General features: G+C 46.5%; 65 protein-coding genes, 6 tRNA genes and 2 riboswitches (1 of these 73 running past the window's edge). Of the genes, 43 read left to right on the top strand and 28 right to left on the bottom strand.

The window, feature by feature from the left end; all coding sequences use genetic code 11:
• Nucleotides 1–297 carry the 5' portion of a ribosome small subunit-dependent GTPase A gene (rsgA, locus tag J4N23_RS17465; protein WP_207429100.1) on the bottom strand. It extends 624 nt beyond the left edge of the window, so 297 of the gene's 921 nt are visible here — the first part of the coding sequence; it begins with the start codon at nucleotides 295–297; its stop codon lies off the left edge, out of view.
• A gap of 421 nt (nucleotides 298–718) precedes the next feature.
• On the opposite strand from rsgA, the gene thrA reads away from it, so the two are divergent.
• The 6 genes from thrA to J4N23_RS17435 all read left to right on the top strand — a co-directional run bounded on the left by thrA (nucleotide 719) and on the right by J4N23_RS17435 (nucleotide 6,977).
• A complete protein-coding gene (gene thrA / locus J4N23_RS17460; RefSeq protein ID WP_207429099.1) occupies nucleotides 719–3,169 on the top strand; it encodes a bifunctional aspartate kinase/homoserine dehydrogenase I in 2,451 nt (816 codons plus the stop codon).
• A 69-nt stretch (nucleotides 3,170–3,238) separates the two neighbouring features.
• Nucleotides 3,239–4,174: a homoserine kinase gene (locus tag J4N23_RS17455; protein WP_207429097.1), complete on the top strand. Its 936-nt coding sequence runs from the start codon at nucleotides 3,239–3,241 to the stop codon at nucleotides 4,172–4,174.
• A 37-nt stretch (nucleotides 4,175–4,211) separates the two neighbouring features.
• The gene (gene thrC, locus J4N23_RS17450; protein WP_207429096.1) at nucleotides 4,212–5,519 is read left to right on the top strand and encodes a threonine synthase; all 1,308 of its coding nucleotides are present in this window, start codon (nucleotides 4,212–4,214) and stop codon (nucleotides 5,517–5,519) included.
• Nucleotides 5,520–5,524: 5 nt separating this feature from the next.
• Nucleotides 5,525–6,130, top strand: coding sequence for an HAD family phosphatase (locus J4N23_RS17445; RefSeq protein ID WP_207429095.1), 606 nt, complete (start codon nucleotides 5,525–5,527; stop codon nucleotides 6,128–6,130).
• A gap of 95 nt (nucleotides 6,131–6,225) precedes the next feature.
• Nucleotides 6,226–6,298, top strand: a tRNA-Thr gene (locus J4N23_RS17440).
• Between the two features lie 91 nt (nucleotides 6,299–6,389).
• Complete coding sequence (locus J4N23_RS17435; RefSeq protein ID WP_207429094.1) at nucleotides 6,390–6,977, top strand: hypothetical protein; 588 nt, start codon at nucleotides 6,390–6,392, stop codon at nucleotides 6,975–6,977.
• 64 nt (nucleotides 6,978–7,041) lie between these two features.
• On the opposite strand, the gene metH is transcribed toward J4N23_RS17435, so the two are convergent.
• The 3 genes from metH to murQ all read right to left on the bottom strand — a co-directional run bounded on the left by metH (nucleotide 7,042) and on the right by murQ (nucleotide 12,492).
• On the bottom strand, nucleotides 7,042–10,755 hold the full coding sequence (gene metH / locus J4N23_RS17430) for a methionine synthase (protein WP_207429093.1): 3,714 nt from the start codon (nucleotides 10,753–10,755) through the stop codon (nucleotides 7,042–7,044).
• Nucleotides 10,756–10,879: 124 nt separating this feature from the next.
• Nucleotides 10,880–10,989: riboswitch (SAM riboswitch) on the bottom strand.
• A gap of 84 nt (nucleotides 10,990–11,073) precedes the next feature.
• Complete coding sequence (locus J4N23_RS17425) at nucleotides 11,074–11,640, bottom strand: hypothetical protein (protein ID WP_207429092.1); 567 nt, start codon at nucleotides 11,638–11,640, stop codon at nucleotides 11,074–11,076.
• 36 nt (nucleotides 11,641–11,676) lie between these two features.
• A complete protein-coding gene (gene murQ, locus J4N23_RS17420) occupies nucleotides 11,677–12,492 on the bottom strand; it encodes an N-acetylmuramic acid 6-phosphate etherase (RefSeq protein ID WP_207429091.1) in 816 nt (271 codons plus the stop codon).
• A gap of 176 nt (nucleotides 12,493–12,668) precedes the next feature.
• On the opposite strand from murQ, the gene J4N23_RS17415 reads away from it, so the two are divergent.
• Nucleotides 12,669–14,276 (top strand): S41 family peptidase, encoded by a 1,608-nt coding sequence (locus tag J4N23_RS17415; RefSeq protein WP_207429090.1) that lies wholly within the window; start codon nucleotides 12,669–12,671, stop codon nucleotides 14,274–14,276.
• A gap of 11 nt (nucleotides 14,277–14,287) precedes the next feature.
• Here J4N23_RS17415 and J4N23_RS17410 read toward each other — a convergent pair whose 3' ends face one another.
• From J4N23_RS17410 to era, 3 genes are all read right to left on the bottom strand, one after another.
• Nucleotides 14,288–14,530, bottom strand: coding sequence for a hypothetical protein (locus J4N23_RS17410; RefSeq protein WP_207429089.1), 243 nt, complete (start codon nucleotides 14,528–14,530; stop codon nucleotides 14,288–14,290).
• A 7-nt stretch (nucleotides 14,531–14,537) separates the two neighbouring features.
• Entirely contained in the window at nucleotides 14,538–15,839 is a 1,302-nt protein-coding gene (der, locus tag J4N23_RS17405) for a ribosome biogenesis GTPase Der (protein WP_207429087.1), read from the bottom strand.
• A gap of 145 nt (nucleotides 15,840–15,984) precedes the next feature.
• Nucleotides 15,985–16,863, bottom strand: a complete 879-nt coding sequence (gene era, locus J4N23_RS17400) for a GTPase Era (protein ID WP_207429086.1) — start codon at nucleotides 16,861–16,863, stop codon at nucleotides 15,985–15,987.
• A gap of 109 nt (nucleotides 16,864–16,972) precedes the next feature.
• On the opposite strand from era, the gene J4N23_RS17395 reads away from it, so the two are divergent.
• From J4N23_RS17395 to J4N23_RS17365, 7 genes are all read left to right on the top strand, one after another.
• Nucleotides 16,973–17,045 (top strand) — tRNA-Met (locus tag J4N23_RS17395).
• Between the two features lie 31 nt (nucleotides 17,046–17,076).
• Nucleotides 17,077–17,148 (top strand) — tRNA-Glu (locus tag J4N23_RS17390).
• A gap of 94 nt (nucleotides 17,149–17,242) precedes the next feature.
• Nucleotides 17,243–17,315 (top strand) — tRNA-Met (locus tag J4N23_RS17385).
• 30 nt (nucleotides 17,316–17,345) lie between these two features.
• Nucleotides 17,346–17,417, top strand: a tRNA-Glu gene (locus tag J4N23_RS17380).
• Between the two features lie 14 nt (nucleotides 17,418–17,431).
• A tRNA-Glu gene (locus tag J4N23_RS17375) sits at nucleotides 17,432–17,503 on the top strand.
• 256 nt (nucleotides 17,504–17,759) lie between these two features.
• On the top strand, nucleotides 17,760–36,545 hold the full coding sequence (locus J4N23_RS17370; protein ID WP_207429085.1) for a Calx-beta domain-containing protein: 18,786 nt from the start codon (nucleotides 17,760–17,762) through the stop codon (nucleotides 36,543–36,545).
• Between the two features lie 5 nt (nucleotides 36,546–36,550).
• A complete protein-coding gene (locus tag J4N23_RS17365) occupies nucleotides 36,551–37,474 on the top strand; it encodes a type IX secretion system membrane protein PorP/SprF (protein WP_207429084.1) in 924 nt (307 codons plus the stop codon).
• 164 nt (nucleotides 37,475–37,638) lie between these two features.
• Here J4N23_RS17365 and J4N23_RS17360 read toward each other — a convergent pair whose 3' ends face one another.
• The 5 genes from J4N23_RS17360 to J4N23_RS17340 all read right to left on the bottom strand — a co-directional run bounded on the left by J4N23_RS17360 (nucleotide 37,639) and on the right by J4N23_RS17340 (nucleotide 41,226).
• On the bottom strand, nucleotides 37,639–38,649 hold the full coding sequence (locus J4N23_RS17360) for an NAD(P)/FAD-dependent oxidoreductase (protein ID WP_242689274.1): 1,011 nt from the start codon (nucleotides 38,647–38,649) through the stop codon (nucleotides 37,639–37,641).
• A 5-nt stretch (nucleotides 38,650–38,654) separates the two neighbouring features.
• Complete coding sequence (locus tag J4N23_RS17355) at nucleotides 38,655–38,870, bottom strand: hypothetical protein (RefSeq protein WP_207429083.1); 216 nt, start codon at nucleotides 38,868–38,870, stop codon at nucleotides 38,655–38,657.
• A 22-nt stretch (nucleotides 38,871–38,892) separates the two neighbouring features.
• Nucleotides 38,893–39,489 carry a short chain dehydrogenase gene (locus J4N23_RS17350; RefSeq protein WP_207429082.1) on the bottom strand — a complete coding sequence of 199 codons (597 nt, stop codon included), beginning with the start codon at nucleotides 39,487–39,489 and terminating at the stop codon, nucleotides 38,893–38,895.
• A gap of 86 nt (nucleotides 39,490–39,575) precedes the next feature.
• Entirely contained in the window at nucleotides 39,576–40,439 is an 864-nt protein-coding gene (locus J4N23_RS17345; RefSeq protein ID WP_207429081.1) for a helix-turn-helix domain-containing protein, read from the bottom strand.
• A gap of 589 nt (nucleotides 40,440–41,028) precedes the next feature.
• Nucleotides 41,029–41,226: a hypothetical protein gene (locus tag J4N23_RS17340; RefSeq protein ID WP_207429080.1), complete on the bottom strand. Its 198-nt coding sequence runs from the start codon at nucleotides 41,224–41,226 to the stop codon at nucleotides 41,029–41,031.
• Nucleotides 41,227–41,401: 175 nt separating this feature from the next.
• Here J4N23_RS17340 and J4N23_RS17335 point away from each other — a divergent pair, with 175 nt between their 5' ends.
• A complete protein-coding gene (locus J4N23_RS17335) occupies nucleotides 41,402–45,103 on the top strand; it encodes a PAS domain-containing hybrid sensor histidine kinase/response regulator (RefSeq protein WP_207429079.1) in 3,702 nt (1,233 codons plus the stop codon).
• Nucleotides 45,104–45,228: 125 nt separating this feature from the next.
• On the opposite strand, the gene J4N23_RS17330 is transcribed toward J4N23_RS17335, so the two are convergent.
• Nucleotides 45,229–45,654 (bottom strand): nuclear transport factor 2 family protein, encoded by a 426-nt coding sequence (locus tag J4N23_RS17330; RefSeq protein WP_207429077.1) that lies wholly within the window; start codon nucleotides 45,652–45,654, stop codon nucleotides 45,229–45,231.
• 247 nt (nucleotides 45,655–45,901) lie between these two features.
• Complete coding sequence (locus J4N23_RS17325) at nucleotides 45,902–46,363, bottom strand: Lrp/AsnC family transcriptional regulator (RefSeq protein WP_207429075.1); 462 nt, start codon at nucleotides 46,361–46,363, stop codon at nucleotides 45,902–45,904.
• Between the two features lie 178 nt (nucleotides 46,364–46,541).
• Nucleotides 46,542–46,735: riboswitch (cobalamin riboswitch) on the top strand.
• Nucleotides 46,736–46,873: 138 nt separating this feature from the next.
• On the opposite strand from J4N23_RS17325, the gene metE reads away from it, so the two are divergent.
• The 5 genes from metE (at nucleotide 46,874) to J4N23_RS17300 (ending at nucleotide 55,930) form a co-directional block, all read left to right on the top strand.
• Complete coding sequence (gene metE, locus J4N23_RS17320; RefSeq protein ID WP_207429073.1) at nucleotides 46,874–49,174, top strand: 5-methyltetrahydropteroyltriglutamate--homocysteine S-methyltransferase; 2,301 nt, start codon at nucleotides 46,874–46,876, stop codon at nucleotides 49,172–49,174.
• 62 nt (nucleotides 49,175–49,236) lie between these two features.
• Complete coding sequence (locus tag J4N23_RS17315; protein WP_207429071.1) at nucleotides 49,237–50,193, top strand: methylenetetrahydrofolate reductase; 957 nt, start codon at nucleotides 49,237–49,239, stop codon at nucleotides 50,191–50,193.
• A gap of 84 nt (nucleotides 50,194–50,277) precedes the next feature.
• Nucleotides 50,278–54,522: a two-component regulator propeller domain-containing protein gene (locus J4N23_RS17310; protein WP_207429069.1), complete on the top strand. Its 4,245-nt coding sequence runs from the start codon at nucleotides 50,278–50,280 to the stop codon at nucleotides 54,520–54,522.
• A 132-nt stretch (nucleotides 54,523–54,654) separates the two neighbouring features.
• Nucleotides 54,655–55,131, top strand: a complete 477-nt coding sequence (locus J4N23_RS17305; RefSeq protein ID WP_207429067.1) for a hypothetical protein — start codon at nucleotides 54,655–54,657, stop codon at nucleotides 55,129–55,131.
• 283 nt (nucleotides 55,132–55,414) lie between these two features.
• On the top strand, nucleotides 55,415–55,930 hold the full coding sequence (locus J4N23_RS17300) for a hypothetical protein (RefSeq protein WP_207429065.1): 516 nt from the start codon (nucleotides 55,415–55,417) through the stop codon (nucleotides 55,928–55,930).
• Between the two features lie 163 nt (nucleotides 55,931–56,093).
• Here the strand turns inward: J4N23_RS17300 and J4N23_RS17295 are convergent, their stop codons facing one another.
• The gene (locus J4N23_RS17295; RefSeq protein WP_370527295.1) at nucleotides 56,094–57,815 is read right to left on the bottom strand and encodes an MASE3 domain-containing protein; all 1,722 of its coding nucleotides are present in this window, start codon (nucleotides 57,813–57,815) and stop codon (nucleotides 56,094–56,096) included.
• On the opposite strand from J4N23_RS17295, the gene J4N23_RS21315 reads away from it, so the two are divergent.
• The gene (locus tag J4N23_RS21315; RefSeq protein WP_370527296.1) at nucleotides 57,702–57,950 is read left to right on the top strand and encodes a hypothetical protein; all 249 of its coding nucleotides are present in this window, start codon (nucleotides 57,702–57,704) and stop codon (nucleotides 57,948–57,950) included. The two genes, J4N23_RS17295 and J4N23_RS21315, sit on opposite strands and share 114 nt — an antisense overlap.
• Before the next feature lie 155 nt (nucleotides 57,951–58,105).
• Here the strand turns inward: J4N23_RS21315 and J4N23_RS17290 are convergent, their stop codons facing one another.
• The 3 genes from J4N23_RS17290 to J4N23_RS17280 form a co-directional block, all read right to left on the bottom strand.
• A complete protein-coding gene (locus J4N23_RS17290) occupies nucleotides 58,106–58,564 on the bottom strand; it encodes a hypothetical protein (protein WP_207429063.1) in 459 nt (152 codons plus the stop codon).
• Nucleotides 58,565–59,129: 565 nt separating this feature from the next.
• Nucleotides 59,130–60,617, bottom strand: coding sequence for a PAS domain-containing protein (locus tag J4N23_RS21310; protein ID WP_207429062.1), 1,488 nt, complete (start codon nucleotides 60,615–60,617; stop codon nucleotides 59,130–59,132).
• Nucleotides 60,614–61,432 (bottom strand): alpha/beta fold hydrolase, encoded by an 819-nt coding sequence (locus tag J4N23_RS17280; RefSeq protein WP_207429061.1) that lies wholly within the window; start codon nucleotides 61,430–61,432, stop codon nucleotides 60,614–60,616. Before J4N23_RS17280 ends, J4N23_RS21310 begins: the two co-directional genes overlap by 4 nt.
• Before the next feature lie 608 nt (nucleotides 61,433–62,040).
• Between J4N23_RS17280 and J4N23_RS17275 the strand changes: the two genes are divergently transcribed.
• Both J4N23_RS17275 and J4N23_RS17270 read left to right on the top strand, forming a co-directional pair.
• Nucleotides 62,041–63,195, top strand: coding sequence for an acyl-CoA dehydrogenase family protein (locus J4N23_RS17275; RefSeq protein ID WP_207429060.1), 1,155 nt, complete (start codon nucleotides 62,041–62,043; stop codon nucleotides 63,193–63,195).
• Nucleotides 63,196–63,201: 6 nt separating this feature from the next.
• Nucleotides 63,202–64,665 (top strand): HAMP domain-containing sensor histidine kinase, encoded by a 1,464-nt coding sequence (locus tag J4N23_RS17270; protein WP_207429059.1) that lies wholly within the window; start codon nucleotides 63,202–63,204, stop codon nucleotides 64,663–64,665.
• A 117-nt stretch (nucleotides 64,666–64,782) separates the two neighbouring features.
• Here J4N23_RS17270 and J4N23_RS17265 read toward each other — a convergent pair whose 3' ends face one another.
• From J4N23_RS17265 to J4N23_RS17245, 5 genes are all read right to left on the bottom strand, one after another.
• Entirely contained in the window at nucleotides 64,783–65,244 is a 462-nt protein-coding gene (locus J4N23_RS17265) for a PAS domain-containing protein (protein WP_207429058.1), read from the bottom strand.
• A 98-nt stretch (nucleotides 65,245–65,342) separates the two neighbouring features.
• Complete coding sequence (locus tag J4N23_RS17260) at nucleotides 65,343–65,738, bottom strand: hypothetical protein (protein ID WP_207429056.1); 396 nt, start codon at nucleotides 65,736–65,738, stop codon at nucleotides 65,343–65,345.
• A 64-nt stretch (nucleotides 65,739–65,802) separates the two neighbouring features.
• Nucleotides 65,803–66,267 carry a phage tail protein gene (locus J4N23_RS17255; protein WP_207429054.1) on the bottom strand — a complete coding sequence of 155 codons (465 nt, stop codon included), beginning with the start codon at nucleotides 66,265–66,267 and terminating at the stop codon, nucleotides 65,803–65,805.
• 29 nt (nucleotides 66,268–66,296) lie between these two features.
• Nucleotides 66,297–67,856: a phage tail sheath C-terminal domain-containing protein gene (locus tag J4N23_RS17250; RefSeq protein ID WP_207429052.1), complete on the bottom strand. Its 1,560-nt coding sequence runs from the start codon at nucleotides 67,854–67,856 to the stop codon at nucleotides 66,297–66,299.
• A 332-nt stretch (nucleotides 67,857–68,188) separates the two neighbouring features.
• A complete protein-coding gene (locus J4N23_RS17245; RefSeq protein ID WP_207429050.1) occupies nucleotides 68,189–71,221 on the bottom strand; it encodes a PAS domain-containing protein in 3,033 nt (1,010 codons plus the stop codon).
• Between the two features lie 229 nt (nucleotides 71,222–71,450).
• On the opposite strand from J4N23_RS17245, the gene J4N23_RS17240 reads away from it, so the two are divergent.
• Complete coding sequence (locus J4N23_RS17240) at nucleotides 71,451–72,089, top strand: MEDS domain-containing protein (RefSeq protein ID WP_207429047.1); 639 nt, start codon at nucleotides 71,451–71,453, stop codon at nucleotides 72,087–72,089.
• A gap of 174 nt (nucleotides 72,090–72,263) precedes the next feature.
• Here the strand turns inward: J4N23_RS17240 and J4N23_RS17235 are convergent, their stop codons facing one another.
• Nucleotides 72,264–72,629 carry a response regulator gene (locus J4N23_RS17235; protein ID WP_207429046.1) on the bottom strand — a complete coding sequence of 122 codons (366 nt, stop codon included), beginning with the start codon at nucleotides 72,627–72,629 and terminating at the stop codon, nucleotides 72,264–72,266.
• A gap of 282 nt (nucleotides 72,630–72,911) precedes the next feature.
• On the opposite strand from J4N23_RS17235, the gene J4N23_RS21305 reads away from it, so the two are divergent.
• The 10 genes from J4N23_RS21305 to J4N23_RS17185 all read left to right on the top strand — a co-directional run bounded on the left by J4N23_RS21305 (nucleotide 72,912) and on the right by J4N23_RS17185 (nucleotide 100,280).
• A complete protein-coding gene (locus J4N23_RS21305) occupies nucleotides 72,912–73,124 on the top strand; it encodes an RES family NAD+ phosphorylase (protein ID WP_207429173.1) in 213 nt (70 codons plus the stop codon).
• 72 nt (nucleotides 73,125–73,196) lie between these two features.
• Nucleotides 73,197–74,444, top strand: coding sequence for an AraC family transcriptional regulator (locus J4N23_RS17225; RefSeq protein ID WP_207429045.1), 1,248 nt, complete (start codon nucleotides 73,197–73,199; stop codon nucleotides 74,442–74,444).
• Nucleotides 74,445–74,653: 209 nt separating this feature from the next.
• Complete coding sequence (locus tag J4N23_RS17220) at nucleotides 74,654–75,475, top strand: alpha/beta fold hydrolase (RefSeq protein WP_207429044.1); 822 nt, start codon at nucleotides 74,654–74,656, stop codon at nucleotides 75,473–75,475.
• Nucleotides 75,465–76,979, top strand: coding sequence for a PAS domain-containing protein (locus tag J4N23_RS17215; RefSeq protein ID WP_207429043.1), 1,515 nt, complete (start codon nucleotides 75,465–75,467; stop codon nucleotides 76,977–76,979). The genes J4N23_RS17220 and J4N23_RS17215 overlap by 11 nt, the downstream gene beginning before the upstream one ends.
• Nucleotides 76,980–78,269: 1,290 nt before the next feature.
• Nucleotides 78,270–87,167 (top strand): YDG domain-containing protein, encoded by an 8,898-nt coding sequence (locus tag J4N23_RS17210; protein ID WP_207429042.1) that lies wholly within the window; start codon nucleotides 78,270–78,272, stop codon nucleotides 87,165–87,167.
• A gap of 365 nt (nucleotides 87,168–87,532) precedes the next feature.
• Nucleotides 87,533–88,462 carry a PorP/SprF family type IX secretion system membrane protein gene (locus tag J4N23_RS17205; RefSeq protein ID WP_207429041.1) on the top strand — a complete coding sequence of 310 codons (930 nt, stop codon included), beginning with the start codon at nucleotides 87,533–87,535 and terminating at the stop codon, nucleotides 88,460–88,462.
• 225 nt (nucleotides 88,463–88,687) lie between these two features.
• Nucleotides 88,688–95,509, top strand: a complete 6,822-nt coding sequence (locus J4N23_RS17200) for a YDG domain-containing protein (RefSeq protein WP_207429040.1) — start codon at nucleotides 88,688–88,690, stop codon at nucleotides 95,507–95,509.
• Between the two features lie 164 nt (nucleotides 95,510–95,673).
• Nucleotides 95,674–96,603 carry a PorP/SprF family type IX secretion system membrane protein gene (locus J4N23_RS17195; protein WP_207429038.1) on the top strand — a complete coding sequence of 310 codons (930 nt, stop codon included), beginning with the start codon at nucleotides 95,674–95,676 and terminating at the stop codon, nucleotides 96,601–96,603.
• A gap of 916 nt (nucleotides 96,604–97,519) precedes the next feature.
• A complete protein-coding gene (locus tag J4N23_RS17190; RefSeq protein ID WP_207429036.1) occupies nucleotides 97,520–98,659 on the top strand; it encodes a hypothetical protein in 1,140 nt (379 codons plus the stop codon).
• A gap of 490 nt (nucleotides 98,660–99,149) precedes the next feature.
• Nucleotides 99,150–100,280, top strand: a complete 1,131-nt coding sequence (locus J4N23_RS17185) for a hypothetical protein (protein ID WP_207429034.1) — start codon at nucleotides 99,150–99,152, stop codon at nucleotides 100,278–100,280.
• A gap of 155 nt (nucleotides 100,281–100,435) precedes the next feature.
• Here J4N23_RS17185 and J4N23_RS17180 read toward each other — a convergent pair whose 3' ends face one another.
• Both J4N23_RS17180 and J4N23_RS17175 read right to left on the bottom strand, forming a co-directional pair.
• Entirely contained in the window at nucleotides 100,436–101,362 is a 927-nt protein-coding gene (locus J4N23_RS17180; RefSeq protein WP_207429033.1) for a hypothetical protein, read from the bottom strand.
• 20 nt (nucleotides 101,363–101,382) lie between these two features.
• Nucleotides 101,383–101,952 carry a glycoside hydrolase family 108 protein gene (locus J4N23_RS17175; protein ID WP_207429032.1) on the bottom strand — a complete coding sequence of 190 codons (570 nt, stop codon included), beginning with the start codon at nucleotides 101,950–101,952 and terminating at the stop codon, nucleotides 101,383–101,385.
• A gap of 197 nt (nucleotides 101,953–102,149) precedes the next feature.
• On the opposite strand from J4N23_RS17175, the gene J4N23_RS17170 reads away from it, so the two are divergent.
• The 4 genes from J4N23_RS17170 to J4N23_RS17155 all read left to right on the top strand — a co-directional run bounded on the left by J4N23_RS17170 (nucleotide 102,150) and on the right by J4N23_RS17155 (nucleotide 106,990).
• Nucleotides 102,150–103,457, top strand: coding sequence for a hypothetical protein (locus tag J4N23_RS17170; protein WP_207429031.1), 1,308 nt, complete (start codon nucleotides 102,150–102,152; stop codon nucleotides 103,455–103,457).
• A gap of 394 nt (nucleotides 103,458–103,851) precedes the next feature.
• A complete protein-coding gene (vgrG, locus tag J4N23_RS17165; RefSeq protein WP_207429030.1) occupies nucleotides 103,852–105,633 on the top strand; it encodes a type VI secretion system tip protein VgrG in 1,782 nt (593 codons plus the stop codon).
• Between the two features lie 10 nt (nucleotides 105,634–105,643).
• Entirely contained in the window at nucleotides 105,644–105,943 is a 300-nt protein-coding gene (locus J4N23_RS17160) for a PAAR domain-containing protein (RefSeq protein WP_207429029.1), read from the top strand.
• Nucleotides 105,944–105,958: 15 nt separating this feature from the next.
• The gene (locus tag J4N23_RS17155; protein ID WP_242689273.1) at nucleotides 105,959–106,990 is read left to right on the top strand and encodes a phytanoyl-CoA dioxygenase family protein; all 1,032 of its coding nucleotides are present in this window, start codon (nucleotides 105,959–105,961) and stop codon (nucleotides 106,988–106,990) included.
• Nucleotides 106,991–107,049: 59 nt separating this feature from the next.
• Here the strand turns inward: J4N23_RS17155 and J4N23_RS17150 are convergent, their stop codons facing one another.
• Nucleotides 107,050–107,796: a glycosyltransferase family 2 protein gene (locus J4N23_RS17150; RefSeq protein WP_207429027.1), complete on the bottom strand. Its 747-nt coding sequence runs from the start codon at nucleotides 107,794–107,796 to the stop codon at nucleotides 107,050–107,052.
• A gap of 85 nt (nucleotides 107,797–107,881) precedes the next feature.
• On the opposite strand from J4N23_RS17150, the gene J4N23_RS17145 reads away from it, so the two are divergent.
• Nucleotides 107,882–109,879, top strand: a complete 1,998-nt coding sequence (locus J4N23_RS17145) for a tetratricopeptide repeat protein (protein ID WP_207429025.1) — start codon at nucleotides 107,882–107,884, stop codon at nucleotides 109,877–109,879.
• Nucleotides 109,880–109,919: 40 nt separating this feature from the next.
• Here the strand turns inward: J4N23_RS17145 and J4N23_RS17140 are convergent, their stop codons facing one another.
• Nucleotides 109,920–110,660, bottom strand: coding sequence for a TauD/TfdA family dioxygenase (locus tag J4N23_RS17140; protein WP_207429024.1), 741 nt, complete (start codon nucleotides 110,658–110,660; stop codon nucleotides 109,920–109,922).
• Nucleotides 110,661–110,801: 141 nt separating this feature from the next.
• Here J4N23_RS17140 and J4N23_RS17135 point away from each other — a divergent pair, with 141 nt between their 5' ends.
• The 4 genes from J4N23_RS17135 to J4N23_RS17120 form a co-directional block, all read left to right on the top strand.
• Complete coding sequence (locus J4N23_RS17135) at nucleotides 110,802–111,254, top strand: hypothetical protein (protein ID WP_207429023.1); 453 nt, start codon at nucleotides 110,802–110,804, stop codon at nucleotides 111,252–111,254.
• Nucleotides 111,255–111,412: 158 nt separating this feature from the next.
• Nucleotides 111,413–111,940 (top strand): phage tail protein, encoded by a 528-nt coding sequence (locus J4N23_RS17130; protein WP_207429022.1) that lies wholly within the window; start codon nucleotides 111,413–111,415, stop codon nucleotides 111,938–111,940.
• A 16-nt stretch (nucleotides 111,941–111,956) separates the two neighbouring features.
• Entirely contained in the window at nucleotides 111,957–112,892 is a 936-nt protein-coding gene (locus J4N23_RS21300) for a formyltransferase family protein (protein WP_207429021.1), read from the top strand.
• Nucleotides 112,893–113,308: 416 nt separating this feature from the next.
• Nucleotides 113,309–115,343 (top strand): DUF5050 domain-containing protein (locus J4N23_RS17120; protein ID WP_207429019.1); only part of this gene is annotated, 2,035 nt, incomplete at its 3' end.

The raw sequence follows: 115,343 nt of genomic DNA, 5'->3' as shown, positions 1-115,343 counted from the left end.
GGCAAGAGTAACAATCAGGAAGGCCTGGTCCAGGTTGGCCGCAATGATCTGCGCCTGCTTGGAGAGGTTAACGGACTTGCGGATGATGTAATTTTTCCGGTCTTTAAGCTTAGTAATTACTCCCGTGCTTAGTTCAGGTTCCAGTTCAATTTCTACCTCGTCGCCTACCGCTACTGGATTAGTCGTTTTAATATCCTTGGTACGAAACTTACCCTTGATCCGGCAGTCGATGATCTTACCATTCTCTGTCTCCACCTGATACCAGCTTCCGGTTGATTTTATTACTAGTCCTTGCATGAGTTGGTAAAGTTAACAATTTAACGCTGACAGGGTTTCGAAACCGGTCAGCATTAGGAGAATCGAAGAGTCGACGTTGTATGTTAAACCCGATGGAAGCGGCAGCTTTTTGCCGGGGTGGCCGAGGGGCTGGGGGCAAAAACTATAGCGGACAGCGGGACTGGAGGTGCTTTGAAATACAGGCGCTCTTTTTCTAAAATCATTAATACAAAAGGTAATTTTTTTTGCGATTTTTAAAATTTACTGCTTACTTTACGTCCGAATTAAGAAAATGAAGAAGTTCACTTATATCATTACGACGCTTACTACCGGCACACAGGGTCAGGGAGGAAGTACGTACATGGTGTAAACAAAAAATAAAAGAAACCATAAAGCGCCTTCCTCCCACAAGGGGAAGGCGCTTTTGTTTAAAATTTAGCTAATGAAAGTCTTAAAATTTGGTGGAACATCGGTGGGTACAGTAGAAAGTATCAGAACGCTGATGGAAATCCTTCAAAAGGAAAAATCTGAAAGTGGAAACCCGGTTGTAGTGTTGTCTGCAATGGGAGGTGTTACGAATTTGCTTGTATCAATGGCGGATAAAGCTGCAGCAGGCGAAGATTTTTCATCCTATCTAACGGAATTGGAGAGCAGACATTTCGATGTGGTAAAAGCATTGCTTGATGTACCCCGTCAAAATCCGGTTTTTACCAAGCTTAAGATCTTTTTTAACCAGCTGGAGGACCTGCTGCAAGGCATTTCAAGCCTCAGAGAATTAACTCCCCGTACGCGGGATTTAGTGCTGAGCTTTGGTGAGCGCTGTTCGACCTTTATGGTGAGTAAAATTGCTGACCAGTATTTAGGAGATGCAGTGTTTGGCGATGCAGCGGAGCTCATTAAAACCGATACGAATTACGGAAATGCAAAGGTTCAGACAGAGATTACGGATATCTTGATTCGTGGTTTCTACGAAGAAAATAAAGGAAAGCTAATCTTCATTACAGGTTTCATTGGAAGTACTGATGATGGAAAAATTACCACTTTAGGTCGGGGAGGAAGCGATTATACCGCTGCCATTGTGGGTGCTGCATTAAATTGTAGCGCTATGGAAATATGGACGGACGTAAACGGAATGATGACTGCCGATCCGCGGATGGTGAAGAAGGCCTTCCCGCTGAAGGAGCTCTCGTATACAGAGGCGATGGAGCTTTCCTATTTTGGGGCCAAGGTGATTTATCCGCCAACGATGATCCCGGCCTTCATGAAGAAGATCCCGATTGTAATCCGTAATACTTTCCAGCCTGATTTCCCTGGAACTTTCATCAGTCATGAAAGCAAAAGGTCGGAGCACAGTGTGAAAGGGATCTCTTCGATCAACGAAATCAGCGTAATTAACCTGCAGGGAAGCGGCATGGTGGGCAAGGCCGGTTTTAGTGGTCGCCTGTTTTCATTGCTGGCCCGCGAGCAGATCAACGTGGTCTTAATAACACAATCCTCTTCTGAGCACAGCATTACCTTTGCTGTTAACCCTGCTGATGCCATCAAGGCAAAACAGCTGATAGAGCATGAATTTGAATTAGAGCTGGAGGCTAAGAAGATTGAACGGCCGGAGATAGAAGAAGGGCTGTCAGTATTGGCCATTGTGGGAGAGAATATGAAGGAGACGCCAGGAATTGCCGGAACGCTATTCCATGCGCTGGGCAGGAACGGCGTGAACGTAAGAGCGATAGCGCAGGGCTCCTCTGAGTACAACATCTCGGTAATTATTTCTCAATACGATCTGGCTAAAGGCCTGAATGCAGTTCATGACGCCTTTTATACGGATCTTAAAAAGACCTTGAATATCTTTTGCCTGGGAACAGGAAATATTGGGAAGACCATGTTCCGCCAGATAGAGGAACACCGCGACTTCCTGAAACAACAAAACGGAATTGTGCTGAATATCATTGGTATCAGCAACAGTCGCAAAATGATCTTTAACGAAGGCGGCTTGTCTTTGCAAAACTGGGAAGAAACCCTAAACACATCCGGAGAACCAGCAGACCTGGATGCCTTTGTAGCAAGGATGCGGGAAATGAACCTTCCGAACGCCGTATTCGTGGATAACACCGCTAGTCCGGCGCCAATTGCCCGTTATGCAGAAGTACTCAATTCAACCGTTTCTGTGGTTACCTGCAATAAGATCGGGAATTCCTCCTCTTACGAGCAGTACAAAACCTTTAAAGATCTGGCCCACCAACATGGGGTGGATTTTTACTATGAAACGAACGTAGGAGCTGGTCTTCCGATCATCCGAACGCTTAAAGATCTGATGATGAGCGGCGACCGTGTTATCCGGATCGAGGCAATCCTTTCGGGCACTATTTCTTTCATCTTCAATGATTTTAAAGGTGATGTCACTTTCCATGATATTGTGAAGATGGCCCAGGAAAAAGGATATACGGAACCCGACCCTAGAGACGATTTACGCGGTACCGACTTCATGCGGAAGATGCTTATTCTCGCTCGTGACGCCGGTTATCCTTTGGAGGCAGAGGATGTTAATATCCAAAGCATGCTTCCTCAGTCTTGCCTGGACGCGACTTCTGTTGATGACTTCTATAAAGAACTGCAGGTGAATAACGACTTCTTCGAAAAGTTGAAGAACGAAGCCATGAGCAGCGGAAAAGTGCTGCGGTACATTGGTAAGCTGGAGAATGGAAATGTTTCGATAGCGCTGGAGATGGTGGATGAGAATCATCCGTTCTATATGCTTTCTGGAAGTGATAATATTATTTCGTTCACTACCGATCGTTACAAGGAGCGGCCATTGGTAGTGAAAGGTCCTGGAGCGGGTGCTGAAGTTACTGCAGCAGGAGTGTTTGCAGACATCGTAAATGTGGGTGCAAGGTAGGTCCCCATCCCCGGAAGGAAATAAAAAAGCGTAAATTCGGCTGTCTGAATAAGGCGGCCGACTTGAAATATGAGAGATTCGATCAAAGTTTTTGCTCCCGCTACTGTGGCAAATGTAGTTTGCGGGTTCGATGTGTTGGGCCTGGCCGTTGAGGCTCCCGGCGATGAAGTAATTATGCGCAGAAAGGCGGAGCCGGGGGTGGTGATTACTAAAATTACCGGAGACAACGGCAGACTGCCTATGGATGCATCGCGAAACACTGCTAGTGCCTGCGTGCAGATGTTTCTGCAGGAGATTGGCAGGACGGATGTTGGAGTAGAAATTGAACTTCATAAGAAAATGCCCATTGGCAGCGGTCTGGGCTCCAGTTCAGCAAGTACCGTGGCTGGTTTGTTTGCCATCAACTCTTTGCTTGACAATCCGCTGAAGCAGGAAGATCTGCTACCCTTTGCAATGAAGGGGGAGGAGCTTGCCTGCGGATTTGGTCATGCCGATAACGTAGCCCCAGCTCTTTTAGGTGGCTTTATTCTTGTCCGCAGTTACAGTCCTTTGGATGTTATAAAACTTCCCTACCCGGAGGAATTACACACCGCCATTGTGTTTCCGGAGGTAGATGTACCAACAAGAGATGCCCGGCAAATGATCCGGAGTAAAGTACTGTTGAAAGATGCTGTAACTCAGTGGGGTAATGTGGCGGGACTGGTAAGCGGATTGTTTATGAAAGATATGGACCTTATTGGGCGGAGTATGATCGACGTTCTGGTCGAGCCTGTCCGGTCTATCTTAATACCCGACTTTCAGAAGATGCGGGAGATCGCAATGGGCCTCGGCGCCTTAAGTTTCGGAATCTCCGGTTCCGGGCCTTCTGTGTTTTCCTTTACAAGAGATAAAGAAACTGCTGAAAAGATTACGGCTGCTATCCAAAAACATCTTTCTACTCTAAGTATTGGTAGCTATGGCTACGTATCTAAAGTAAATGCCAACGGTCCCATTATTCTTGATTAGACCGAAATCGTATTCATAATATTAAAATCGTACTTCAGTGAGACTATATAGTACCAATAATCCCGAGTTATCAGTTGAGTTTAAAGAGGCGGTGTTTAACAGCATGCCACAGGATAAAGGCTTGTACATGCCTCATCATATTCCTCAACTGGATGCCGATTTCGTTGAAAATATTGGCAAATTCTCAATGCAGGAGATTGCCTATAAGGTTGCAAAAAGCCTTTTACAGGATGCCATGCCTGATGAGGATCTGAAAGCGATCATAGAAGAGGCGATCAACTTCCCTGCTCCTGCAGTAAAGCTCGATGAGAAAACCTATGTGCTCGAGCTCTTCCACGGACCTTCTCTTGCTTTTAAAGATTTCGGCGCTCGTTTTATGAGCCGGATTATGGGGTATTTTTTGAAGGAAGGTGAAAAGACACTGAATGTACTGGTAGCAACTTCCGGCGATACCGGGGGCGCTGTAGCATTAGGCTTTTTAGGTGTTCCAAATACCCAGGTGACCATCCTTTACCCTAAAGGGAAGGTGAGTCCAATACAGGAGCTGCAGTTAACTACGAACGGGCAAAATATCCGGGCAGTTGAAATTGACGGTACCTTTGACGATTGCCAGGCGCTGGTGAAGCAGGCCTTTGTGGATCCGGAGTTGAATGCGAAATTCCGACTTACTTCTGCCAACTCCATCAATATCTCCCGACTGATCCCGCAGACTTTCTACTATTTCAATGCCTATGCCCAGTTGAAAAGGGAAGGAAAGGCAGATGTAATTTTCTCTGTACCTAGCGGAAACTTCGGGAATATAGGTGCCGGCCTGCTTGCATGGAAGATGGGGTTGCCAGTAAAGCAGTTTATCGCCGCTACCAATGCGAATGATACTGTTCCTGCCTTTTTCAGATCGGGGACATACGAACCAAAGCCATCGGTGGCTACTTTGTCCAATGCGATGGACGTAGGCAACCCGAGCAATTGGGTTCGGATAATGACATTGTTCAAAAACGAGTTGCAACAGGTGAAAGAGGTGGTAACTGCTGAAAGCTACACCGACGAACAGACGCGGGAAGCGGTGCAACAGGTGTATGATCAATATAAGTATATTGTATGTCCGCACACAGCGATTGCCTGGCTTGCTGTAGAAGATTACCGGAAACAAACGGGTGATCAGGAAAGCACAGGTATTTTCCTGTCGACGGCACATCCATGTAAGTTCCCTGACGTGTACGAAGGACAGATGGCAGCCGCAGTAGAAATTCCGGAACAAGTGAAGGAATTGGAAGGTCGCCCTAAGCAGGCAGTGGAACTTAAGCCGGACTTTGAGGAGTTTAAAAACTACCTGTTGAATACTTAATGACAATGACGACAACCATAATATTTGACCTGGGAGCAGTACTTATTGATTGGCACCCTTTCCATTTATACAAGAGCATTTTCAGCAACGAGGAAGAGATGCGGTTCTTCATCGAAAATATTTGTACGAATGCATGGAACGAGGAGCAGGATGGCGGAAGGAGTTTGGCAGAAGGGACGGAGCTTCTTGTGAAAGAGTTTCCGGATCATGAGGAAAATATCCGTGCCTACTACGGCAGATGGGAGGAGATGCTCAATGGCCCCATCCAGGGGACAGTCAAAATATTTAAAGAATTAAAGGACTCAGGCCGTTTCAAAATCTACGCGCTTACCAATTGGGCGGCAGAAACTTATCCTATCGCTCAGAGCAAGTTCGAGTTCTTGAATTGGTTTGATGGAGTGGTGGTGTCAGGAACAGAGAGAATGAGAAAGCCACATCCTGAATTCTATCAGTTATTGCTCGACAGATACAGCGTGTCTCCAGCAGAAGCTGTTTTTATCGATGATAATTTTAGAAATGTAGAGGCCGGACGAAAGCTGGGCATCGATAGCATTCATTTCAAAAACCCTGAGCAACTTAGGGAGGAATTACAGGGACGGAAACTCCTGTAGCTAACTTTTTCTAGCTGAAATAGATTAAGTTAGCATAGAAAGTGAAATTTGATTTAGCAGAATTACAAAAGTTTTTTACTTTTGCAGCCACATCAGCCTCCTTAGCTCAGCTGGTAGAGCAACTGACTTGTAATCAGTAGGTCATTGGTTCGATCCCGATAGGAGGCTCAGATGAAAGAAAGCCGGTTTAAGAAATTAGACCGGCTTTTTTATTTTTATTTCAGATTGTTTAACTTGGGTAGATCATAATGACCTTATCATGAAGCGAATCCTGTTCTTTCTGGTTGTCCTTGCAGCTTGCTTTACGCAGGTTAGTGCGCAAGTGACGGACTATCTTGTAACTGTTAAAGGCGATACTTTAAGCGGTGAAATTAAACGAATAAGTACTACTAAAATTAAGTTTATGACGGACTCCGGCTGGGTAAAATTCAGTTCCACGGACATTCGGCTTTATTATGACAGAAAAAAAGATGAACGTTATTTAAGTGTGCTGATGCCGGTGCTGGATCCTGCTTTTGTCGATCCAAGGTTTAAACAGGTTTTGGAAATGGGAAAGATCAATCTTGTGATGGAAGAATACACAACAAGCGGCAGCGTAATGACGGCTATGGGAATAACGAACTCATGGCACTATAAGAGAAATTTATACCTGCAAAAGGGGGACGACCGGGCCTGGAAGTTTGACCGAAAATGGATTGGTATGAGGGACAATGGGACGGAAGCAAGCCGGAAAAAATTTGAAGAATTAATAGCCGACAATCCGGAGCTGTTACGGAAATTTCAGGAAGAAAAGAAGATTAGTTTTGAGGAATTGCGAGCCTATGTGATTCGGTATAATTCGATGTAGAATAATTCTGCAATAAGTTACCGATGGCCAAAATCGTTCATTTTAGCCATCGGTGCTAGCTTTTTTAATACCCCAAATTAGGGCTTAACCATCTTTCTACTTCTTCCAACGGCATATTCTTCCGCTTTGCGTAATCTTCTACCTGGTCTTTCTGTATCTTACCCAAGCCAAAGTAACGGGATTCCGGATGAGCAAAGTAGAAACCGCTTACCGAGGCTGCGGGATACATCGCAAAGCTCTCCGTCAGATGGATTCCTACGCTTTCTTCGGCTTTCAACAAATCAAAAAGGGTTCGTTTTTCGGTGTGATCCGGGCAGGCAGGGTAACCTGGTGCCGGGCGAATACCCTGGTATTTCTCCTTGATCAGCTCTTCGTTAGACAAACCTTCTTCTTTGGCATAGCCCCAATACTCCTTGCGCACCAGTTCGTGCATTTTCTCGGCAAAAGCTTCTGCCAGACGATCAGCCAGGGCCTTCGCCATAATGCTATTGTAATCGTCGTGCCCCTTTTCGAATTCTGCTACCAGCTCATCGCAGCCAATACCGGCTGTTACAGCAAATCCGCCAAAGTAATCTCTTATCCCGCTGTCTTTTGGTGCGATAAAGTCTGAAAGTGCGTAGTAGGGTTCTCCCGCTACTTTTTCAGCCTGCTGCCGTAGGGTATGAATCTTTACAACCTCATACTGCGGGTTTGTAAGTTCAGGATTCAGATTGTTCAGATGATCCTGAGGATCTCTTAATTCCAGTATTATATCATCTCCAACCGAATTCGCTGGCCAGAAACCAATTACCGCTTTCGCTTTTAGCAGCTTCTCGTTCACTATTCTTTTTAAAAGTTTCTGGGCATCATCAAACAACTTTTTAGCTTCATCCCCAACTACCTTGTCTTCAAAGATCCTCGGATAACTTCCGCGTAGCTCCCAGGTGTGGAAGAAAGGAGTCCAGTCGATATATGGAACCAGTTCCTCCAAAGGATAGTCTTCAAATACTTTTGTACCCGTAAAGGTCGGAGCAGGCGCAATTGATCCGTTAAGGTTGATCTTATACTTGCTTTCTCGGGCTTCCTCTATGCTCTTGAATCGCTTGTCGGAGCGCTTGTTCAAATGCACTTCCCGGGCTTTATGATATTCTTCCTTAATGTTCTTAATATATCCATCCCGGAATTCTCCATTCATCAGGCTACTGCAAACGGTAACGCTTCTGGATGCGTCCAAAACGTGAATAACCGGTCCTGAGTAACTAGGATCAATTTTTACAGCGGCATGGATACGGGATGTAGTTGCTCCTCCGATCAACAAAGGGATGGTAAAGCCTTCCCGCTCCATTTCTTTGGCAAAGTGCACCATTTCATCCAGGGAAGGAGTAATGAGTCCGCTTAAGCCGATGATGTCCACGTTTTCTTCCTTGGCTCTCTTGATGATGTCCTGGGCAGGTACCATCACTCCCATGTCGATCACTTCAAAGTTGTTACAAGCGAGCACAACCCCTACAATGTTCTTCCCGATATCGTGCACGTCACCTTTTACGGTTGCCATCAACACCTTTCCAGCCGAGCTGGAGCCTCCGTCACCGGGATTCTTTAATTTTTCCTCTTCGATGAATGGTAAGAGATAGGCCACCGCTTTTTTCATCACACGAGCCGACTTTACGACCTGCGGAAGAAACATTTTTCCGGCTCCGAATAAGTCGCCTACCACGTTCATTCCGTCCATCAGGGGACCTTCAATTACCTGCAGCGGCTTATCGTATTTTTGTCTGGCCTCTTCTACATCGGCATCGAGGTATTCGATAATACCCTTTACCAAAGAGTGGGAAAGCCGTTCTTCCACGCTTCCTTTTCTCCATTCTTCGTCTCTTACAGCTTCTTTACCTTTAGATTTTACCGTCTCAGCAAATTCCACAAGTCGTTCAGTGGCATCCTGACGTCGGTTCAACAGAACGTCCTCCACGCGCTCAAGCAGCTCCTTCGGTATCTCTTCGTAAACTTCCAGCATTCCCGCATTAACGATTCCCATATCCAGACCCGCCTTAATCGCGTGGTACAGGAACGCCGAGTGCATCGCTTCCCGAACAACATTGTTTCCCCGGAAGGAGAAGGAAATATTGGAAACTCCACCACTTACCTTAGCATAAGGGAGGTTTTCTTTGATCCAGCGGGTCGCGTTGATGAAATCGACTGCATAGTTATTGTGCTCCTCCAATCCCGTCGCAACCGTTAAGATATTCGGGTCGAAAATGATGTCCTGGGGAGGGAAGCCTACTTCATTCACCAGGATATCGTATGAGCGCTTACAGATCTCTACCCGTCGTTCGTAGTTGTCGGCCTGACCTTGTTCATCAAAGGCCATCACGACTACAGCTGCCCCATAGGTCAATATCTTACGGGCGCTTTCTTTAAACTTTTCCTCGCCTTCTTTTAGGGATATCGAGTTCACGATCCCTTTCCCTTGCAGGCACTTCAATCCGACCTCAATGACACTCCACTTAGAAGAGTCGACCATGATCGGGAGTTTGGCAATGTCAGGTTCAGAAGCAATGAGATTCAAGAACTTCGTCATGGCTGCCTCAGAGTCGAGCATCCCCTCGTCCATGTTCACGTCAATGATCTGCGCTCCACCTTCCACTTGCTGGCGTGCTACAGCCAATGCCCCTTCAAAATCTCCACCTAAAATGAGCTTGGAGAATTTTGGAGAACCAGTGATATTGGTTCGCTCGCCAATATTCACAAAAATACTTTCAGGTGTGATCGTAACTGGTTCCAACCCGCTCAGTCGTAGGTACGGCTCTACTGTTGGAACTTTCCGTGGTGGATATTTTGCTGCTTTCTCGGCAATACAACCAATGTGCTCGGGAGTAGTTCCGCAGCATCCGCCCACGATATTTACAAAGCCGTTGGCGATGAAATCTTCCACCAGATGGGCCGTCTCGTGCGGAACCTCGTCGTACTGTCCGAACTCGTTAGGTAAGCCAGCATTTGGGTAGGCGGAAATGTAGCAGGGAGCTTTTTTCGATAGTTCCTCAATATGAGGTCGCATGTCTTTCGCTCCCAAAGCACAGTTCAAGCCGATGCTTAGAATGTTGGCATGCGTTAGAGAGTTGAGGAAAGCTTCCACAGTTTGTCCGGAAAGCGTACGGCCACTATTGTCGGTGATGGTACCAGAGATCATAATTTCGATCTTCCTTCCAATTTCCTCCTCGTAGCGCTTTACGGCAAAGATGCCGGCTTTTGTGATCAGTGTATCCGTTATTGTTTCAAACAGAAGAACATCTGCCCCCCCGTCTATCAGTCCGCGTACCTGATCGTAAAAAGCTTCGGTTAACTCATCAAATGTCACTGCCCGATAACCCGGATCATTTACATCCGGAGACATCGAAGCCATTTTGGTGGTCGGGCCAATAGCACCCGCGACGAACCTCGGTTTTGACGGGTTTTTTGCTGTAAATTCAAGCGCTACTTCCTTGGCAATACGAGCTCCCTCATAGCTCATCTCGTAAGCAAGATCCTCCATTTGATAATCTGCCATCGAGATACTCTGCGTACTAAAAGTATTGGTCTCGATGATGTCTGCTCCGGCCTCTAAATATTCGGCATGAATGGCTTTGATTACGTCTGGTCGGGTGATATTCAAAAGGTCATTGTTTCCTTTCAGATCACAGGGGTGGTTTTTAAAACGTTCTCCGCGGAAATCTTCTTCCGTCAGCTGATAGCGCTGGATCATTGTTCCCATCGCACCATCGATCACCAGGATACGCTTCTCAAGTTCTTCTCTAATGTTCATTTGTGTAGTTGAGTAATTGGCAGGTTGTGAAGTTGCTTACGGCCGGAACGATATTAGGTTCGGTCGATTCGCTTCAACAACTTATACCATGCTTATCTTCGAAAATCCTTCGGATTTTGACTTTCACTTATCTTCCCTCATCCTAAGTACGGACTCGGATAGAATTTAGCACCTTGTTAGCACAGGTTGCTAAGACTTCGCAGGGTCTATTCCCTCCGTCTTTCTGAATAAGCGATACAAAAATGCAACAAAATCAGGTATTTTGCAAATAGGGAAGGGGCTTCCGACGAAAGATGCCCCATTACGATCAGCAGAGGGTTAGTACAATCGTTTTATGAGTTGCTCTTCCACTTTTTTAAAAAACTGAACTGGTTTCAGGTTTCTCCAAATCATCTCGTCCAGCTGTCCGCCGAAATTGATATAATAGTCTATATTACTTCTCTTAAACTCTTCTATCACGTGCTCACGGAAGTTCACCCCTGCAATCCAGCCCTCTTCTACATCCTGGAACCATTCTTCGTAATAGGAGTCATCAGAAGAATGGAAGTTCAGCACATTTTCACCTATCAGGATAAATTTGTTAATGCCCTCGTGCATCATCAGTTCCAGAATTTCCCTTTTCAACATCATGATGTCGTTGTAAATCGTATCGTTCCACTCGCCGATGAATTCAATGATCGCATAGCTTCTATCATAATCCACAAAGAGGATTTTTATATACAGCGTTTGCGATCCAAAGTAATCCCACTGGGGATGGATGTAATAATTGTAAACCTGCTTGTCAAACTCGAACTCGCTGTATTCGGTCTGATAAAATGGCGATCTCTCATCTTCTGCCGCCACATAATCGTCCCGCCATCTGTAATATGGTTCTATATCGTGCATAAAGCCCTCCATCTCCCGGAAGGAAGCGTTTTTAATTTAATAATCTTTTTTCGGCGCATTGTCAACAGCTTCCCTCACGTTCCCGTACTGGTCAAGCAGTTTTTGTGCCGTTTGTTCGTCTGCTCCGGTTGCTTCCATCACCATGTTCACCGCCCGGCTCACCAATTTGTGGTTCGTTAGCTGCATGTCGAACATTTTGTTGCCCTTCACTCTCCCCAGCTGGATCATGACACTCGTGCTGATCATGTTTAAGACCAGTTTTTGTGCGGTACCAGCTTTCATTCGTGTGGATCCGGTGACGAACTCAGGGCCTACTACCACTTCCACGGGATACTGAGCTACCGAAGCAAGGGGACTGCCTGCGTTACAAACGACGCAACCTGTAGTCACGCCCGCCTCATTTGCTTTTTTGATTCCCCCGATAACGTAAGGAGTGCTTCCTGAGGCTGCTATTCCTACCAGAACGTCTTTTTCATTAATATTGTATTGTTGCAAGTCTTTCCAGGCTTGCTCCTGATCATCTTCCGCAAACTCTACCGCTTTTCTAATGGCGCCATCTCCGCCTGCTATGATTCCTATCACCCAGTCATGAGGCACACCGTAAGTCGGCGGGCACTCTGAAGCGTCTACAATACCTAGGCGACCGCTGGTGCCGGCACCAATATAAAACAGACGGCCTCCTGTTTTCATTTTCCGGGTCACCTCGTTCACTAATTGTTCTATTTGTGGAATTGCCTTTTCAACTGCCGATGGAACCGTCTTATCTTCATTGTTAATGCCCTGCAGTAGTTCCGACACCGACATTTTTTCAAGGTTGTTATATAGTGAGTCCTGTTCCGTCGTTCTTTTCATAAAGTAAAGGTCCGAAATAGTTTTTTAAGCTGAAAGCAGGATGGTGACAAGGGGGTAAAACTGAACTTATCCACATTGGTGAATTTTATAAACATTCTGCAGTAAGAAGCCTCTGATTGACATTTAATGAACGAATTTTGCTTGTTACTGAATTACATTAGATGCCTGAATTGTAAATGCGATCATCTACCAAAAAGAATCTTCTAATCGCTTCTTTTTATGCCGGTACCATGGTACTGGGTATGTTTCTGGGGCCAAGATTTCAGAGGGAAAACGAGAACAGGAAAAACGGAACCTTCATTCCTTTTCTGAACAGCCGTGCAGAAAAAGTAGATCGTGTACTAAATATTATAGAAGAGAACTACGTTGACCCCGTAAAAAAGGACACTTTGCAGGATATGGCTATCAATCAGATATTGAAAAAGCTCGATCCACATTCCGCCTACCTTCCCCCTTTAGAAGCAAGGAACTTTTCTGATAACCTCGATGGTAAGTACACAGGCATTGGGGTTGAATATCAGACTGTAGGTGATACCATCCTGATCACGGCAGTAGTTGATAAAGGTCCGGCAGCCAGAGGCGGGGTGAAGCCCGGGGATTTCCTGTTGGCCGTTGATGGTAAAACAGTGGTTGGCCCCAACAATTCTGCCGAGCGGGTTTCCAGATTGATCAAGGGTCAGCGTGGGACATCCGTAGAGCTGCGGGTTAAGCGATTGGCTGAAGAGAAGCGCTTACTGGTGAAGAGAGATAGAATTACAGTTAGCAGTATTGACATTGCTTATGTGGTAGCGGAAAAAGTGGGTTATATCAAAATAAGCAAGTTTGGTGCCCGGACGGAAGATGATTTTGAGGAAGCCCTGAAGCGCTTAAAAGAAAAGGGAATAACTAGCCTGATCCTCGATCTCAGAGGAAATGGCGGCGGCTATCTGAATGCGGCGACTGCTTTGGCAGACCATTTCCTTCCCGATGATAAGCTAATTGTGTATACTCAGGGAGAACACGAGCCCCGCACCGACTATTATGCTACTGCCGAGGGTGAATTCGAACAGGGTAAATTAGTGATCCTAATCGATGAAAATTCTGCTTCAGCCAGCGAGATTTTAGCAGGAGCTGTTCAGGACCTTGACCGTGGTACAGTTATAGGAAGGCGCTCCTTTGGAAAGGGGCTCGTTCAGGAGCAGTTTAACTTTGGTGACGGCTCGGCCCTAAACCTGACAGTGGCAAGATATTATACTCCTTCAGGCCGGTCTATTCAGAAGCCTTATAAGTCAGGCTCAGATAAGTATTACGCGGAGCTTGCTGAGCGGTATAAAAGCGGAGAGCTTAACGGAAAGCACGTCGACAGTGTAAATGATAGGCACAAAAGCTTCAAAACAACGTCCGGCAAAGCCATTTATGGCGGCGGAGGAATTACCCCTGATATTTATGTTGCACTAGATTCTACCGGGTACAACGATTTCTACTATGCATTGTACTCGAAAGGGGTGATGGCTGCTTTCACTTACAGTAGTCTGGTAAAGAAATATTCAGCCCCTGCATCTTTAGGAGAACTCATCCGGGAATTTAAGTTGGATGATGAATTGTTTAGCCAACTACTGACTGCTGCCCGCTTAAGGGGAGTACAGGTGGATCAAAAGCTGGCCCAGACAGCCCGACCCGCTATTGCGGCCCGTTTGAAAGCTTTGTTAGCCAGGTATTACTTTGGGGAAGAGGCGTATTACCGCACTCGTCATGTGAATGATAAAGTGATATCAAGGTCGCTGGAAATTCTCAAGCAACCTTGATATTTAGGGCATTATTGTCCTTCTCCTGACACGTTCATGCTATCAGTTTTCTCTGATAGGGGCTCGTCTGACTGCGTCTGATCGGAATTTGCTGAAGTATCTGCCTGCAGCTCGCTTTGGATAAGTGAATCGGCCGCTTTCGCCGCGTCTATAGAGTCCTTGTCATCGGTTTCAGAATTTCCGCTGAAGTTGGGGTTGCAAGAGGCTAGAACAATTGCAACAGCGGAAACCATATAAGCTATTTTCTTCTTCATATTCGTCTTATTTCTGCCTGAAATATATTTGAATAGGAACACCATTGAAGTCAAAATGTTCTCTCAGTTTATTTTCCAGGAAACGCTTGTACGGCTCTTTGACGTACTGGGGTAGGTTGCAAAAGAAGGCGAACATCGGCGAGGAACCATTGATCTGGGTGATGTATTTGATCTTGACGTACTTGCCCTTCAGTGACGGCGGAGGATAGCTTTCGATAATTGGAAGCATCACATCGTTCAACTTAGAGGTAGGGATTTTCTTGAGCTTGTTTTCATATACCTTTGAAGCGGCCTCTACCGCCTTGAAGATCCGCTGTTTTTCAACAACCGAGGTGAAGATGATTGGCACATCAGAAAAAGGAGCAATCTTGTCTCTAATCGTATCTTCGAAAGCTTTGCTGGTTTTGTGGTTCTTCTCGATCAGGTCCCACTTATTCACCAGGATCACCACGCCTTTTTTATTTTTCTCAGCCAGGTGGAAGATATTGATGTCCTGTGACTCTAATCCCTCTACTGCGTCGACCATCAGAATCACGACATCTGCTTCTTCCAGTGCTTTGATGGTACGCATTACTGAGTAGAATTCGATGTTCTCTTTCACCTTCGTCTTCTTTCTCAATCCTGCCGTGTCGATCAGCATGAATTCATGGCCAAATTGATTGTAGTGAATATGGATGGAATCGCGGGTAGTGCCTGCAATAGGAGTAACAATATTCCTATCCGTTCCGATCAGGGCATTAATCAACGATGATTTTCCAACATTTGGTCGGCCCACGATAGTGTATTTAGGAAGTTTAGATTCCTCAGGATCAGCTTCTTTAAAATGCTTTACTACTTCGTCCAGGAGTTCTCCCGTTCCTGAGCCGGTCATCGAGGAAATCCCATAGATGTCGCCCAATCCGAAGCTATAGAAAATGGCCAGTTCGTTAACCAGCTGGTTGTTGTCTACTTTGTTTGCTACCACAAAAACCGGTTTATTGCTTCTTCTCAGAATGTCGGCTATGCTATCATCCAGGTCAGTGGGGCCGGTAGTAACATCTACCATAAATAAAATGACCGTAGCTTCTTCTATGGCGATGAGTACCTGCTCCCGTATAGCTGCTTCAAATACGTCCTCCGAATGGGCCACGTAGCCTCCTGTATCAATTACAGTAAATGTTTTTCCGATCCACTCTGCCACTCCATAGTGCCTGTCTCTGGTTACCCCGCTATAATCGTCTACTATCGCTTTGCGCGATTCTGTTAGCCGGTTATATAAAGTGGATTTTCCTACGTTTGGTCGGCCTACTATTGCTACTATGTTACTCATGTTTAATTTAAGATTTAAGCCAACGGATTCCAATTACCCGCAAGCCTTTTAATTTATTGTTCTGGATGCTAGCCCAGCTTGCTTTCGATGTTCTTTCAGCGTGTACGATGCAAAAATCGTACTTCTGAAATAGTATCATCTTTATCTAATCTTCGTACCCGAACCGCTTCAGGTAATTCTTTTTACTTCTCCAGTCGGGTATTACTTTAACAAATAACTCCAGGAATATTTTTTTCTGAAGAAATTCTTCTATGTCTTTCCGTGCGTAAGTCCCTACTTTTTTCATCATCTCACCTGATTTGCCGATCAGGATATTTTTTTGAGAATCCCGTTCCACAATGATCTCGGCACTAATGCGGTTGATATTATCCATTTCCTTAAAAGAGGTAATGATTACTTCCGTACTGTAGGGGATCTCTTTTTCGTACAGTTTGAAAATCTTTTCCCGAATAATCTCGGAAACAAAGAAGCGCTCGTTCCTGTCGGTCAGCGTATCTTTCTCATAGTAAGCAGGATGCTCGGGCAGGTTTTCGAGGATGAATTCCATTACTGCCCTCGTGTTATATTCCTTCAAGGCCGAAATGGCGAAAACCGCTTTCGGATTCAATGCTTCTTTCCAGAAGGCAATTTTTGCTTCTACTGCTTCCTGAGTCGACTTGTCTATTTTGTTGATGATGACAGCTACCGGAGACAGTGTGCTTTTAAGTTTTTCTATCACATCGTATTCGTCGTGTCTTTCGTTGATGTCGGTCACCAGCAAAATAACGTCTGCATCCACCAAAGAATCGTTCACTGCTCCCATCATACTTTCCTGCAAAGCATAATTGGGCTTGATAACTCCGGGAGTATCCGAAAACACAATCTGGTAGTCTTCTTCATTCACGATACCCAAAATGCGGTGACGGGTAGTCTGGGCTTTGGGGGTGATGATAGACATTTTCTCACCTACGAGGGCATTCATTAAGGTTGATTTACCAGCGTTTGGCTTGCCAACAATACTCACAAATCCGGCTTTATGCGACATGGAATTTTTTTAAAAAAATATTTGGACTGCAAAGAAACGAAATATATCTTTGCAGTCCAATTCGGGAGGTAAGTATTCAACAAGAAAACCTTCAGAGAATTGTCGAAAGTGCGGGGTGGAGCAGTTGGTAGCTCGTCGGGCTCATAACCCGAAGGTCATCAGTTCGAGTCTGGTCCCCGCTACCTGAGAAGTGTGAAAGCACTTCTTTTTGTTGGCCCGTTCGTCTAGGGGTTAGGACGCCAGATTTTCATTCTGGAAACAGGGGTTCGATTCCCCTACGGGCTACAGATCAAAGCGGATGAGAAGACTCCGCTTTTTTTATGAAATTTTTTAGTTGAGTTTAGAAGTATTTTTGAGACATCAGCTTTAAAATAGAGAGTGCGGGGTGGAGCAGTTGGTAGCTCGTCGGGCTCATAACCCGAAGGTCATCAGTTCGAGTCTGGTCCCCGCTACCTGAGAAGTGTGAGAGCACTTCTTTTTTTGGCCCGTTCGTCTAGGGGTTAGGACGCCAGATTTTCATTCTGGAAACAGGGGTTCGATTCCCCTACGGGCTACTAAACCTTAAAAAGGTCCATTCGTCTAGGGGTTAGGACGCCAGATTTTCATTCTGGAAACAGGGGTTCGATTCCCCTATGGACTACAAGTTATCACTAGAGGCTGCGATTATTGATCGCAGCCTTTTTTTGTTTATTCCTAACGAGGGTGCTTGACTGAATTTTTAAAACCGTAGCCATCCTTTTTTTAATCAAAACTGCGCAGTCTTTCGCCACGGAGAAATTTCATTTTGGTCGATTAGAAGCAAGTTTTTGGGTATATTATTCTACAGTTTGGGGTTGTAATTCTGGCAGCTGAGGAATTTTCGTAACGATATAGACACGCTTTCGTAAAAGGCAACTATGTCGAGACGATTACTCAACTATCTGCTTCCTATATATCGTTCCGTTGCCACCTTTCCCTTAAAAAAAAATTCACTTCTTTTTTTACTGGGAATCCTCAGTTGTTCGCTTGCTTTCGCAGAAGGGAGTAAAGAACTCAACCCTAATGGAGGGCACCGTGTATATCTGTACAGTTCAACCAGAACGACCGTCTCATTGCCTTGGGTAGGTCAGGGGCTGGTACGAGTGTATGTTCAGGCTGGCGAAACGATCAATGTGGGTTCCAGCGTTCAGGGCTTGGGCGATGGCACTATTGTTTTAGTCTCTCCCGACGGAACCACCTATAAGTCGGGGAATTCGACCACCGTTGGTCGCATTGACACCAGGGCGCAGGAAATGGCAGGACCTCTGCCGAATGCAGGAGGCTACACGCCCTACACTGTTACAGCGAAGGCCTCCGAGGTGGGAGTCTGGTCCGTTTTTTTTGTAGGTAGCAATGGTACGAATAATAGTACAAATACACCCGGCGACAGACTGAGTGCCAATGCTTGGGATCAGCCCAATAATTCTCCTTACATAGCTGCTTTCGATGTTTCTGTTCGTAATACAGCAGGTACTGCGTTTATCCCGGGGAGGGCTTACATGAATTTACTCCAGGGCTCACTTGGTGAATTTGATGCGAGATTTACGGGGAAGCTTAATGTGCTTACAAACGATGGTTATATTTATGAAGTAAATGCAAATGGCCTTGCCGGGAATGCTTTCGCTTTTTTCTCTAATAATAAAGGATTTAAAAATGGCGCCAACCCGAGCTATTCAAGTCAGGACGGCACCTCTATAGTCGCGATACATGCTCCTTTAGCCGAGGACACTGCTGCTGATGTTACCCACAAGTTGTTCTTCAATACGCCAGCTGCCGATCTTCCGGCTTCTGCACCCGCCCGGACCACGGATGGTCTGGCAGCAACTCTTGGTACAGCAACAACTACCTGGTTAAAGACTAACCCGGTGAGTCCGGAATTGACTAATTTTTCCTTCGCAGGTAAAGAAGGAACATCCAATCAAGCTGGTGCTCATAGTAGTATGGGCGGTAATTTTATCTTCGACGCGAATCAGACAGGTAATTATAGTATAAAAATTGACGCAAATAAGGACGGTGATTTTACAGATGCAGTTGACAGGATCATTACCAATCCTGCAGTGGTTGGCAGCAATACTGTTTTCTGGGACGGGCTCGATGGAGCCGGAAATCCGGTGTTAGGCTCCTTCAACAGCTCTACTATGCAGATTATACTTCGGGCAGGAGAAGTGCATTTCCCGCTGTTAGACGTAGAAAATAACCCCACAGGGATAATTATTACCCGAACAAATGGAGTCGGGGCCGGAGATCAGACGGTTTACTGGGATGACTCGGATATATCATCCAACTCTAATCCATCAAGCCCGCGAAACACTTCCGTAAACGGAGTCAGCAGCGCAACAAACGGTCATAAATGGGGCTCCACGGGATATGGCTCTGGTAGTTTCGGGAACGAAAAAGGACTTGATACCTGGACTTACGTATTCAGTACGCCAATTGCTCCTTCCGTTCAGATCGACTTTTTAAGGGCCAATCTGGAAGTGCTGCCCATTATTAAGAGTAAGACCGTCGGACTGTGTATCGGACAGCAGCAGACCTACACCGTTTCGGTCAGAAATAATGGCCCCAGCGGAGTAAGCGATGCCAAATTCAATTTCACGTTCCCTGCCCAGTTAACAGGTGTGGTAGTTACCCCGGTTCTGACATCCGGATCGGCGAGTGTCGTTTCCAGTACGCTGATAGGCAACCAGTACAATGCTTCTTTAAATATGAGCAACGCCTCGGTGCTGACCTTCACCGTTACCGGGACTGTTTCTGCTTTGCCGCCTTCGAACGCAATAGATGTGAAGGCAAGTATCATGAGGCCTGCAGATGTCTACGACCCTGATGCTACCAATCCGGATGCTGACATTCCTTCTGACCCTCAGGTAGAGTGCGATGCAGGTGTGGCGGGTTGTAATAATATCCAAAATGATTCGACTCCTGTTTCCCTCAGCAATCTAAGCATTGCCAACGTTTCAGCAGCCGAAGGATCCGGAGGAAGTCACAATATGGCTTTCACAGTGACGGCTTCTCCCGCCAATGTTAGTTGCGATATTACCGTTGATTATGCCCTTACACACGTTTCTACAAACGTTACGGACTTTGCCGGTTCGCTATCAGGTTCTGTGACAATCCCCGCCGGGCAAGCAAGCAAAACGTTTTTCATTCCCATCCGAACAGATCAGATTATCGAGGCGGATGAAACATTCACCATTACTATTGCAAATCCGAGCACTGGCGGCGTCATTACAACTGCCACCGCAACAGGAACTATCGTCGACGATGACAATATTCCTGTCAACAGGGCACTTGTAATTACTTCAAGTGACGGAGCAGAAGGTGTAGCCCCCGGTGCTTCGTTTACGATTGGTTTCCCTACCGGAATTACAGCCGATCAAGACACGGAAATTCAATATACTTTGGGCGGTACCGCGACTGGCGGTGGTACGGATTACACGGGAGCCACTACAGGCACCGTTATCATACCAGCGCTTACCAATAGTTTTACCGTTACCCTTCCGGTGATCAATGATGTTATTCTGGAAGGAACAGAAACAATAGAGATCAGCACCGGCACCATTACCACGCCTTACAGCGGTATCAACGTTGCAAATACCCCTCATACCTTAAGTATTTTTGATGACGATAACGCTGTCTTACTCAGCGGACCAGCGCAGGTAATAGAGGGAAATTCGGGGCCAAGCTATGTGACATTCCGGGTGTCGCTGGATATCTCAACCAGCAGCGATTTTACCATTGACTATTTTACACAAGACGACATTGCAACAGTGGCCGATAACGACTACGTTGCTAAATCCGGGACATTGACTTTCCTGGCTAATAATCCGGGCCAGTACCATGATATTCAAATCGCTGTAAATGGTGATTTTAAGATCGAAGGGAACGAAGCCTTTAAAATTGTAATTGATAATCCATCAACTACTTTTGGCGGCTTGTTGAAGATCAGCGGTTCTCCCGCTACGATCTCAATCTTTGACGACGATAATAACGCTGCCAACAAAACGATCACCATCACTAAAGTGGATGGAGAAGAAGGCGGAGCAGACGCGCAGTTTATTTTTAGTTTTCCTACGGGAGTATCAACGGATGGAACAACCACCATAAACTACAATTTGAGTGGCCTCGCAGTGGGTAACGGAGTTGACTATGCGGGAGCTACTACCGGAACAGTGACCATCGCGCCAAACGCAAACAGCGCTACTCTTTCTCGTGCTGTCACTGATGATTTGATCATCGAGGGCTCTGAAGAATTGACCGTTACCACTGGGACTATCAGCAATTCAAAATATTACGGAATAGGGGTTGCAAACTCCCCATTCTCACTTAATATCCTGGACAATGACAACACCGTTGCGAATAATACGATCACTTTAAGCAGAGAATTCGATGGTGGCGAGCCTTCTACAAATGGACGTTTCAGAGTAAGCTACCCTGCGGGCATTGTTCGATCGACACCAACCACTGTAAACTATTCGATCGCGGGCACCGCAATAAACGGCTCAGATTATACAACTCTTTCAGGCTCGGTTACGATCCCTGCAAATGCTAACTCCGCGTTTATCGATGTGATAGTTACGGATGATCACGTAATTGAAGCGCCGGAAACAGTGGTTCTTACCCTTACTTCTGCCAGTAGCGGAAGCGTTTCCTTAAATGTAATCTCTTCGCCCGAGAGTATCGATATTACGGACAACGACAATATCGCGGCAAACAACGTTGTTACCATCACAAAAGACTCGGACGCGGAAGAAGGGCTGGTAAACGGCCGTTTTAAGGTAAGCTTTCCCGCTGGTTATGTGAGCTCGGTACCTACCAGAGTTACTTACGTGATTGGAGGTTCAGCTACTAACGGAACAGATTATACAAGCTTGACAGGCGAGGTAATTATTCCTGCTAACTCCAACTCGGCCGATATTAATATTCTTGTTGTAGATGATCATGTGATTGAAGCTACAGAAACAGTAAGCCTGGGACTGTCCTCAGCCACCAACTCGATATCAGTACTAGCAGTAAATCCTTTAACAACAGTAACTGCTGACATTCGCGACAATGATAATATCGCCGGAAATAGCATTATAACGTTAACCAAAGTTTCGGACGGTGCAGAACCCGGGACGAACGTTCAGTTTTCAGTAAGCTATCCGGCAGGGGTGACGAGTGCCGCGGCTACGACGGTCAACTATTTAATCTCTGGTACTGCCATTAATGGAACAGACTACGCTGCACTAGGCACTTCTGTAATCATTCCGGCGGGAGCAAATTCCGTGGCTATTTCTCCAGCTATCTCTGATGATAAATTAATTGAGGCGACGGAAACAATTATCCTCACTCTGACAACTGCCACAAACCCTATTAGCGTCCCGGGTCTGACAGTGGATCCTACAGACGGAGTAAGCGCTGACATTGTGGACGACGACAATACTCCGGCAAACACCAGGATTACTCTTACAAGAACCAGTCACGGTGCAGAACCCGGAACAAAAGCGCAGTTTACACTTAACTATCCTGCGGGGATAACAAACTCAGCACTTACAACGGTCAATTATATAGTCGGCGGAACAGCAACTAATGGCACTGACTTTACGCTTCCCGACAACACCACTATTATCATCCCGGCAAATACGAATTCTGTAACGCTGGATGCTACAGTGCTCGATGATTCAATCATCGAACCCACAGAAACTATCACTATTGATCTGATCACTGCATCCAGCAGCACTACTTCTTCCATCGCATTAGAGCCGGTAGGCGCCGTATCGGCGGATATTACTGATAATGATAATACAGTTGCTAACAGAACCATCTCGATAAGTAAAATCGACGGTGTTGAGGGAATGCAAAACGGTAGCTTTACATTTAGTTTTCCTCCGGGAGTTGCTGCCAGTACCCCTACCGTTATCTCTTTTAACCTGGACGGAACTGCAAGTGGCGGTGGAACGGACTATACTGCTTCACCTTCAGCTACGTCTATAACCATTCCCGCCGGACAAAATAGCGCTACCCTATCCTTGCTGGTAGCCGAGGACGATATCATTGAGAATATTGAGACAGTGAGGTTAACCGTAACGGGTGTAAACAACAGTGATTTGCCGGGGATCGTCGTAAGTAATTCTCCGCAAACACTTGAGATATCTGACAACGATGATTACACAACCCTTTCTGTGGCGAATGCAACGGTTACAGAGGGAAATTCTGGCTTCTCTACGTTGACTTTCAGGGTGACTCTTGCCAAGGCTACCGGCAGAAGCTTCTCAGTAAAATACACCACCGAGGATGAGACTGCTACAGCTGCTGGTAACGACTATATTCCTAAGACGGATATTCTGAATTTTTCCGGAATGCCCGGACAATCCTTCGACGTTTCCGTGCAGGTGCGGGGCGATCAGATGATCGAATTGACCGAAACCCTGAAGTTCAAAATATTTGACCTCTCCGATAACTTTGGTGGACGGTTGAGTTTTAGCAATTCGGTGGCTACTGGTACTATTGTCGACGATGATTTGACCCCGGCCAATGTAAAAATTACCGTCACTCCATCTCACGGATCAGAAACCGGTCCTGTTTCCGGAAGCTTTACCTTTAGTTTCCCTGAAGGAGTAAGTGCAGATGCACCTACGGTTATCAATTTCGGACTAAGCGGAACGGCAACCGGCGCTGATTATACCGGTGCAGGTGCCAGCTCCATTACTATTCCTGCCGGGGATAATAGCTTCACACTGGAACTTCCGGTGATTGATGATTCAAGGGTGGAAGATACCGAAACAATCGTACTGACCACGGGTACGGTAGGAACTCCTTACGGGATAACGGTGGATAATTCTCCGCAAACGCTGGAGATTGCAGATAACGACCAAGCTACGGTAAGGGTCAGCGGAGCTACCGTAGCTGAAGGCAACAGCGGAACAACGGTCCTAAGCTTTATGGTTACGCTGGATAAAGACACGGAGCCCTTCACCGTGAACTACGCAACCAGCGACGGAACTGCCACAGTAGCAGACAACGACTACACCGCTAAAAGCGGAACCCTGTACTTTAACGGAACGGCCGGCAGTCAACCCATTGTAATAGAAGTAAGAGGAGATCGGAAAGTAGAGATCGACGAGAACTTCAGTATCACGTTAAGTAACTTAAGCAAGAGTTTTGACGGCCGCTTAACCATTCCGGTAGCATCTGCTACAGCCACAAGTACCATCACCAACGACGACAACGCCACAATCACTATTAGCTCGGCAGATGGTATGGAAGCGGGTCCGGTTGCAGGAACCTTCACGTTCAGCTTACCGGGGGTAACGCTGGATGCGGAAACAAAGATCAATTATACCTTGTCGGGGATAGCAAAAAGCGGGGAGGATTATACGGGTGCTATCAGCGGAAGCGTAACTATTCCGGCCAATACCAGCAGTGTTACCCTGAGCCTTCCGGTGTTGGCAGACCTGATGGTAGAAGATATCGAAACAGTGATTTTGACCATCGACGGCGTCAGCAGTCCGTATCCGGTTGCGATAGCCAACTCGCCGCATAGCCTGAATATCATTGACAAAGATCAGGCAGTAGTGAGCCTGACTGGTCCGGTGACCATCACTGAAGGTGATACCGGGCCCAGACTGGCTACGTACACAGCTACCCTGAACCAGGCTGTAGCCGGGGGCTTTTCGGTAAATTATACAACTACAGACGGATCGGCAACAGCCGGCAGTGACTATGCAGCCAGCAGCGGCTCGCTTCATTTTTCAGGTGATGCCGGTGAAAAAATAGAATTTACAGTTCAGATCAACGGCGACCGGGTAATCGAAGCGGATGAAACGTTCAGCGTTTCGCTCACAGGCCTGACCAGTGCCGCTGCGAAACGTCCGGTGTTTCAAACTACGCCGGTAGTAACTACTATTGCAAATGATGATTCAGGAGAAGTAACGATCACTTCTTCCAACGGATCAGAAGCAGGTTCGGTAGCGGGAACCTTCACCTTCAGTCTTCCTGGAGGAATAACTGCGGATAAAGAGACGGTGATTCATCTGGGATTGACAGGAACAGCTGGCAGTACCGATTATACAGGAGCAGGCACCAGCACCGTTACCATCCCCGCAGGAGACAATAGTGTTACGCTAACTCTTCTGGTAGCGGACGATGATCTATTAGAAAATACCGAAACAGTTATTTTGACAACAGGAGCGGTAGATAGTCCGTATGGCATCGCCGTAGCGAACTCTCCGCAAACCCTAAATATTACAGATAACGATCATGCTACACTGGCCATCAGCGGAGCCACGGTAAATGAGGGTGACAACGGAATTACCACCCTAAGCTTCACTGTGACCGTCGATAGAAATTTGGGGGCTCCATTTACCGTAAATTATGCGACCAGCGACGGTTCGGCTACCCTTGCAGATAACGATTATGTGGCAAAAAGCGGAACCTTGACTTTTGACGAAAACGTCCTGAGCCATACCATAGTAGTCTCCATTAATGGTGATAAAAAAGTAGAAACGGATGAAGATTTTAGTATCGCGCTAAGCAACTTAAGCAGCAACTTCGGCAACCGTTTGAGTATCCCCGTTGCGGGCAGTGTTGCCACAGGAGAAATAAGGAATGATGATGGTGCGACGATCACGATCACTTCTACAGACGGAGCAGAAGCCGGTGCCATACCGGGAACGTTCACTTTCAGCTTCCCGTCTGGGGTAAGTGTAAATGCTCCAACCGTGATCGAATATGTCTTGTCAGGAACAGCGAAAAGCGGAGAGGATTACCCGGCCGCCATCAGCGGAAGCGTTACCATCCCTGCAGGTGACAACCGTGTGGTGTTGAGTCTGGATGTGACGGATGATGCAGTAGTAGAAGATACCGAAACTATCACACTCACCACCGGAAACATTAATAGCCCCTATACGGTAACTGCCGCTAACTCGCCGCAGACGCTTTCTATTATTGATAATGATCTGGCAATGGTGAGCCTGACAGGCCCGGCAGTGGTGACAGAAGGCGACAACGGAACAAAAAACGTTACCTACACAGCAACAGTTGATAAAGCTGTTCAGGGCGGATTCACAGTAGATTATGATACCATAGATGGCAGCGCTACCGATGCAGATAATGATTATGAAAGCAGTACCGGCAAGTTGACGTTTACCGGAACAAGTGCCGGCGAAACCCAGACATTCACCCTTGTCATTAACAGCGATCGGAAAATAGAAGCCGACGAGAACTTCAGCGTAGTGCTCAATAACCTGCTCAGCTCCGTAACTAAGCGTCCCGCGTTTCAAACCACTCCCGTAGTAACAAAAATTACGAACGACGATTCTGGTGCCATCACCATTTCGTCGACCAATGGCTCAGAAGCAGGAGCCGTTTCTGGAACTTTCACCTTCAGTCTTCCCGTCGGCGTTACTGCTGATGCGGCGACCAAGATTGACTTCGGCCTGAGTGGAACTGCTACAGCCCTTGATTATACCGCGCCTCTGACTAATTCTGTAACCATCCCTGCCGGGGCCAACAGCGTATCGCTAACCTTACCGGTGATCGACGATGCAATTCTCGAAGGGAAAGAGACAGTCGTTCTTACTGTCAGCGGTGTTACCAGTCCTTACGCGCTAGCAGTAAGCAATTCGCCCTATAGCTTCGATATCACAGACAATGACGAGGCTACCCTGCGGATAGTTGGTGAAACGAAAACGGAAGGCGATGCAGGAAACAAGGTGCTTAACTTTACAGTGACCCTTAACCAGAAAACGGAAGGGAAATTTACTGTCGACTATCTGACCTCAGATGGGTCAGCAAAAGTTTCCGATAATGACTACATCGCCAGAAGCGGAACCCTAAGCTTCGAGGGAGATGCCGGTGAAACAAGGATTATACAGGTAAGCCTTAACGGCGATAAAAAGATCGAAGCGAATGAAGACTTCAACCTGACGCTGCGGAACCTGTCTAACAACTACAATAACGCACTGGTGATCGACGGTTCGCCTGCTACCGGAATCATCAGCAACGATGATGTTGGGCTAATTGCCATCACTCCTGCAAACGGATCCGAAACAGGTCCTGCTCCAGGTACTTTCACATTCAGCCTGGCTGGCGGAGTGACCATGGATGCTGCGGCGACCATCGAATACACCTTGTCCGGAACAGCCGAAAGCGGTAAGGATTATACCGGAGCTATCAGCGGAAGCGTTACCATTCCTAAAGATGAAAGCAGCGTCACACTAACACTTCCTGTAACCGACGATAATATTGTAGAAAATACAGAAACGATCATTTTAAGTACGGGCATTATCACTGCTCCGTACGCCCTGACCGTCGATAATTCTCCTCAAAGTTTAACTATTGCCGATAACGACCAGGCCACTGTGACGTTGAGCGGTCCTCCGACTGTCACCGAGGGGAATAACGGCACTCAACTAGTCACCTACACAGCAGTGCTTGATAAGGCTACTCAAGGCGGCTTCTCGGTAAATTATGCTACTGCCGATGGAACAGCAAAAGCAGCCGACAATGACTACGTGAGCAGCAGTGGTCAGCTGAATTTTGCAGGAAAAGCTGGAGAACCGCAGAGCTTCACGATTCTTGTCAATAGTGATAAGAAAATCGAGGCTCATGAGAATTTCAGCGTTTCCCTGACCAATTTGGTAAGCTCCCTGAGCAACCCTCCTGCAATTCAGATTGCTCCGGTAGTAACAACTATTCAAAACGACGATTCGGGAGCAATCACTATTGCCGCCGCCAACGGTTCTGAAACCGGTCCTGTACCTGCCAGTTTTACCTTTAGCTTGCCGTCAGGCGTTACTGCTGATGCTGACATCACCGTTCACTTCGGTTTAAGCGGTACTGCCAAGAGCCCGGATTATACGGGTGCCGGCATTACTTCCGCTACCATTCTGGCCGGAGAGACCAGCGTTACTTTAGACCTTCCGGTGATAGATGATCTGATTACGGAAGGAGTAGAAACTGTAGTTCTGACGACAGGAAACGTAAGCAATCCTTACGGGATCACTGTAGCAAACCCGACGCAAAGCCTGGAGATCGCAGATAACGATAATGCATCGTTAAGCATCAGCGGGGCAACAGTAACTGAAGGAAACAGCGGAACTACCCTCCTGAACTTTACGGTGACCTTGGATAGAGCCACAGGTCCGTTTAGCTTAAATTATGCTACGGCAGATGGCACCGCCACTACCGCGAATAACGATTACAGTGCAGCCAGCGGACCTATAAACTTTAGCGGACTTGCTGGCGAAAGCAAGACCGTGACGGTAGCTGTGACCGGTGATCGCAAAGTGGAAGGAGATGAAACGCTGACTATGACGCTCAGCGGTTTGAGCACGTCCTTCGATGGCCGCTTAAACATTGCCGCTGCTACTGCAACGGGAACTATTACCAACGATGATCTGGCAGTAGTGACAATCACTTCTACAGATGGTATGGAAGCCGGGCCAGTACCTGGTACCTTCACCTTCAGCCTTCCGGCGGGAGTAACAACAGACGCGCCGATCATCATCAACTATAGCCTGTCGGGTACGGCAGAAAGTGCCAAGGATTATACCGGTGTCATCAGCGGAAGCGTAACGATTCCTAAGGATGCCAGCAGTACTACATTAACACTTCCGGTACTGGCAGATCTTCTTGCAGAAGATACAGAAACGGTCATTCTGACTACAGGAATTATCAGCAGCTCGCATCCGGTAACTATCAGCAATTCTCCTCAACGTCTGAATATCATTGACAAAGACCAGGCAGTAGTAAGTCTTACTGGTCCCGCCGTTATTACCGAAGGTGAGAATGGCTCGCAGCTGGTGACCTATACGGTTACATTAAACCAGGCGACAGCCGGTAGTTTCAAGGTAGACTATACTACCTCAAACGGGACTGCTACTGTAGCGGATGACGATTATGAGCTCAGCAGCGGCACGCTGGAGTTTGAAGGTACGGCAGGAGAGACAGAAACGTTCACCGTTCAAATAAACGGCGACAAGAAGATAGAGATCGATGAAAACTTTAGCGTCAGCTTAAGTAATCTGATCAGTGCGTTCAGTAATAAACCTGTAATTCTGAACGTGCCGGTGGTAACAAGTATTGTAAACGACGATAGCGGAGCAATCAACATCAGTTCTTCCAATGGTTCGGAAACTGGCCCGGTAGCCGGAACTTTCACGTTCAGCTTCCCTGCTGGAGTAAGTTCGGATGCTGCAACTACTATTCAGTTCGGACTGACCGGTACAGCTACAGCTGCTGATTATACTGGTGCCGGAACTTTGTCGGTAACCATACCGCCAAATGTTAATTCTGCGCAACTGAGCCTCGGCGTGATCGATGACAGCATTGTGGAAGGCACCGAGTCAGTGATTCTGACGACTGGCCATATCGGTAGTCCTTACGGGATCACCGTAGCCAATTCTCCTCAAACGTTAACCATCGCAGATAACGATCAGGCTACCTTGAGTCTTACCGGGGCAACGGTAACGGAAGGCGACAGCGGGTCAAAGGTGATCAACTTTACGGTGAGCCTGGATAAGGCGACTAACTCCTTCAGCGTAGACTATACAACTACCGATGGCAGTGCGAAAGTTTCGGATAATGACTACTCGGCGCTTAGTGGTACCCTCAACTTCGACGGTACGGCGGGAGAGAGCAAAACCCTGTCGGTGGCCATTAATGGCGATAAAAAGATAGAGGGGGATGAGCTCTTCAGCATGAGCTTAAGTAAGCTGTCCAGCCATTTTAACAATAGCCTCGTGATTAGTGGTTCCCCAGCAACGGGTATCATCGTTAACGACGATGCCGGTATCATTACTGTAAGTGCGGGCAACGGATCTGAAACGGGACCAACGCCAGGTACCTTTACCTTCAGTCTGCCTGCAGGTACCACCACAGATACGCCTATCCAAATCGAATACAACCTATCGGGGACTGCCAAAAGCGGCGCCGACTATACAGGAGCCATCAGCGGAAGCGTAACCATTGGAAAAGATGAGAATAGCACCGTACTGACAATTCCTGTGATTAACGACGCGCTGGTAGAAGATACCGAAACCATTGTGCTCAACTCTGGTTTGATCACGAGTCCTTATAATACCATCACCGTCGCCAATTCTCCTCAAAGTTTGACGATCACTGATAACGATCAGGCAACTGTGTCATTAACAGGTCCTGCTGTTATCACAGAAGGAGATACTGGTACACAAATCGCCACGTATACCATCACACTGGATAAGGCAACCACTGGTTCATTCACATTTAATTATGCAACCACCGATGGAACAGCAAGCAGTACGAGCGACTATACTCCGGTAAGCAGAAGCGTAACGTTCTCAGGTACAGCCGGAGAATCGCACTCCTTTGATGTGCTGATTCGCAGCGACCGGAGAATTGAAGCGGATGAAACCTTCAGTGTAGTACTGAGCAACCTGAGCAGTTCCTTTAGTAACCGTCCGGCTCTTCAAAGTACTCCTGTTGTAACTACCATTAAAAATGATGACTCAGGCGCAATCTCGATCAGTACGGAGAGCGGTTCAGAAACAGGTCCAGTTCCGGCCAGCTTTACCTTTAGTTTCCCTTCAGGAGTAAGTGCAGATGCACCTACTATCATCAATTTCAGTTTAAGCGGAACGGCGACCGGCACTGATTATATCGGTGCAGGTACCAGCTCCATTACTATCCCCGCCGGGGATAATAGCTTCACGCTGGAACTTCCGGTGATTGATGATTCAAAAGTAGAGGATACCGAGACAATCGTGTTGACCACGGGTACAGTAGGAACTCCTTACGGGATCACGGTAGCCAATTCTCCGCAAAGCCTGGATATTGCAGATAATGATCAGGCAACTTTGAGGGTCAGCGGAGCTACGGTAGCGGAAGGCAACAGCGGAACAACTACGCTAAGCTTTACAGTTACGCTTGATAAAGACACCGAGCCCTTTACGGTAAACTACGCAACCAGCGACGGAACTGCTACGGTTGCCGATAATGACTATACCGCCGCAGCTGGTACGCTATATATTGACGGAACAGCGGGCAGTCAACCTATTGTGATAGCCATAAAAGGAGATCGAAAAGTAGAGATCAATGAGGATTTCAGTATCACGTTAAGCAACTTAAGCAAGAGTTTTGACGGCCGCTTAACCATTCCGGTAGCATCTGCTACAGCCACAGGTACCATCACCAACGATGACAACGCCACAATCACCATTAGCTCAACTGATGGTATGGAAGCGGGTCCGGTTGCAGGAACCTTCAGGTTCAGCTTCCCGTCGGGGGTAACATTGGATACGGAAACGAAGATCAACTATACCTTGTCGGGAACGGCAAAAAGTGGGGAGGATTATACGGGTGCTATCAGCGGAGATGTAACTATTCCGGCCAACGCCAATAGTGTTACCCTGACCCTTCCGGTGTTGGCAGACCTAACGGTAGAAGACATCGAAACGGTAGTTCTCACTACGAATCTGATTACCAGTCCATATGCGGTGACGATAGCCAACTCGCCACACAGCCTGAATATCATCGACAAAGATCAGGCAGTAGTGAGCCTGACTGGTCCGGCAACTATCACCGAGGGCAACAACGGTACCCAACTGGCTACCTACACCGCTACCCTGAACCAGGCTGTAGCCGGCGGTTTCTCGGTAGATTATGCAACCAGCGACGGATCGGCAACAGCAGGCAACGACTATACAGCCAGCAGCGGCTCGCTACATTTTTCAGGTACAGCAGGCCAAGCGATAAGCTTTACAGTTCAGATCAATAGCGACCGGGTAATCGAAGCAGATGAAACCTTTAGCGTTTCGTTGAGCAGCCTGACCAGTGCTGCAGTTAAACGCCCTGTACTTCAAACTACGCCGGTAGTAACTACTATTGCAAATGACGATTCAGGAGACGTAACGATCACTTCTTCCAACGGATCAGAAACAGGTCCTGTAGCAGGAATTTTCACCTTCAGTTTACCTGGCGGAGTAACTGCGGATAAAGAAACCGTGATCCACTACGGACTAGGCGGTACGGCTTCAAGCAGCGGGCCAAAGGCTGATTATACAGCAAGTCCGGCAATCGGATCGATCACCATCCCTGCAAATGGGAACAGTGTCCAGTTAATACTGGACGTGATGGATGACCAGACCATCGAAGGCACTGAGACAGTAGTAATAAGCACAGGAACTGTTGCAAGTCCTTACGGCACTACGGTAGCTAATTCTCCACAGACCCTCCAAATAACGGATAATGACAATGCGATCTTGAGCATCACCGGATCTTCGGTCACTGAAGGCAACAGCGGAATCAGTGCGCTCAACTTTAACCTTTCTCTGGATAAGGCCACCGGTCCGTTTACTATTAATTACGCCACCGCTGATGGGACGGCGAGCGCTTCTGCCGGAGATTACAGTCCGGTAAGCGGAACCGTAAGCTTTAAAGGCGATGCAGCGGAGAGCATATCCATAAGCGTGCCTGTCAATGGCGATCTTAAAATTGAAGACGATGAGAACCTTAAGCTGGAATTAAGCGGTCTTTCAACGGATTTCAATAGTAGCTTACTACTGAGCAGCTCTTCGGCGATCGGTACTATCATTGACGATGATAATACCGCTGCTAATAGAAAAATAACTATCACGACTGTGAATGGCGCTGAAGGCGGTGCAAACGCAAGCATCAAATTCAGTTTCCCTCCGGGAGTAAGTACAGATGGCACTACATCTATCCCTTACAACCTGGGTGGAACTGCCAGCGCAGCCGGCATCGACTACGATATTCCGGCAACGGGAACAGTAACGATAAATCCTGGAGAGAATAACGTTACCCTTCCTCTGGTAATTACCGATGATTCATTGCTAGAAGGAGCTGAAACGGCGACTGTGAACACCGGGCTTATCAGCAATGATAAATATACTGGACTCGCTGTTGACAATGCTCCTCAAACGCTGAACATAGCAGACAATGACGGTGCTTCCTTGTCTATTGCAGGACCTGTAACAGTTACCGAAGGACACAACGGATCTACAAAAGCAGTCTTCCAGGTTACCCTTAACCGGGCAACGGGAGTAGGGTTCTCCGTCAACTATCAAACGGAAGATGGAACCGCACTGGCATCAGATAACGACTATCTGCCGGTAGTAAATGGTCTGGTCCATTTCCAGGGTGAAGCAGGCGAGATGCAGCCGATCGAAATTGTGATCATTGGCGACAGGAAGATTGAGTCAAATGAGAACTACCAGGTTCGTTTAACCGGACTATCTTCTGACTTTGGCGGAGCTTTGACTTTAGGCACTACGTCCGCAACCGGAATTATTCTTGATGATGACAATAACGGCAGTAACAAGGCTATCACCATTACTCACTCTAATGGAACAGAAGGTGCGGCGAACGGAAGCTTTACATTTAGCCTCCCAGCGGGGGTAACGCTCGATGCTTCGACAACTGTCCATTATACTCTGAGCGGGACAGCCAAAGGTGCCGGAATCGACTATACGAATCCACAGGTTGGATCAGTGATCATCCCGGCAGGAGAGAACTACGGTGTCCTTACCATTGATCTGATAAATGATACCGGCCTTGAGCCTTTAGAAACCGTTATCGTTACTACGGGAGCTATCTCAAATACGAACTATAGTGGCTTGACGGTTGCCAACTCGCCGCACTCGCTTATTATTGAAGATGACGATGAGGCATCCTTGACGATTAGTCAGCCGGTTGAAGTAACGGAAGGTAATGGGGGAACAATAAACGCAGTGTTTAAAGTGACTCTTAATAACGCTACCGGAGATCCTTTCACAGTGGATTATACTACCAACGACGGTTCAGCCACTGTTGCAGACAATGATTACCTGCCAGCATCAGGTACCTTGACCTTCTCCGGAAAAGCGGGTGACTTTGTCAACATCATCGTACCGGTAAAAGGAGATTTGAAAATTGAACGGGACGAAACCTTTACCGTGGAGCTGCGGAACTTATCCCGCCAGTTTGACGGGCGCTTGCTGCTTCCGGATGTGCCGGCTACAGGATTGATCCGGGATGATGATAAGACGATCAATAACAGCCGGATCATCATTTCCCGAGTTCATGGAGCAGAGGGCGCAACTGATGCGAGCTTCAAGTTCAGCTTCCCGGCAGGTGTTTCCACTGACGACTGGACAACCATTGCTTATGGGCTAGGCGGAACTGCACTGGGCGATGGTGTTGATTTCGGAATAGCTTCAACTGCATCAGTGACCATTCCGCCTGGAGAAAACAGTGTAGTTCTTCCTTTAGCGGTGATTGATGATGCGGTTGTCGAAGGACTTGAAACTGTTGTTCTTACTACCGGTTTAGTGGAGAACAATACGCACGCAGACATCGTCGTAGCCAACTCGCCGCTGTCTTTAAACATCAGCGATAACGACAAAGCAGAATTAAAACTCAGCGGACCGGTAGTGGTAACGGAAGGCAATAGCGGTCCGGCACTGGCTACCTTCAGCGTAACGCTCAGCGCCGCTACAGGCAATAAGTTCAGCATCGGCTACGCCACCATGGATGGTACGGCCAGGTTGAGCGATAATGATTATGTAGCAAAAACGGGCACGCTTGATTTTGATGGTAATGAAGGCGAGGTGCAAACCATGACCATTCTGGTGAACGGCGATTATAAGATCGAAGCGGATGAAGAGTTTAACGTGATCCTCAGAAACCTGTCAGATAATTTCGGCAATCGTTTAACCTACAGCGCAACACCGGCGAAGGGACGCATCCTGAACGACGACAATGGAACAATTACCATTACCAAAACCGACGGGAAAGAAGGCGCCTCCGGCGGACACTTCACCTTCAGTTTATCTCCAAACGTTTATTCGGATAAGCCAATTGTTATTCCATACAACCTGACAGGAACAGCCCTTGGTAATTCGGTCGACTACCTGGTGAATACTTCCGGTTCTGTAACTATTCCGGCGGGGCTGAACAAGGTCAATCTAAATCTGGTGATCAATGACGACGCCATCATTGAGCCGGCTGAGATAGTGAAGATTACTACCGGTATCGTACTGAGCAGCATGCCGAATGCAATACTTGTTGAAAATTCACCACAGGAACTCCGCATTGAGGATAACGATGCCGCGCCAATCGTAATTACGAATCCGGTGATTGTTGCCGAAGGAAACGCAGGATATGTGACAGCAGAATTCACAGCGACGTTGCCTTTAGCAACTGCCGAAGGGTTCCTGTTTGATTATGCTACCGCCGACGGAACCGCGAAGGCAGGTGAAGATTACCTTGCTCAATCGGGCAAACTGACCTTTGCAGGACGGGCAGGCGAAAAGCAAAAGATATCCATCCAGATCAAAGGTGATCGCCTCGTGGAAGGGGATGAGAAATATATGATCAACTTCAGCAACCTGTCCAATCCGTTCGGCGAGGCCCTGAGTTTCGAGTTTTCTTCTGTCGTAGGCGTGATCCATGACGATGACCTGCTGCCTACGGCGCAGAGCGACTTTGTTACCACGCCTGAGGATACTCCGGTAACTTTCTCGCTGGTGGCGAACGATAGCGATGTGTCGGGTCTCGATCCAACCAGTATAATTATCAAAGCTCAACCAGCAAAAGGACAGGTGAAGGTAAACCGAGACGGCACCGTAACGTATACACCAGCCAAAGATGACTTCGGTACGCATCAGTTTAGCTACACGGTTAAAAATCTAAACGGTTTAGAGTCAAATGAGGCGAATGTTACAGTAACCGTAACGCCAGTCAGCGACCCACCGGTAGCAGAGGACGATCACTTCTATGTGCAGCACGAGGGGACATTGCGAGAGAATGTGGGCGTAAATGATGCAGATCCGGACGGTGACCCTATCAGATTCAAAGTTACCGTTCCTCCTGCAAAAGGAACATTGGTAGCATTCAACGAGGCAGATGGTTCATTCATCTATGTTCCTAATGCCGGAATTCCTACTGGTTACGACGAGTTCAAATACCAGATCGCTGACCCGGGAGAACTTACGGACGAGGCCCTTGTTACCATCGGCGTTCAACCGAAAACGAAAGTGAAGCTGACGCCAACGCTGGTGAGCCTGAAAGAAGGGGAAGAGTTAAAGGTAACGGCAGTGCTTTCTGAGCCCCTGCTTCAGGATGTAATCATCAACCTGGAATACAAGGGTGATGCCGAGTTGAATACGGATTATAAGTTAAGTGGCGATTTCAACTCCTTCCTGATCAAGGCCGGAGACACAACGACCAACCAGGAACTAACCTTAAAAACGGTTCAGGATTACCTGGAGGAGACTGAAGAAGTAGCTGAGATCAACATTGCTACTGCTACACCATCCGCTTTTGTGGAAATAGAAAGCGGAACAGAGGTAACGATCGGTGATCTGCTCCTTACAGAACGACCACTCGGGCCGGATGAGAATCACCACATCACACCAGACCCTTATGCTTCACCTAACGGAGATGGACGGGGTAATGAAGGCTTCGTGATCCATAACATCGATAAATACCCAGACAATGAGGTAACCATCTTTAACCGCTGGGGTAATGAAGTGTTCCGTATTAAGGGGTATAATAATAAAGACAAGGTGTTCACCGGGGTTGCTAATTCGGGCTTACTTGCTAACAAGGAATCTACTTTGCCTGATGGAGTTTACTACTATATCATCCGCACTAAGGTGGATAACGTTGCAAAAATGAATAAAGGATACGTGATTATTAAGCGCTAGCGACTATGATAAGAAGAATTTTCACCACGTTTTTATTGCTGTTGCCTGTCTTGCTGGGACAGGCCCAGCAGCAAGCCATGTATACACAGTACATGTTCAACACACTGGCCATCAATCCTGCTTACGCTGCTGTAGATGAATCAATGACGATGACCGTGCTATCACGACATCAGTGGGTGGGGTTTAAGGGCGCTCCTCAAACACAGACTATGTCTTTCCATACTCCCATCAAGGAGTCAAATAGTTTTATTGGAGCCCTTTTGATCAATGATCAGATAGGAGAGGTGCTGCAGGAAACAGGAGGATACATCACCTTCTCGCAAAGGGTAGAGATGGCGGATGGCGCCTATCTGTCTCTGGGAGTGAATGGGGGGCTCAGCAGTTTTCGGGCAGATTACTCCCGGAACTTCGACATCAGTCCCGAGTCGATGAACGATCCTCAGTTCTATAATTCCAGCAGTCTCCGCGGCAACTTTGGCGTGGGCGTGATGTACTTTACGGAAAAAGCTTATATCGGAATTTCCTCGCCTCATTTCCTTGCCAGGGATTTTACGTCCTTCTCTAAGGATGCTTCCTCTCCGAAGGTGAAACCACATTATATGTTTCAGGCGGGTTCTCTTTTTGAATTCAGCTACGATTATAAGTTCAAGCCGAACGTGTTGGTGAAGTACGTGAACGGATCTCCAATGCAGGTTGATCTGAATGCTAACCTGTTGATTAAGGAGCTGTTTTGGATAGGGGCTTCTTACCGGTCGTTCGAATCGTTTGATGCCCTGGCTTCCGTCTTTATCACGCCGGATATCCAGTTTGGTTACTCCTACGACTTTTCTACCACGGAAATGTCGAAAACTCAAAAGGGATCACATGAAATCATGCTGAAATTCAGAATGCCGGTTAAGGGAAGAGATCACAGAGCCTGTTATTGGTAAATGCAAGGAATTAGCTAAGTAATGCTGTTTTGGAAACGGGGCTCAATTCTCCGGCGGGCATATCGTCTAAAAGCCAAGCCACCAGTTGATAGTAAATAGCAGCCCTGTAAGCTCCTATTCCGGGCGGGTGGGATCGTCTCCGCCTGCATAGGAAAGTAGATCTGTTAAAACTCCTCCAGGATCATTTTTTTGCTTGCTAGCATTCCTGCCGTGGTGCCCGTGGCTACAGCATTTGCCAAGGTGCGCATCCTGGTCGAGTTATCACCACAGGCAAAGACACCTTTTACCGTAGTCTCCTGGTAGGCGTCAACCTTGATATAGCCTTCCTCGCTTAGTTCACATCCCAATGCTTCGGGAATAGAACAATGTTGTTCAAATGGAGAAGGTGTGTAGACAGCTTTCAAGGGTGTTTCAGAGCCGTCTCGGAAAACGATTTTTTGCAGATGCCCGTTGGCGTGCACCAGCCGTTCAATTTCCTTTTCTATTAGTTCGATCCCATGCTTTTCAAGTTGACTTGTTTGCTCGCGGGTAAGGGCTGAAGTGCCGTTAGTGAACAAAGTTAAGTCCTTTGTCCAATTGAAAATAAGCCTGGTGAAATCAAAAATAGGTTCCCCATTTCCGAGAATGCCCGTTTTTTCGTTCTTTACTTCATATCCATGGCAATAAGGGCAATGGATAGCCGTAATGCCCCAACATGCCGCTAGTCCTTCTATGTCCGGAAGCAAATCTTTAATGCCTGTGGCAAATATCAATTTCTTTGCCGCGAAGGTTTCTCCTGATGCTACGCCGATTTCGAAGCCCTTGATATTCTTTTTTCCGCTGGTTGCCAACCCTGCAAAAAACTTAACACTATCGTATGCTTCCAGCTGCTGCCTTCCAAGTGCTGCGATTTTACCAGGCGTTTCTCCATCCTGAGTAATGAAATTGTGAGAATGAGGCGTTTGTCGGTTGCAAGGCTTCCCATTGTCAATAATTAATACTTTTTTTAATGCTCGCCCGAGTGCCATTCCCGCTGCAAGGCCGGCGTAGCTACCTCCGATAATAATTACGTCAAAGTGTTCACTGTCTTTCATTTCAGTATAAATTGAATAGGTAAAGTCTGGCATTCTAAAAATAAACCCGGCCGAACCAGCTGCCGTCTGTTTGATGAACTTGCGTCTGCTAAGAGTTTCCATTGTTTTTATCTATTCCTGTTGCTTTTTCGCTGAAGAAGACGAAGGATATTATCGGCCAGGGGTAAGCCTACAAAAACCATCCAGGGAACAAGCGTAATGGTTAATAAAAATGTTCTTATATAGAGGGGTAGAATGGATAGCTGTTCCCCGAAAATATAATGAAACAAGTTGATGGAAGGATAGATCACGATCCAAATCTTTAAGGACGCAATCAGTTTCATTTTTGAAATCATGGGTTTTATCTTAATAAAGTTTTATAATCTGACCGGTATTAGCGCCAAAGACGCTTTTTCGAAAGCCATATTCCAGTTCCAGCATGGTTACAGGAACATCACCCGGAAAAAATGGAAAGTATTGGGGGGAACTTTCAATAACCGTAGGGCTTACTGCGTTGATTCGAATGCCATTTTCAAGCTCAATCGCCGCGGCCTTTACAAATCCTTCGATTGCTCCGTTTGCCGCAGATGCATTGGCAAAGTTCAACTGAGGCTCGTAGGTTAAAGCTCCTGAAATTAAGGTAAATGACCCTTTGGGATTGATATAGTGTTGACCAATGAGTACCAAATTGATCTGCCCCTTCATTTTTCCCTCCACACCCTTTCTGAAGGCTTTGTCATTTAGGGTTTTCCATGGACCAACATAAGTGGGGCCTGCTGTGGAGATGAGCGCATCGAAAGCGCCGACTCGTTCATACATACTCCCAATAGAACTGGTGGACGTGATATCTACCTGAATATCGCCGCTCTTTGAACTTGCTCTAATTACTTCATGTTCCTTCTCAAAGGCACTGCTTAAGTGCTTGCCCATCGTGCCTGATGCACCGACGATTATAATTCTCATCTTTCGATTTTATTAACCTTTTGTATGATACAAAGGTATTTTCAGCAGGAACCGAAGGATAGGACAAATACTCAGTTAAACAGGATTTACCTCGATTTTAATCGGTAGGCTTCCGGCGAGTATCCCGTGTGTTTCCTGAAGAAACGGATAAAGTAGGAAACATCTTCGTAGCCCAAAAGCTCCGCTATTTCTTTAACCTGGTTGGGGGTGGCCAGCAAATGCCGTTTCGCCTCAAGAATAATATGTTCGTTTATTAGCTCCGATGAAGTCTTGCCTACCGTTGCCTTGGTAATTTCATTTAGTTGAAATGGGGACAGGTTCATCAGATCCGCGTATTGAGAAACTTGCTTATAAGCGGTGATGTTCTTTTCAAGTAACTCAAAAAAGTCATCCAATCGCTCCTGCGTGTAAAGTGAAGCTCCGCCTAATGATATTGCAGCCGCACGTTCCAGTCGCACAAGCTCTATCATCAAAATATCCAGGTTTGCTTTGATACTATCCTGATAACTCTCCTGCCTGGCTGTATACTCGTCGAAGAGATACTTCAATAGCAAACACAGTCGGTCAAAGTTGTCGCTATTGAGCTGGTAGAAGTTATTGCTGCTGGCCTTTCTTAAGCGCTGGATTTTCGACTTGTTTATCGGATGATAAAATTCTTTATTGAATTCCATCAGATAGCCGCTGCAACCTGCTTTTAACTCAAGCTGATGGACTTGCCCGGGCTTAATAAAGAAAAGTGAATTGCTTTGAACCGGATAAGATGCAAAGTCGATCTCATGAGTGCCGCTTCCCTCTTTTACCGCTAGAACAAAGTAAAAATCATGTCTATGCAGCTGATGGAGTAAGTCTTTAGTGCCGACAACCTCCTCCAGCATGCGGATATTAAACCTTTCAGGAGAAACCTCTTCCATGAAGGAAGCTCGAATTTGTCTGACAGGGATAGTCTTCATGGTTGTAATATCACAAAAATTAATCAGTTTCTGACAAATACTCCTGCTGACTGAGTGAGTAGAAGTTATACCTTTTCGAATCAGCCTGGCCGCAAGTATCATTTTATAAACCGCAATAGGTAAGTCCCTTGGTACTAACTCTGATCTACAGATTATAGAGCTGTAAATAAACGGATTGACCCCGAGCATAAAATGAGGCCCAAGTATGAGTGGTCGACATTAGCATGAATTTTCCGACATGACAACGGGCAAGTATAGGTAGTTCTATCGCATGCATTCTGTCAGGGTTGTCTCATTGCCGGTTATTGGATTAGCTTTTAACTTTCCGCCTTTCATAATCATATATAACTCTGATGCCATCGAGAAACTTGGAGTGAGAATAGCCGGGGACGTTACACTTGCGCTTGCGCCAGAATCCGCTTCTTATAGTCAACTAGATCACCATTGGAGCTTTCGTAATTGAAAGCAGTACCAACTAGCCTAATGAAGGAGTTAAAATAGGCGTTTAGATGACCCCGGCTTGTAAGACCTTTAGCAGTAATGGTGTCGACCGATTGGTCAGACGTCTCTGTGTACAGGAAAATCACACCTAGTACAATCCTGTTTTAGCGTTTGCTCGCATGTTATTGAGATTAATTGATGGAGCAAAAGTATTTCCGGGGCCTACCCAAGAGTAGGACAAAAAGTTATTTGAATTGGACTTGCCTGAAATCAATGGCATTGAGGGAGCTGTTGCTAGCCATTTCTGGATCTGCACCGAATGCGCGAAGGTTAGTATTTTAATCATTTGCAGCGGCAAGATAAATTGAAAACATAAACACTGAGTTTGCCGAAGGAAGTTGAATTAAATTGTGCTCAACCCCAGCCGCTTTAAGACCTTCTTTTCTCTGTCTTACTGTAACATTCTGTTCAGGTTTTCGTAGCCTAAAATTATTTGTGAGATTAGATATAACGGGGGACAAGTGACACTACCTACAATTTCAAAATTTTTATCTACCGCCCTTGCACTCGTTCTTGCAGTGCTTGCTGTACTTAGGCCCGGGACTATGCCGGCTGAGCTGGTATATCTGCTTTGTTTTGCGATGCTGAGTACCTATGTTTTTGATACGGAGAAGCTGAAGCCTTTGCTAAAGTTTCTAAACAAGATAATTCCCTTTTGGATAGTTCTTCTTGTAACTCTGGCTTGGTCGGGTGGCTCTATCGAAATGAATGTCAGAGCGTCGGATTTTTTTCGTTTCGAAAGCAATTACCTCAGTCTGCTACTGCCGATAAATTTGATAGTTATTTCCTGCGCCTTGTTGTCGCAGGCATTCTTCCGGTCGGTAAAATGTTATCAAGCTGCACTTCTGCTTTCCTTTTACTTAAGCTTGCTAACTTTGGAGGGTTTTTTGTTGCACCTGCGCTCCATCTCGATCCTGCCTCAAAATACCTCATCGTTGGTTTTTAGTTTGGCACTCCTCTTACTATCCTACTTTTTACTTTGGCAGAGCCGGAGGGAAGGCTTTATAGAAGGGGTGTTCAGTAGGAGCCTAGGCGGCCTGCTAGCAAGAAGAGTTTTTCCTTCGGCAATGATCATTCCTCTTGCAGTTGGTATGGCGAGGCTCTACGGAGAGAGGTATGAATTGTATCACGTAGAAGACGGGATTACCCTGATGGTAGCAACGGTGACACTTATTAGCTCGGTACAGCTTTTTAATTACGCGAGGCTGCTGAACAGGATTGACGACAACAGGAAAAAGATCTCAAGCGACCTGGAACAAAAAAGAAAGGACCTGGAGATGTCAGAGTTCCTTTTACGGGAAACCGGTCGGCTCGCGCGGGTAGGAGGCTGGGAAGTGAGTCTTCCGGATCTCAAAACCTCGTGGACTAAAGAAGCACTAGCCATCCGTGAACTGGACGCAGAGGGACTTAGTTTCAATAGCGCTATTAATAGTTATGCCCCCGAATACCGGGACATGGTACTAAGCCACTTCAACAAATGCGCTGCAACCGGTGAGCCGTTCGAGTTGCAGGTGCAGATGTTCACCTATAAGGAGCGTAAAATCTGGATTCAGTTGAAAGGAGAGGCAGTGAAGGACCAAAATGGCGATATTGGTGCCATTCGGGGTGTCATCCAAGATATTAACGACAGTAAAAAAAAGGAATTGGCCGTGCATCAAGCCTTGCTGCAGGTTACCAAGACCCGATCTGAAATTAAAAAGAAAGAGGAATTATTTAAGACCTTGGTAGAGCAGGGTTCTGATGTTTTTGCACTACTCAGTAGTGAGGGGAACTTTATCTATAGCAGTGGGAATAATAAGCGGGTAATCGGTTATGAGGTTGAGGAGCTTTTAGGCCGCAATGCTTTTGAGCTTATCCACCCCGATGATATTTCAAAGGTCACAACGCTTTGGTCTGTCGTTTTAAAGAGTAAGGAGGCTCAGACGACGTTGTTCCGTTATAAGACAGGGATGGGCAATTACATCTGGATGGAGACGGTGGCTACTAATCACCTGGGGAACCCAGCCATTGCTGCAATAGCTTTAAGCTCGAGAGATGTTTCGGAGCGGGTTCACAGCAATTTGCTGCTCCAGCGTAGTACGAAGCAGTTCAAGACCTTGTTTGAGAATAACCAGGACTTGGTATATTTTCAGGACCCGAAGGGAAATATACTAGACATCAATCCGGCAGTTACCAGCCTTTATGGGGTTCCGAAAGAAGCGGTGCTGAACCGACACATATCGGAGTTTTCGGTGCCCGAGTTTAGTGAGAAGGCCCATCGCTCTTTCTCAGAAGCTGTAGCTGGTACTCCAAATAATTTCGAGGGACAGATGCGGCTACCCAATGGAAAACAGGTGGATCTGGACATCAAGCGCATCCCGGTGGTGGTGGATGATCAGGTTCTTGGGGTCTACTCCATCGCCAAAGATGTGACACAGCAGAAGAGATTTGTTGAAACCATACAGAAGCAAGCAGAGGCACTGATCGAGATGAACCAGCAATTGCAGGGTCAGGCAGAAGAACTGCATGCCCAGTCTGAAAGTTTGCAGCTGCTGAACGCTGAACTGACGCAGCAAAAGGAGCAGGAATCCCGTGCAAGAGTAAAGGCTGTAGAGGCCATGGAAGCAGCTGAAAGAGCAACCCGGGCTAAAAGCGTCTTTCTGGCAACCATGAGCCACGAGATCAGGACGCCGATGAATGGAGTGATCGGGATGTCCAGCCTATTGCAGCAAACGAAGCTGGATACCGAGCAGAAGGAATACGCCGAGGTTATTCGGTCCAGCTCGGAGGCTTTGCTGTCAATCATCAATGATGTGCTTGACTTCTCTAAAATCGAAAGCGGGGAGATGGAACTCGAACAGATAGATTTTGATCTTCGCCGCTGTATTGAAGAGGTAATGGATCTGCTTGCAGGCAAAGCGCATAGTCAGGGGCTTGACCTGCTTTATCAGGTAGATCATCGAATTCCAAAGATGCTGTTGGGCGATCCGCTAAAGTTACGGCAGGTGTTGATCAACCTAGTGAACAACGCCCTTAAATTCACCAGGAAAGGAGAAGTATTTGTAAAAGTAAACATCGGGCAAGTGGAAGACGATAGGGTTCATTTGGCCTTCGAGGTTCAGGATACCGGTATCGGTATTCCGAAAGATAAACTAGAGCGCTTGTTCAAAGCATTCTCTCAAGTTGATTCCTCTACCACAAGGGAGTATGGCGGGACGGGGCTAGGCTTAGTAATAAGCCAGCGACTGGTAGGCCTGATGGGTGGAAACATCTCGGTCGAATCAGAATACAGTAGAGGCTCCTCCTTCCGGTTTAATATTGTTGCTAAACTAGCGCAAAGTAAGGGGATTCTGCTTGACACAACCAGTCCGCTAAAAGGAAAAAGGGTACTCATCTGTGATGATGCAGCCGGGAGATTAAACACCATTCAATACCAATTGAATCACTGGGGGGTAGAAAACGTCGTTGCATCTTCCTTAGAAGTTGCTGCTCACTTGCTGAAAGATCAAAGCAAGTTCCATTGGCTGCTTATCGACCATTCAATGATGAAAAAGGCCGAGTCGCCTTGCATCCGTTTAAAAGAAATTTCTAATCATTGCCCGGTTATCCTGATGAGCAGCGGAGGCGAAGTTTTAGATGAAGAGTTGGGAAAAGCTGTGAACGCTTACCTAAGCAAGCCGCTAAAGCCCTGTGCCCTGTACCAGTTGCTGTTACAGGTCGTAGAAGAAAAGAAGGATGCTGCAATACGGGAGTTGGAGCCGGAGAACTATACGCTGGATCAAACCTTTGCCGCCAGAAATCCTTTAAACATCCTCCTAGCCGAAGATAACCTGATCAATCAAAAGCTAGCGGTACGGGTATTGAATAAATTGGGTTACCATCCAGGTGTCGCTAATAACGGGTTGGAAGTACTGGAGTTGATTGAGGGGACGCAATACGACCTGATCCTCATGGATCTGCTCATGCCGCAAATGGATGGGCTTGAAGCGACACGGAGAATTCGGGAGCAAAATGGAGCTCAGCCAAGAATCGTAGCGATGACAGCGAATGCATTTGCTGAAGACAAAAACAGTTGCATCGAAGCTGGAATGGATGGCTATCTTTCGAAACCATTTAAACTAGAAGATTTTGTGGCAATCCTGCTGCAAATCTCTGCGGGCAGGTCGCAAATTGGGTCTTACTAAAAATGGATGCGGTAGGAGCAGGACTTCCCCTTTAAGAGAAACAGCCAGATGGTTGGACGAGAAAATAAAAGAGCCGGACAAATAGTCCGGCTCTTCATCTAGGCCTAGCTTGGAGAGCAGTTGTTTTATTCAAACCAGCTTGCAATTTTGCTAATTTCCCAGCCGTCTTTTCCCTGCTGAAGGGTAAGGCGGGTCAGTTTGGTAAAGTCTGCGTACTTCTGGTCTATCAGTACAATGCTTTCACCTGATTCGCTTTCTAATATCTGGTAAGCAGTGGAGCAGTTTTGTTCTGCTTTTCCAGCTTCTTTCATAAACTTCATCAAATCCGCTTTTCCAAAGCTTTTCACTTCATTGCCACGGGCAAACCGGTAAGTAAGCGATTGGCTCAAGACATCTTCCAATCCTTCTGTCTCTCCCATGGTAATTGCTCTTACATATTTCTTCACTCCGTATTCGATACTGGATTTGTTTTCAGAAGACCTGTCTGCAGCGAATGAGCTTAAAGAAATGATCATCAAAAATGCGGCGGCGATAGTAGTTAGTGTTTTCATGTCTTTTATTTTTTAAATGTTTTGTTTCGTTTTGATGAATCAAAGGTAGGGCGCGGCGGAAGGCTGAAGAAGGACAATTAGGTGGGAGGGAGAAGCTTCTCGGTGAACTGCCGGAAGAAATCGGTGAATTTTTCAGGGGAGGATTTTCACCGCTTCGATTAGTTAGGAAAGCTGGCTTCGGCGTGATGGAATAGCGATAGAAGACAGGAAAAGAGAGGGCTATTGGGTTAGAAGATGTTCCGTTCCCCTATAAATTAATGTTGTATGAATTTTTGTTCTCACACATTACAAAGGTACTATGGGTACTTCCGATACTTCTCACCGCCCCCAGTTTGTTGAAGACGAAGTCCTGATAGTGTTTCATGTCCTTTGCATACACCTTGAGAAGAAAGTCATAGTCGCCGGAAATATTATAACATTCTACCACTTCGTTTAAGCGCAGGATGTCGCTTACAAACTCGTGGCCGATTTTCTTGTCGTGTTGTTTGAGCTTTATATTGCAAAATACGATCAGTCCATAATTTAGTTTTTCTGCATCAATTACAGCGATGTACTTTTTGATATAGCCGTTTGCTTCTAATCGTTTTACTCTTTCAAAGACAGGCGAAGGCGAGAGGTTCACCTTAGCGGCAAGTTCTTTGATCGTGAGGCTTGAATTCTCCCCCAGTAATTTGAGTAAGGCCAGGTCAATTGTATCGGGTGCTTCCATAGAATAAATTTCTTTCAGGTATTTAAATCATATTCGGCAAAAGTATAAAATACTTCTATTTTTCAAGATTTAGATTTTTTATGCTGATTTTCTTGCTTTCATCAGATCTAAAGTTTCTCTTTCTAACTTTGCGAAGTAATTAGTTCTTCATAATGAGCTATTTATTGAGTTCTTTCTATACTTCCATCAAGGAGAAGGTGTCCTGAGAGATCGGGATGAAAAGGGAATCGTGTGAAAATCACGGGCTGTCGCGCAACTGTAAGTAACCACCAGGTGTCAGTCGCCAAATATCCACTGTCTGCCCGCGGGCAGATGGGAAGGATGGCTGCACTGTTATGAGCCAGGAGACCTGCCTTTTTTCAATGGAAAAGCTTTCGCGGAATAAAGCAGGCTGGTCCGACTCCTGGCGGGAATTTTGTCTGCCAAGGCCAGCGTGTGCCTTGTTCCCTGAGGCCTCAAAGTTTAGCGAGTGCTTTAGCAACTAATTTTTCACCAAATTTTTAAAGAGAAATGCTGACGCAAAACCTCGGCTACCCGCGGATTGGTAGCCAACGACAACTAAAGAAAGCCTCAGAGCAATTTTGGGCAGGCAAAATCGGCCATCAGGAATTGAATGAGCTGGCCATCGCCATCCAGGAAGAAAACTGGCAAACCCAGCTGGACGCGGGTGTTGACCTGATTCCCTGCAACGACTTTAGCTTCTATGATCATGTACTGGACACCAGCCTGCTATTGGGAGTGATACCGGAACGCTACTCGCCCTTGCTCTCCAACCTGACTCCGGACAAGGAGCGGAACCTCTACTTTGCCATGGCTCGTGGCTACCAAAAGGATGGTCTCGACATCACCGCTATGGAAATGACTAAATGGCTGGATACCAATTATCACTATTTGGTGCCCGAATTCCGGGCAGATCAGGAGTTCAGCATTTTTAGCCAGCAGCTGTTCGCTGTATTTGACCGGGCGAAAGCGCGCCTTGGAGAAAAAGCCAAGCCGGTACTGCCCGGCCCCGTCACCTACCTGTTGCTGGGTAAAGAGAAGGAGCCTGGCTTTGAGCGCATCGATCTGATTAATAAGCTGGTTCCGGTATACGTCAAAATTATCCAGCGACTGAAAGAGCAGGGTGCTGTCTGGATCCAGCTGGATGAACCGGCTCTTGTGCTGGATTTGTCTCCAAAAGAACAGGAAGCCTTTACCTATGCCTATACGACTATCGCGAAGGAGGTCGACGGGGAGAAACTGTTGGTAGCGACCTATTTTGAGGGACTGGGACCTAATACACAACTGGCGCTTACGCTGCCCGTTCAGGCCCTGCATATCGATCTGGTTCGTGCTCCAGAACAACTGGATGAGGTACTCGCCCTGATCCCTGATCGCCTGCACCTTTCTCTGGGCTTGGTTGACGGGCGCAACGTGTGGAAGAACGATTACGAGCGCTCGCTGGAGCTTATCCAACGGGCAGCCCGTCAGCTGGGGACGGACCGTCTGCTCCTTGCTCCTTCCTGTTCCCTGCTGCATAGCCCCATTGATCTCGATCTTGAAACCGGCCTCGACGAGGAAGTGAAAAACTGGATGGCCTTCGCAAAGCAGAAATTGTGGGAACTCCGGGACCTGAAGCAGATTGCGGCGGGAGAGGAGGCTCCGCTGCTGGCGAATAAAAGGGCAATCGAGAGCAGGCGGTCCTCTCAAAAAGTGCATCGCCAGGAGGTAAAGGACCGGGTAGCGGCCATTACAGAAACCGATACACGCCGGAAAAGTACTTTTTCTGTGCGCCAGCAGCTGCAGCACGAGCGCTTTCAACTTCCGCTATTTCCAACCACCACTATTGGTTCTTTCCCGCAGACAGACGATATTCGGGGACTGCGAGCCCGGTTGAAAAAGGGGGAGCTCAGCGAAGAAGAATACCAGGCCGCGATAGAACAAGCCACAATCGAGGCGATCCGCTGGCAGGAGGAGATTGGGTTGGATGTGCTGGTCCATGGCGAGTTTGAACGCAATGACATGGTCGAATACTTCGGAGAACAGCTGGATGGCTTCCTCTTTACCAAAAATGGCTGGGTGCAGAGTTATGGAAGCCGCTGTGTGAAACCGCCGGTAATTTATGGCGACGTAAGCAGGCCGGCGGATATGACGGTCGGTTGGGCGACCTTTGCAGCGGCACAAACTGAAAAGCCAATGAAAGGAATGCTCACCGGTCCGGTAACCATTCTGCAATGGTCTTTTGTGCGCGATGACCAGCCGCGGGAGCAGACTACGCAGCAGATTGCACTGGCCATCCGTGATGAAGTGGCTGCACTGGAACAGGCAGGCATCGGTATCATCCAAATCGATGAGGCGGCTATCCGCGAGGGTTTGCCCTTACGCAAAGCAAAGCAAGCCTCTTATCTGAACTGGGCAGTGCAGGCATTCAGGATCGCAGCCAGTGCGGTGCAGGATCAGACGCAAATTCACACGCATATGTGCTACAGCGAGTTTAACGATATCATCGAACATATTGCAGCAATGGATGCCGACGTGATCACGATTGAGACCTCAAGATCGCAGACGGAATTATTGGAAGCGTTCGCAGATTTCAAATATCCAAATGAGATCGGGCCCGGAGTGTACGATATTCATTCACCGCGGGTACCAGGCGTTCAGGAGATGGTGTCTCTTTTAAAAAAGGCGGCTAGCTTACTGCCTGTACGGCATTTATGGGTAAACCCCGACTGCGGGCTGAAGACACGTAAATGGCCGGAGACAAAAGCAGCGCTGGTGAACATGATCACTGCAGCGCGGCAGGCGCGGGAAGAAATAGGGCCATCAATTTAGACTAACCGGGAACTGCGGCTTATTCCCGCGGTTCCTGATTTTATAAACGAGTTCGTTAATTCATGTTTACAGAAAAAATTAAATCCGGAGAGTCAGGATTGCTCCTTTATGGCATTACCCCTCCGAAGGCAGAGACTTCCGCCGAGCGTCTGGCAGAGATTGCTGAGAAAACCATTGGCCGTTTGTCTGCTTTGGATATCGATGCCCTGGTGGTATACGACGTGCAGGATGAATCGGCTCGGACCAAAGAAGAAAGGCCCTTCCCATTTATCAATGCGCATGACCCTTTCCACTTTGCTTCCCGCTATTTGAATGCCTTAGAGGTCCCGAAAATCATTTACCGCCCAGCCGGAAAATATACCCAGGAGGAGCTGGTTGCCTGGCTGGAAGAGCTGGAGCAGCACCGGTTCTACCCTGTTTTTGTGGGCGTTCCTGCACCGGATTACCAGGTAAAAACAAGTCTGGCCCAAGCCTACCAGCTATGGAGCAGGCACCAGGAGAACTCAGTTATTGGTGCCGTTACCATCCCTGAAAGGCATGAGGTACTTAAAGACGAGGATCTGCGGATGCTCGATAAAATGAGCTGCGGCGTATCCTACTTCATTTCACAATGTATCTTCAATATCGACTACGCGAAGCAGGTGATCGAAGACCTGAAGGCTCGCTGTCACCGGCTGGACCAAAAAAGCCCTACCGTTATTTTCACCCTAGCAGCTTGTGGCTCGGCAAAAACCCTCCACTTTATGGAATGGCTGGGTATTCACGTGCCGGAAGGCCTGAAAGAAGAGCTTAAAAAATCAGACCGGATGCTGGAGAAGTCGGTTGAGATTTGTCTGAATATTGCCTCCGTGCTGACCGATTTTTGTATCGAACGCGATATTCCCTTTGGCTTTAATATTGAGAGCGTGGCCATCCGGAAAGAGGAAATAGAGGCCTCCGTTTTCATGGCCAGGGAGGTAAGCAATATGCTGTCAGCCAGGGGATTGAGGAAGCGTGGCCAACTAGCAGGCGCCATATAAGGAAGAGTTACGGGAACAGGAATCTGTGGGGGGGTAACCTTTTTCGAGGGCTGCCGTATAGGTATTTACCTAAGGTCACACTTAATGCTATTTTCTGATATTCTGAGAACCATTCTCGTTCGTATTTTTCAATTGCTTCTGCTGGTACCCTTTTTTGTATGGGGACAGCCTTCTGATTTAAGCTTCAACAGGATATCCGCGAAGAACGGCTTGTCGCAGAATATCGTGCAGTGTATGCTGCAGGATAGTAAGGGTTTTATGTGGTTTGGTACAAGGAACGGGCTGAACCGGTACGACGGATATAAATTTCTCGTATTTAAAAATGAGGCTTCCGATAGCACTTCGATCAGTGATAATCAAGTAAACGATATTCTCGAGGACCGTCAGGGGAACTTGTGGATAGGGACGAATAAGGGCCTCGATCGATTTAATCGTAACTCTGCTACCTTTACCCATTTTGACAGGTTTGGAGAAGATGTGATCGTAAGAGATCTCTTTCAGGACAGCAAAGGAAAGCTATGGGTGGGGACCACTAAGGGCTTGTTCCTTTACACAGAAAGAGGGACATTCCAAAATTTTACAAAACAACCTAAAAGAATAAACGGGGCCATCTATAAGGAAGTTACCAGGATCGAGGAGGGAATAAACGGGGAACTTTGGCTGGCTAAAGCAGGTGACGGACTGATCAACCTCGATCCGAAAAGCCGGCGCATCACCTATTTCCGTCACGATCCCAATGATTCTGCCTCGATCAGCGGAAATTTTCTTAAGACGCTTATAAAAGACAAAAAAGGGAACATCTGGGCCGCTGTACGGGATGAAGGGATATCGGTGTACGATAGTCAAACGAAAGGGTTCAGGAACTACCGACATATTAAAGGAGACGTCTCTTCTCTTTCACATAATGATATTATATCATTCAACTGCGACCGGGAAGGAAGGATATGGATGGGTACCGATACCAGGGGACTTTGTATCTTCGATCCTGCAACCAGTACCTTCACGTCTCATCCTCTTACTCCTAGCGACAAAACGATCCGGAGTATTTATACCGATAAAATTGGAAATACCTGGTTGGGAACGCATTCAGGCGGCGTACTTTTCATTTCAAAGCATGCCAATAAATTTGACTTATACAGTCATGACCCACTTGAATCCAACTCACTTAGCAGCAACCTGGTGAGAAGTATTTTCGAGGATGCACAGGGAGTTTTGTGGCTCGGGACAGAGGGGGAAGAGCTTAATAAGCTTGACCGAAGAAACAATAGATACAGTGTGGTGAAGAGTGGTGATAGTAAGAATAGTCCAGCCAGCAATAAGATGTATGCTATCACCGATCTGGGAGCTGATACGTTGGTATTTGCTTATTTCAGAGGTGGTATCGACTTTTATGACAGACGTACGCGTACCTTCAGCCATCATCCTTTCGATAATTTCGAGAAAAGCCGCAGGCCGGCTACCGTAAACACAATATTTAAAGATAAAAAAGGTGATCTCTGGTTTGGGACCACCAAAGGGATATTGTACTATAATCGGAGTACTAAGAAGTTTGTACACTCTAAAACTAATAATAAAGACCTCGATAAAGTCTATGCGTTCCGGATTGACTCCAAAGGAAACACCTGGACGGGGACACAGAAAGGATTGATTTATCTGGGTGCCCGCAGCAAAAAGTTCCAAATCTTTTTAAACGAGAAGGATAATCATAAGAGTTTAAGCAATAACCTGATACACTGTATCCACGAGGATAAAAAAGGACGTATCTGGATAGCAACAGGAGGAGGAGGATTGAACCTTTTCAACCCGCACGACCGAACCTTTAGCCGGTTTACTGAAAAAGATGGACTTCCCAGCGACATCCTATTCGGCATCCTGGAAGACAGCAGGGGAATGCTTTGGATAAGCTCCGGTAAAGGGCTTGCAAGATTTAACCCGGAAACGAAAAAGTGTAATATCTATGAAACTACTGCGGGCGGTGAGAACGAGTTCCGGTTAGGCGCCTTTTTTCAAAATTCCAAAGGCGAAATGTTTTTTGGTGGCGCCGAAGGGATGGTGAGTTTTTTCCCGGACAGGATCAGAGTAAACCCTGTACTCCCTCCCGTTTATATTACCGGCTTTCAGATTTTCAACAAACCCGTTTTATATAGCAGCCCTAACTCTCCCTTAAGAGCAGAAATCTCAGAAACAAAGGAAATCGTCCTTTCCTACGATCAGTCGGTATTCTCATTTGAGTTTGCCGCACTCAATTTCACAGGTTCTGAAAAAAATCAGTATGCCTATAAGATGGAGGGATTTGACAAAGATTGGAGTTATGTAGGTGCAGTGAGAAATGCTACTTATACCAATCTCAATCCCGGAGAGTATGTGTTCAGGGTGAAAGCTTCCAACAACGATGCGGTTTGGAACGAAGCCGGTGCTTCTCTCCGGATCGTAATCCTTCCTCCATTCTGGATGACCTGGTGGTTCAGGGGGGCAGTCCTACTAAGCATTCTTGCGCTGTGCATTGGCTTCTACAGACATAGAGTGAACAGATATAAACGGCAGCAGCAGCTGCTTGAGCGGCAGGTGCAGGAGCGGACGCATGAAATAGAGGAGCAGTCAAAGAAGCTGTTGCAGTTGAACGACGAGTTACAGCAGCAGACGGAGGAGCTTCAGACCCAGGCGGAAGAACTCCAGACCCAAGCCGAAGAGCTGCAGTCGCAGTCCGAACATCTGCAGGTACTGAACAACCAGCTTAATGAGAAACGTAAGGAGGCGGAGCTGGCTAAAGAAGATGCGGTGCAGGCGAATCAGGCAAAGAGCGTATTCCTGGCTACCATGAGCCATGAAATCAGGACCCCCATGAACGGAGTGATCGGGATGGCCTCCTTGCTGGCCCAAACCAAACTCGATCAGGAGCAGGAAGAGTATGTGAAGGTAATTAATACCTCCGGCGATGCCCTCATGGGCGTGATAAACGATATCCTGGATTTCTCCAAGATTGAATCGGGCAACATGGAGATTGAGCAGCGCAGTTTCGACCTCAGGCAGTGTGTGGAAGATGTAATGGATGTGTTTGCAGGGAAGGCCGCTGAAAAAGGCATTGACCTGCTGTATCAAATTGATAACCGTCTCCCACTAACCATTATCGGTGATAGCTTGCGATTGCGACAGATCCTGATCAACCTGGCGGGTAATGCGATGAAGTTTACCAACCAGGGAGAAGTGTTCGTTAATCTCAGGCTGGAGAACATGAAAGATGGCGATATTCTGCTGCAGTTTGAAGTGAGAGACACGGGTATTGGAATTCCGGAAGACAAGCTTTCGAAGTTGTTTAAGGCTTTCTCGCAGGTAGATTCTTCTACTACCAGAAAGTATGGAGGCACCGGGCTCGGTCTGGCAATCAGTGAGCGTTTGGTAGGACTAATGGGAGGCGAGATCCAGGTAAGCAGCGAAGTAGGTGTAGGTACGATATTTCATTTTATTATTAAAACCAGGGCTGGGGAGAATGCCGTCCCTCAGTTTATAAGTCTGAACAGTACGGCGGAAGGAAAACGGGTGCTGATCGTTGATGATAATCAAACGAATTTACTTATCCTGCGCACGCAGCTTGAATTGTTGAAGCTGGAAGTGGTGTCTGCCTCATCCGCACCAGAAGCCCTCTCCATATTGTCGCAAGACCAGGGCTTTCATCTAATTATCTCTGACATGCATATGCCAGAAATAGATGGGGTAGGCTTGGCTAAAGCGATTAAGTTTAAGTTGCCGCAGATTCCGATCATGTTGTTAAGCTCAGTTGGGGATGAAAGCAGAACAAAGTATCCGGAGTTATTCAATTCAGTCCTGTCGAAGCCGGTGAAACAGCATCAGCTCATCCGGACAGTTCAGATGGAGCTGAAAGAGACTTCCCGACCTGAGCAGGAGCCGAACACGAAACCGAATATCCTTTCCGAAAACTTTGCGGTGGCCCACCCGCTTGATATCCTGATAGCGGAAGATAACCTGATTAATCAAAAGCTAGCCCTGCGGGTACTAAGTAAGCTGGGTTACCAGGCCGAAATAGCGAACAACGGCAAAGAAGCCGTTCAGATGATGGAGCAGAAAGGATATGATCTTATTTTGATGGATATGCTGATGCCCGAAATGGACGGGCTGGAGGCTACGCGGAAAATCAGAGCCAGCCTGCCAAAGCAACCTGAAATTATTGCAATGACAGCGAACGCGCTACCGGAAGATCGGGAAACTTGCCTGGCCGCGGGAATGAATGAATATATCAGCAAACCCATCAGGCTGGAGAACCTGATAGACCTTTTGAAAAAGACCGCAGATAAGATAGGAACTTCGGTCTGAGGACAGGATCAGGCCCGGGACTTGACGAAAGCATTGGTCCTCTGCCTGACCCATATAAAAAAAAATCATTTTCATGGTAATGTCTTGCTGTCAGCTCTCGTATGGCAATAAGAAAATTAAAAATTTAAAGCCATGAAAAAAATTACATCTGCACTCTTGTTAATGGGTCTGTTCGGTATTACTGCTGTATCCTGTAAAAAGGATAATGTTGAAAAAGTAGATAGTGAAGAGGACATAAGGTCTACCAAAATGACTTACAAAATTGACGGTGCCGCCAAGACTAGCACGCATTTATTTGCAGTGAAAGACGAGGGAGACATTGCCATCTATGGATCCATCGATGACGATGAAACGATGGTGATTGCCATAGAAGATTTCCACGGAACCGGCGACTATGAAGTGGAGAACGACCACGTGACTATCGGATATATTAATGGGAATACCCCTACCAACTCGTTCTGGGCTACCGAAGGTGTCATCAAAGTAACTGCATCGACTAACAACGAAGTAAAAGGAACTTTCAGCGGCCGCCTTACCAATGCCGGCGAAACAGTTAAAGAAATCACGGAAGGGAAATTTGAAGCTAAAATAGTGGAGGGGCAGGACTAAGAGCATTTAATTTATTGATAAGGGCCGCGGATAACCACCGCGGCTTTTTTGTTTTTCAGGACCGTAGTGAGCGTTTTTTCCGCTATTCAGACTAGGCCCTGAAGAGAAAGGAACATGCAGAAATAGGCCATTCCATAAGCCAGGCCATCCTCTCTCAATGAACTCTTTGAAGGCTCAACGTCTATGTAAATGACTGGGTCCAGGAAGCAAAGTCGTGGAATTTCGTTGTGGATTAGAAGTAAGTCAGAAATGCTAAATTTGGTTACAGTACTTCGCCAGTATCATGAAGACAAAGAAAATCACCCTGCTGATACTCCTATTCTCACTAATCAACTTGGTGAGTGCACAAGAAGGAGCTTCTTCACAACAGAGTATCTCCAGCGAGGTGGGAGTTATCGTTGGATATAATTATAATTTCAGTGACGCTGATTCCAAAAATTATCACCTGGCAGAACTGGGCATCATGCGATCTGCTTACAGCAGCTATCGTCATCCGGTTAGCTCTTCCTACTACTTTTCCAACGAATTCGGGTTGAATACCGAACGGTTTATCTGGGGCCCGAAAGCAGGAGGCTACCTGAGCCTGAGCCTGTTTACAATCGGCGGCGAGATGATCTACTACACCAATTTTAATCGTGGCTCCCTCCGCCTCGCCCCCTATTTTGGAATAGGATTCCACAGGTTTAAATTGACTCTAAATCCGCAGATCAAGTTCAATAATAAAGAGCTCCTCCCCAATACCGGCAGTGTCAATATCATGGTAACTCCGCTCGCACTGAGGAAGAAAAAGATGCGGTGAAGGATCCATAGAGGCAGTGCATGTTCAGGTTCCCTGCTTTTATCGCATCAAGCGACGACCGCCCATTGGGCTGCCAGGTTAATACATGGGTCGAGGTGCACTCGATCCGGAATTTCGGTCGTATAGATGGGGCAATATGGCTCGGGGAGTGCTTGTTTGAATATTAGGCGCTGAAGATGGGGATGTTGAAGCTGAAGGTGCTTCCTTTCCCTGTCTTGCTGTCTATTTTTAGTTTTCCGCCGTTTTTTTCTGTCATTTCTTTACAGAGTGTGAGTCCCAGGCCGGTTCCGAGCTCATTGGCTGTACCTGTTGCGGGGACAAGCTGGGAGTTGGATAAAATAGCTTCGACTACATCTGGTGGTATTCCCATGCCTCGGTCAATTACGGAAATGGATATGAAGTTCCCCTCAGTTTCCGCTTTCAAAAGTACCTGGGAGCCAATGGGACTGAACTTTATTGCGTTCGAGAGCAAATTTCGCAAAATGGTCTGCACCATCTGTTCGTCTGCATAGGCTAGCGCTTCCCTGTCGATTTCTGTCATTATAGTAATCCCTTTGGTAAGAGCTACCGATTCCAGGGTTTGTCTGGCGATCAACAATAGGTTGTGAACGGATAGCTTTTCCGGTTTTGCCTCTAGCGCACCGGTTTGCATACGAGCCCATTCCAGCAGATTTGTAAGCAAAATATGGCTTTCTCTTACACTTTTATGAATGATGTTCAGGAAGCTTCCCAGTCGCTCCGCGCTCATTCCGAGGCCACTCTTACTCAGCAACTCGGTGGTAGTGAGAATCGAAGTAAAGGGGTTTTTAAGATCGTGTGCAATGATAGAAAAAAGCTTGTCTTTCGCTTTATTCAATTCCTGAAGCTCCAGATGCGCAGCATGTTGCCGGGTAATGTTATAACCTATTACCAGAAAACTTTTCTCCCTGCCATCTGCACTGGTTTCAGGGATCACTGTTAGGAGTAGATGAGCAGCACGGCCTTCAATCTCGAGATCCAGCTGACTCTCCTGTTTGGCGCCCGACTGCCTGGCCTCTTGAAGGAGTCTGAGAGCTGTATCGTACAGGGGGCCGGGGAAAAGTTGATCACAAAAGACCTGACCCTGACTGAGGGGAGGGAGATCAGGGACAAAGCTTTGAAAGCTGCGGTTCACGTAAATGCATTGCAAATCTGAGTTGAAGCGGACAATCAGCTCAGGCAGGTTCTCACTTAATGTGCGATACTTTTGTTCGTCTCTGGACAGAGAATCGAACAATAACTGCGTCGGCTTCGTAAATCCCGTTTCTACGTTTGCCTTGTAAATCAGGAAAAAGGATACGAGCTTGGCATAATGGCCAATCTGATTGGACAATCCGTAATTGGAGATATACAGGCTGAAGCAAAACTCGCTGATAATGGTAAAAATAAGAGACGCCAGCAGGAGATGATAGGTACCGCCCTTAAAGTGTTCTCGTTTCCTGTGCAGAATGAATACCGCCACCACCAGCATTGCGATAATCACATACTCCCCATAAATTTTAAAATCAGTCTGTCCGTATCCTTCTATATAGCAGGCTGGAAAGACTTTGAAGTGTAGGATAGACAGAATAATTCCTGCGGTGATACAGGCATAGATCAGTAAAATAAGGTCACCGTGCAGACGTTGCCTGCTATTGAGGAAGCGGAAGGCGACCAGGAGCGTCGCTACCTCCAGGAACCGTGTGGCAATCCAGAATTGATTGGCGTAAAAATGCGCTCCTGTGAAGATATTCATCCCTTTATACGTGAGGGTGTGAAGCAAATCCAAAAAACCCACGAACAGATAGGCAATCCCTACAAAGTAGAGGTATTGGTTTTGAATCGTCTTCCGGGCATTCCAGGTAATGATAAAGAGGGCATAGGTAATAACAATAGAAAACAGCTCCACCAGAGTATGAAAAAGCAGGTAGCTCTCAGCAAGGCTCACCGAAAAAATAAGCACCAGAATAAGAAATACGTAGGCGGTGCGGTAATTGTTGGAAATGAGATTTTTGATGAGTAAAAATAATACTTAAGGGGATAAGTAGTACAATTAACAGCAAATGTTTAGGTAGACAAATTTTATCCTAGGCGGTAGACTTGAACGAATGGATGTGAGGCGACAGCGGGGGAACAGAACGCTCCCTTTACATTGCCTTTTCTTGTCAGTCTCAGACTTTAAAACTCCATGCATGGAGATACCTCGATTCCATACTTTTTGCAGTTTTGTTTAATACGGTCCTTTAAGCGGAAACGAGCCTGGTAATCCAGCATCATCAGATCGATAGCATGTCTTTCGCCAGACTTTGTATGAAGAAGTATTGTGCAAAACTTAGAGCTGATCCGCGACAAGTCTTCCCATTGCAGGCAAACGAGCTCCTCCGTATTCAGACAATGGTAGCTTATCGTGTCTTCCCTGATATCCAGGAACAAGTATTTCTCGCGCAGCGACTGGATAAAGTAGCCAAAGGTTACAGTCAGACAAAGAGCTCCGGAGATGTACGACCAGGTGCTCGGGTAGAACCACACTGCCGTTACAAAAATGCTGATAACAAGTACGGCAACTGTGGCGGTAGTAAGGCCGCTTCTGGATTTTTGGTCTGATTTTCTTTTACTAATAAATACTTGGTAGTCCATGGTATTAGTGCTCTGGTTTTTCAATTTTCAGGTTCGGTAATAAGCTGAGCGTTTTCAAGAGCACCTGTTCAATTTTCATGCTATTTATCCGTTGGAACAGGAGCGAAAGAGCGAAAACTAGGTAAAAAACTTCCCTTTGCGGGATGCCGTCGGTTTTTATACGGAGGTTTGTATCTAGTGTTACAAAAATATCGACACGGATAATTGTGTGAGCAAAGTGAACGTTCGTTCTGATCCGATGACCAGATTTTCACGCATTCGTCCTAGGATCACTGGTCTGTATGCCTTAGGAGTAATTAGTAAAAGCCTCAGCGAGCGCTTAGCGAGACGCTAAGACTAGAAGGGGACGCTGTACTGGTCGTAGAATTTTTTTGTACTGGTCGTAACGTCGCGCTACGACCTTGTGAAATAAGATGAGTAAAGCCTAAGCGACACGAAGGCTAGACAGGGAATTTGTAAAAGTCTTAGCGGGACGCTAAGACTAGAAGGGGGAAGGGGGTCGTTTCTACGTATATTCGACCCAAGCAGTGTCTTCTTCGAAATGCCCCGCTAAGACTTGAGATGATCAATCTACTTCTTCGCTTATCCTTGTCTCTGCGTCGATTTTACGCACCATTGCGTCCAATTCCCTGCCCGACTCCTTCAGCATTTTCAGGAGCAGGCTAAGCTCTTTTTTTTCTGCAGTTTCGAACAGGGAAAGAATCCCAAGGATATTTGCCACTGGCTTTCGTACCAAGTGGGAGTTCATACGGGCGATAGCTTTTAAGCGGTTGTTCTGTTTCAGGATCTCCTGCTCCTGTGCTTTCAGGTAGGTGATATCCTGCATGCATCCCACCATGCGGAGCGCCTTTCCATGACTGTTGCGCACTACAAAGCCCTGATCTTTCACGATGGAATAAGTGCCGTTTCTGGCATTAAAGTAACGATACTGCGCCTTCCAGTCTGAACAATTTTTGTCGGCGATTGCTTCCTCAACGGATTGTCTGACCACCGCCAGGTCCTCCGGATGAATATTCTGAAATCTGGCATCGTTATCCCCTGATTTCCGGAACCCGAATGTCCGGTGATAGCCCTCCCCCCAGTACACGCGGTTTTGCGTGAGATCCCAGTCCCACAATCCATCGTTAGTGGCTCTGGCAGCTAAAGCGTAGCGCTCATTGCTCCAGGCCAACTCTTCATTACTCCGTTCCAGGGCTGCTGTTTTCTCCCTTAGTGTTTCTTCAGACCGTACTTTTTCTGTAATATCCTCAAAAACCCATAGTACCCCCCGCAAACCTTCCGATTCCAGCCTCCTGCATTTTACATTCAGCACCCGGAAATCAGGCCGGTCATATACCCAGTTCAGATCCTGTTCCTGTGCCGCGAAGGCGGAAAAACTAAGTTGTTCAATCTCAGCAAGGTTTACTGCCCGCTGCCTCAGATCCAGCATTGCTTTCCTGATATCGCCCGGGTCGGGAGCAGCTTTCCCAATGTTCAGGAGCCGTGCCGCTTGCGGATTCAGCCAGCAGTAGGAGTCTTCTTCTGAAAGGAATAATATCGACTGTTCAATGTTTTGGAGGATCCCTTTAAGGCGAATTTTTAGTTGATCGAGCTGGAGCTGCTTCAGCTGCGCCTGTGCAATCTCCATCAGTCGTAAGCGGATACTTTGCAAAAAGGTTTGAAAATGATCATCCTGGGGAGGAATCTCGACATACCCCAGGAGAACGACATTCAAATGCTGGCCTTCCTGTAGCGGGATTGCTATCCAATGGTGGACCTCTTCTTCTTTCCACCAGGCCGGAAGTTGGCTTTGTAGAAAGCTGATTTTCCGGTAGTTCCAGATCCTAGTCAAGAACGGATCGTTCACCAGGAGCTGTTTGTCTGTGGTTTCACTCGAAAGCAACTGTGTGTAAAACTCATCTTTTTTGCTGAGCCAGCGTACCGCCGTGGCGGAAGTATAGGCTTTGAGTTTTTGGATTAGAGCGGCAGCGCCCGGCAGTTGACCAGAGTACGGCGATAGCTCCTGGTCTGTCAGGAACCCGATGCTCTTTTGCTGCCAGTCGATATCTTTCACGGCGTGGCAGTTGAAAGAAAATCTTTTATCGATCGAGCTACTTCCGGCGCCGCACTGATGTGTGGGAAATGCCCTTCAGCATCTACAAATACCAGTTTACTGTTCTTGATCTGTTGATGCAGAAAGCGCGCTGCCTCTTCCGGAACGGCAATATCATTTTTAGCATGTACGAGCAAAGTCTTTGTAGGTATATGTCGTAGGATATGGCGGAAGTCTGATTGAAATATAGAACGCGCTACTGCCAGGGCAATGTCAGGCCGCAGTGAGGATAAGCCCTCCGCAAACTGCCGCTGTAGTTCCGGCCGATCGTCATTCCGCATCGCCAATTTGGCAAATCCGCTTACCCAGGCATAGTAATTATCCTGAATGGCCTGATACAGACCGTCCAGATCCGACTGCTCGAAGCCTCCTACATAGCCCTCGTCATTAAGATAACGCGCCGATGGTCCAATCAGGATCTGGGTGGAAAATAGTTCCGGACGGGCAATAGAAGCGATCAGTCCCACCATGCCGCTTACTGAGTGTCCTACGAAAATGGCCCTTCGGAGATCAAAGTGCAAAGCAATCTCTATGAGGTCGCTTGTATAGCCTCCCAGGGATGCGTACTTCCTGGTATCATAAGCACCAAGATCAGATTTCCCCCCACCAGTGTTATCAAATAGTATGAGCCGGTAGTCCTCTTCGAAATGTGGTAGGACATCCCGCCAGGCTTGCTGATCGGTTCCAAAGCCATGCGCAAAAACAATAGTTCTGCGGCTTGCCAGGTTTCCCCGGATACTGACGTTGTTTCTCTTTATGACATTGCTCGTTCGCATATCCCTTTTAAGTAGTGTGTGTTAAACAGGTTATCGTAAGAGCGGTAATTCCCGCGCGTACCTTCCAGGCAGCGGCTCGGAGCACTGTTTTACTGTCCGGAATTAAAAAGGTTACGAGCACGTGTAATTCCCTTTGTGTTTCTGAAAGGGCAGATGACCGATCCCTCCGACGACCGTGATCCTTTGATCAACACTCCTTCACGTATCATCGCGCACTTCTGGAAACCATACCTAGCTTGCTATACGACAAAACCGGGAAAGAGATTACAAGCAGACGGATTTTTTTCGGTTAGGATTGCAGGATTCAATTGTTGCTTTGCTCTTTAGTCGTTTCCTCATCATAGTCAGCTATGAGTGCAGGCATTAACCAGGTTCTGTTCCTTTAAAAGACTTTTCTAAGGATCGATCCAGGGAGGTACAAGTGAGGCTATTAGATCGACAAGGATTTCCTCTGCCGTCTGTCAGCGAAGAGATGCCGAAACTGAATTTAAAATCGAGGTAGCAAAAGATGCTCCTGCTATAGTTTTTTAATCTCGCTAGCAGGTAAAACAAAGTATTGTTGTTACCTGTAACTTCCAGTCAGAGACACTAATAGAGGTAATTCACCAATGAATATAGAAACGCTTTTAGAGCAGGCCAGAGATATTGCAACAGAAGTTAGTGCTAAGGAAGCGACGGTTGCAGACGCCAATGGAACCTGGGTAGAGGGGACGATGCGGGCGCTGCAAGAATCAGGTCTGGCAGGGCTGGTGGTCCCGTCTTCCTGCGGGGGCCTGAATCAGGGCTTACTGACGCTGGTAAAAATGAGTGAGGAACTGGGACGAGCCTACTCTTCAGCGGGGCTTTGTTTTGGCATGCACTGTGTTGGTACTGCAGTAATCGCAGCGAAGGCTACCGAATGGCAGCAGCAACAGTATTTAGTCCCCATTGCAGAGGGTAAGCATATTACTACCCTGGCACTCAGTGAACCTGGAACCGGGGCACATTTTTATTTTCCGCAGACGTCGCTGATGGCAATTACGGAAAATGAGTTCGTCGTCTCCGGCAAAAAATCTTTTGTTACTAATGGAGGCTTCGCAGACTCGTATGTCGTGTCTACCCTGGGAGCAAGCGCAGAAGCAGAAGAAGATCAGTTTTCCTGCACCTTAATTGATGCAGGAGCAGAGGGCCTGGAGTGGGGAGGGCCCTGGGAAGGATTAGGAATGCGCGGCAATTCCTCGCGCTCCATGTACCTCCACGACGTTCGTATTTCCGGCAACCATATTTTGGGAGAAAAGGGAGATCAGATCTGGTATGTGTTCAATGTGGTGGCTCCCTATTTTTTAATGGCTATGGCGGGCACCTATTTAGGGATTGCACAGGCTGCATTGGATGAAGCAATAGAGTCGCTTTCTACCCGTTTTTATACCCATAATGGCGCAGGACTTGCAGGTTCTTCCATTTTGCAGCATCGCTTGGGTACGCTTTTCGCTAATGTAGAAAGAACGCGGCGCTTGATTTATTTCGCAGCCTCAGAAGGAGATCGAAGTCATTCAGGCGCCATGCTCAGTATTTTAAGCGCCAAAGCAGAAGTAGCAAATTGCTGCGTGGATGTGGTGAATGAAGTGATGACCCTGACCGGTGGCAGGGGATATAAAAATAATTCGCGGCTCGGCATGCTGCTCCGGGACGCGAGGGCATCACACATCATGTCGCCTACTACGGATTTATTGTACACCTGGATTGGACGCGTATTACTGGACCAACCTGTTTTTTCGGATTAGACGCCTGTGTATAGAATATTCTACCTAGGATTTGCTGAGGGAATGACTAGCCTTCAGGATAAGATCACGACGATGGCAGATGCCGAACTTCGGCAGATTATGCCTTTGGGCTCTGATGTTAGCAATCAGTTGGATAACGCCGACGTCCTGCTGCTTGGCCCGCTCACGGTGGACCCGTTGAAACAAGTCCAGCGCGCTCACCAGCAAAATAAGGTAATTTCTATTGTGGTCCTTATCTTTCCGGCCCAGTATCAGAAGACCAGGCAGCAGATACAGTTGGGCTTCAACGTAGGGAAGAACCTCACGCTTTTGCCTTATGAATTTGGGAAAGACATCTCTATGGTAGTAGATGGAGCTGCCCGGCGTTCGCAGCAACGAAAAAGTTTTTTGAAGATAAGTGCTCGATTCACACCGCCGCCACCGCCCGTTGGTCCTCCGATTACTGTAGAAAATCTTGCCCTGGTGCTGGAGCACGCACCTATTGGCGCCATGATCGTGGATGCGGAGAAACGAGTGCTAAGTGTCAATCGTGTTGCTAAACTCTATTTTCCAAGCGTTGATTTTGGCGCGAGGGTAGAATGGAGTGACCTGTTTCCGGATGAAGTTTTACCATCTGGCAAGAAGTGGGATCAGCCCTTTCAGGATGTACTAAAAGTGGAAGGCAGATATCTGGAAGTAAATATATCGTCCTTAGGGATCGGCGAGCATTCTGCCCATCAATTATTGCTGCTGAACGACGTTACACGGGCGATTAGTATCGAGAACCAATTGCGGAGCAAGATTGAGGAGCTCGAGTTTTTGAATAAGGAACTGGATGAGTTTGCCAATGTCGTCTCTCACGATTTTAAAACTCCCTTAACCTCCATCAGCTTACTTGCTCAACTTGCGCTCCGCGAGAAATCACAGGACAAGCAGCTAGACTTTTTGAAACAGATACTAAGCTCTTCCAGGAAACTAAAAGAACAGTTGAATGGGCTCAACAAGCTGGTTAGTCTCAAAAAAAACCGGGCGGAAAAAATAGAGCAGGTCAATTTTCAGGAACGCCTCAATATTATTTTAAGCGAATATGGAGATCTTGCGGAGATGGAAGCAGAAGTAGTCAGCAACTTTTCCAAAGCCCCCGGAATTAGCTACTTCACGGCCCATATAGATAGTCTGTTCAATAACCTCATTACCAATGCTATCAAGTATCGGAAAAAAGATCAGCCGTTGAAAGTAGAGCTGGAAAGCCGGCAGGAGCAGGAGTTTGTGGTGATAACCATTAAAGACAACGGGATCGGGATCGATCTGACCAAAAATATGAACAAATTATTTCAGCCTTTCAAACGGCTGAGTGATCAGGGTACTGGTACAGGACTGGGGCTGAGTCTGGTCAAAAGAATGATTGAACAGGCAAACGGCTACATAGAAGTATTCTCGGAACTGGGCCTTGGTACCCAATTTAAAGTGCATTTGAAGAAGCAGGTGTAGTAAAGATTAGGGCCACAGCTTGCGCGGGCAGTTTGAGCAGTTACCGGGCGGACTCTACAACTGGAAGGGAGTTTAAACCACTGTCGGATCAGCCATTAAGCAAGACGAAGTGCGGCGTTAACTTATTTCGCCGTCCGAAAGTTCCTTTGTCAACTTCGTGAATCCAATGACATTTCCCTCGTCGTCATGAAGCGCGGTGATTAAAATACTACCCCAGAAGGTGGTGCCGTCTTTCCTCACGCGGCGGCCGATATGTCTGGCCCTTCCTTCCTTTATTGCCTGGTTAAGAAGTTGTTCCGGGAGTTGAGCCTGCCGGTCCCGGGGCATATAAAAAAGCCGGAAATTCTGACCCAGGATTTCCTGTTCACGGTAACCTTTAATCTTCTCGGCTCCCTTGTTCCAGGTAAGTATAGTCCCGTCGAAGTCCAGTAATATGATCGCGAAGTCGAGGATCTCCTCGATCATTTTTTTATGCAGCTGTTCCAGGACAGCTGCTTTGTCTCTTATTCCCATATCTCCTTCTACCTTAACAGCAAATCCTTCTTCTGGTTTCTGCGAAACCAAGTATGAGTTTTGCATTTGGCACGTACAAAGATGCAAAAGTTTTGGTAGTTGTGGGCCCATTGATCAGAATAAGACCTGCCCTTTGCACCTTTATGGATTGGAAATCGGCGACCTTAGCTCCCTGGCTCAACCATTAAAAGGCCCCGCAAACGGTCCAGCGACATCGGTTTTAAAAAAACTTCCTCGACACCTGTATATGACTGGTATTTGTCTTTGGCCAATATATTTGAGCTAAGAATAAATGTTCTCAATTTCAGCTCGAAACGCAAAGCATCAACAGCTTGTAGAAGATCAAGGGCGGCAGCTTCATTAGGATAGGGCTCTATGAACAGACCTATCGTCTTTTCCCTTTCAGGGGGGAGAGCATCTAAATATCCTGCAGCTTTGGAAGCCACATCAAAAGTAGAAAGTTTACCCGTGTAACCGATGCTACTAAGCATGATTTCCATAATTCGGGTGGAAATAAAGTCAGGTTCAACCAGGATTATTTCCGACTGAAAAATACTCATATCGTCTTTTAAACCGATTTTTATCGTCCCGGTTTTAAATTATAACTGGTTGCATTTCGGTAGCTCAGCTATTCGATACCATCATCCCCTCGTGTGCAATTTCAATAGTATCTACTGCAACTTCATTCCCATTACCTTTAAGATCGGTGGCGGTAATTTTAGTGGGCCAGGCATTAGTTAAAGTCCATTGCATGCTCACGCTACCTTGTTCATCCAGAAGTTTGACGATTATCGTTTGTCTTCGTATCGTGTTCATCTTAGTCTGCTGGTGCCAGGACCAAAAGGCATTATCATTAGCAAATACACCTCTTCTCATCGTAACATTGCCATACTTTTTTATTCCGGGCATTTTTATAGTCGAGAAACCAGGACTGTCACCGGCCCGGTATTCGATAACCTGAGTCTCGACCTCCATGCCTGAGACCTCCTTGAACGCCACGCCTTTTAATGCGGTACCAAAATCAACTTCGAATCGGAACCTGGGCAGGGGCCAGGTTGCTCCCGGGCTGCTGCCATCGTCTGCTGTCATAATTTATATCGTTTATAATGAATCAATCTTTATTCAGATGCTACCATTTTCAGCTGGAAGTTAAGCACGATAAACTCCGCAGGACGAAGCACAGCTACGAGTACTGAGACATTCATGAAACCATTGAGAATGTCTTCAGCAGTCATGGTCGTACCCAATCCACAGGCAACAGAAAATGCATCGGAGGGACGGGCGCCTTGTAATCCGCCAGCTTTCCAGATAGAAATTAAAAAATCGCTGATCATTGACTTTACCGCTACCCAGGTAGTTGAATCGTTGGGCTGAAACACATAGCCCTGTATAGCCAGCTTACAAGACTGCTCGAGGAAAATTACTGTTCTGCGAACTGAGATATATCTCCAGTCGGAGCTGTTACTATCCAGGGTTCTGGCACCCCAGACCAATATCCCCCGTCCATTAAAAAACCGAATCGCATTGATGGACTTACCCGAGACGGGGACGTTTAAATCCATTTGTTGAATGTCGGAAATCTGGATAGGCAGCCAGGCCGCTCCTACAATCGATGTATTTGCCGGCGACTGCCAAGGACCCTCGTTATTATCGGTGGTCGTAATTACACCAGCCATGGCGCCGCTCGGTGGAAGTATACTCGCAATCGAAACTATCTGCTTGATAATTTGGGCATAAGTTGGACTGGCCATTAAAAGTGCATAGTGGTTCTGACTTACCGTCAGGCCACTTAAGGGGTTTTGAATATTGGCGAGAATAGCCGCGACTGCGGGATTTGGATCGTCGGCCGGGTTGAACAGTGGCATCAGTTGCATCAAATCGCCTCCAAAGAGGTTAGTATAATCAATGTCGGTGTTTTGCATTATGGTGGTGCCGATGAATGGATAATAAGCCATCCCATAGTTCAAACCAACCGAACCGGTATTATTTCGGAAGGTTTCGATGTCCTCCGTGTAAAGAACAGGATCCGGAGCATTACCGCCGATAATATCGAAGATACACATAGCCGTTTGCATCTGCGTGCACTGCAACAACATCGACTCCATGAGTGTACCGTTGTCGGCAACAGAAAGCAGCGTAGCCTCCGGACAAATGTACAAGGTGGGCTCCTGCTCTTTCAATAGCTGATGTAATCCGCCCAGCAGTTCATTCAACTGTACATTCGGATTGACGATCTGATCCCCGGGATTCGTTGTTTTGCCGGAGGGAGGACCGTAAGTACCAACAGACACAATGTAGGCAGTGCCCCCACCATTTTGGTAAAACAGTCGGATGCTATTGTAGAGGTAATAAATAGTGTTGGGATTTGGAAGTACGGAATAGTAGGATCGGTTAATCAGCAGGTAGTCGCCTTTGGCCGGCTGCGCATCCTGCTGAACCAGATAGTACTGCGGACTATATTGTTTTACCGGACTTTGCGGTGCCGGCGGATCAGGCAGACAAAAGTACGTTTGAAAATCGGCAAAGCTGGTGATCCTTACCGGAACATTGCTATAAGGTTTCCCCTCATATTCAGCCTGCGGCGTATAACCGATAAACGCAGGCACTGCAGTAGCTACCCCTACCACCGAATTGGGGAAAGCGTTCAGTTCGTTTATGTAGACTCCTGGAGTTTTCATTGTTGATCGGCTCATATGGCAATGTCGGCACGGTTTGGTTCAGGTGCGCCGGCTGTCTCAAGGTTAGCAATAAAGCGGGGAATAAACAAACTGCTGTTTTCCTGAACCTTAAATTTTTGCTAAGGATAGTCCTTGTGCTCCCCGGCAGCGACGTAGCAGACCTTAAAGAACCGCAAACCGTTTGTTTTTAAAATCGATCACCACTATCTATTTTAAAAAATAGGCGTTGCCCGTTGTTCCGCCAATATTCTCCTGTTTGTTAAACTCCAACAGACGTTTATATATGGCTGATGCCGCGAAAAGGTCTTGCGGGAGCCATAAGTCCTGCCTATCTAGTTAGCTATATCATTTTTATCAACAGGTAGCAGAATACAGAACGTGCTTCCTTTTCCTAATTCACTTTCCACCCAAATATCCCCGCCGTGTCTTCTTACAATTTCCGAACTTAAGTAAAGTCCAATTCCAAACCCTGAAATATGTTGCGTATGGTCAGTTTCTACTCGATAGTATCGATTAAAAACCTTCTGCTGATCGTCTGTTCTAATGCCTATTCCCTGGTCTTTTACACGTATGAGTACATTTTCGTTTTTAAACTCAGTACTTACAAAAACTTCTTTCCCTTGGGGCGAGTACTTGATGGCATTACTTAGGAGATTTGATATAACGGAGTTCATTTTGTCCCGATCAGCCTCCATGGCGAGTGGTCCGCAGCTTGAAAAGTTAATCGTGTGTGAATTGGAGGTAATTCCAATTTCATCAATAACTTCCTTCATAAGGCCCTCAAGGTCAAATCTTTGTTTGTCTATTATCATGTTCCCAGATTCTAGTCTGGAAATATTAAGGAAACCGCTGATCATCGAAAGCATCCTTTTCACCTGAAGCTGAGCCTTCTCCATTGCTCCTGCAAGAAAAGGGTCATCCATATCTCTTAACTTTCTGTTAGCAACCTGAATGATAGCCGTCAATGAGGTAAGAGGTGTTTTTAGCTCATGACTGGCGATACCGATAAAACTGTCCTTTTGGTGTTGAATTTCTTTATTTGCCTCAAGCTCGGCTTCAAGCTGCTTTTTTACTTCCAGCAATTCTGTTTCGTTCTGTTCTATTTTTTTTCTGGCAAGTACCTGCTCTGTTACATCAATGGTAATCGCGATAACGCCGATAATATTTCCTTCAGAGTCCCTATGCGGTTCGTAGACGAAATTTTGATAAACGATTTCCTGTATCCCGTTCCTGATGAGAGTGACAGGCATTTCATCAGCCCTGAACGATTCTCCCTTATGATAAACCTCAGCCATTATCTGTTCCAGGCCTTGTTCCCGGGCATCGGGTAATGCCTCGAATACAGGCTTATACATAACCGAGTCCTTCGGTTTCCCCCAAAGCTCAATCATTGGAGGATTTGCTACACTTATAATATGTTCAGGTCCGGAAAGAATGCACATTGCCACAGGTGCCTGCAGGATCATGTTATGAAGGTAGCGTTCGTTCTGTTCAATCTTTTGCTTGGCAAGGTACAGATCAGTTACGTCTGATGCTGTATTCATCACTCCGTATATAGCACCGGCTCTATCGTACAGGGGAGTAAAACTATAATTGAAATAAAAAGTTCCGGGTTTACCGTCCACGATGAGCTCAAGGCGTTGATTCCGGGCATGAAATGAAGTGCCGGTAGTAAATACCTGATCGAGTTGATCAAATATCTCTTGATTGGCAAGCTCGGGTAAAACTTCCGAGTAGCGTTTTCCTAATACATCATCCCCTTTACCCCAAACATCCATGATTGATTGATTAGCTAATACAATACGCATTTCCCTTCCTTCATAAACTCCAATTGGAAAAGGGGCGCTCGCTACCATGGCACGCACTTTATTTTCGCTATCCTCAACAACGCGAATCATTTTCTGAAGATCATTCTGAGCTTCGAGCAATTCTTCGTTGCTCGCTATCAATTCTTCGTTGGTAGCTTCCATCTCTTCATTTAAGGCAGCCAACTCTTCGTTTGTAGACGTGAGCTCTTCATTAAGAGACTGTTGCTCCTCGAAGCTTTCCTGTAACCGCAGCCTCGCTTCGACTTTTTCTGTTATGTCCTCACAGGCGACGATAACCCCGTTCACATTCCCGTCTCCGTCGCGAAGAGGGTCGTAGAAAAAGCTTATATATTTCGTCTCCAGTCCATCCGGAGTTTGTAGGTATAAAACTTCTTCCTCCTGCCCATAACTGATACCTGTGGTATAAACCTTATTCAAAAGGGCGGGAAAGGGTTGATCTTCAATTTCAGGAAGAACTTCCAATAATTTCTTTCCGGTAATCTCAGCCAGAGATTTACGCCACAGGTTGGCAATCTGATGATTTACTATCTCTATTTCGTATTCCCTGCCTCGTAAAATCATCAACCCGTAATGAGAAGACATCACCAGGCTCCGAAGGTTAGCTTCGTTCTCTTCGATTTTCTTTCTGTTTCGTACCGTTTCGGTTACCTCAATGACGAATACGAGGATGCCGTCAATTGCTCCTAGTCCGTTTTTCCTCGGCTGATAAATAAAATTAAAATAGCGTTCTGCAAGCGGACCATCCGCTGTATAAGATAGTGGAACTAATAACTCTCTTCCTTCAAAAACTTCTCCGGTTTGATATACTTTTAAAAGAATTTCTTCAATAGCTTCCCCTTTTAATTCCGGCAGAGCATCCATCACGGCCATTCCCAAAAGCTTTCTGCCTGGGAAGAGCTGTTGATATTGAGGATTTACCATCTCAAATACAAAGTCGGGACCATCCAGAATACAGATACCGGCAGGAGCCTGCATGAAGAAACGCTTCAGTCGATCCGACTCATTTTCTCTCTGTTCTTCTGTAGCTACCAGTTTGTTTGACCATGATTCTTTTCCACCAGTCCCCAAAAAGGAGAAGCTCCTGTTCGCTCCAAATGCCACCTTGCTTTTGGCATTTTTTACTTCCGGTGTGTTTTTATCCAACCCGCGCTTAGCAACATCTACTGCCGTTTGTAAAATTGCATATACCTTTCCCTCCTCGTCTTGTATTGCCTGATAATCGATATCGAAATAACACCATTCCCATACCCCGTTCACTGCAATCTTAATAGGTACATCTTTTGCTTCAAAAGAACTTCCTGATACCCATACTTCTTTCAGCAAGGTTAAAAAAGGCTGTCCTGTTAGTTCAGGAACGGCCTTCTCGAGTGGCTGCCCCACAACTACCTTGCTGTCCTTACTCCATAGTTGGCACATCGCTTCGTTAGCTGTTTCGATAAGGAGATGCTCAGTCGTATAAATAGCTACAGGATGCTTCGACAACGAAAATATGCGCAATAGCTGGTCAGTATTCAAGGAGTGCATAGGCGTGTTCATATCATCGAGTTAGCAGTATTGCGCAAATATAGATTTACCAGCCCTTTAAGCAAAATAGCCTCCGGTGTGCTTTATGGCCTTTCCGTCAGCCCTGGCTTACTTGTTTTATCTTCCATACAAATTGCGGTTCTTCGGGAGCTGGGCTAGGTTTTATATATATCCATGAATATATAAACGGTGATTTAAATAGTGTACTTTTGGCAGTAGGGTGCTTTATAATAGAAAATAGATGGGGTCAAGCAAGGAATGGCAAGATAGTGTAGCAAAGGTTTTTTGGGGAGAAATTGCTCCTTGTGAACATGTGCTACAAATTTATGAAGATGAAGAATCATTCTTGCAGGTACTGACCGATTTCGTGGGAGAAGGCATAAATTTGGGAGAAGGAGTAATTGTCATTGCTACGCAAAAACATTTGAATGGTTTAGAAGCAAAGCTTTTGGACCACGGATTAAATGTAAAAGCACTGATAGAAACTCGTTCATATATCCCTCTTGACGAAAAGGAAACTCTCGCTTTATTTATGGTTGAGGGATGGCCTGATGAAGCAAGATTTAACCGCGAAATTACAAGTATTATCAATAGAGCTAAGGCTGGCAATAGAGGCGTAAGAGCTTTTGGCGAGATGGTGGCACTTTTATGGGCTGAGGGAAACAACGGCGCCACGGTAAACCTTGAGTACCTATGGAACAAGCTTGTTAAAACTGAAGCGTTTTCGCTTTTCTGTGCTTACCCGAGGGCCGGATTTACCCAAAATGCTACGGATTCTGTAATGGGGATTTGCCATAGCCATAGCAAAATGATAAAAGGTTCTGACGTCATTCGGGGGAAAATACTTTACAAAGACTCTAAAAACATCGGAGCTTTATAGTAACATTTTAATGGTCAGTTACGGTCGCGGGGGTGACCAACTTTTTAATCAAGCAAGGCTTGTGTTCAATGATTTGGGATTATCGTCGTACCGGAATTCTAAAAGTGAAGCTTATCCTTCTTGAGGCGGTGATTAATATCAATAGCGGGACAGCAAACGATAGCGCGAGAGGCTTCAGACACCATCGCTTTTAATATGTTTGCGCAGGACGGCGTAAAGCAAATCGATATCAAACGGCTTTTTAATATAGTCTTCGAACCCATACTCACTGTAAACCTCCTGAATGTTGGTATTGCAACTGGTTGCCACCACCGGCAGGTGTGGATATTTTGCTTTTATCTGGTTTAAGGCCTGTATACATAGCTCTCCCGTAAGGCGGTAATCCAGCACAACGACATGAGGCCTGAACTCCTCAATATGGTCCAAAAAATTGTTGCCGCAGTCTAGTAGCGGATAGACAATGAAGCCTTCCAGCTCCAGGGCAATCGTCAGCGTCTCTAGTATATCTTTTTCTGAATCGTGTATGAAAATTTTTCCCATCTTTTTAGACTTTTTCCAAAAAGAGAGAAAAGTGGCTAACTAAAAGCTATTTCTGGGGTCTGGTTAAATATATGGATTATAATTGGGTTTTCGCACATTAATTCGGTAGCTCTTCGTTATACATAGCCATGCTGCCCTTTCCATTCTTCACTGACACGGTAAATAACCCCTGCTCTTCGGAATTTGCAATTCCGAAGAGCCCGATGATAGGTTCTGTGAACCGATACTAAGACGTTTATAAATCCCCCATGCTTATAGGCCAGCATCTAGTTTTCATATGAAATTCCCAAAGGATGGATTAAAAATCCAGGGATAGCTCTTCGAGATTACAAATCTCGAAGAGCGTGTGAACGGATTAAGTCGTTAGGGTTCGATGCGGTAGAATATAAAAGTGCAATGAATCCTTCGGGATACAATCTAGCTTTATTTAATGATGCAAAGGTAGAATACAGGGTTACACGCTCTTCGAGATTACAAATCTCGAAGAGCGTGTAACCCTGCCGCCTTATTTAAGTAAAAGATCCCGTAAGCGTGGACGTATAAGCTACCTTTGCTAGTTTGGTGACTATGGGACTTTCTGCAAATTTTATCCTGGGCGGGGTATTTTTCAGTTTTGTAAGTGCGGTGCTGCTGTTGATCCGGAGGGAATACCAATTCAGAGCCCGCTTGCTGGCAGCCGTACAACTGGCATTTGGCTGGTATGCCCTGCTGTACCTGCTGGTACTTTCCGGAGATATCCTCAAAGCTCCCCTGCTTTACCGCGTTGGGGCGCCCATATATTACATTGTCCCGCCATTCATCTATTTCTATTGCAGGTCCATCATAAAGGGCAGGAATTCTTTAGATAAACTGGATTATCTGCACCTGCTCCCGGTTTTACTGAGCTATATCGACTTGCTTCCCTACTTCCTGCTTCCGGCAGGGCTGAAGGTGCAGCAGCTGCAGGCAATAGTGGCCAACCCCGATCTCTCTTTTCAGCTGGCAGGAGGCTTTCTGCCTGCTATCACCCATTTTTTATGGAGGCCCCTGCAGGGACTGGCCTATCTTCCGCTCCTCTGGGGGCTGGTGTTGGCGGCCTACAGCACCCAGGCGCAGTTCCCGCAGAAAAAGATCAGATGGGTGTTCTGGTTGATCTCGCTGTTCACCGTCCTCTACGGATCGCTGGCGGTGGTTACTTACAGGGGCTATGCAACATTAGAAACGGAGAGCCATATTTTATTTTCCCAGGCATCGATGGTGCTGTTTATTACCCTGGTCTTCTTCCTTTTTTCCGCTTCGCTTTTCTTCTGGCCGACGATCCTCTATGGCTTCGGACTGCAGGAAAGCAGCCCCTCTCCGGAAGTTTCGCAGCCGCGTGTGGCGGGGCCCCTTGCAGTGGTTGCCGTGGCGGATCCGGCGGAGCGGAACGATGCGCTGTCCGAAAAGGAGGAAATGGAACCTCTGGTAAATGAGCAACTGATGCTGGAGTATGCCCTGTCGCTTAAAGAAGTGATCCTGGAGCGGGAATTATACCGCAATCAGAAACTTTCGATCAACGAGCTGAGCGTCATGCTGGGTATCCCTTCCAAAACCCTCTCTTACGTCATTAATCAGCACTATCAAATGCGGTTTAACGACTATATCAATAGCTTCAGGGTCTGCTATATCATCGAAAGATTTATGGCCGGCGACTGGAAGGACCTCAGTATGGAAGGCCTGGGCAAGGAAGCCGGGTTCTCTTCGCGGACCACCTTCTTCAACGCCTTTAAAAAGTACACAGGCACGAGTCCTTCCGACTATCTGAAGCAGCAGCATTATCCGTCGATGGCGAGTTAACAGGGAGGACCCGTTCGGCAAAAGCCGGATCCCCTGCCTGCAGTACTGTTGTTTTTGGTTTAATTTCCGGAAAATGGAACCGGCCAGCGGATAAAAATGGCCTTCTTTGCGGTTTTTTGTGATTTTTACGGCTCCCTTTACGGGAAGCAGGAATTCGTACAGGCAGCTGCTGCGCTCTCAGCAAAGATGCAACACACACATATACACAAATGAATCGGGACGTATACAAAAGAAATAATCTAAAAGTAGAGGGCAATTTAAGTGCGCGTTGCTGCCTTGTTTTTGGTCACGGTTTCGGTACTGATCAAACAGCCTGGCAGGCTGTGAAAGCGGCTTTCGCCCAGGATTACAAACTGGTGCTCTACGACAACACGGGTGCCGGCGCGGCAGAGGCCGCTTATTATGATCCCCAGAAATACAATACCCTGCAGGGATATGCCGGCGACCTGGTGGAGATATGCCGGGAGCTGGAGCTGGAAGGGGCCGTATATATTGGCCATTCCGCTAGCGGGATGATCGGGCTGCTCGCGTCTGTGCAGGCTCCCCGTATCTTCTCAAAGATGGTACTCATCGGGGCTTCGCCAAGGTACCTGAACGATACCGACTATATAGGAGGCTTTAGCGATGCGGACCTGGACGGCCTGTTTGAGGCCATGCAAATCGATTACTTAAGCTGGGCCAGCGGCTTCTCCCGCGTCGCCATGCAAAATGAGGAGCGGCCTGGGCTGAGTACCAGTTTTGCCCAGAGCCTTCAATCCCTACGCCCCGATATTGCGCTGGATGTTGCCCGCACTATTTTCCGCTCCGATTTCCGCTCGGTTCTGGAAACGGTTTCCCTGCCCGTCCTGCTGATTCAGGCGCAAAAGGATATTGCCGTTCCTGAAGAGGTGGCGCATTATCTGAACCGCCACATCAAAGGGAGCAAATTGGTACTAGTGGATGCCGAAGGACATTTTCCCCATATTAGCGCGCCATCAGAAATTATTAAGGCTGTCACTATTTTCCTGAATTCAGGTGTTGATGAAGATTGACTGGTATAAGAACATCGCCGAGCTCTTGTTGATGAATGGTAGGATCCAGGCGGCAACGACCTTCCATCCGGAGGGGCTGGGCTTCCTGTATCCTGTCAAGACCTTCGCGTTGGCGAATGATGTCTGGTGGGTAGAGCAGGTGGATCACCTTAACACCCGCATTATCAGTACCGGCAGACAGCAGCAACCACTCCACCCGCAATTCTTTCAGCCGTTTTTTTCATTGGAGCAACCTGCAGTTCTGGATGCAGCAGCCATGCACCAGCTTCAGACGAAGCTGGAGATACCCTCGGGAACGGCGGTGCTGGTTCCGGTCAGGCACAATGGCATTAGCGCCTTTTTACTGCTCCACTATGCTTCTGCCCCCAATTATTGTACTGGCTACGCCGATTTCCTTAGTATACTGCAGCTGCGGATCACCGAGCTGGTCGAGAAGTGGCAGCGCGAGCGGCAGCTGGAGAAAGTACGCCTACGCTTCAAAGGGATACTGGAAAGTATTTCGCAGAGTGTGGTATTCATCGCAGAGAATGAACATTATTGCTGGATGAACGCGAATGCCTGCAGGTTGTTGGATGTGAAGGAGAAAAATCCCGGCTTACTAAGGGTGCGGGAGGCGATGCTGCGACTAAGGTCCCGCGCGAGCAATGCGGCAGAAATTGAAGTGGAAATGCTGCAGGCCTTTCAGGGCCGGACAAAAGACAACTGGTACTGGCGGCTGGAAGAACCCTGGATGGTGTTGAAGGTAAGCTGCCGCCGGCTCAAGTCGGAGGGATTACAGGGCATGCTCTGGGTCTTTGATGATGTAAGCCGTATGCTGGCCTACGAAGAGCAGCTGGAAGAAAAAAACAAAACGCTGGAGCTTCATTACCGGCAGCTGGAACAGGTCACCGAGCGCTATGTCCTTGCCGGGAAAGCTACCAATGATGCCATATGGGACTGGAACCTGCAGGAAAATACTATTAGTTGGAGTAACTCTTTTGTGGAGAATTTTGGTTATGAGCAGGAAACTAACCCCGAGCTCTGGTATTCAAACATTCATCCGAAGGATCAGGACCGGGTGCTGCAATCCATCTACCGCGTAATTAACAGTGACGATCTGAGCAACTGGGAAGAACAGTACCGCTATTATAACCGGAAGAAGGGCGGGTTTGTCTACGTCAAGGACCGGGGATTTGTGATCCGCGACGAAAAAGGACGATCGCTGCGGATGGTAGGCAGTATGCAGGATATCACGCAGCTTAAGAAAAAAGAACGTGAAGCGCTGTTGCAGAATGCGCGCTTACAGGAAATAGCGGTGATGAACTCGCACCTGGTGCGAAAGCCCGTGGCAAATATTCTGGGCATTATCCAGCTATTACGCACAGCAGGACCAGCGGAGCTAAACGAGCTGATCCCCTTGCTGGAAGCCTGCGGAGAGGAGCTGGATCAGGTGGTGAAAGAGATTAACAACAAATCGAACCTGGACTACAAGAAACGAATCTTTCCCCTAACCGAAGGAAAATAGCATAAGGGCCTTGTCTGATAATCGAAAAGTACGGTGAACCTTTTCACGAACTTGTTTCATATTCTGAATTCGGAACGAGCGGATAAGCTGAATACGTTTTTTATTCTTCGTGCCGATGTACTTTTGTTGCCTGAAGCGTGCTCGTGACTAACGAAGTAATTACAAATATGTTGTAACGTGTATTGTCTTTTTTCGTAGCACGAAGTGCTTTACACACAATCAGAAGCAGCCTTGCTTCTTGTTAGGATGATGAGTTGGAGGGCGGAGATCCTCCTTTATTTAATATAGTTTAACCCAAATAGTGGAATTTTTATCTGCCTTGGCATGGTATTTCTCAATGAGTAATAAATCGGTATGGTAAACTTTTACTTAAGAGCAATTATTCGCAGGCATTTCCTGTGTCGCCTCAAGTTCCCGGAGTTTTTAGTTCTTCTTCCCGGTTAGTCTCTTATCACAAAATCGTATTCAATTGTAAATAGTTCTTCATGTCATATTTCTACACGTATTTAGTTAGGGCAATAATGCAAACAATTGCTTCCACGCTTCCGCAGAAAGAATTAGTTTTAAAGGTTGAATAGATGGAACCTCTTGCAGAAATGTAAGGGGCTTTGTTGCTTATGGACCAAAGAGTGGTTGGATTACTGGAAGCAATGTGATCCGATGACCAAAGCCGTTTCGCATTCGTCATCGAACCACTTTAGGAGAGCGATTTTAAGAAGAGAGTAATCGGATGACTGGAAGTCGTCCGATCACTTGGCCCTCGCCATCGGCCCACTTTTAGAGACCTCTTCAAATGCCAGCTGCTTGAACCCCGCTGTCCTACACCAACCGGCATGATTTGTCCTGGAAAAATGTTCCATATTCTGAAATCTGAACAAGTATACCGCTCCTGGCAGGTTTATATCACCCGCCCTACCTTAAATTTGTCAAGTCTAAGTGAGCCTGCCGGAACGAACGAAGAGATAAAATGTTGCAACATGCATTATTTTTTTTCGTAGAACTGGGTATCTTAGCGAAGATTTTAGAAGTGGCACCCACTTCTATGTATGATGATGATTTTAGAGGGTGGAGATCCTCTTTATTTGATAAAGCCTAACCCAAATAGCGGAATTTTTATTCTGCCCTGGGCCGTATTTTTTTGATGAGTAATAAATCTGTATGCTAAACTTTTACTTGAAAGCAATTTTTTCGACGGCACTATCCCTGCCGGATCTGGTTCCCGGAGTGTGTAGTCCTTTTCCGGATTTAGTCTCTTATCACCACTTGGTATTCAATCGTAAATAGTTCTTTATGTTATATTTCTACAATTATTGTAAAGCTAAATTCTTTTCCAAGCTTCCCAAAAGTGATGGAAGGGGACATCCCTTTGTAAGAGTTCTAGCCCTTCTAATCCTTTTTGCTATCGCAGCTAGTCACGAGAAAATTTCTGCTGCTATTACTGGCTTAACTAGCAGTTCTGCTCATGTTGAAAAAGAAGAAGTGGTTAAAGTGGCTAATAGGCCAGATATTAAACGCGCTGAGAAGATTAGCTCCGTTACGAACGTCTTCGCACCAGCATCTAACAATTCGTTGTATTTTGACGCGGATGCTAAGGTAACTAACCTTTCTCCCATTTCTCCTAGTCAATTTACTGTTGAGTTTTGGCTTTATCCTGACTATGACGAGGGTGCTTATCAAGGAGTTTACTGGTCAAATAACGGGGCTCATGACGAGAGAGGCATTTATACGCAGGAAGATAAAACCATTTCTCTGTGGGACCAGGATCAGGATGCATTTGGGTCGGTAAATCAATTGCAGTCAAAAGCTTGGACCCATGTTGCCTTTACCTATGATGGAAATAATTTAAAAATTTATTTAAACGGTTCCTTATCTACCACCCATACTCATTCAGGCATACTTCTTCCTCTGACGGACGTGCATATGGGAGGAAAATGGAACTTGGGAAATAGTGCAATTGACGAGTTTCGTATATGGGATGTTGCCAGGACAGAAGCCCAGATTACTGCGAATAAAGATTTGCAGATCGATCCGATGTCTGCAAATTTGGTACGGTATTACGACTTTAACCAGGGAATCGGTGGTGGAAATAATGCAGGTATTACTACTCTGCCTGAGAGGACAGGTAAAGGAACAGCCGGAACTCTTTCCAACTTCACCCTTAGTGGAAACACTTCCAACTGGGTTTCCATGAATCCCATCGCTTCTGTACCTACTGCTACAACCATAACCGGTGTTAGCTCATCAGCTACAAGTGGTACTTTCAAGGCAGGTGATGTCATTCCCATTCAGGTAACCTTTAGCGGTGCGGTAACAGTTACGGGCACCCCCCGGTTAACATTAGAAACTGGTACAACTGACAGAGTGGTTAATTATGCCAGCGGCAGCGGAACAACTACATTAACGTTTAACTATACTGTTCAGGCAGGCGATGTATCATCCGATCTCGATTATGTATCTGCCACAGCATTAGCGCTAAACAGCGGGACAATTAAAGATGGTTCGAACAACGATGCTACTTTAACACTTCCTACCCCTGGTGCCGCTAATTCATTAGGTGCAAATAAAGCCCTTGTTATAGATGGTGTTGCTCCAACCGTTTCGGGAGTTACTTCTTCCACTGCTAATGGAAGTTACAAAGCTGGCGATGTAATATCTATCCAGGTAAACTTCAGCGAAGCGGTTACTGTAACCGGTACGCCGCAGTTAACTCTTGAAACAGGTACTACAGACCGAGCGGTAAACTATGCCAATGCAGGTAACGGTACCACTTCACTAACCTTTACTTATACCGTGCAGGCGGGGGACAACAGCAGCGATTTGGATTATGGTTCTACAAGTGCTTTAGCCTTAAATAGTGGCACCATCAGGGATGCTGCAGGAAACAATGCGACTTTAACCCTTCCTGCACCAGGTGCAGCCGGCTCATTAGGTGCAAATAAAGCTATTGCTATTGTTCCGGCCGCCCCAACCTTAAGCGGCACCAGCGATATTTACCAAAATGGCTTTACCGTAAATTGGGAAAGCGTTAGCGGCGCTGCTACTTATGAACTGGATGTTGCTACTAATTCCAGCTTTATCAGTTTAGTGTATGGTGCTGATGTTGGGAATGTAAATTCTAAAACATTCAATAACTTAAACGCAAATACTACCTACTATTTTAGAGTTAAAGCCAAAAATAGTGGCGGCACTAGTGGGCCTTCGGCAACAGCGAGCCAGTTAACTGCCCCGGACGCCCCAACCTTAAAAGATGTTACAAATATAACCGCAACCACCGGAACTGTTAATTGGGAAGCTGTTACCGGTGCTACTTCTTATCTGGTTGAAGTAACGTCTAATGGCAACAGTATTGTCAATACCGAAGTTGCTAATGCTACTTCTTTTAATTTGGAAAACCTTACCGCCAACACGTTATATACCTACGTGATTAAAGCTAAAAATACTGGGGGTATTAGTTATCAAGGCAATATCCGCAGTTTTAAAACTGCCCCGGAGGCCCCAACTTTAAGTGCCACTACCAATATTTCTTCCACCGGCTTTACTATAAACTGGGGTGCTGTTGGCGGTGCGTCTTCTTACTTAGTGGATGTGGCTACAGATAATTCCTTTAGTGCTTCCAGTACCTTGGCTAGTTATAAAGATTTAGACGTGGGCAATGTTACTATTAAAGTAATAACCGGCCTGAATGCCGGTACTATTTATTATTATAGAGTAAGAGCTAGAAACGCCGGTGGTGGTAACACAATTAGTGCTGCTTCCACAACAGCCAGCCAGCTAACCGCTCCGGCTGCGCCAACTTTATACGCCGCCAACACGATAACTCCTGGCGGGTTTAGGTTTGCCTGGGGTAGTAACAACGCTACTTCTTACCGAGTGGATATAGCTACTGCCAGCGATTTTGCCACAAACTCAATCCTTTCCGATTATAATGATAAAGAAATTACCGGTGATCCTTACCTTCTGGTAACCGGCTTATCGGAAGGTACTACTTATTATTATAGAGTAAGAGCCGTTAATGCCGGCGGCACCAGCTCCAATTCAGTTACCGCTTTTCAAAAAACCGCAGTTTCTGCTAACACTATTAGTTTTAAAGATACATACGACGAACCAACGGCCCCTGCTATTACCCTCTATCGGTGGGATATGGAAAACGGGCGCTATATATATACGGGCGGTGACCATAATGTCTCTTATGAACTAAAATTTAATACCGGAGAAAACCGCTGGGAAATCAGTATCGAAGGAAGTTCTAAAGACTTGGCCTATTATAATACAAATACCACCACTCCCATACCACCAAGCTCCACCTACAATGGCCTTACAAAAGGAGGCTGGGTATCAGTGGACAATAATCTCGAGCTAACCATGCTTACCGGAAATGTAGATAACGGTGTCGTAGCTATCCTTTATCATGGCAGTTTAGAAACCGAGTACGCTACTATACAATCGGCAATTGATGCCGCGGTAGAGGGCGATAAGGTTGTGGTTAAACCTGGTACGTTCACCGAGCAGTTAACGATCACAAAAGGGATCACTTTAGAAGGAGCAGGCAAGGATGTAACGACTATCAAGTCGCCGGCAGCAGCCTCTCTCGCAATTAACGGAACAAACTGGAAGAACCTGAAGGGTCAGGATGTGTTCGCGGTGATCGGGGTGAAGAGCCCTTCTTCGCCGGTGATCATCCGTAACCTAAGTGTAGATGGAGACGATCAGGGTCTGGAGAACGATCCGCGGTATACCGACAAGATGGCCTATACCTTCCAGGGTATCGGCGTATACAACACCACCGCCACAGTGGACGAAGTAAAGGTGGTAAAGGTTCGCCAGCTGGATCAGCAGACTGCACCTTCAGGATATGTGGCTGACCAGCCTTCGGGTATGAACCACAACGAGGCGATCTTCGCCGAGAGTGCGGCTAACGAAGGAGCACATAAGTTTACACTGACCAACAGTTATGTAGAGAAATTCCAGAAGACAGCTATTTTGGCCTGGGGTCCTACGCTTGAGGTAGATATCAACAATAATACCGTTCAGGGATATGGCAAAACGATCTGGAGCACAGGTAATGCCATCCAGGTGGCATCGTCACTATGGGGATCAGGCGATCGCCGCGGTACCAAAGGAAAGGTAGTGAATAACCAGATCCTTGATATCGGTATCGTGGTGCCAAAATCGGGCGAAACAGGACATTATACCAACCTTGGTTTGGGAGGTTCAACAGGTATCATGCTTTATGAAGCAGGAGATAACTTTGAGATTCGTGACAACACGATCAGCGGAAGCGGTATTTACAGCTGGCGGAATGATATTACCTCTGCAGGCGGAGGCTGGGCTAACCAGGGTATTAGTATTACAAACACCAGCAATGTAAGCGTTAGCGGCAATACGATCAGCAAGTTTGACGCCGGAATCCTGGAGGAAGCCGCTCTTGCCGGTTCAAAGATAACTTTAAGTGGCAATACGTTTTCAGGCAACCTGATCGACATAGGAACTGCTGCCGGAAATGATGTGATCGGTTTGAAGGACGGGGCAGAAGTGATCGCCTTTAAGAAATCAGGAAGCGGAATAGATGAGATCACCGGTTTTGGTGCAGGTGATAAGATCTATGTATACGACCTTGCACCAGGAACTTTGAATGGCGAGCTGAACGGTGCTCCTGTCATTAACTTTACCGGAACCGTAACAGCAGGCGATGGAACATCAGTAGCAGCAGGTTCAGTGCAGGTAAGCACAGGTAGTACTTCTTCTACCTTATACATTGATACAGATGGAACCGAGGATGCAGCCGAACTGGAAGTGAAGCTTAGCGGTAATTACGTTGCCGGAAACTTTAAACTGAACGGCGGTTATATTGAATATCAGAAAGCAGCACAATCTATTACGTTTAACGCCTTAACTGCGGTGACGTATGGGGATGCTTCATTTGATCTTCCAAAAACGGCAAGTTCTGGTCTTAATATAGTATATACTGTTGACAATGCAGCCATTGCCTCCGTTTCAGGAAATACAGTGACTATCAAAGCTGCAGGTGAGGTGAAGATCACCGCCAACCAGGCAGGGGATGCAGTTTACGCTTCAGCAAGCCCGGTTGAGCAAACATTGACTGTAAATAAGAAACAACTGACTGCGACAGCAGAAACCGTAACTAAAACCTATGATGGTGATAAGGCCGTGACTGTAACGTTCAAAGATTTTACAGCAGCGGAGGGGCTGGTAGGTACTGATAAAGTAGCGGTAAGCTATACGACAGCTGAATTTGCAGATGCAAAAGCGGCCGAAGATAAAGCAGTAAGCTTCACCGGTCTTGCCCTTATAGGGGATGACAAAGACAATTACTCGGTAACAGCAGATATCAAAGGCTCGATTACTAAGAAAGCCTTGACAGCTACTGCCCAACCGGTAACAAAAGTGTATAATAAAACCAATACAGCCACCATCGTTTTCAATCCATTTACTTCAAGCGAAGGTTTGGTTGGGAATGACAATGTAGCAGTGGTTTATACAAGTGCAGCTTATGATGATGCGCTGGTGGGTACCAATAAACCGGTAAGTATTACTGGCCTGGAACTGAGTGGAACTGATAAGGACAACTATAGCTTAAATACCTTTAGTACAACAGGTGCGATTACTAAGAAAGATATCAGCCTTACACTTGCCTCCACACCGGTTATCAGCAAGACCTACGATGCAGGTATCGCGGCAAGCCTTGCGGCAGATAACTACGTGCTAAGCGGAGTAGAGACCAATGATGAGGTAACAGTAAGCGGAACGGCATTCTACGATAGCAAAGCAGTAGGTAGTAAGACAGTAACAGCAAATAGCTTTGTGCTTTCAGGAGCTGATAAAGAGAACTATAACTTAACCACTCCATCAGCAAGTACAACCGGTACTATTACTAAGAAGGATATCAGCCTTACTTTGGCAGCAGCACCAGCCATTAGCAAGACCTACGATGCAGGTATCGTGGCAAGCCTAGCAGCAGATAACTACGTGCTTAGCGGAGTAGAGACCAACGATGAGGTAACAGTAAGTGGAACGGCTAGCTACGACAGTAAGGCAGTTGGAGCAAGTAAAACTGTAACAGCAACAGGTTTCGTACTGGCAGGAACAGATAAGGATAATTATAACTTAACTACTACTACCGAGACAACTACAGGTGCGATTACTAAGAAAGACATCAGTCTTACCCTTGCCTCCACACCGGTTATCAGCAAGACTTATGATGCAGGCATCACGGCAAGCCTTGCGGCAGATAACTACGTGCTAAGCGGAGTAGAGACCAATGATGAGGTAACAGTAAGTGGAACGGCTAGCTACGACAGCAAAGCAGTAGGTAGTAAGACAGTAACAGCAAATAGTTTTGTGCTTTCAGGAGCTGATAAAGAGAACTATAACTTAACCACTCCATCAGCAAGTACAACCGGTACTATTACTAAGAAGGATATCAGTCTTACCCTTGCAGCCACACCAGCGATCAGCAAGACCTACGATGCAGGTATCGTGGCAAGCCTAGCAGCAGATAACTACGTGCTTAGCGGAGTAGAGACCAATGATGAGGTAACAGTAAGTGGAACGGCTAGCTACGACAGCAAGGCAGTTGGAGCAGGTAAAACTGTAACAGCAACAGGCTTCGTACTGGCAGGAACAGATAAGGATAATTATAACTTAACTACTACTACCGAGACAACTACAGGTGCGATTACTAAGAAGGACATCAGTCTTACCCTTGCAGCCACACCTGCGATCAGCAAGACCTACGATGCAGGTATCGCAGCAAGCCTTGCAGCAGATAACTACGTGCTGAGCGGAGTAGAGACAAACGACGAGGTAACAGTAAGTGGAACGGCTAGCTACGACAGCAAAACTGTTGGGACAGGAAAAACTGTAACAGCAACGGGCTTCGTACTGGCAGGAACAGATAAGGATAATTACAACTTAACTACTACTACCGAGACCACTACTGGTGCGATCACTAAGAAGGAGATCACCCTTACGCTGGCAGCCACACCAGCGATCAGCAGAACCTACGATGCAGGCATCACAGCAAGCCTTGTAGCAGATAACTATGTGCTGAGCGGAGTAGAGACAAACGATGAGCTAAGTGTAAGCGGAACCGCAGTTTACAATAGCAAAGCAGTAGGTGCTGGTAAGACAGTAACAGTCAATAGCTTTGTGCTTGCGGGAGCAGATAAGGGAAACTATAACTTAACCACTCCAACAGCAACAACCACCGGAGCAATTACCGCTAAACCAATTACGGTAGCGCTGAACGCGGCACCGGCTATCAGCAGGATTTATAATGCCACTAAAGCGGCCAGCCTCGTTGCAGCGAACTACAGCTTAAATGGTGTAGAAAACAACGATGAGGTAAGTGTAAGCGGAACGGCTAGCTACGACAGCAAGGCGGTTGGAACAGGAAAAACTGTTACAGTAACGGGTTTCGTACTGGCAGGAGCAGATAAGGATAACTACAGCTTGACTACGCCATCAGCAACAACAACAGGGGCGATTGTTAAGAAAGATATCAGTCTTACGCTGGCAGCAACGCCAGCTATCAACAAGATCTACGATGGTAGTACAGTGGCTAACCTTGCGGCAGGCAACTACGTGCTTAGCGGTGTGGAGAGCAATGATATGGTAAGTGTAAGCGGAACGGCGGCCTTTAATAATGCCAATGCAGGGACAGGCAAAACGGTGACAGCTGGAAGCTTTGTAATGGCGGGAGCAGATAAGGACAATTATAACTTGATCACTCCATCTGCGACGACTAGCGGTTTGATCAGCAAAGCGCCATTAACGATCACTGCAGAGAACAAAGAGAAGTTCCAGGGCTTGCCATTGCCAAACTTTACAGCAGCCTACACCGGCTTTGTAAATAATGAAACAGCAGCAGTGCTGACCACTTTGCCAAGCTTCTCTACGATAGCAGATGCGATGTCGCCTGCGGGACCGTACCCGATTGTAGTAAGCGGAGCAACGGCAGCGAACTACGAGATCACGCATGTGGACGGTACCCTTACTGTAAAACCAGGCTTCCCAACCAGTATTACACTGTCGGCAGCTACCGTGTATGAAAATGCAGCAGCAGGAACACTGGCAGGAACGCTAAGTTCTACTTCTGATGATCCGACCACTACCTTTAAATATGAACTGGTAGCAGGAGCAGGAGATACAGATAATGGTTTGTTTGAAATTGCAAGTAGCAGTAACCAGATTAGAACGAAAGCAGGGCTGAACTTTGAGAACAAGCCAAGCTATAAAGTTAGAGTACGCTCGATAGCTCAGAACAGCCTGCTTCATTTAGACAGGGAGTTCACCATTGCTATCCAGAACGTGAACGAAGCACCAACGATCGATGCTATTGCTAACTCGACGATCTGCTATACTTCGGCACAGCAAACCGTAGCATTGAGCAACATCACTCCGGGACCGGATGCCAATGAAACGACAGCCGTATCGGTAAGCTCCAGCAACAATAGCTTGTTCGAAAGCCTAACAGTAACACAGGCAGATAACAACGGAGCAGCACAGCTGCGGTATAAACTGGCAGCAAATGCCAGCGGAACAGCAGTAATAACAGTGCTGGTTCAGGATAACGGAGGCAGCGCTAACGGAGGAGTAGATTTCAAAACTCAAAGCTTCACGCTGACGGTGAATCAGCTTCCGGTCATTGCGATCAGTTCCGACAAAGGCACTACGCTTTCCAAAGGAGAAGTAGCGATGCTGAAAGCAGAAGTAACAGGAGGTAATACAGGTCTGACTTACAGCTGGGCAGATGCCAATGGTATCGTGAGCGTAGCGAAAAACCTGGCTACTCTGAATGTTCGTCCGAGTGAAACTACTACTTACACGGTAACGGTTACCAATGCTAACGGCTGCGTAAGCACCCAAAGCATTACCATCGAAGTACTGGCCGACTTTAGAGTAGTAGACGGAACCAACATCGTAACACCAAACGGTGACGGGGTGAACGATAACTTTGTGATCCGTAACATCGACATGTACCCGAACAACGTGGTAAAAATCTTCGACCGAGCAGGTAGAATGCTGTACAGCAAGAACAACTACAGTAACGAGTTCAACGGAACCTTCCAGGGATCCCCGTTGGCTGAAGATACCTACTACTACATTGTAGACTTCGGTCCGGGTAAAGAGAAGATTAAAGGATTTATCACGATAGTGAGGGACTAGGAAGGTTAAAGGTAAAAGGTGAAAGGGAAATGGGAGGTGCGCCAGATCGCCCTCCCGCTATCCCATAGAACGAATTTCCCTTACCAACCAATAAAAAGGAGCTAAAGGAGATGCAGTTTTTATCCAGCAGGATGTTGATCAGTGAACTGCGGGTTGGGCCGAAAAGAACGGCAGCCTGTCCCGAATTTATTTCGGGAGGCCCGAGTGAGCCTTGCGGGCTGAAGCTTCGTTCTTTTCTTGATTTTAGCCCAACTTTTTATCAAGAAAAAGTTGGAGTAGGTCAGTTAAGAGCACGCTTGACCCTAATAAAGCAGCCTGCTGATAGAACGACAGTAATCTCCCTAATGAACAGATATCATACAAGAATGAAAACATTAAAAAATATCATCAGCAAAGCAGGGAGCCTCTCCCTGCTTCTGATCACTGCCTTAACAGCAAACGAAGCAAACGCCCAACTTAACCCACTGGGCGCCACTTACTACCAGAACCCTTACATTCTCAATCCTGCAATGGCAGGAACAGAGCAGGGCGTACAACTGGATCTGGCAGCAAGACAACAGTGGAGCGTATTACCTGGAGCCCCCAAAACACAGTCGATCACGGCAGTCTATGGATCAGGTAAGAAAACAGGATTAGGACTGAACCTCTATAATGACGAGGCCGGTCTGATTAAAAACACCCGGGTATCGGCGAGCTATGCTTACCACCTTCCGCTAAACAGCGAAGGTCAGCACCTGAGCTTCGGCGTATCGCTAGGACTGATGTACGAGCGGATTATGAACGACCAGATGGACGGAGATCAGAACGACCTATCAGTAAGCCGTTTCCAACAACGGGAAACCTTTATCGACGGAGATTTCGGAGCAGCCTATGTTGGGAGCAGACTAACGGCTCAGTTTGCCCTTCCGAACCTGAAGTCGTTCTTTCAGCAGGAAGAAGCACAGGGCAGTCAGCTGGTAGACCGTTCCGGCTATTTTGCTTCGTTAAGCTATAAGTTCAGCTTCCCGAATGCAGTAGACGGTTTGGGACTGGAGCCTACCTTCCGCTACCGGGATATTAAAGGATTGGATAACATCATGGATATCGGTACCAACATTACCCTGGCCAAAGAGCAGGTGAATGTACTGATGATGTACCACACTACCGAAAGCTTTTCAGTAGGGATGGGCGTCAAAGCTACACCAGCTATCCGTATCCACGGCATGTACACTTCAGGCACAGCAGATCTTGCAGGTAATACCAACGGTAATTTTGAGCTGAATCTGAAGCTGAACCTGTCGAAGCTGAAAAAGTAAGACTGGATAAGATTTAGTGGTTAAAAAAAGAGCCTCTTACAGAAATGTAAGGGGCTTTTTGATTTTAAAGCTATCGTTTAAAAAAAAAGATAATTCCTTTTTAAAACCGTTCATTAACACCATCTTTGCCCTTTTAAGGGGGGGTATCTAACAATCAATTGTTAAATATGTTTTGATTGTGCCGTATTTTATTTCAACGCGTTTTTGAATCCATCATCGTACAAAATGAAGAAAACTTTACTTCTTGTTGTTTTTGCTGTTTTATTTTCCGTTTACAACTGTTTAGCGCAGGCGAATCACGTTGTGATCAGCGAAGTGTTCGCAGGTGCTAATGGCCCCGGCAGTGCCGCCCGCGACTTCGTAGAGCTTTACAACCCTACAGCGTCGCCCGTGGTGATGACAGGCTGGTCCATCCGGTATAAGTCCGCTACCGGCACCATCGCTTCGCAAACATATACTTTTCCTGTAGGAACGACGATCGAGAGTGGGGGCTTCCTGCTGATCGGTCTTACCGGCACCGGCAATTTTACGCCCGATCTCAATGGCGGGAGTATCGATATGTCGTCATCTACAACAGGTGGCGGACACGTGGCGCTTTGCAACAGTTTTGCGACTTATAACAGCCCGTGGCAATATCAGCTGGTAGATCTTTTAGCTTGGGGGACCGGTAATACACCAGAGACGACCGCTGCGCCAGCCTTTACCAGTACTTCCAATTCTTTGGAACGAAAGGCGTTTGCGAGTTCTACGACAACCTCGATGACTTCCGGAGTCGACGTGTTGAAAGGTAATGGCTACGATTCGAATAATAACGCCAATGACTTTATCCTAAGGACTGTTCCTAATCCGCAAAACAAAAACTCGGGGAAGGAGTATGAACCGTATCCGCCAACGTTTTTGACAAATTATCCGGCCGTTTCAGACGTTACCGCCACTAGTTTGAATCTGTCTACAAACCTTAACGAGCCCGGAAAAACCTTCTACGTAGTCTTGCCCGACGGATCCGATGCTCCATCGACGGACCAAGTGATAGCCGGACAAAACGCATCATCGGTGCCGGCAGCGTTTAGCGGAGAGATTGAAACCACTTCAGCGGCTACGGCGTCGAGTGTCACCATAACCGGACTGACGTCCGGTACTTCCTACGATATCTTCGCAGTTGCCAATGATAAATTGGGTAATTATCAGGCCTTTCCTGTTAAATTTGATGTTACGACAACGACAACGGCAACTACAGCAACAGCAACTACCGACGCCGTTTCAACCCAAACTGCGACCACTGCTACCTTACCAGGTACGGTAAATGACGGAGGTGCGGAAACTACCGTAACGTTTGAATACGGAACAAGTTCAGCTCTTACGTCTTTTACATCTGTTGCAGCTACACCGGGTACTATTGCAGCAAAAACGGGAAGTACTAGTGTTTCTGCTTCTCTTACAGGCCTGACAGCTGGTACTACTTATTATTACCGGGTTAAGGCTGTAAACAGTGCGGGTACAACAACGGGGGATATTAAGAGCTTCACAACTGAAGCTGCTCCTACCACTACAGTATCTTCTATCGTTCGCAAATTACCTGCCAGCCCAACCAATGCCACTACAGTAGAATATACGGTTACGTTTGCGAATAGTGTTACTGGCGTAGATGCTGCCGACTTTACCTTAACATTAGTTGGTAATGCAACTGGAGTGATCGGTACGCCAACCGGCACAGGTACCGCCTGGACAGTTCCGGTTAATTCCGTTTCCGGAGATGGTAAGTTCCGTTTAGATTTTACCGGTACAACAGGTATTACTCCAAATGCAAGTGCGGCCTATACTTCGGGAGAGGTTTATACTATAGATAATACAGCTCCTGTGGCTCCTGTAATTGCCAGTCCGGCCGATTACAGCTATACTAAGGACAGCACGCCTACCTATAAAGGAACAGCTGAGACCGGGAGCACAATCAGCCTTGTTGTAGATGGTGCTCCGGTAGGAACTCCGGCAACAGATGCTTCGGGTAACTGGTCGTATATACCTTCAATACCCTTGGCGGATGGTCCTCATACGGTGAAGGCAATAGCTACAGATGCCGCAGGTAATATCAGTAATGAAAGTACGACCATTACTTTTATCATCGATACCAATCCTCCGGCAGCACCAGTTGTAGTAACACCCGCGAATGGAAGCTCAACAAATGATAATACTCCAGACTATAGTGGAACGGTTGAGCCGGAGAGCTTAGTTACAGTTATTGTAGATGGTACTCCGGTAGGAACTTCCACAGCAGGTGCTTCAGGCAACTGGTCGTATACACCCTCAGCACCATTGGCGGATGGTTCTCATACTGTAAAAGCAACAGCTACAGATGCAGCTGGCAATACAAGTGCGGAAAACGCTGTCAATTCTTTTGTTGTGGATGGTACAGCATCTACCGTATCCATCAGCAGCAGCCGTTCTTCGCTTAAGGGCGGAGAAACAGCAATAATTACCTTTACATTCAGCGAGGATCCTAATTCTACTTTTACCTGGGACGGATCAAGCGGGGATGTCTTAGTTTCGGGGGGTAGTCTTAGTGCAATTTCCGGAACCGGAACGACCAGGACCGCTACATTTACGCCTGATGCTAATACGAATAATGGTACAGCAAGTATTACGGTACCAGCAGGTGCCTATACAGATGCTGCAGGAAATACCGGAGGTGCAGGAGCAAGCCCGTCCATTACGTTCGATACCTCATCACCAACACTTACAATAACGAGCAGTCGCTCTTCGATTAAGATAGGCGAAGCTGCCACAATTACCTTTACATTCAGCGAAGATCCGGGACTAACATTCACCAAATCAGACGTAACTGTTACCGGTGGTACCCTTGGCAATCTCACAGGTTCGGGCTTAACACGTACCGCAACCTTCACACCGAACGCGAATACTGATATTGGTACAGCAACTATAACTGTAGCAGCAGCAAGCTATGCAGATGCTGCAGGAAACCTCGGGGAGGAAGGTACTACACCTTCGATTACTTACGATACCAAGGCACCGGCAGCGCCTTCTGCGCCCGACCTGGCGGGTACCAGCGACAGCGGCACTTCGAACTCAGATAATATTACCAATAACACCACACCAACTTTCAGCGGTACTGCCGAAAACGGAGCAACGGTTACCTTGTTTGACACCGATGGTACCACGGTAATTGGCACAGGTACAGCAACGGGAGGCAACTGGTCTATTACAGCGACAACATTAAGTGCTGGAGTGCATTATGTCAAAGCAAAAGCGACAGATGCAGCAGGCAACGTAAGCGCTGCATCAACAGACCTTGTTATCACGATTGATACAACAGCGCCAACGATAACCACTATGCAAACGCCTATCTGGTATACTTATAAGGAAGGTGATCATCTTGGCTTTTTGATGAACATTTCAGAAGCTGTAGTGGTAACTGGTACACCACAACTTTCTATACAAATAGGTTCTACTGATCGGGATGCCGCTTACAGTCCAGGAGAGAGTAATGCTACTTCATTAAGATTCAGATATACAGTGGTGCTGGGGGACCTCGATACTGACGGAATCTTATTAAATTCGCTTTCCCTAAATGGTGGTACAATTAGGGATCTTGCCGGGAATAATGCGGTTCTTACACTAAAAGCTTACGACGCATCAAAGGTATTGGTAGATGCTGTTCCTCCTACAGTTACCAGTGTAACGCCGCCATCAGACGCTACCTATAGTTTAGGTCAGAATCTGGATTTCAAGGTTAATTTTTCCGAAAATGTAAATGTAACGATAACAGGGGGAACACCTTATCTTTCGTTAGCCTTAAATACCGGTACTGTTCGTGCGCCTTATGTGGCAGGCTCGGGTACGACTGCGCTGACTTTCCGTTATACTGTTGTAGCCGGAGACAAGGATCTGGACGGAGTGGCGGTAAGCGCTCTGAATATTAACGGAGGGACTATTAAAGATGCAAAAGACCATGCCGCAGATGTAACACTAAATAATATCGGCGACACAGGCGGTGTACTTGTAAGTACCGTCGCTTCTGATGCAAACCTTTCTGCCTTAACTATTAGTTCTGGCACCCTTAGTCCATCATTCACTTCGGGAACCACAGCCTATACGGCTACTGTTGGAAATGCGGTTACTTCCATTGATGTGACTCCTACCCTTTCTGATGCTACAGCCACCGTGACCGTAAATGGTAGCCCGGTTTCCAGCGGAAATGCAAAAGCAGTTTCCTTATCCGTGGGTAGCAATACGATTAGCACGGTGGTAACTGCGGAAGATGGTACTACAACGAAAACGTATACCATCACAGTAAGCAGAAAGGCATCTCAATCCATCACGTTCAATAGCCTTACTCCAAAAGCTTATGGCAGTGCTGACTTTGATCCGGGTGCGACAGCAAGTTCCTCTCTGGAAGTTAGCTATACCTCCAGCAATACATCTGTAGCCACTATTGTTGCTGGTAAAATACACATTGTTGGCGTGGGTAGCACAACAATCACTGCAAGCCAATCAGGCAATGATTCGTATGATCCTGCCTCCGATCAGCAGCAGACATTGACAGTAATTCCGAAGTCGATTACACTTGCTCTGAATGCGACACCAGCAATTACCAAGGTTTACGATAATACCAATACTGCGACTTTAGTTGCCCACAACTATACCTTGAACGGTATAGAAACAGGCGATGTAGTAAGCGTAAGCGGAACGGCAACTTATGCAGATGAAAAAGTAGGAGCAGGCAAAACCATTACAGTAAACAATTTTGTACTGGCAGGAGTGGATAAAGACAATTACAGTCTGAGCACGACTTCGGAAACGACTACCGGAGCCATTACTGCTAAGCCGGTTACCCTGGCTCTGAATGCAACACCAGCAATTACCAAGGTTTACGATAATACCAATGCGGCAACTTTAGTTGCCAACAACTATACGCTGAACGGTATAGAAACAGGCGATGTAGTAAGCGTAAGCGGAACGGCAACTTATGCAGATGAAAAAGTAGGAACAGGTAAAACCATTACGGTAAACAACTTTGTACTTGCCGGGGCGGATAAAGACAATTACAATCTTACAACGACTTTAGAAACAACAACAGGAGCCATTACGGCTAAGCCGATTACGCTGGCACTAAATGCCACACCAGCCATCACCAAGGTTTACGATAATACCAATGCGGCTGCTTTGGTAGCTGGCAACTACACCTTAAACGGTATAGAAACAGGAGACGATGTAACGGTAAGCGGAACGGCGACTTATGCAGACGAGAAAGCAGGAACAAGCAAAACTATTACAGTAGCTACCTTCGTACTGGCCGGAACCGATAAAGACAACTACAATCTTACAACGACTTCAGAAACGACAACCGGAGCAATCACGGCTAAGCCAATTACGGTAGCTCTGAATGCTAGTCCGGCTATCAGCAAAACTTACGATGGAACAGTCGCGGCTACTCTGGCAGATGCTAACTACAGCCTTACAGGTGTAGAAGCCGGAGACGTAGTTAGCGTAAGTGGAACGGCTACTTACGATACCAAAGATGCAGGTAGAGGCAAAACGGTAACAGCTGGTAGTTTTGTACTGGCTGGTGCGGACAAGGATAACTACAATGTAACAACCCGCAGTGCAACGATCAGCAGTTCGATTCTAAAAGCACCACTGACGATCACTGCAGAGAACAAAGAGAAGTTCCAGGGCTTGCCGCTGCCAAGCTTTACAGCAGCCTATACCGGGTTTGTAAATAACGAAACAGCAGCAGTGCTAGCGACTCCACCTACGTTCTCTACCATAGCAGATGCGATGTCGCCAGCGGGACCGTATCCGATTGTGGTAAGCGGAGCCACAGCAGTCAACTATGAGATTATGCATGTGGACGGTATTCTTACTGTAAAACCAGGTTTCCCAACCAGCATCAGTCTTGCATCAGCAACAGTTTATGAAAATGCAGCAGCAGGAACACTGGCCGGAACGCTAAGCTCTACATCTGATGATCCGAATGCAACCTTCAGGTACGAACTGGTAGCAGGAGCAGGAGATACAGATAATGGTCTGTTTGAAATTGCTAACGGCGGTAACGAGATCAGAACCAAAGCAGAACTCAACTACGAGCACAAGTCAAGCTATCAGGTGAGGGTTCGTTCGATTGCCCAAAACAGTATGTTGCATCTTGACAAAGAGTTTACGATCCAGCTTAGCGATGTAAACGAACAACCTACACTTGATAACATCGCTAATTCAACTATCTGTTACACTACATCAGAGCAAACAGTAGGACTAAGCGGAATTACTCCGGGGCCAGATACTAATCAGGGTACGGTGGTATCAGTAAGCACCAGTAACAATGCGATGTTCCAGTCAATTTCAGTAAGTCAGGCAGTTGACAGAAATGCATCAGTTAAGTACAGTTTGAACGAAGGAGCAACCGGTTCAGCAGTGATCAACATCCTGGTAACTGACAACGGAGGAACCGAAAACGGGGGAGTGAATACGATCCTGAAAAGCTTTGTTCTTAACGTTAACCCACTTCCGGTAATTGCGATCACTTCCGACAAAGGCACTACGCTTTCCAAAGGAGAAGTAGCGATGCTGACAGCGGAAGTAACAGGCGGAAACACAGGTCTAGTCTACAGCTGGTCAGATGCAAACGGCATCGTAAGCGTAGCGAAGAACCTGGCTACTCTGAATGTTCGTCCAAGTGAAACTACTACTTATACGGTAACGGTTACCAATGCCAACGGCTGCCTAAGCACTCAAAGCATTACTATCGAAGTACTGGCCGACTTTAAGGTAGTAGACGGAACCAACATCGTAACACCAAACGGTGATGGGGTGAACGACAACTTTGTGATCCGTAACATCGACATGTACCCGAATAACGTGGTGAAGATCTTCGACAGAGCAGGTAGAATGCTTTACAGCAAGAATAACTACAGCAACGAGTTCAACGGTACTTTCCAGGGCTCTCCACTAGCCGAAGATACCTACTACTACATCGTAGACTTCGGTCCGGGTAAAGAAAAGATCAAAGGATTTATCACGATAGTGAGAGATTAAGGAAGGTCGGAGTTTAAGTGTCAGACACCTCCAAGGTGTCAGACACTTTACCAGGACTATCACGATCGTGAGGGACTAAGAGGAGAATAAGCACAAAAGCTGATCTGGCTGTCCTCCTCTGGAGGAGGTGGCGTAGCCGGAGGAGGCAATAAGCAAATACAAGAATGAAAACATTAAAAAATATCATCAGCAAAGCGGGGAGCCTCTCCCTGCTCCTGATCACTGCCTTAACAGCAAACGAAGCACAAGCTCAACTTAACCCTTTGGGCGCCACTTACTACCAGAACCCCTATATCCTCAACCCTGCAATGGCAGGAACAGAGCAGGGCGTACAACTAGATCTGGCAGCAAGACAACAATGGAGCGTATTACCAGGAGCGCCCAAAACACAGTCGATCACGGCAGTGTATGGTTCCGGTAAAAAGACAGGATTAGGACTAAACCTCTATAACGACGAGGCCGGTCTGATCAAAAATACCCGGGTGGCAGCGAGCTATGCTTACCACCTTCCACTCAACAGCGAAGGTCAGCACCTGAGCTTCGGCGTCTCTTTAGGACTAATGTACGAGCGGATTATGAACGACCAGATGGACGGAGATCAGGGCGACTTATCCGTAAGCCGTTTCCAGCAAAGAGAAACCTTCATAGATGGTGACTTCGGAGCAGTGTACGTAGGCAACAGGCTAACCGCTCAGTTTGCCCTTCCTAACCTAAAGTCGTTCTTTCAGCAGGAAGAAGCACAGGGTAGTCAGCTGGTAGACCGTTCCGGTTACTTTGCTTCGCTAAGTTATAAGTTCAGCTTCCCGAATGCAGTAGACGGCTTGGGACTGGAACCTACCTTCCGTTACCGGGACATCAGAGGACTGGATAACATCATGGATATCGGTACCAACATCACCCTGGCTAAAGAGCAGGTGAACGTGCTGATGCTATACCACACTACTCAAAGTATGTCAGTAGGGATGGGCGTTAAAGCAACACCAGCTATCCGTATCCACGGGATGTACACTTCAGGTACTGCAGACCTTGCCGGTAACACCAACGGTAACTTTGAGCTGAATCTGAAGCTGAACCTGTCGAAGCTGAAGAAGTAAGACTGGATAAGATTTAGTGGTTAAAAAAATGAGCCTCTTACAGAAATGTAAGGGGCTTTTTGATTTTGGCTTACAGGGTCGACTGGTAAGCTCGGTAAAGCGTGATACACATGCGATCAGCTAACGGCTCCATCATTGAAGCAGATGTATTGCTGGTGAGACAAGTGATCTCATTTCAGACATAAAGAATAAAAACGACTTTGGGTGAGGTTTGCGGTGGTGTTAATGCAATCATTCACACGGTGGACCTTCACCGCCGGCATTCTGATCTCGGCTACCGAGGGGAGTTTTATAGATACAGACATTTGGAATCTATATCAGCCCGATATCCATTTACGGCACTGCCATGGTTGATGCTGCCCGGGCAGTTTGGGTAAATGAAGAACTGCTGGAACATCTTGTGGATATTTATGATATTATAGCTAACCACCGACTGTATCGTGATCTGCGTGAATGTGACGTTGCGGAATCTCTTTATTTAACGCTTCAACGCCGAATCCGAGAAAAAGCCGATCACTCCTTCTTGAAAGCATCGCACCAGGAAAGCTATCGCTTTAGGTCATTCTTTTTATCTTAGCCAAAAAAACAGCCTCAATTAATACCAACCTCAAATGCAATTTCTTCCGTTCATCGACATCAACCTCTCGGGCCCTTTTTTAATTTTAAAGAAGCCACTATACCAAAATTGACCAATGGTATAAGAGAAAAGTAGCGCAAGGAGCAATAGCCCTGGTAGTTGCCGGTCCTCAAGAGCTTCCGGGCTTTCTTTATCTAAAAGTAGAAGACGAGGAGTTAGCAGAGGTAGCTCCAACAATTCCTGCAAAAAGGCTGTTTGAGTTCCGCCGCTTCTTTGTTGCTTTTGAAAGTTATGGGAGAAACTTGTAAATAAGACGTCACTAATCAAAACACAAAAAGGATGAAAAAAATTGCTTTGTACCTCCTTATTTTTAGCGCACTTTCCCTGCGGTCTCAATCTCAAACTGTAATCCTTCCTGATTCGATATATTCGGGCAAGCATGGTAATTTTCATGTGCAAGGCGTTGTGGTGGATAGAGCAAATGCCTGTGTCTATTTTTCTTTTACTGATAAGTTAATCAAAACCGACCTCTCGGGTAAATTAATAGGTAGTGTGACCGGTTTTATCGGGCATCTTGGCGATTTGGATTTTGATGATAACGGTAAGATATACGGTTCATTGGAGTATAAAAACGATGCAATTGGGAAAGGTATCACAAGACAATTAGGAGCTAAAACGAGGAATGAGGATGGATTTTACATTGCAATATTCGATGGGTCTCGTATTGTACGTCCAAATATGGATGCAGAAAAAGAAGATGTATTACATACTGTTTATATCAGGGAAGCCGTAAGGGATTATGCGGCGACGGTGAAAGATGGCGATAAGGTTAGGCCGCATCGTTTTGCCTGTTCAGGAATAGACGGAGTTGCCTTTGCCCCGGCTATCGGGGACCCCAATTCTGCTAAAAAGTTTCTGTATGTCGCTTACGGCGTGTATGGGGATACAGCACGGAGCGATAATGACCATCAAGTGATTTTGAAATATGATGTCACTGATTGGAAGAAGTATGCGCAGAAACTTTCACAGGATAAGCTACACCATTCCGGCCCTAAAAAGCCTTTGGAAAAATATTTCGTAAAAACCGGAAATACGCGTTATGGGATTCAGAATTTGGCTTATGATCCATACACAGGAAATTTGTTTGCTGCAGTATACCGGGGATCTAAGGCTCATTTTCCAAATTACGACCTCTTTGTCATTGATGGTAAAAGAAAGCCTGTAAAGAGCTACATACCCTCTGAAAATAAAAAGGTAAAAGTCAAAACACTTTCACTGCTGAACACTGGGCCTAAAGATCCCGCATCAGGCATAAGGGGCTGGTATTTCAAGTGGGGAGCTACCGGTTTGTGTCCTTTAGGCGATGGATTATTCTATATATCCCATAGCAGCAAGGATAAAGACGGACAACAACAGAGTACTATTCACTTGTACAAATGGATAGGAAATGATCAGCAAGCATTTGCGTTAGTGGAATGAGAAAAAGTATTCGATCAGCAGAAGAATTGTACACCACCATCTTTATAGAAGGAGTGGATTGCCAAATATCGGGTAGCCAATAGCTTATCTGACAGTTCAGGTTTTTAAACAGATGTATTATCGAAGTTAAGCAAGTTTCTGCTAATTCAGCAAACGCAGCATTGGGGAGGAAGGACTTTGAGCGTGCAGGGGAGGAATATCTGGAATACGAAGTAAGAAGCGAAGACGAGCTGGTGGAAGTAAGTGCTAACAATTGCAACCTTCCTGTCCGGTATAACGTATCATCTGCCGTTTTTACTTTATTTATGAGTGCCAAAATCGACCTTATTAGTTTAGCTGACTTAGCTTTTTTCTGCAACATTTTTGAATATCCCAAATGTTCAAAGGATTCCCTAAGTAAATTCTATAAAACTCTATAATAAAGGTCATTACTCGAAGTACTATCGTCTTAGTTATTAATCTTTATATCATCTAAATCCACAGAAATTTTATGACAGCAGCAGTTTTAACTACTGACAGTGTAAAGAATGCACTTGCACAACTTAGTGATTGGTTCCCGGAACATTCAGAGGCTATTGATGAATACCATGATGACCTAGTTCATCACATTGTAAAGGGAACAAAGCCTGATGACGAAACACTCAACGAGTTGACTGTAGGGGAAGTATCGGGAGCAAATATCGCCCAAGCTAACGTTGCAGCAGCAGCTGCCGCCCATTTGTCTGCTACCGGGGCCTCACATGCAGCGGCTATTGAATTCTTTACTATAAAAGATATTTTTACGCCCTGCAATCTTTCCATAGGCACGGCACTATTAAATGTTGGTCTTTTTGTACTGGGATTGGTGGGATTGAAGGCAACGGCGAATACTAACGTGACACGGGCGCTACTGACCGAAATGGGAGCCGCTCCGCTTAATAATTTTTTAAGCATGTTCCGCAACTTTAGTAATGCAACAGGTGCCTGGGACAGAGCAAAAACTTTATTCAGTATTGCGGGAAGTATGTATAAGGCTTGTGGCTTTAAAGCGATTTTTAAAGCCTGGGTAGACGAGGCGTCGTGGTTTGACTGGGTTAGGACAGGTGCAATTGCCATTGCGCAATTAATCGCCTGGTTTGCCACAGACGGTGTCGCTTTTGTAGCACAAGTGGCTATGACTATCATGAGCGCGGAAATGCTGATTGAGAGCATCGTGAAAGCGATTTCGACTTGCTCCGCGGGAGATTGCCCGGTTCCGCATAACGATGCCACTACTAAGTTTATCCCGGCGGGCTCGTATTTATATACAGCTTCTGATGTTGCAGTGACGCTTAAGGCAAGCTGTAAGAATCTTACCAATCAAAAGGTGGATTCGAGTTTAGACGTTTCCGGCTTGTCAACGAAAGCGCTCATCAAAAACAAAAATGGGGTACTTCAATTTGATGGCCTGGGAACTCAGTTCTCTAACTCTTACGCACCTCTGGGTTCCTATACCCTAAGCTGTGAAGGCATAAAAGTAGTGCTTAGCGCAAATTGCAAGAATATTTCTGGCGATACAGTAAAGTCTACATTAGACATTACTGACCTTCCTGCCGGGAAGACTATCTCCAATATTAATGGTGTTTTAACCATAGACAAGTAAGATCATGGGCCAGCAGCTTTGCCTGCTGGCCTGATTTTTCACTTGGCAGCGGCTCCTACACATTTATGCTTCGGCAAGCTCGGCATGACACTGGGTTAAGACCGTCAGCTTGAGCGAAGCGAAATACGGGGTTATGCTCTCCAGAACGATTACCTTTAACTACCCGGAGTTACAGACCCCGTAGGTGTAACTTCAGGAGTGGATACAGCGACCCCAGGATCAGCCCCCTCCGGAATCGGACTACTGGTGCTTGCGGTGACAGATGCAGTATCCGGAATGACCGGCGATGAATTGAGCGGATTTACAGTGGGAGGTACGGGAACTGCCGGACTAATAGCAGCGGCAGGACCGGTACTCAGACCGGTGTTATTGGCCGGCTCGCTAGCATCTTCTGCCCCGCCATTCTCCTGCGATTTCAATACCAGGTAGGTAGCGCCGCTGATTCCCGTCAAAGCAAGCAGCGTGTCACTCAATTCGGGAAGATCACAGCCAGTAGCAATGTTGCAGACCTTATGCAGATAGATGACCATGGCAATGAAGGTCCAAACTACGTTTTGGAAACGGTGAATACTGATTCCCTGATCGTCGGACAGGAGGTCCACAAAGAAGCCTTCAGAAGGTGCGTTCTGGTGTCGGGGAGTGCCATTCTGGATCTCCCGGTTGTCCATAATAGAACCGGCAGCAGTTACGCCGGCGCCGATCCCCATCAGGACCAGGGCAGTCTGGTTAATGTCGGTGCTGTTGCAATTTCCCATACAAAGCTCCAGGTAGATATACGAGCAGGAAATAATAACTGTCCATACCGCCAGCTGTACCCGCGATAAGCTATATGGATTCTCATTCCTGATCCGTTTTAGTCCCCGCTTATGTTGTATTTTTCTTGCATTCGCTTCGAATACATCGCAGTTGTTAACTGTATCCCGCAACAGGTTGGAGTACGCGGCGAGTACAAAGAATAGGGCAATGATCACTATGATGATGATTAAGGCCAGGGTCTGGTTATAATCGATGCTGCCATCGGCTGTATTGCAGCTGCTGAGAAGTACTGCTGCCAGCAGGGTCGGGAATAGTAATCTTTTCATAAAAAGTATGTATGATGTAATCAGCTAAGACTGGAATTAAAAGGAGTAATTCGGCTCAGCCAGCCTTTTTCAAAAACCGCCAGCGCAGGATTGGCTGCTATGATGGCCATATACCTTGCTTTTCGCAGGGCACAGATCTCGTTATATAATGCCTCGTCAGTACAGGCATTGGCGGCAGCAATCGTTTTGGCTCCTACCTGCCCGTCTACTACCAGCGTATTCGGCTTTAGAGCATTCACCGCCTGCTGCAGGAATTTGGCTCCTATACCCGAACCCATATTTACTGAGGTATCAAATAGCTGATTGGCAGATTGCTGGTGGTTGAGTGCGTCCAGGGAAAGATCATCCCAGAAATTCTTCTTGTAAAAATCTTCCACGAAGGTCTGCAGCTGTGCGTTTGTCCTTAGAGCAGTATTCAGGTTCGCCGGTTTCTGTGCAACAATTTGCCGTACTATCGGCCAGCCCGGCCACTTAGGCCAGAAGTTCGAAGCAATACCTGCGTATGTTTCGCCGCCGCGATCATTCGGGTTGTTACTATAACCACCCTCGTTTGTCATGGTGATGTGGAAAGCTGTGATAAAGTTTGCCATCGGTATAAAATATAAGTTTTTGTCAGGAATAGACAGTGAAGCTTAGTACGATAAAGCGACTCCGGTGGTTGCGATTTTAAAACAAAAGAAGCCTGGTTTCCGCCCGGAAGCTCTTCCCTGAAGCGGCTTTTTTTTGAAAAATCCTGATGGTCTATTTTACTTTTAATTAAATTGTTATAATTGGTATTGCAATTTAAATGAACCATAAATCCATCACTGACCCTATTGCTGTACAGTACGGCAATCAAACCCTATGTTTTACCATAGGCTCGAATCATCATCTTCAAGCTTCTGTCTGGATCGAGGGCTTCCATTCCTGGATGCCTCTGCAACTGACCGGCCCTGGCAGCAGCACACCCCATGCCCCGCGACCGCTGGGTAATGTGCGACCTGTCCTGATCAACGGAGCACTGCATTGTTGCTACCGCGATGAAAATAATCACATTCAAGACCTGGTCCACGCCGGCTTGTTATGGTCGCTTGTAGCAGTCACCGGACCAGGTGGTGCTAAAGGTGCTCCGCCGGCAGCATCTAATCCGATCCCCATCCAGTTTGGTGGATATCTCCATTGTTTTTATCGCGATTTCCAGGGCTCTATCTGGGATGTATTTGCTGTAAATGGTGTTTGGGGCGTGAAACAGATAACCGGCCCTGGTAGCGATGCTCCCCAGGCAGCTCCGGCGGCCGGAGACTTGTATGTGATGACAGCCCCCCGGCAGATCCATATTTTCTACCGTGGTACGGATAATCACTTATGGGACGCCTTCGGAATGGTGTCCTTTCCGTGGCAGGCTTCCAAAATATCGAATGACATTCTTGCCGGCGATCCGATGACGGTGCCCGATTGTCCGTACTACTTTTCGGATGCCTATACTACTTACCACAGTATGTATACGGCATACCGCACCACTAGTGGACAAATTAAGGCAGTTCTGTTTGAAGGGGATAAAAGGAGGGAGGATGACGGTACTACTATGGGCAAATATGAAGATGCCGTCCTGGGTTCAGGCCGTTGGAAACCTTATACCCTTACTAGCGGCGGACAAACTACTGCCCCGTCAGCGGCAGGAGATCCGTGTATAAGCAAGATATTAAAACGGGGTAAATCGGAATGGGAAGGACATGTGACTATCCAATACACCGATCAGCAGGGAAACCTGGTGGCTATTACGATACATAGTTACTGGCCGGGCGACGGCTTAAGTGCGGGCGAGGAATTTGTAAACGGCCTGGTTTCAGCAGCAAATCTGGTAAGAGGCGGAAACACCTCTGCGCCCTTTAAAGGTAATTCGCAAATGCCCCAAACCCAGTTTTACCATACGCTGGCCTGTGGACCCGACGGTCTGTTCAAAACACCAGCCCTACAAGGAAAGCCCTGTGTTGTGCCGTTAAACGACAGCACGGTCCTGACATTTTTCAGGGACGTAGATAATGACGTGCATAGTTTATACGTGAAGTTTAATCGCAGTAGTGGGGTACCGGCCGCGGCACTGGCTGTTATATAAAAGTGGGTCAAACACACCCCCCGACTAGCTCAGCATGACGCTGGTTTGTGATCCGATGATTCAGGCCGTTTCGCATTCGTCATCGGACCACTCTTTTTCAAGCCGCCTGTTGTCGCGGGCAGAAAGGTGATGCAGTGCCGGTATGCCATTGAACCTGCTCTATGCTACCACAGGCTCAGCATGACGCTTGGCGATGGTGTTAGCGGAGTTGTGCCCTTGAACCTGTTTGAAAGGTGGTGTGCAGGGCCAGGAAGATGCTTTTTCCCGGAGGTAGTTGGGAACATAGCTCAAATGCTTTAACTTGACGACCGGAATTGCTGGTATTTCATCCGGCGGTCTTGAATAAAAGGCTGCGGGCGGTATGAAACCTATTCCTTACCTTAAAAAAAACCTGATGACGAATAACACAATCGGAGCTCCTGTAGTGCTAAAGCTGAAGACAAACGGACAGCCCCTTCCGGACAACCTGGGGATAGTATCAGTAGGGATAGAGAAACGGGTAAACGAGATTCCGGTGGCCCGAATAGTAGTACAGGATGGGGATTCAGGGACCTTTTCAGCGAGTTCATCTCCGCTGTTTGTCCCCGGCACAGCACTTTCCATAGAAGCAGGTTATGGCTCGGATACGACCTCTCTTTTTACGGGAATTATTACCGGTCTGAAAATCAGTGCTGATTCCTCCCAAGGACCTTTTCTTGAAGTGGAATGCCTCGATCCGGCTTTCCGAATGAGGGCAGGAAAAAAGAGCCGTAGCTATTCTATGCAGACTGTTGCGGAAGTTATCTCCACAATCGTCAGCTCCTATTCTGGATTAAGCGCCCTCACTTCTGCCACAGATCTACAAAACCCATTGCAGGTTCAGTATGACCTGAGCGACTGGGATTATGTGCTTTCACTGGCAGAGATGAACGGGATGATTATTACGCTAAGTGATGGTATCCTTAAGCTTGCGCCACCGGATGCATCTGCGGCTCCTGTATTAAATCTTACTTACGGTGAAAACCTGCTGGAGTTTAAGGCCGACCTGAAAGCTGTATCCCAACTAGGAGCAGCAACAGCCAGTGCCTGGGACTTCAAAACGCAGTCGATCATAAGCGAACGAACAAGGGCAGAACTAGCGGGTGCCGGAGATCTTCCGACTAAGGAGCTTTCCGAAATCCTTGGATTGAGCGGTCATGAGCTGAGGACCTCCGCTTCCTTGGCACCGGCTGAACTGAGCAATTGGTCGAAGGCGCAAATCATCAAAATGGAGTATTCGAAAATACGCGGACAGGCAAAATTTCAGGGAAACGCCCGGGTGGAACCAGGGAGTTACATTGCATTCTCTGGTCTGGGTACTCGCTTCGATGGCAACTACTTTATCTCGGGGCTGGAACATACCATTTCTGAGGGTAACTGGTTAACTGAAGTGTCTCTGGGTTTGTCCGAACAGTGGTTAAGTGAACAGCCCGGTGCCCTTGCACCATCAGCAACAGGTATAATACCGGGAATAAAAGGACTGCTTAACGGAAAAGTAAGGCAACTGGCAGGAGATCCGGATGCACAATACCGAATTCTAGTCGATGTTCCCATACTGGATCCTCAAGGGGCTGGTATATGGGCGCGGCTTGCCAACTTCTATTCAGGCAGCGGAGCTGGTGCATTTTTTCTGCCTGAAATTGGAGACGAGGTCATATTGGGCTTTATTAACGAAGACCCGCGTTATCCGGTTATCCTGGGTAGCCTGTACAGCGCTCAGTGCGCACCTGCTGAAGGACTATCACCCAAAGATGATAATCCCTTAAAAGCCTTCGTTTCCCGCTCGGGAATTTCCATGCAGTTTGATGATGAGAACAAGGTTCTTACGCTGCAAACGCCAGGGAAAAATACGATTATCGTTAGCGACAAGGACAAGAGGATCAGTATTCATGACGAAAATGCGAACTTGGTGGTAATGTCAGGGGAAGGGATTTCCCTGACAAGTGCGAAAGATATCAGCATCAGCAGCGGCCGGAAACTCATCCTTAAGGGAGACCAGGGAGTGGAGATTGGGGCAGCGGGCGGAGATGTCGATGTTAAAGGAATGAACATTAAAGAAACGGCAGATATGCAGTATTCCGCTCAGGGCGGACAAACAGCACAGGTAAGCGGGGGCATGCAGCTAACGCTGAAAGGTGCCATGGTAATGATCAATTAAATTAAAACTTATGCCTCCAGCAGCAAGAATTACAGATTTTCATCACTGCCCCATGCAGAGTCCCGGTAACCCTCCCATTCCGCATGTGGGCGGACCGATTGTGGGTCCAGGGGCACCAACCGTTCTGATCGGTGGCTTGCCTGCCGCCCGGGTTGGGGACACACTGGTATGCGTCGGTCCTCCGGATGCCATTGTCAGCGGTTCTTCTACAGTGATGATAGGTGGAATGCCCGCAGCACGCATGGGCGACACCACTGCCCATGGCGGACAGATTGTGCTCGGCGCATTTAATGTGATGATTGGTGGATAGGTTTAGCATTAAGCGATGAGTGTACAAATGATGACTATGGCAGTAGCCCATCCGGAGGAAACCGGAAAACTCGGCCTGATGCACCTGAAAAGGTATTGGAGTAAAACACTTTTGAAGGGAGGGCGAAAGCTGGAAAGCAATGCCTTTGCGGAGGAATGGAATACCGACAACACCCTTTTATCGGTGATAGGAGCAGGGATTTATCAGGTATCGAAGTATCTCTATGAGGAAAGACCCTCTTTTGAGGAATTTGAAGACTGGGTGCTGGGGCTGAACGGCGGTGCGATAGATAGCGAGAAGGTAAGGCTGTTCAATAGCTTTATTCTTGGGGAGCAGGAAGAAGAACAGGGAGATGACTATTTCTACCGAATGACTGAGGAAGACTGGGATTTTTGGAACGAAAACGGTTACCTCATCATCAAAGATGCGGTCCCTAAAGAAGATGCAAAGGCGGCCGTAGACGTCATCTGTGAGTTTCTGGGAATCAGTATGGACGATCCTGCTACCTGGTACCAATCCCACGAGGCCCTGCAGGGAATCATGGTGCAGCTTTTTCAGCATCCGGTGCTACAGAAAAACCGGGAGTCGCCCAAGGTAAAGGCAGTGTATCAGCAGCTCTACGGGAAACGGAATCTTTGGTTGAATGTAGATAAGGTGGGTTTTAATCCGCCGGAGACTGCATCCTACAAGTACAGAGGAATAGGACTTCATTGGGACGTGAGCCTCGAATTACCAATTCCTTTCGGTTTGCAAGGCATTTTGTATTTGACAGATACTGCTGAGAACCAGGGAGCATTTACCTGTGTTCCGGGATTTCATAAGAAGATCGACAGGTGGATCCGGTCTCTTGACCAAAAGGTAGACCCCAGGCAACAGAATCTTGAAGTTTTGGGGGCGAAACCTATTGCTGCCAATGCTGGAGATTGCGTAGTCTGGCATCATGCTTTGCCGCATGGAGCCAGTCCTAATACCCATACTTTCCCCCGCTTTGTTCAGTATTTGAATTACAAGGCTATTGACGATGGTTGCCAGGAGAGATGGCGGTAGATGTAGCGTCTAATGTCAGTCGATTTTCCTATAGACTTCTTGCGGAGAAGGTTCGTATTCTATCCTTGACGGAAAAGGTTAAAGTGAAAGATTCCCCACCTGTGGAGTCTGAACTGTAGAGTTACACGAAGTACACCAAAGCCATAAATAACACTCTTCCCTAATGAAATACTCGACGCCTCGGCAAAATAGCGGGTGGGACAGCTAACCTCTCCAATAGCATGATCCTGCATAATGATCTGAGCAAGCATTTCATTGTCGAAGACAAAGTTATCACTGTTGTTTTTGTAGGGAATAGCGCTTAACACACTTGCACTGTAGGCTCTGAGTCCGGTATGATATTCGCTTAGCTTTTCGTTAAGCACAATGTTTTGGAAAAGCGTTAGCAGGCGGTTGGCAAAATATTTATAAATAGGCATTCCTCCTTTTAATGCTCCTTTACCCAGAATTCGTGTCCCCAGTACAACCGGGTACAAGCCATAGGCAATCATGCTGCACATCGCAGGTATTAGCCGAGGGTCGTACTGATAATCTGCGTGGATCATGATGATGATATCAGCATTCAGGTCAAGGGCTTTATCGTAACAGGCTTTTTGGTTTGCGCCGTAACCTTTATTGCTATCAAAGCGGATTACGTGTTTTATTCCAAGTTCTTGTGCTATAATCTGAGTATTATCTGAACTGAAATCGTCTACCAGAATAATGTCGTCAATGAAGCCAAAAGGAATATCAGCGAAGGTTTTTGAAAGGGTTTTAGCAGCATTGTAGGCTGGCATGACCACCACCACTTTCTTGTTATTAATCATTGCTCTAATATATAGAAAAGGGAATTTTTAAGAAAAAGATTCTCGCTTTCTCCAATTTCATTAATTTCAATCGATTTTTAGAGCCATGTTTAAGGATATTCTGCAGAAGAAGTGGTTGCAGCCGCTCGTTGTTGTTTTAAGTTGTTTGCTCCTGAATATTAACACGATAAGCCACGAGTACGCTCTTGACGACGAAATGGTATTGAATAAAAATATTCTGGTGCACAAAGGCATTCGTGGCTTGCCCGAAATTTTTTCTCAGGATGCCTACAAGAGCTATTTCAACTACATGGGAGTGGATCAGCTAAATCTTGTTGGCGGTCGATATCGTCCGCTTTCTATTGCTTCCTTTGCTATTGAACAATCGATTTTTGGGCAGACGATCGGCGAGGATTTTATGCAGAGCAAAGAAAGGCTGCAACATTTAGAAAGCTGGGGAGGGAGCAGTGCTGAAGTTCAGGAGGAAGCGGATCGCTTGAAATCATTGAATAATCAACTAGAAAAGAATGCGCTTGAAATAGCAGGCATAAGGCATGCTTGTCAAATCGTTTATCACGCTATCTGTTGCTTGTGCCTATTCTGGTTTCTGCGGCTAACGTTTGGACATATCCGCTATTTACCCTTAATCGCAACCTTGTTGTTTGTTTTTCATCCGGTTCACACAGAGGTTGTGGCTAATGTAAAAAGTCGGGACGAAATTTTCTCATTGGCTTTCATTCTTGCTAGCTGTTGCTGTTTCGTAAAGTATTTTAGGGATTCTGCAAGAACCCGATACCTGATATACGGATTATTGTTTTATCTCCTGGCATTTCTTTCAAAAGAGTACGCGTTTACCTTGATGGCGATTATTCCGCTGATCTACCTATTGCAACAAAAGGAGAAAGCGGTGTTTTCATTCCTGGGAAAAAACTGGTTTTTATTTCTTTTTGCTGCAACGGCCGTGTTTTTTTTAATCAGGTATTCCATTACCAAAAGTCCTGTTGCTCCAACTACTGAGGTGCTGAACGATCCGTATTTGTACGCTACAGTGCAGCAAAAAGCTGCTTCAATTATAGCGACGTGGATAGAATATTTAAGAGTTTTGTTCTATCCGTTCAAGTTGTCCTCCGATTACTCTTACAGCACTTTTCCTTACCGGAGTTTTTCAGATGCCAAGGTGTGGATGTCACTTGCAGTATGGGTGACTTTGGCAATAGTCACAATTGTTCTTGTATTTCGCCGAAACTTGCTGGCGTTACCTCTGGTCTGGTTTTTTGTTTTTTTTGTGTTAATAAACAATCTATTTTTCGACATTGGGGCAACTATGGGGGAAAGGCTTATTTTTCACTCCTCAGTCGGATTTTGCATCCTCCTGGCCTGGTTGCTATTAAGGTCACAGTCCTTTTTCGGCGAGAGGGCTGTTTCTTCTTTTGTTCCATTCTTACTGCTACTGCCCATTTTGGTTGCCTTCGCCTATAAGACTATTAGCCGTAACGCGGATTGGAAAAATGATTTCACGCTGTTTACTCACGATGTGATCACTAATCCCAATAGCACGATGCTAAATAACAATGCGGGAACCCACTTGTTCAATAAGGGGCATAATCTGGTAGGGAACAAAGCAACGCTTTCTGAAAGTGACAAAAAGTTGTTCGGTCCTTACATTACGAAAAGCCTTGCCTTTTTCAACAAAGCGATAGAAATACACCCGGATTTCATCAATGCACGTATCAACCGGGCCCTGTGTTATTTCTATTTGGATAATCTGGAAAAGGCGCTTGTAGACTGGAAGGCAGTGAAACTATTATACGCAGGTCGTAACCCCCATCTGGTTAAACACGCAGCAACTCTACTGAGTCGGGGCATGGAATACGGTGCGAAGAAAGATTTTGAGAACGCAGTTCGAATGATTGAACCAGCAAGCGTTCTTGATCCACAAAATGCGATCATCTGGAATAACCTGGGTGGGGCCTATTATATGAACGGAGATATGAAAAAGGCTAAAGATGCATTCGTCAAAGCGCTTGAGATCAATCCCTCCCTGCAGGATGCCAGAAACGGACTTAATGCGGCAGACTATAATCTTAGAATGGGAGGTAATTAAATTCATCAGCGTGAAACGAAGTTGGATCGGATTTCTGCGTTTAAGATTTTCGCCAATATTGCCTCGATCTTAAAAATATTCTGTCACTATTTGCTTCAAAGGCATTTCTTCCATGCAGGCAAGTTCTATTGTTTACCAGCAGGCAGTCGTTCTTCTCGAGCTTTACTTTTTGAACGAGGGGACTGGAGCTTAGTAACCTCAGGAATTGTTCCAATTCTCTTTTTACCAACTCGTAATCGTCCTCCTTATAGCTCTCCATAATTTCGTGTTCCGAGAATCTTATGCTGAAGTGGTTGTCTGTCTCTTCGAGAATTGGAAACTCCTTTGAGTGCACTCTGAACTTTTGCGACTTAAGAAAGCCTAAGTAGTCGTTATTTAGAGTAGGAATCAGGTCATTTATATTCAAAAGCAAACTTTCTCCGCCACTGCAGGAGTTTTCCAGGCAGTAAAGAGACACTACTTCAGCCGGTTTGTCTAAATAGGAACAATCCGTGTGGAGAGGGAAGGCCTGATTTGTTGCCGAAATGATAGTTCCTTTTGTCCCGTGATCATCTGCTCCCCTGTCTGATACTAAATCAAACGGCACCTTTTCTGTACCTACCCTGGAGAATGTGAACGATTGCGCAAGTTTGAGGTGAAGAAAGAGCATAAACGATTCTGCTTGAACTGCTCGATTTTTAACTATGCAGGATCCGGCGCCGTCATTGCTTAGGTGTTTCCGAATTACTTCTAAAACTTCATTTTCCTGCTCTTGGGTATTAAAATTAACATAAGGTATCATTGTTGATCAGGTTGTTTGCTTTCCGATTATTTCTTTATATTTCATGTGTCAACAAAAAGAGATTTATTTTATAATTGAAGAATGCTAATATGTACGGACCTTCTTCATCAACTTTTACAAGAATACAAAAGATATACTACGATGTCGTGCAAATTAAAGCATGAAAAAGTACAAAAAAACGAGGTTGATTTAGATCGACTCGAGGACCAAAATGTCATCTTCCCCAGGCTCGGCTTTTGCAGGAAAGAAGATAGAAACTTTCGCATCGGCTGTGCCCATACAATGGCCAACAATAACTTTAAAAACCTCTGTAAGCAGGTTTCTGAATTGCTGAACATGCCGCAGCTGACTCAACTTAGGCATGAGATGGATCACCTTGTTACCCAGATTTATATCTTAGATTACAAGAAAGGACAGTTGGAAAAGGAACTGGCAATCGCTGAAATAAAAAGAGATAGCTGTACCTTAAATTCCCTGAGCGATGAACTCAGTCAAGTAGAAGCTACCCACGTAGGATTAATAGGGGGATTAGAATCAAAACGAAAGTTGTTTCTGGAAGTATGCGAAAGCCATAAAATAGTAACCCGCGACTAAAAATTTCCGTAAGAGTAAAAAGTCATATTCCTTTTGTAGGATAAAATGTGATCTGGGTAGATTTTTGAATGACATTTTGTTAGTAAGTTAAAACTTTCTAGATTGCCGACTTAAACCAGACTAAATAATCAAATTTTTATATACTAAACTTTAACTACATGGAACCGTATATCGGCGAAATTAAAATGTTCGGGGGCAATTTTGCTCCAAGAGGATGGGCGTTATGTAATGGTCAACTTCTATCAATTGCTCAGAATACAGCTTTATTTTCTATTTTGGGAGTTACGTATGGCGGAAACGGGCAAACTACTTTTGCTCTTCCAAATTTGATGGGAAGGGTGCCTATGCATTGGGGACAGGGAGCAGGCCTTACTAATCGTTTATTAGGTGAAACGGCAGGAACTGAAACTGTTACTCTTCTAAACTCACAAATGCCTGCTCATAATCACTTGATTTCTGCTAGTAGTGTAGAGGGGGCTAGTCCTAGTCCGGAGGGTAATTACATCGCCTCGTCCATAGATCCTGGAGGAAATCCGATCAATGCCTTTGCCACCACTCCCAATACAACTATGAATGTGGCAACTGTTTCTGCTTCGGGAGGCTCTCAGCCTCATGCCAATATGCAACCTTATCAATGCGTAACTTTTATTATTGCATTAGAAGGTATTTTTCCACCCCGAGATTAATGGTTAAGAAAAACCGGTGAGAATAGGAATAATATCTAATTCATCGCAAATATTCATGCCCCTGATTCTGGAACTCGCAAAATCGAGGTTTAGAACAGGGGTTTCTCTCTACCTGGGCTCTTCAAAAGACCCGAACATGAATTCCGCGCAAATAAAAGAAATTTGCAGTTCTCTCGCAGTTCCCGTCCAAATAGAAACAGCAAAAGACGACCTTTACGCATGGGTCCGAGATTTAGGGCTCGAGATTATTTTTTGTGCCGGCTATAGTAGTAAAATTGATACGGATAGCTTAACCGGGGTTACTCATGGAAGTTTTAATATCCACTTTGGTCCTTTGCCGGAATTTAGAGGTCCTTCTCCCGTATTTTGGCAATTGAAAAAGGGTTTGAGTGAACTGGGCCTAAGTATTCACCGCTTGACTCGAGATATTGATCAGGGTGGGGTGGTCTGGAAGTCCAGTATTCCTAACCAGCCTTTTTGTTCGTATGACTATGTTAATTTAGTATTCTCACAATTGATGGTAAAAGGGGTGTTTGATATTTTGAATACCATTGAATCTAAAAGAACACTTGAGGAACACGAGCGGGACGATTCATTGGCGGCTTATTATTCCACTCCAAAGCTGGAAGACGTAGTGATAGATTGGAATAAAATGAATGCCGGCGAGATTATTGACTTAGTTAAGGCATGTAATTCCTGGAATAGTGGAGCAAGTACCTTGTTCAATTATTCTGAAGTAAAGTTGATTGACGTTTCCGCTAGTTCCACAAAGATGAATCGGCCGGTGGGAACATGTCTGTTGGAAAACAGTCGCCTGTATGTTGCATGCAGAGCTGGGGAGAGTATTGAAGTCCATTATCTTAAATTAAATTACGGGGTCATTCCTGCCCGGTTTGCCACTGCCTATGGGTTTCAGAGCGGACAAAAGTTCCAAAATTTCTTTGCCAAATAATTTATAACCTACCCTTTAACATCTGACTTCCACAGTCTTGCTAATGCCTCCTGAAGTTATTTAAATGTAAAATGAAACAGAACGCTTCTACTTCCGTAGAAGGAGCTGACTTTAAGGATTTTGGATCAAGTAAAAGTTGTTAATTAGAATTTAATTTTTTTTCTTTGCCGTCTTTAGGATTGACAGCTTTTTAGCGAACCTTTTTGAAATCCAAAAAAAGGGGGGCCTAACACCTTACAGAATAGTGCTTTATAGGAATTTTAATAACACCGTCACCTCTAAATATACAGAATCGCAAATACTTTTATATGGCATATTTTTACACTAGGTATTTAAGAATAATTCTTTTTAACCTTCTAAGACGAAGCCTTTTCAAGGTCGGGTCAGCAAAGATATTGCTTGTCCCGGCTCTTATTATGCTATCATGTATAGCAGTAAATGCCCAGGTAGCAGCAACTAAGGTTTATTGGATACAGCAAAGTAGCACGGCTGTCAGTGATCAACTAGTTAGAGCAAATCTGGATGGAAGTAGTCCGGAAGTGCTTGCTTCTGATGCAGGTAACTTTGCTCAGCCATTTCGTATAGCAGTTGATAAATTGAATGGTTTTGTATATGTTGCTGACGCAACCAGTACTGGTAGTGCTGGAATCGTGAGGTTTGACCTTAATGGAGGAAGTCGAACTGTTGTTGCCTTACCTCTTTCAACGGGAACCCAATACTCAGGAGTAACCACTTATGGCAATAAGCTTTATTTTATTGTTCAGAGTAGCACAGCAGCAAACGATCAGCTCGTTCGGGCGAACTTAGACGGTTCCAACCCAGAAGTTTTAGCCTCAGGTGCCACCAATTTTTTCCAACCTATGGCAATAGCCACTAATGGTACTTATATTTTTGTAGCAGATGGTACTGGAACAGGATCAAAGGGAATAGTTCGCTTTAACATGGATGGCAGCGCTGCTACTTCGATTGTTACCCCTATCACGGTCGCAGGATCACAATATATTGGGGTGGCTGTTTCGGGAGGAAAACTTTACTATCTGACGCAAGGGACGTCTGCAAGTAATGATCAGGTTGTCCGAGCAAATCTGGATGGATCGTCCCCGGTAATCCTTGCATCAGGAGCAACGAATTTTTTGCAGCCACAGGCATTTGCAGTAGATGAAACTACAGGCTATATCTATGTAGCTGATGGGACAGGTACAGGATCGAAAGGTGTCGTACGTCTTAATATAGACGGCTCTAATCCAGTAACTGTTGGCGCGGCGTACACCGCGGCCGGGACACAATATACGGGAGTAGCAATGAATAATGCTACTTCGGTACCGCTCACAGCAACTATTTCTTCATCTACCAACGTTTCCTGCAACGGCGGATCTAATGGTTCTGCCGCAGTTACCGCTTCAGGCGGAACTACTCCATATACCTATTCTTGGTCTCCAGCAGGGGGAACAGCAGCAACAACAACAGGGAGGGCAGCTGGTACCTATACCGTGACAGTAACCGATGCGGCAAGTGCAACGGCTACAGCAACTGTTGCCATTACACAGCCTTCAGCGTTTTCTATATCGACAGCTCAATCCAATGTTTCCTGCTTTGGAGGCTCCAACGGCGCAGCCGCGGTGAGCGTTAGTGGAGGCACCGCTCCCTATACCTATTCTTGGGCTCCTTCGGGAGGAACATTCGCGACGGCTACTGGCCGGCCCGCTGGGACCTATACGGTAACTATAACTGATAATAATGGATGTACTGCTACGCGAACCTTTAACATTACCCAGCCTTCTGCACCTCTTGCAGGAAGCACCGTAATCACAAACGTCTCTACAGCCGGGGGATCTGACGGATCAGTAGATTTAACTCCAAGCGGAGGAACGCCGCCCTATACTTACAATTGGGGAGGCGGAATCACCACCCAGGATCGAACTGGTCTTGCAGCGGGAAACTATACAGTAGTAATTACCGATAATAACGGTTGCCAGGCAACTCTCACTGCAGCTGTAACCCAACCGGTTGCAGTTTCAGGAACTACAGTAGTAACAAACGTTGCTTGTTTTGGAGGTTCAACCGGTGTAATCGATTTAACACCCTCTGGAGGAACAGGTCCCTATATTTACGATTGGGGAAACGGGATCACCACGGAAGACAGAACGGGCCTTGCAGCTGGCACTTATACGGTGGTTATTGCAGATAATCTTGGTGCGACGGGAACAGTAACAGCAACGGTAACGCAGCCGACTGCACCAGTCTCAGGAACCACGGTAGTGTCGAATGTAGGCTGTTTCGGTGGAAACACAGGTGCAATCAACTTAACGCCCTCTGGCGGAACGGGCCCGTATACGTATACCTGGCTACCATCGGGACCTACAACAGAAGACCGCACCGGTCTTGTTGCCGGAACTTATACGGTAATGATCACCGACGCTAATAGTTGTACAGGTACAGTAACGGTAGCGG

This window comes from Pedobacter sp. SYSU D00535 (assembly GCF_017355855.1).
GTDB lineage: Bacteria > Bacteroidota > Bacteroidia > Sphingobacteriales > Sphingobacteriaceae > Desertivirga.
This window is presented reverse-complemented; position numbering and strand designations above follow the sequence as displayed.

Coding starts and splice junctions, on each gene's coding strand:
- thrA (WP_207429099.1), top strand. CDS start 719: ATGAAAGTCTTAAAATTTGGTGGAACATCGGTGGGTACAGTAGAAAGT.
- J4N23_RS17455 (WP_207429097.1), top strand. CDS start 3,239: ATGAGAGATTCGATCAAAGTTTTTGCTCCCGCTACTGTGGCAAATGTA.
- J4N23_RS17445 (WP_207429095.1), top strand. CDS start 5,525: ATGACGACAACCATAATATTTGACCTGGGAGCAGTACTTATTGATTGG.
- J4N23_RS17435 (WP_207429094.1), top strand. CDS start 6,390: ATGAAGCGAATCCTGTTCTTTCTGGTTGTCCTTGCAGCTTGCTTTACG.
- metH (WP_207429093.1), bottom strand. CDS start 10,755: ATGAACATTAGAGAAGAACTTGAGAAGCGTATCCTGGTGATCGATGGT.
- J4N23_RS17425 (WP_207429092.1), bottom strand. CDS start 11,640: ATGCACGATATAGAACCATATTACAGATGGCGGGACGATTATGTGGCG.
- murQ (WP_207429091.1), bottom strand. CDS start 12,492: ATGAAAAGAACGACGGAACAGGACTCACTATATAACAACCTTGAAAAA.
- J4N23_RS17415 (WP_207429090.1), top strand. CDS start 12,669: ATGCGATCATCTACCAAAAAGAATCTTCTAATCGCTTCTTTTTATGCC.
- J4N23_RS17410 (WP_207429089.1), bottom strand. CDS start 14,530: ATGAAGAAGAAAATAGCTTATATGGTTTCCGCTGTTGCAATTGTTCTA.
- der (WP_207429087.1), bottom strand. CDS start 15,839: ATGAGTAACATAGTAGCAATAGTAGGCCGACCAAACGTAGGAAAATCC.
- era (WP_207429086.1), bottom strand. CDS start 16,863: ATGTCGCATAAAGCCGGATTTGTGAGTATTGTTGGCAAGCCAAACGCT.
- J4N23_RS17370 (WP_207429085.1), top strand. CDS start 17,760: ATGTCGAGACGATTACTCAACTATCTGCTTCCTATATATCGTTCCGTT.
- J4N23_RS17365 (WP_207429084.1), top strand. CDS start 36,551: ATGATAAGAAGAATTTTCACCACGTTTTTATTGCTGTTGCCTGTCTTG.
- J4N23_RS17360 (WP_242689274.1), bottom strand. CDS start 38,649: ATGGAAACTCTTAGCAGACGCAAGTTCATCAAACAGACGGCAGCTGGT.
- J4N23_RS17355 (WP_207429083.1), bottom strand. CDS start 38,870: ATGAAACTGATTGCGTCCTTAAAGATTTGGATCGTGATCTATCCTTCC.
- J4N23_RS17350 (WP_207429082.1), bottom strand. CDS start 39,489: ATGAGAATTATAATCGTCGGTGCATCAGGCACGATGGGCAAGCACTTA.
- J4N23_RS17345 (WP_207429081.1), bottom strand. CDS start 40,439: ATGAAGACTATCCCTGTCAGACAAATTCGAGCTTCCTTCATGGAAGAG.
- J4N23_RS17340 (WP_207429080.1), bottom strand. CDS start 41,226: ATGATTAAAATACTAACCTTCGCGCATTCGGTGCAGATCCAGAAATGG.
- J4N23_RS17330 (WP_207429077.1), bottom strand. CDS start 45,654: ATGAAAACACTAACTACTATCGCCGCCGCATTTTTGATGATCATTTCT.
- J4N23_RS17325 (WP_207429075.1), bottom strand. CDS start 46,363: ATGGAAGCACCCGATACAATTGACCTGGCCTTACTCAAATTACTGGGG.
- metE (WP_207429073.1), top strand. CDS start 46,874: ATGCTGACGCAAAACCTCGGCTACCCGCGGATTGGTAGCCAACGACAA.
- J4N23_RS17315 (WP_207429071.1), top strand. CDS start 49,237: ATGTTTACAGAAAAAATTAAATCCGGAGAGTCAGGATTGCTCCTTTAT.
- J4N23_RS17310 (WP_207429069.1), top strand. CDS start 50,278: ATGCTATTTTCTGATATTCTGAGAACCATTCTCGTTCGTATTTTTCAA.
- J4N23_RS17305 (WP_207429067.1), top strand. CDS start 54,655: ATGAAAAAAATTACATCTGCACTCTTGTTAATGGGTCTGTTCGGTATT.
- J4N23_RS17300 (WP_207429065.1), top strand. CDS start 55,415: ATGAAGACAAAGAAAATCACCCTGCTGATACTCCTATTCTCACTAATC.
- J4N23_RS17290 (WP_207429063.1), bottom strand. CDS start 58,564: ATGGACTACCAAGTATTTATTAGTAAAAGAAAATCAGACCAAAAATCC.
- J4N23_RS17280 (WP_207429061.1), bottom strand. CDS start 61,432: ATGCGAACGAGCAATGTCATAAAGAGAAACAACGTCAGTATCCGGGGA.
- J4N23_RS17275 (WP_207429060.1), top strand. CDS start 62,041: ATGAATATAGAAACGCTTTTAGAGCAGGCCAGAGATATTGCAACAGAA.
- J4N23_RS17265 (WP_207429058.1), bottom strand. CDS start 65,244: ATGCAAAACTCATACTTGGTTTCGCAGAAACCAGAAGAAGGATTTGCT.
- J4N23_RS17260 (WP_207429056.1), bottom strand. CDS start 65,738: ATGAGTATTTTTCAGTCGGAAATAATCCTGGTTGAACCTGACTTTATT.
- J4N23_RS17255 (WP_207429054.1), bottom strand. CDS start 66,267: ATGACAGCAGACGATGGCAGCAGCCCGGGAGCAACCTGGCCCCTGCCC.
- J4N23_RS17250 (WP_207429052.1), bottom strand. CDS start 67,856: ATGAAAACTCCAGGAGTCTACATAAACGAACTGAACGCTTTCCCCAAT.
- J4N23_RS17245 (WP_207429050.1), bottom strand. CDS start 71,221: ATGAACACGCCTATGCACTCCTTGAATACTGACCAGCTATTGCGCATA.
- J4N23_RS17240 (WP_207429047.1), top strand. CDS start 71,451: ATGGGGTCAAGCAAGGAATGGCAAGATAGTGTAGCAAAGGTTTTTTGG.
- J4N23_RS17235 (WP_207429046.1), bottom strand. CDS start 72,629: ATGGGAAAAATTTTCATACACGATTCAGAAAAAGATATACTAGAGACG.
- J4N23_RS17225 (WP_207429045.1), top strand. CDS start 73,197: ATGGGACTTTCTGCAAATTTTATCCTGGGCGGGGTATTTTTCAGTTTT.
- J4N23_RS17220 (WP_207429044.1), top strand. CDS start 74,654: ATGAATCGGGACGTATACAAAAGAAATAATCTAAAAGTAGAGGGCAAT.
- J4N23_RS17215 (WP_207429043.1), top strand. CDS start 75,465: ATGAAGATTGACTGGTATAAGAACATCGCCGAGCTCTTGTTGATGAAT.
- J4N23_RS17210 (WP_207429042.1), top strand. CDS start 78,270: ATGTTATATTTCTACAATTATTGTAAAGCTAAATTCTTTTCCAAGCTT.
- J4N23_RS17205 (WP_207429041.1), top strand. CDS start 87,533: ATGAAAACATTAAAAAATATCATCAGCAAAGCAGGGAGCCTCTCCCTG.
- J4N23_RS17200 (WP_207429040.1), top strand. CDS start 88,688: ATGAAGAAAACTTTACTTCTTGTTGTTTTTGCTGTTTTATTTTCCGTT.
- J4N23_RS17195 (WP_207429038.1), top strand. CDS start 95,674: ATGAAAACATTAAAAAATATCATCAGCAAAGCGGGGAGCCTCTCCCTG.
- J4N23_RS17190 (WP_207429036.1), top strand. CDS start 97,520: ATGAAAAAAATTGCTTTGTACCTCCTTATTTTTAGCGCACTTTCCCTG.
- J4N23_RS17185 (WP_207429034.1), top strand. CDS start 99,150: ATGACAGCAGCAGTTTTAACTACTGACAGTGTAAAGAATGCACTTGCA.
- J4N23_RS17180 (WP_207429033.1), bottom strand. CDS start 101,362: ATGAAAAGATTACTATTCCCGACCCTGCTGGCAGCAGTACTTCTCAGC.
- J4N23_RS17175 (WP_207429032.1), bottom strand. CDS start 101,952: ATGGCAAACTTTATCACAGCTTTCCACATCACCATGACAAACGAGGGT.
- J4N23_RS17170 (WP_207429031.1), top strand. CDS start 102,150: ATGAACCATAAATCCATCACTGACCCTATTGCTGTACAGTACGGCAAT.
- vgrG (WP_207429030.1), top strand. CDS start 103,852: ATGACGAATAACACAATCGGAGCTCCTGTAGTGCTAAAGCTGAAGACA.
- J4N23_RS17160 (WP_207429029.1), top strand. CDS start 105,644: ATGCCTCCAGCAGCAAGAATTACAGATTTTCATCACTGCCCCATGCAG.
- J4N23_RS17155 (WP_242689273.1), top strand. CDS start 105,959: ATGAGTGTACAAATGATGACTATGGCAGTAGCCCATCCGGAGGAAACC.
- J4N23_RS17150 (WP_207429027.1), bottom strand. CDS start 107,796: ATGATTAATAACAAGAAAGTGGTGGTGGTCATGCCAGCCTACAATGCT.
- J4N23_RS17145 (WP_207429025.1), top strand. CDS start 107,882: ATGTTTAAGGATATTCTGCAGAAGAAGTGGTTGCAGCCGCTCGTTGTT.
- J4N23_RS17140 (WP_207429024.1), bottom strand. CDS start 110,660: ATGATACCTTATGTTAATTTTAATACCCAAGAGCAGGAAAATGAAGTT.
- J4N23_RS17135 (WP_207429023.1), top strand. CDS start 110,802: ATGTCGTGCAAATTAAAGCATGAAAAAGTACAAAAAAACGAGGTTGAT.
- J4N23_RS17130 (WP_207429022.1), top strand. CDS start 111,413: ATGGAACCGTATATCGGCGAAATTAAAATGTTCGGGGGCAATTTTGCT.